Raw genomic sequence first — 84,839 nt, forward strand, 5'->3', positions numbered from 1 at the left:
CCATCTTGATGAGTTATTGGGAGGTGGAACCGACGCCCTGCCCTATGTCGCGCCCTTCCTTCAAGGGTTGGCACGTCTTGCCAATGATGCGGATCTGGCAAAGGTATCGCGCAAATTAAGCCGCGCGCATACAAGTGGCGAAGGGCGCAAAATCGCCATACAAGCCACTCGGGACCTCATTCAAAAACGCCTGGATGTGCGAGAATTGGTTTAGAGCCCGGGATCACTGGTAACCCGCACAAGGCTGGTCAATGCGCCCAACCGTTCTACTTGGTGCCCCTCGGCGGTAAAGTTCGAGGGTGCCAACCAAGCCGAAAAAGCTTCTTTCAGGGCAGGCCATTCCGCATCAATGCACGCGAACCAAGCCGTGTCGCGATTGCGGCCCTTCACAATCGCCGCCTGCCGAAAAATGCCCTCATAGCTGAAACCAAACCTCTGAGCCGCACGGCGCGACCCAAGATTGGAGGCGTCACACTTCCATTCAAACCGCCGGTAGCCGGCCTCAAAAGCCCATTGCATCATCAGAAAAACGGCCTCCGTTGCGGCTGGGCTGCGCTGCAACTCTTTTGAGAAATTTATGTGCCCAATTTCAATTGACCCCATCTCGGGGGAAATCCGCAGGTAACTTGCCACACCGCAATAATGCCCCGTGGTTTTCTGCCGAATTGCATAAAAGACCGGATCATCGCTTTGCGTAATTTCACGAGCCCACCGATGATAAGCGGCGGCAGAAGCAAAGGGACCATAGGGTAAATAATCCCAAATAGCATCATCCGCACTATTGGCTCGATGCAGATCGGCGGCATGTCGGTCTGGCGAAAGCAGCTCTAACTGAACAAATTGCCCGTCTAGAACTTTGGCTTCCGGGCGGCATGGTGGATGCCAATCGGCCAGTGGCATACCTTGATAGCTCGTTGTCATAACTCAACCTCATCGTCACTTTTTCATGCAGGCTATGCTAAGTTGCTGGCGCATGCAAAGGGACAGCTTCACCTAAAATCGTCCCGAATTGACCCACTAGAAACCTATTTTGGGGCGTAATGATGCCATGATTGGTGCTCATAAATTAATCAACTTAAATCGGCACTTGGTCCATAAGATGCAAATCGGGCCACGAATATCGGAGACTAAAATGACAAATGTAATCAAAAACTTCCTGCACACTGAAGATGGTGCAGCAGTCGTGGACATGACAATGCTGATGGCAGCTCTTGTCGGTTTGGCTCTGGCCGTCACCGCGTCCGTATCCAACGGCATGGAAGATCTTTCCGGCGAGTTGGAAACCACCATGGTAGACCACGACGTTAGCGCCGCTTTCTAAACTTGCAATCAGGCTAAGAGGCCCGGGTCAGACCCAAGCTGCAGGCCGGGAAACACATGCGTTTCCAATATGCCTGTCTCTAGGCCGTACATCCCATGCATGAGCCATGCGATGTAGCTGCGAACATCCGACGTTGGCATCAGATCGCGTCGCGCGTAGAGGACCGCCTCGTCCAATCCCGGCCACGCGCCAAAGACGCGACCTCCACGAATGGCGCCACCTGCCATCAGCATTGCCCCACCAGTGCCATGGTCCGTTCCCCGAGTGCCATTTTCACGGGCAGTACGTCCAAACTCAGTTACCGCGACGACTGCTGTTTTGTCCCATCTGGGACCAAGCTCCTGCTTCAAAGTCAGAATTGCTGTCTGCAAGCCATCCAGAGCACGACCTATGCCCCTTGTCTGGCCACGGTGTGTATCCCATCCGCCCAGCGAAAATGCGGCAATCCGGGCTTCTTCATTCAATCGGCGCGCGGCAAAATCTGCCAAAACACTCGCGTCACCAGCCTTCCCCGCCGCCTTTACCGCCGCGCGCATGTCCTTGCTCGACATCCCAAAACTGTCGTCACTGGACAGCCCCAAGCTTTCCGCAATGCTAATGGCTTCTAGGCTACTGTCATGGAACAGCGGATCATCATGATAAATTTCTTCCAGCAACAAGCGTGCCTGCGGTGACATATCCAACCGCCCATCCGGTGACCAACTGGACACAGGCGCGCGTCCAGTCACCAATTTCATCTCGGAGCGCCCAATCGCAAAGGCTGTCTCCGACCCCGCCCCCGGCATCACTTGCAGCATCCGGTTCAACCACCCATCGCGCACCTGCTGCTCAAGGACATCCATCCCCGTGCCGGCCTCCAACAAGTCCTGCCCGTCAAAATGGCTCCGCTTATCTCTGTAAGGTGTGGAAACCGCGTGAGCGACTGCAAGCTGTTCATCTCGCCACAGAGGCATCAGATCGCTTAACGCCGGGTGCAGCGCAAAAAAACCATCCAAATCAGTGGCCGAGCTATCAGCGCGCATCCCCAAACCGGGGCGATATTTCCGCAAAAGCGGATCCCCCATGGGACGCACGGCATCTAGCCCATCCATAGCGCCACGCAAGATAATCACCACCAAACGGTTGTCCCCTGGGGCCTGTGCAAATGTCATTGGCGTCATCAACGGGCTGGCTGCCGCAGAACATCCCAGCACCGAAGCGCGTAACAAAAAATTACGTCTAGACAATGAGTTGGGCATTTTTATCTCCTCTGGAACGAGGGCGAAGCCAAGATCAGGCCAACCCCCTCGCGCCGTGTTTCAGCAGCCCGCGCCGCAAACTTAACCGTCTCATCCGCAGTATCACCCAAGGCCGATCTAACGAACATACGCGGGTCAGGTAGGCTGCGGAAAAACGCGGATGGGGCCGCCATCGACCACTGGATGCGCGCGGCCAAACCCTGCGGTGTGATCCATGCCTCCGCCTCTTCCGGCCAGCCATCCGGTCCGCCGGGGCGCGTCCATTTTTGCCCCATTCCGGTCATCGGCGTGATCAGATAAGCGCGCCGCTTTGATCTATTCAGGCGCTCCAGAGTGGCCGGCGGAACCTCTAGCACGCGCAAAGCCGAGCAGATGAAATCAACCGGCTGTTTAACCTTCTGGCCAAAGCTGTTCCATGCAAACGGGTGCCGCACCATCGCGTCATACACCACCATCAAATCACCATCCGATTGGGTGTAGGCATCAACCATATCCGCGACCATCCCGTCATCGGGCGTGTCAGACGTGAAATGGACTGCCAATTTGCGCGCGATATGGCGCGCCGTATCAGGGTGGCGGGCCACGTCATCTAAAAACGCCATCACATCCGCCAGCGATGCGGCCCCACCGCCATATGTTTTTCCCAACACGGTTTCAGTGCCCGGCTCCGCAATCTTGGCGCGGAATGCGAACCCCTCAAAATTCGAGGTCATCCCGGTTAAAAGCTCGGCCAACTGGCGCACATCATCTTGCGAGTACACCCCGTCCACCCCAAGCGTGTGCAGTTCCAGCAACTCGCGCGCGAGGTTTTCATTCAACCCACGCCGCCCTTTGGCCCCCAAAGAGTTAGGACCGACCGAGGCATTTTGGTCCAAGTAGTCTAGCATCATCGGGCTGGTCACAACGGCCTTCAACATGTCGGAAAACCGGCCCGCGATATGGGGGCGAATAACCTCCTCCAGATATGCAGGCACCGCGCGGCGGGTTAGGTTTGTTTTTCCCACCACCGTAAAGTGATCCCCCCAAAAGCGGGTCAGCCGCTCCCGAAAGGGTTGCTCAGAGGTGATCGAGCGCGCGAAAACCGGCGCGATCATCGCTTCCATCTCGCGGTTATAGGCGCGTTGCGCTTGTTTATACACGTCGCTTAAGGCGTCCGCCTCAGGGGTCTTGCGTCCGCGCCGCGCCGCTTTGTTAAGTTTGCGCAGCCGGGCCATATCAGGCAGTAAATCCGTCAATAACGGCACTGGAAAATCCCGCGCAGACAAGTCTGGCCCGCTCAACTGTTTTAGCACCGCATCCTTGGATGCAGGAGGCGCGATATCAGGCGCTAACCCTTCGCCAAAACGAATTGCGGCAATCTCCGGCGAAAACCCCATCACGCGAACCTTTCTTCAAATTCACCCCAGTTTAACGCATTACTGGAGTGAACCTGTTGAAAAATCGTTGATCTCGCCCTGAAACAGCGATTTTTTGCTGTATTTAATCTTGTGGAATAACGCGCAGACCCAATTCCATCAGCTGATCTGCCATTGGCTCGCTTGGGGCATCCATCATCAAATCTTCGGCGCGTTGGTTCATTGGGAACAAGATCACTTCGCGAATGTTAGCCTCGTCGGCCAAAAGCATCACAATACGGTCGATACCTGCTGCACACCCGCCGTGGGGCGGTGCGCCAAACTTGAACGCGTTAACCATGCCACCGAAGCGCTTGCGCACCTCATCTTCGCCGTAACCTGCCAACTCAAACGCTTTGAACATGATCTCGGGGCGGTGGTTCCGGATCGCGCCCGAAATCAGCTCATAGCCGTTGCACGCCAAGTCATATTGGTAGCCCAGCACGTCCAACGGGTCGCCTTGCAGCGCGTCCATGCCGCCTTGTGGCATCGAGAACGGGTTGTGCGAGAAGTCGATCTTGCCGCTTTCCTCGTCGGCCTCGTACATCGGGAAATCTACAATCCACGCAAAGGCGAAACGGTTCAGATCAGTTAGTTTCAACTGATTGCCGATTTCCACACGTGCACGCCCGGCCACAGCCTCGAATGACGACGGCTTACCGCCCAAGAAGAATGCCGCGTCGCCCACTTCAAGGCCCAATTGCTGACGAATAGCCTCGGTGCGCTCTGGGCCAATGTTTTTAGCCAAGGGGCCAGCGGCCTCCATGCCTTCACCTTGGTCACGCCAGAAAATATAGCCCATGCCCGGCAGGCCTTCTTTTTGCGCGAACGCATTCATCCGGTCGCAGAATTTACGCGAGCCACCTTTAGGCGCAGGAATGGCGCGGATTTCCGTGCCGTCTTGTTCCAAGATTTTCGCGAAAATGCCAAAGCCACCACCGGCAAAATGCTCGGATACAACCTGCATTTTGATCGGGTTGCGCAGATCGGGCTTGTCCGAGCCATACCAAAGGGCCGCGTCTTTATAGGAAATTTGTTCCCAATCGCTGTCCACTTTGCGGCCGCCACCAAATTCTTCAAAGATGCCTTGGACGACAGGCTGAATGGTGTTGAAGACGTCTTCTTGCTCGACAAAGCTCATCTCAATATCAAGCTGATAGAAATCCGTCGGAGAGCGGTCAGCGCGCGGGTCTTCATCACGGAAGCACGGCGCAATTTGGAAATATTTGTCAAAGCCAGAGACCATCAACAGCTGTTTGAACTGTTGTGGGGCTTGCGGCAGTGCGTAGAACTTGCCCGGATGCTGGCGTGATGGCACCAAAAAATCGCGCGCGCCTTCAGGGCTGGATGCGGTAATAATTGGCGTTTGGAATTCTTTGAAATTCATATCCCACATGCGTTTGCGCATCGAGGATACCACGTCGGAACGCAAGATCATGTTGCGCTGTAATTTCTCGCGGCGCAGGTCCAAAAAGCGGTATTTCAGGCGCGTCTCTTCGGGGTATTCTTGGTCGCCAAACACCATCAAAGGCAGCTCTTCCGAGGCGCCCAAAACTTCGATATCGCGGATAAATACCTCGACTTCGCCAGTGGGCAGTTTCGGGTTCACCAACTCGGCCGAGCGCGCCATGACGTTGCCATCAATACGAATGCACCACTCGGAGCGCACTTTTTCTACATCCTTGAAAACCGGGCTATCAGGGTCGGCCAAAATCTGCGTAATGCCGTAATGGTCACGCAGGTCGATGAACAAAATGCCACCGTGATCGCGCACCCGATGCACCCAACCAGAAAGGCGAACAGTATCGCCCACATTGGCGGCAGTCAGGTCGGCGCAGGAATGGCTACGATAAGCGTGCATAATATAGGCCCTTTTCGGCGGAAATCGGTGTCGGCCCGGTACACATGCCCCGGACGCCAAAGTCAAGCAACGCGGGTAGAAATAAGTCCTCCATGTAAGTCGTGTAGGTGAATTAATTGACATTGGCGCGAAAATCCGGCCCTGTGCGGTCCGAAATTCATTGGGCAATGCAGCACTTACGTCGGTCGGGAAGAAACAATATGTGGGATAAATTCCTAAAGTTGCTAGTATCGCAGCTAATCAAGCAGGGGACTCTTATCCTGCATCTTAACAATGGAGAGGTCCTTTCCGCAGGTGATGGGGCCTCACCTACCGTCACGTTGACGTTCCACGACGACGCCCTCCCCGGGAAGCTCATCCGGAACCCAGAACTTGCCTTAGGCGAGGCCTACATGGATGGCACCATGACGATTGAGGGCGACGACGTGCGTGGCCTCCTGACCCTCGTTGTACAGAATTTCCAGCAAGGTAACCTGCCGTTTGGTCAATCCTTGGCGCGTAAATTGCGTATAGCTAAACGCAAGTGGGACCAGTGGATTCCGCATTCAACAGCCAAAGATAACGCAGAGCATCATTACGACATCTCGACACCCTTCTATTACCTGTTTTTAGACGAGGACAAGCAATACACCTGCGCCTATTTTAAAGATGACGCCATGACGCTGGAACAGGCGCAAATCGCCAAGAAAGCGCATATCGCAGGGAAGCTGCTGATCAAGCCGGGGATGAAAATCCTCGACATTGGTTCTGGATGGGGCGGTTTGGCGATCACGCTGGCCAAAGACTACGGCGCGCAGGTTGTCGGTGTCACCTTATCAGAAGAGCAACGCAAAGCCGCAACGCTGCGGGCTGAAGAGGCTGGCGTGTCGCATCTGGTGGAATTCCGCCTGCAAGATTACCGTGACGTGACCGAGCAGTTCGACCGCATCGTGTCGGTGGGCATGCTGGAACATGTAGGCCAGCCACAATACACGACCTACTTTCGCCAGATACAGAAAAACCTGAAAGAAGATGGTGTAGCGCTGATCCATTTCATCGGGCGCACAGGCCCTCCGGGCAACCTGTCGCCGTGGTTCCAGAAATACATCTTCCCCGGCGGCTACACCCCTGCACTATCCGAGGTGATCAGCGTGGTCGAGAAAACCTCACTGGAGGCCGCCGACATAGAAGTTTGGCGCACTCACTATGACCGCACATTGTACGAATGGCTGATCAGGTTTGAGGATCGCTTGGACGAGGTCCGCGCCATGGGGTACGACGAGCGCTTCATACGGATGTGGCGCTACTACCTGATCGCGTCAGAGCTAAGCCTGTCCGACATGCCCCATGTTTTGTACCATGTGCAATTGCACAAACACCAAACCACAGTGCCGATTACACGGGACTATCTTTATGTAGAAAACGCATCTGAGCCGCACTCCGCGTTTCCAAAAGCATTCACTCCAAAGACGTGATCCCGCCCCTGAATGTCAGGCAAAGTACAAGGCATGAGTTTTGCGAACACCCAGACTTTCCCCGAAAGTCTGGGGCCAATTTCTCTTAGAGAAATTGCCGCGCCCTAAAGATTCTCAAATCCCTTCCCCACATGCCCTTGCGCCCACTTAGCGGACTGCTTAAACCCACGATAATTTGCGCAAACTGGGGGCCAGACCATGCCAAAAAGAACCGATATCAAATCCATCATGATCATCGGCGCAGGCCCCATCGTTATCGGGCAGGCCTGCGAGTTTGACTATTCCGGCGCGCAAGCCTGCAAGGCGCTTCGCGAAGAGGGCTACCGCGTCATCTTGGTCAACTCGAACCCTGCCACCATCATGACCGACCCTGACATGGCCGATGCCACCTACATTGAGCCGATCACGCCAGAGGTTGTAGCCAAGATCATCGAGAAAGAACGCCCCGATGCATTGCTGCCAACCATGGGCGGGCAAACCGGGCTTAACACCTCGCTAGCATTGGAAGAAATGGGCGTTCTGGCCAAATATAATGTCGAGATGATCGGCGCCAAACGCGAGGCCATCGAGATGGCCGAGGACCGCAAATTGTTCCGCGAAGCCATGGACCGCCTTGGCCTAGAGAACCCCAAAGCCGTCGTTGCCAACACCATGGACGAATGCATGGAGGCCATCGAATATGTCGGCCTACCCGCCATTATTCGTCCCGCCTTCACCCTTGGCGGCACTGGCGGCGGCGTGGCGTATAACCGCGAAGATTATAAACACTTCTGCAAAACTGGCCTTGATGCATCACCCGTCAATCAAATCCTAATCGACGAATCCCTGCTGGGCTGGAAAGAATTTGAGATGGAAGTCGTGCGCGACCACGCCGACAACGCCATCATTGTGTGCGCGATTGAAAACATCGACCCGATGGGCGTGCATACTGGCGACAGCATCACTGTGGCCCCGGCCCTAACGCTGACGGACAAAGAATACCAAGCCATGCGCAACGCCTCTATCGCTGTACTGCGCGAGATTGGCGTCGAAACCGGCGGCTCCAACGTGCAATGGGCCGTGAACCCCGTTGACGGGCGCATGATCGTGATCGAGATGAACCCGCGCGTGTCGCGCTCCTCCGCGCTGGCCTCCAAGGCCACTGGTTTTCCAATCGCCAAAATCGCCGCCAAACTGGCCGTGGGCTTTACGCTGGATGAATTAGACAACGACATCACGGGCATCACACCCGCATCGTTTGAGCCAACGATCGACTATGTCGTCACCAAGATCCCACGCTTTGCTTTTGAGAAATTCCCCGGCGCAGAGCCATACCTGACCACCGCGATGAAATCCGTGGGCGAAGTCATGGCCATCGGGCGCACCTTCCACGAGAGCATGCAAAAAGCACTGGCCTCGATGGAAACTGGCCTCACGGGTTTTGACGAGCCCGATATCGACGGCATGCCAGCGCAAGACGCACTGCAATACCGTGAAAAAGACGGCACACGCATCCTTGTTGGCACCGATACCGCCGCGCAAGAAGCCATCGACAAGGCCCTAACGCGTGAGCTGGCCAAGCAAACTCCGGACCGCATCCGCGTCATCGCCCATGCCATGCGCTATGGTTTCTCAGATAGCGAGATCAACCAGATCACCGCATATGATCCGTGGTTTCTGGCCCGTATCCGCGAGATCATCGAGGCCGAAGCCATCGTGCACAAAGACGGCTTGCCCGAGACTGAATCCGGCCTGCGCGAGTTGAAAATGCTAGGCTTCTCGGACGCCCGCCTTGGCATATTAACCAACCGCACCGAGGCCGATATCCGCCGCACCCGCCAAAACCTTGGCGTCACGGCTGTGTTCAAGCGCATCGACACTTGCGCCGCCGAGTTCGAGGCCCAAACCCCCTATATGTATTCCACCTACGAGGCCCCAATGATGGGCGAGGTCGAATGCGAAGCCCGGCCATCTGACGCCAAAAAGGTTGTCATTTTGGGTGGTGGTCCGAACCGTATCGGCCAAGGCATCGAGTTTGATTACTGCTGTGTCCACGCCTGCTATGCGCTGACCAAGCAGGGCTACGAGACGATCATGATCAACTGCAACCCCGAGACTGTATCGACGGATTACGACACCTCAGATCGGTTGTACTTTGAGCCGCTGACGTTCGAGCATGTCATGGAAATCCTGCGCGTAGAGCTGGAAAACGGCACGCTTCACGGCGTTATCGTCCAGTTTGGCGGCCAGACACCGCTGAAAATCGCGCAAGCGCTGGCCGATGAGGGCATCCCGATCCTTGGCACCTCGCCCGACGCGATTGATCTGGCCGAGGACCGTGAACGCTTCCAGCAATTGGTCGAAAAACTTGGCCTGTTGCAGCCCCATAACGGCCTAGCCCATTCCGACGAAGAAGCCTTTGAGAAAGCCGTCGAGATTGGCTTCCCACTGGTGATCCGCCCCTCTTATGTGCTGGGTGGCCGTGCGATGGAAATCGTGCGCGATCAGGCGCAGCTCGAGCGCTACATCTCCGAGGCCGTGGTGGTTTCCGGCGACAGCCCCGTGCTGCTCGACAGCTACCTGTCTGGCGCGATCGAGGTCGATGTTGACGCGCTTTGCGACGGCACATCTGTGCATGTCGCAGGCATCATGCAACATATCGAGGAGGCCGGCGTGCACTCGGGCGACAGCGCCTGCTCCCTGCCCCCTTACTCACTTTCCAAGGACATCATTGCACGCCTGCGCGACCAGACCAAAGCCCTTGCGCTTGGGCTAAATGTTGTCGGCTTGATGAACGTACAATTCGCCATCAAAAACAACGACATCTACCTTATCGAAGTCAACCCGCGCGCCTCGCGCACCGTGCCATTTGTGGCCAAGGCTATCGGCTCTCCTATCGCGTCTATCGCCGCGCGGATCATGGCGGGTGCCAAGCTGGAAGAGTTCGACCTGATCGACCCGATCATCGACACCTATGCCGTCAAAGAGGCCGTGCTGCCCTTCGCCCGCTTCCCCGGCGTCGATACCTTGCTTGGGCCAGAAATGCGCTCAACGGGCGAGGTCATGGGGTCCGATAAAAACTTCCACCGCGCCTTCCTCAAGGCACAAATGGGCGCGGGCACAGAGCTACCAGAAGGCGGCACTGGCAAAGTGTTCTTCTCGATCCGCAACGAGGACAAAACCCCCGACATGCTGGAAGCCGCAAGCGTGCTGCTGGACCTAGGCCACGCCCTGATTGCCACCCGCGGCACCGCTGCTTGGCTCGTTGAAAATGACATTGCCTGCGAAACTGTCAACAAAGTCTACGAGGGCCGCCCCAATGTGGTGGACCAGTTGAAAGACAAACACATCAGCCTTGTTTTGAATACAACCGAGGGCACGCAAGCCATTGAAGACAGCCGAGAAATCCGCTCCATCGCGCTCTACGACAAAATCCCCTACTTCACCACCGCCGCCGCCGCCCACGCCTGCGCATTGGCGATGAAGTCACGGGTTGAGGGTGAGATCGAGGTTAAAGCGTTGCAGGAGGGGTAATATGCCAACTGGCGTTCAACGATTTCGAGTTTTATTATCTTCGCCAGGAAATCTCGCAGAAGAACGCGAGATAGCACGCCAAGTTGCTGATAATATTAATCTCGATAGTGGAGCACGCGACGGGTTTTTTGTCGAGATCATTGGATGGGAAACACATACTTGGCCTGCCGCTGGAGAATACCCTCAAGCAACAATAAATGACCAATTGCCCGATGACATAGACATCTACATTGGAATAATGGGTTCTTATTTTGGAACACCAACAAAGTACTGGGGATCTGGTACCGAGGAGGAGTTCCGGATAGCGTTTGACGCTTGGAAGGCCCATAAAAAACCCGAAATTATGTTCTATTTTTCCGAAGTCCCACTAAAATCAAGGGACATCAATATAGATCAATTGGCAAAGAAAAATAATTTCAGAACTGAAATTGGGGAATTGGGCGTTCGATACGAAGAATATGATGACCCGACTCAATTTAATGTTTTGTTGTCTCGACAGCTTTCCATGGCGATCTACGACCTTATCAAAACCGCCGCGCCACACACAGACGAAACGCCCCCGTCAGATCAAAAATTTTCAATGCTGAAAAACTTTGAAGACCTTCTTGAGCAAAATCCTTTATATGCAGCAAATGACCTAATCAGCACGGCAGCTAAACATCTCAACGACCACACAACTGAGATGGACGAACTGGCAACAGACCTCACACAATTCTCAACAAAACTAGCTAAATTTACTAAACGACTAACCCACGCAAACAACTCCAACTCGGTACAAAGCCAGATGGACGCCCTCTCTGGGATCATGAACTTATTGGCCCGCTACACTTCACGACTCAAAATACATATTCCTAAAATGAACAACTCATTTCGCGATTCAATGGTCTGCATGCAACGAGCTATCAATATCATAGACACTGCTGATCTAACAGAAACTCTGCCCATCGGTGATAATATCAAACCAATGCAGGGCATGCTTGAGGCGCTGAAACCACTAGAGGGACAGATCACCTTCAGTTCTGAGGCATTTGCAAAATGGCCTGATATTTCTCCAGATATGAGTTTCCATCGAGATGTGCTTTTGGCGTTACATAGTGATTTGACTGAATATGTCAGACGCTCCGTCAAGCTAGGAGAAGACGTTCTCCAAACAGCACAGGTTGTAACCAGAAGAGTAGACTAACCGCCTCGGCCCCTCAAACAGTCTCATCTTCTAGATGCAGCTTCATCTCGACCAGAACTTTTTGCAGCTCTAACGTCTCGATCAACATACGCTTGGCCTCGGTGGCCGTGATAACGCCGTCTTGGATGGACTGATTATATTCCCCCATCAGCATCGCAAAGCGCTGCGCCAAGGCGACTACGTTGGTGTTTACCGATGCGGAATTTCCCTTGCGGCCAGTGTCGACCTCCAGAGTGTTGCCATTGATCTCGGCCAAAGCCTGCGTCACATGCGGAAAGCTTGAGGCGGCTTCCAGTGCCGCGACGGCATCTAGTGGCATATAGCGGTCAGAGTGCTCGTCCGACTCGGAATAGTAGCGTCCCAAAGTGGCCTTGGAGCGGCCAGTTAGCTTGCACGCGGCCTCTACGCCCACGTCTTTCACCAACGCCTCAGTGTGTTTCTTAAGGTACTTATTCATCACAGCCATTGTGTCGCCTTCCCCGGGCCTAATAGGTCTTGTGGGGAATACCCCAAAGCCTTTCCCCTGCGCAATTGTTTTCCCCCGCGTTACTCAGAGTAAGCTCCTAGGGTATGGGGGCTACGGGGTTCGTGTTGTGCTGAATACGAACTCATGGTGAGGGGCGTCGAAGTGTGTGTTGCCGGGTAATCAGCATGCGCTAAGAACGCTTTCCCTAGCGCGTCCCTCACCGACCTTGCCCCTCTCAACAGGCTTTGATACGGGGGTATATGGCCAAATTATATTTCCACTACTCCACCATGAATGCGGGTAAATCTACGCTACTTTTGCAGGCCGCGCATAACTACCAAGAGATGGGAATGCAGACCTATTTGTTGACCGCTGACTTTGATCACAGGGCAGGCACAGGGCAGATTGGCTCACGCATTGGACTGGCTAAAGAGGCTGATATTTATAGCGAAGAATCTGACCTTTTCTCCATGATTTCCAACCGCTTAAGCGAATCTTCCGTTGCTTGCGTCATGGTCGATGAGGCCCAGTGGCTATCCAAAGAACAGGTCTGGCAACTGGCCCGCGCGGTGGATGATTTAAAAGTTCCCGTCATGTGCTACGGGCTACGCGTCGACTTCCGCGGGGAGCTGTTTCCCGGCTCTGCCGCCTTGCTGGCGCTTGCCGATGAGATGCGCGAAGTGCGCACCATTTGCCATTGCGGGAAGAAAGCCACCATGGTCATCCGCAAGGGTGCTGACGGCAAGGCTGTTGTCGATGGGGACCAAGTGCAAGTCGGCGGTAACGAGACCTATGTGTCGCTGTGCCGGAAGCATTTTCGCGAGGCGACAGGTGACATTTAACGGGGAAAAATGTCACATTTTTCCCTGCTCAGACCGTGTTTGGTGGCACGTTCCCTGCCGAGAACGCCAGTAGATTATCCAATGCCATCATCCCCATGCCCGTGCGCACCTCCAGCGTGTTGGTCCCAAGATGCGGCAACAAGGTGACATTCTCCAAGGCTTTTAGGGCATCCGGAACAACAGGTTCATGCTCATAAACATCCAATCCGGCCCCACCGATCTGACCTGTTTGCAGCGCGTTGATCAACGCCGCCTCATCAACCACGTCACCACGAGAAATGTTGACGAAAATCGCGTGGGGCTGCATCGCATCAAATACTGACACCCCAAATAGATGGCGCGTCGCAGGCCCCCCGGGTGTTGCGGCGACCAAAATATCCGCCACCCGCGCGACATCCTCCACGCTGTCCAATTGCGTCGCCTCCGCAAGGTCTTTGCGCGATCTATTGGCGTATACAATCTTGCAGCCGAACCCATGATGGCAGCGCTTCGCAATCGCTTGCCCGATCCGCCCCATACCAATGATACCGACCGTTTTTCCCGTCAGATGCAGACCCAGCATTTGCGTCGGCTGCCAGCCCATCCAGTTGCCAGCACGCACCAGCCGCTCGCCCTCGCCCGCGCGCCGCGCAGTCATCAACATCAGCGTCATTGCGATATCCGCCGTTGCATCTGTCACAGCGCCCGGAGTGTTGGTTACCGCGATGCCCTGCGCCTTGGCGGCCTCCGCATCAATATGGTTAAAACCAACGCCAAAGTTCGCCAGCAACTTGGCACGAGGCTGTGCCCCCAAAATAGCCGCCTCCGAAAACTGGTCTCCGAGTGTTGGCAAAATTAAGTCATAATTTTCAATTGCATGGGTTGCTTCAGCCACACTCATCGGGGCTATGTCGTCGCGTAAAACCACATCAAATGATGCGCGCGCTTTTTCCATCACCGTTTCTGGCAATAGCCGTGAAATTAGCAGCTTTTTCATCAGTACATCCTCCCGCCGATAGGCACGTTTTTGTCAGGGACCATCAGCACAACTTCACCGTCAGCATCTGGCATCCCTAGGACCAATATCTCCGACATAAATTTGCCGATCTGGCGGGGTGGAAAATTCACCACGGCCATAACTTTTTTGCCCGGTAGATCTTCCGGTGTGTAGTGCTGGGTGATCTGTGCAGAGCTTTTCCGCTCACCAATCTCAGGTCCAAAATCCACCCACAGCTTAATCGCGGGCTTGCGCGCTTCTGGGTAGCTTTCTGCCCGCACGATAACGCCCACACGAATATCGACCTTCATAAAGTCATCGAACGAGATCTCATCCATATTTAGCCCCCCAATTCGCGGCCACGATCTGTCGCGGCTTTCACTGCGTCGCCCAGCAATTTAGGGAACCCAGCGCCTTCATCCATCAGCACCTCTAGGGCCGCAGCCGTGGTTCCGCCCGGGCTGGTGACGTTGATGCGCAACTGCTCTGGACTATCGTCTGACGCTTCTGCCAACGCGCCCGCCCCGGCCACCGTGGCCTTGGCCAATTGCATCGCCAATTCCGGTGCCAAACCTTGCGCCACACCTGCGGCGGCCATCGTCTCAATCAGGTGAAAAACGTATGCAGGGCCAGAGCCGGACACGCCCGTCACCGCATCAATCTGCGCCTCATCCTTAAGGCGCACCACCTGCCCCACGGCCTGCAACAACCCTTCCGCCATGTCTAAATGCGCCGCACTGGCGTAGTCATTTCCAACGATGGCAGAAATCCCTTTCGCGATGGCCGCAGGGGTATTCGGCATAGAGCGCACAATAGGTGTCTGCACCCCCAAAGCCTGCTCGAAAAGCGCAATTGATGTCCCCGCCGCAATCGACAAAAATAACGTCGTCGCATTGCCCAACGCCACCATGCGCGGCAACGCATCACCCATCATCTGCGGCTTCACCGCCAGCAAACAAATAGCGGGATCATTGGGCAAATCTTCATTGATATGAACGCCTTGCGCCTTCAACCAATCTGACAGGTAAGGGTCCAAAACGTAAACTGACTCGGCATGAATCCCACCATTCAGCCAGCCTTCCAGCAAGGCCGAGCCCATCTTCCCACAGCCCAGCAAAACCAGACCGCGCGTGTTAATTTCGGTAAAATCCATGGCGTCCTCTTCCCCTGTCAGATGCAGCAGGTTAGGCGCGCCCGTAGGCTTCCGCAATGGCAACATTCATCGCGTCTTTCGGCGTCCGGTCGCCCCAACACACCAGCTGGAATGCAGGGTAGAACCGCTCTGATGCTTTGATCGCCGCCGACAACATTTTGTCGACCTGATCAGCCCCGGCACCAACACCACCCGCCAAGATCAGCCCGTAGCGATAAACCATCAGCCGTTGCGCTTCCCAGTAAGTGAATGCGCCGGTCCAGCATGTGTCATTTGCGCGATTAATCACGTCATAAAGCGCCGGTAATTTGTCTTCTGGCGGCTCCATCTCAAAGGTAGAGACCAGCCGCAATGTCTCATCATGATCGGACCATGCAAGGGTGATTGAGTAGGTCCGCCATTGGCCCTCAATCGCCATCGCGATTTGGTCCTCCGCGATGCGGTCGAACTCCCAATCGTGATGGGTTGCCAAGGTTTCCACCAGATCAATCGGATGCAAATCCTCGGTCTCATAGTAGTGCTGTAGGCTAGACATGCTCGGCCCCACCGTCAAAATCGCGTATCGAGGGATGTCTTCCCCCCAACTTGCTGGGTTCTACTCTATAGATTGCGGTTCAGCCGCAATCCTTTCCCAGATGTTGTGATTTATTAGAGTCTCTGTAAAGGTAAAGTTTAGCTTTACCCACAACAGATTGTGTCCCTGTGGGTTATTCCTACTATTTAAGGTAGTTTTCCACAGGCAAGACACTCTGGATCGCGCTTCAAGGAAATCAGTCGAGTCTCGGCGTATAATGCGTCGTAAATCAACATTTTCCCGCGCAACCCTTCTCCTGCCCCCGTGACGTGCTTTATCGCTTCCACCGCCATCATCGAGCCGACCACCCCCGGCAACGCCCCCATCACCCCTGCTTCTGCACAAGATGGGGCCAGCCCCGCAGCAGCCGGATTGGGGAAAACGCAGGCATAACATGGGCTGCTCGTTGCGGGGTCAAACAAGCTCAACTGCCCCTCCCATTGAGAAATCGCCCCTGAAATCAAAGGCTTGCCCAATTGCACGGCAACGCGATTTACCAAGTATCGCGTCTCGGCATTATCGGACCCATCTAGAATTAAATCATACTCAGCAAATAACTCCGCAGCCATATCCGCCTCAAGTCGGCGGTGATACGGCAAAATTTTCACAAAGGGGTTTTGCGCCGACAGCGCCTTCTGGGCCGAGAAAACCTTGGGCATCCCGATCCGCGCATCGGTGTGGATCACTTGGCGTTGCAAATTAGAGCTATCGACCTCATCGTCATCAATCACCCCGATCGTGCCGATCCCTGCGGCGGCCAAATATTGCAACGCAGGCGCGCCCAGACCGCCAGCCCCCACGACAAGAACGCGCGACGCTTTCATCTTTTTCTGCCCCGGACCGCCTATCTCGCGCAGGACAATATGACGGGCATAGCGATCCAATTCTGCCGCAGAAAACTTGTCGGATGGCGTCTCTGGTGCCTGCATGTCCGCTGCCTGTTTGCGCAACTGGCCCAGTACCGCGCGATACCCCGCCACGACCACAGCCACGCCCGCAAAAATGGCCCACCCGCGTAAAGTGCCTGTCGCTTCCTTGATCGGGTTGCCTGCGGGCAATGCCATCTGGAAGAAAATGACCCATGCGAACAGCGCAACCAACATGGCAACGATCACCCGCCGAGGCGCATCAAAATAGCGCGCGCCCAGAATAAACCCCACAGCAATAAGGAGAACCAGCGCCATAACTCAGCCGCGCCCGGTCGAGCCGAAACCGCCCGCGCCGCGCGTGGTCTGCGACAGGTTTTCCACCATCTTGAGCCGCGCCTGCACCACCGGAGCCACAACCATCTGCGCAATCCGGTCCCCATGGTTAACCGTGAACGGCTCGCCGCCAAGATTGATCAAAATCACCCCAAGCGGCCCACGATAGTCACTATCAATCGTCCCCGGACTGTTGGGCAGGCTGATCCCGTGTTTCAACGCCAAACCGGATCGTGGCCGGATTTGCACCTCAAAGCCTTCGGGAATTTCCACCCGCAAACCTGTGGGCACCAAGGCGCGCTGCATTGGCTCCAAAACCAGCCCCCGCGCCCGATCTGCTTCGCCCAAGTTGGCACGCAAATCTGCCCCCGCCGCGCCGCTTGTCTCATACGATGGCAGGCCCAGCACGCGGTCCGCGCCTTCAACCCATGAAAATCGCAAAACAGGGGTCACGCCAATGCCTCGGCAATCTTGGCCGCAAGCCTTAACGCCACCTGATCTTTGGTCATCCGCGGCCAGCTGTCCGCGCCATCCTGCGAGATAATCGTTACCGCATTTTCGCTGCCACCCATGATGCCCGTCTCGGGGCTCACATCATTGGCAACAATCCAGTCACAGCCCTTACGTTTGCGCTTGGCTGTCGCGTTGGCTTTGACGTCATCAGTCTCGGCGGCAAAGCCAACAACCAATTGCGGGCGGCCTTTTTCCATCTGCGACACGCCTGCTAAAATATCGGGGTTCTCGACGAATTCCAACGCGGGCGCATTGCCCGAGCCGTCCTTTTTCATCTTGGAGCCAGACGCATTCGCCACCCGCCAGTCCGCCACTGCCGCTGCAAAAACGGCCCCATCCGCGGGCAAAGCCGTCGCCACGGCCTTTTGCATCTCATCTGCCGTTTGCACTCGCACCACCGTCACGCCCGAAGGCGGCGCTACATCTGCGGGGCCAGTTATGAACGTCACCTGCGCGCCTAACGCCGACAACGCGCGGGCAATTGCCGTCCCCTGCGCGCCTGAAGATCGGTTCGCGATATAGCGCACAGGATCAATCGGCTCATGCGTCGGGCCTGATGTCACCACGATATGGCGCCCCTTCAGTGGCCCATCCGCCAGCACGTTCGCCACCGCATCCACAATCGCCAGCGGCTCCGACATACGGCCCGGCCCATGTTCTCCACACGCCATATCGCCCACATCAGGACCAACAATCACAATGCCATCGCCTTGAAGTGCCGCTAGGTTTCGTTGGGTCGCGGGGTGCTCCCACATGCGCACATTCATCGCGGGTGCAATCAGCACGGGCTTGTCCGTGGCCATCAGCAAAGTGGACGCCAGATCATTGGCCAAGCCCGCCGCCATCTTCGCCATCAAGTCCGCAGTGGCCGGGGCGACCACGACCAAATCGGCGGCGCGCGACAACTCGATATGGCCCATCTCGGCCTCATCTGTCAGGTCAAACAGGTCACGAAAAACCTTGTTGCCCGCCAAAGCCGAGGTGCTCAGCGGCGTGACAAATTCCTCCGCCGCTTTGGTCAGAACCGGCGTCACCACGGCGCCGCGCTCGCGCAAGCGCCGGATCAGGTCCAACGACTTGAAGGCCGCGATGCCGCCGCCAATGATCAAAAGTACGCGTTTTCCAGCCAGCATGGTGCACCTCATTCTCTCTGCCCCAAGTGTTAAGACAGCGCGGCGCAAGGGGCAATGTCAGTATTCGCTTGGCTCAAGCCCCGCCTTTTGGGATGAAGGCACAGGCGATCACGCCGCGACCATGACCAAAGAGGACCAAAACATGCCAAACCTGCCCTCCCTGACCATGGTTCTTGGCGGTGCGGCCTCCGGTAAATCCGCCTTCGCGGAGCAGGCCATCTTGCACGCCACCCCTGATGCGCCCCGCACCTACATCGCCACCGCGCAAGCCTTTGACGATGAGATGCGCGCGAAGATCACCCGCCACCAAGCGGCCCGCGCCGCAGGTGGCTGGACCACGCATGAAGAGCCGCTAGAGGTCGCGGCCTACCTCGCAAATCTGCCCCCTGAACAAGTGGTACTACTGGACTGCGCCACGCTCTGGCTCAGCAATCAATTGATGGCTGAGATCGACCTGCATGCGGCATCCAATACCCTTGTATCGGCCCTTACCACCTGCGCCGCCCAAGTCGTCGTCGTCACCAACGAGGTCGGTCAGGGCATCGTGCCCGAGCACGCCATGTCGCGCCAATTCCGCGAAGCTCAGGGCAAGCTGAACCAGCAGATTGCCAGCAAAGCCCAACTGGTTATCCAAGTCACCGCTGGCCTGCCCCAAGTTCTGAAAGGGCAGATGCCCAAGGCGTTGGTATGACCGTCACCCGCCTGTGGTGGGTGCGCCACGGCCCGACACACCAAAAGGCCTTTACCGGCTGGCGTGATGTCCCGGCCGATCTGTCCGACACGCAAAAACTCGCCCGTCTCAACGCATATCTGCCCGCGGATGCTGCTATCGTTTCCTCTGATCTAAGCCGTGCGCGCACCACTGCCGACGCGCTAAATACGGGCCGCACGCGGCTGCCACATGACCCGCAACTGCGCGAGTTAGACTTTGGCGTTTGGGACGGTTTGCATTTCTCTGAGGTTGATAAATTGCACCCCGAATTATCCCACGCCTATTGGGAAACGCCCGGCGATGTGAAGCCCCCCGAGGGCGAAAGCTGGAACGACCTCCATGCCCGCCTGACCCCTTCCGTACACGCGCTTTTGGACGCACCCCACGCAGATATCGTAATCGTAGCCCATATGGGCGTGATCATGTCGCAGTTGCAGCGTGCCCTAAACGTGAGCCCCTACAAAGCCATGTCCCACACGATAGAGCCGCTCTCGGTCACCCGTATCGACGTCTTAGCCAATGGCTGGAAAGCGCGCTCGATAAATCACCAACCATGATGGGAACCGTCACAATTCATCACTTTTCGTTCGCTCCCTTGCTGCGCTACGCTGCACCTTATGACTTATGATCTCCTTATTGGCGACCGCTCCTATTCCAGTTGGTCCCTCCGTGGTTGGCTTTTGTTCGCAAAGTTCGACCTCGACATCACCGTGCAAGACGCACGCCTTTACACCCCTCAATTTACCGAAAGCTTGAAGCCATTTGCGCCTGCGCGAACGGTCCCTGTTGTGCGCCTGCCCGAGGGCTGCGTCGTCATGGATAGCCTCAGCATTGCCGAAACATTGGCCGAGCGGCACCCCGACAAAGGGTATTGGCCAAAGGACCCAGCCGCCCGCGCCCTTGCGCGTGGCATGGTTGCAGAAATGCACAGCGGCTATGTTGCGCTTCGCTCAGCTTGCCCGATGAACCTGCGCCAAAGCTTTGTAGATTTCCCCATCTCAGACGACATCGCCGCAGACCTGACCCGAATTGAGGCTCTGTGGGCGCTGGCCGAAGACATGAAAACAGACGGGCCATGGTTATTCGGCGACTATTCAGTTGCCGATGCGTTCTTTGCGCCGGTCGCCGCGCGCATGGCCGGTTATGGCTTGCCACTTGGCGAAAATTCCAAAGCCTATGTGGTTCAGACCATCTCTGATCCGACGTTTTTGGAGTGGCGCAGACGCGGGCTGCAAGATGCGCCTCAGTCCAACTATGACTTGCCATATGAGGCCGGCGCATGGCCCGGGCCTGACTAAATAAACCTCGCGTTAACTAATAATCCGTCACTTAGAGACATAGTTAACGCGAAAAGGGCACTCATGGTTTCCCGCACATATACGGTTGCCTTTGAAGGGATTGAGGCCCGGCTGGTCGAGGTGCAATGCGCCGTGACCGCCGGGCTGCCGTCATTTTCTATCGTCGGGTTGGCCGATAAAGCGGTTAGCGAAGCACGCGACCGTGTGCGCGCCGCACTCACCGCGATGTCTATTGCGATGCCGTCCAAAAGGGTCACGGTAAACCTGTCCCCCGCCGACATGCCCAAGGAAGGCTCGCATTTCGACCTCCCCATCGCGCTGGCCCTGCTGGCGGCGCTCGATATTTTACCCGACGAGGACGTCCAGAACACCGTCGCTTTGGGGGAATTATCCCTCGATGGCTCGCTGGTTCCGGTGATCGGCACCCTGCCCGCCGCCCTGGCCGCCGCCGAGCAAGAGTGTACTCTCTTGTGTCCCGAATCCTGCGGCCCCGAGGCCGCGTGGGTTGATAGCGCCCGGGTTTTCGGGGCGCGATCTTTGCTCGAAGTTGTGCAGCATTACACGGGCCAGCGCCCCCTTCCCGTTGCGACGCCGGGCGAAGTCAGCCGACCCGATCACCTAAAAGACTTGCGCGATGTCAAAGGACAAGAACGTGCCAAACGTGCGCTGGAAATCGCCGCCGCCGGGCGGCATCACCTGCTAATGGTCGGCACCCCCGGGTCGGGAAAGTCCATGCTTGCCGCCCGCCTCCCCGGAATTTTACCGGCGCTTTCGCCAGAAGAGGCGCTGGAAACCTCAATGATCCACTCGCTTGCCGGGCTTTTGGATAACGGCGGCATCTCACGCGAACGCCCGTTTCGCACCCCCCATCACACCGCCTCTATGGCAGCAATTGTTGGCGGTGGACGTGGGGCCAAACCGGGGGAAATCTCGCTGGCTCACAACGGGGTATTGTTCATGGATGAGTTTCCCGAATACCCGCGGGCCGTCTTGGAAACCCTGCGCCAACCCATCGAGACCGGCGATGTGGTCGTCGCGCGCGCCAATGCCCATGTGCGCTACCCGTGCAAATTCATGTTGGTCGCCGCGGCCAACCCCTGCAAATGTGGCTATATGACCGACCCCGCGCAGGCTTGCTCGCGCGCACCACTATGCGGCGAAGATTACATGGGTCGCATTTCCGGGCCGTTAATGGACCGGTTCGATTTACGCATAGACGTGCCGCCCGTGGCCTTCACCGATCTGGATTTACCCGCATCCGGTGACACATCTGCCCAAGTGGCGGCCCGCGTCGAGGCCGCGCACGCCGTGCAGTCGCAGCGCTTTACCAGCCATGTTGACGTTCGAATGAATGCGGACGCTGAAGGCGAATTACTAAAGGAAGTCGCCACCCCCGACACTGAGGGCGCCGCCCTTCTGACCCGCGCCGCCGAGCACTACCGCCTATCAGCGCGCAGCTATCACCGTGTGCTGCGCGTCGCGCGAACAATCGCGGATATGGACGGCAGCTCGGGTGTTCGGGCCACCCATATTGCTGAAGCCGTCAGTTACCGAGTCGCGGAATAATCTGCCCCGTTATAATCAGGCCCGTCGTGCCTCAATCGCTTCCCAAATCTTGGCGGTCACGTTCACGCCGTCAAAGCGTTCCAATTCCAGCAAACCTGTGGGTGAGGTCACATTTATCTCTGTCAGCCACCCACCAATAACGTCAATTCCTACGAACACTTGACCATGATTTTTCAAATCCGTCCCAATCCGCGCGCAAATCTCTAGATCACGTTCTGTCAGACCAACTTTTTCAGGGCGCCCTCCCACATGCATATTCGAGCGCGTTTCCCCCTTCGCGGGAACGCGGTTAATCGCCCCGACGGGTTCGCCATCAATCAAAATGATGCGTTTGTCCCCCTTGGCCACGTCAGGCAGGAATTTTTGCATGATCAGCGGCTCGTTATTGATGCCAACAAACAACTCATGCAGCGAGTTCAGGTTGCGATCATCGGGCGTCAGACGAAACACACCCGCACCGCCATTGCCATAGAGCGGCTTTAATATGACGTCGCCATGACGCTCTTTGAACGCCTTAAGTGTCTCAAGGTTTCGCGCAATAGCCGTCGGAGGCGTCAAGTCAGGATAGTCCAATACCTTAAGTTTTTCGGGCCAGTTGCGCACCCACGTCGGGTCATTCACCACTAAAGTGGCCGGGTGGATTCGATCCAAAATATGCGTGGTGGTGATATACCCCATGTCAAATGGCGGGTCTTGACGCAGCCAAACCACATCCCAGTCAGCTAAATTGATGCGCTGCCGCTCACCCTGCTCGAAATGATCGCCCTCTACGCGACGAACTTTTAAAGGCCAACCTTCAGCATAAACCTCGCCTTCCACGTAGGACAGCATGTCGGGAGTATAGTAAAATAATTCATGCCCACGCGCTTGAGCTTCCTCTGCAATGCGAAAACTCGAATCCCCATCAATGTTGATGTCGTCGATCGGGTCCATTTGAATGGCAACTTTTAGGCCCATGTGCTGTCCTCCGTGCATAAAGGCCAAACACTGACCTCACACGTCTTAAATGCGACAGCGAGGGCGGGCTTTCAATCCATTATGTGCAAACAATCCCCACGGCACTAGCGCACGGATCAAGCCGCCATTGCATTCTCGATGATTTCAATGCGCCCAGCGCCATCCACCAACGCCACATCAAAGCGCATATTAGTGTTCTGACCATCCGGCTCATTCGCCACGAATTCTTCAGCCGTCTGAAACAGCCGTGCCATTTGACACGACTGCAAACGCCCTGCCGCACGCGCATGAGTACGACTTTGTTTTACCTCAATAAAAATCACTTCGTCATGATGGCGCAAAACCAAATCAATCTCTCCTGATTTGCCCCGAAACCTATGCGCCTCGAATGAATACCCGCGCCGCAGGTAGTTCCTTGCAACACCGCGCTCTGCCTCAAGGCCTGCGTGGTATCCCATTTGCCCGCGCGCGGTCCGAGACATTGCTATTCCCTTTCTTTCTCCAGCCGCAGCGCGGCTTGATAAATCTGTCGCCGTGGCTGCCCGGTGGTTGCCATTACCTGTGCGACTGCATCCTTAAGGCTACCATTTTTCATCGCGTCCCGCAGAAGAATTTCCGTATCATTTTCATCAAACCCGCTCTGCTCGCCACGGGCGACAAGCACAACCACTTCGCCTTTCAGCATGTCACCACGCAAGTCTTCAACCAACTCGGCCAAAGTCCCGCGCCGGACTTCTTCAAACTTCTTCGTCAACTCCCGCGCAACGACTCCTTCACGCTCTGCGCCGTATACTTCCACCAAATCATCTAACATTTTGTGAACGCGTTTCGGGCTCTCATAAAACACCAAAGTTCCCGGCACCTCGGCCAGCCCTCGCAAAAAGCTCTGTCTTTGTCCTTTAGATACCGGCGAAAATCCCGCGAAAAAGAACGCATCTGTTGCCAGACCGCTAACCGTCAAAGCCGTCAATACCGCCGAAGGTCCGGGGGCTGCCGTGACCATGTAACCAGCCTCCACCACCGCACGCCCCAACTGATAGCCCGGATCCGCGATCAGTGGCGTTCCCGCTTCCGATGCATAGGCCACGGATTTCCCCGCCTCTAGCGCCGCCAGCAATTTAGGACGCGCCGCTTGGCCATTGTGATCATGGTAGGCCACCAGAGGGCGGCCATTCAAAGCGATTCCATGAATATCCATCAGACGGCGTAAAGTCCGCGTGTCTTCTGCGGCTAAAACATCCGCAGATGCCAAAATATCAAGCGCACGCAGCGTAATATCGCGGGCGGTTCCTATTGGGGTGGCCAAAAAATAGAGCCCTGGCGCCAAAAGTACGCAATTTGCAGCCGTCATACACCTAACCTTCGTCTTCGCGTTTACTTGCCCCCTCAGACCACGTATTCACAGTTTCACAAGCGTGGCTGTGCCGGCGGCCATTGGTGGGGACTTATGGAGTGATCAACATGTTCAACCTTTTGGGAAGCGCCCGCAAGGGCATGCGCGCTATTGTGGCGCTAACGGCAGCAGTTGGGCTATCAGCCTGTAACGTAGATTTAAACTCACTGGGGGATGCTGGCGCAAAATCCAACGGCGATGCTGTCGAAGTTGCGTTGCTGGTGCCTTATGGCTCGGCCACCCCTGGCGACACCGGATTGGCACGCGGCCTTGAAAATGCCGCACGTATGGCTATCGCCGATTTGGGGGCAGGCAAGGTGAACCTGACCGTCTACAATACCGCCGGTCAGGCTGGCACTGCGGCATCTATGGCCACGAAAGCCGTCGCGGCTGGCGCCGACATCATCCTTGGACCGCTACGCTCGGATGCCGCTAATGCGGTTGCGGTCGCGGTCTCTGGCTCAAAAGTGAACGTCATTTCGTTCTCCAACAATACCTCAATCGCTGGTGGCAACCTGTTCATCCTTGGCAACACCTTTGACAATATCGCGTCACGGCTCATGGGCTATGCCGGGTCGCAAGGGCGCAGCCGCGTCGTTGTGGTCTACCCACGCACCCCCGTTGGCCAAATTGCGCGCTCTGCAATTGTGAAAGCCACCTCTGGCACCAATGTGCAAATCGTCGGTGACGGCTCATTTGAATTCAGCCACGAGGGAATCGTCGCGGCAATGCCCGCGATTGCCAATACCGTAAAAACATCAGGGGCCACGGCCATCATCATGACCTCTGATAGCACCGGCGCATTGCCGCTACTGGCGCAAATGCTGCCCGAGCGCGGTGTAAGCCCCGCCGTCACCAAGTACATTGGCCTGACCCGCTGGGATGTTCCGGCACAGACACTGTCCCTTCCAGGCGTTCAAGGCGGCTGGTTTGCATTGCCCGACCCTGGCCCAACCAGCCAGTTCAACTCCCGCTACCTAAAATCCTATGGTGATAATGCACATCCCCTGTCAGGCCTTGCCTATGACGGTGTGGCTGCTATCCGCGCTCTGGCGGCGAAAAAGCGTGCAATAACCAAAGGAAACCTGACGCAAAACGCTGGCTTCAAAGGCGTGAACGGGGTATTTAGGTTTAAATCCGACGGCACGGTTCAACGCGCTTTGGCCGTTGCACAAGTGACGAACAATCAGGTCCAGATTATTGATCCCGCACCAAAATCCTTCGGCTTCGGCGGCTTCTAAGCCCAAAGCCGCCGCTAAAGCACCCTCAGCGCCGGGCGATTTAATTTGCCCGGCGAATACTATCTTGAACGCCGTCACGCTCCGAGAGCAGCTAGACGCGCAAAACCTTGACCTCTCCAGTGCCAAGGAAATACGCGCAACAACAGTAGCTATCTTGCTGAAAGTGCAAAGCGCAGGTCGTGACGCCATCGCAGAGGCCTTCACTCAAGAGCCTCTTGCCGCGCGCAAACTTACACGCTCCTATACCTACCTGACTGACGGGTTGGTGCGCGCCGCCTTCCATGTCGCACGCACCTATCTGCATCCTTTGTCTAACCCCACTGAATCTGAACGCCTTGCGGTCATCGCGGTTGGTGGCTATGGCCGCGGCGAAATGGCCCCGTTCTCGGATGTCGACCTGCTGTTTTTGACCCCATATAAAGTCACCCCATGGGCCGAAAGCGTCATCGAATCGATGCTCTACATTTTGTGGGACCTGAAACTAAAGGTCGGCCACGCCTCGCGCACGGTCAAAGATTGCCTGCGTCTGGGGCGCGAAGATTTCACCATTCGCACAGCCTTGCTGGAGCATCGCCTTGTCGATGGTCACGCGCCTTTGGCCAAAGAGCTGGACAGCCAGCTTTGGGAGAAACTGTTCAAGAAAACCGGGGCCGAATTTGTCGAGGCCAAGCTAAACGAGCGCACTGAGCGTCTTAGAAAGCACGGCGGCGGTCAGCGCTACATGGTTGAGCCGAACGTGAAAGAGGGCAAAGGCGGGCTGCGCGACCTGCAATCGCTCTACTGGATCGCAAAATACGTTAACCGCGTGAAAACCACGAATGCGCTGGTTAAACTCAAAGTCTTCACCCGTGACGAGTTGGAAGACTTTCAACAGGCCGAGCGCTTTTTGTGGGGCACGCGGTCTCACATGCACCTGATTGCCAAACGTGCCGCCGAGCAGTTGACCTTCGATCTGCAAGTCGAGGTGGCCCAGCGCATGGGCTATGCGGATAAGGGCGGGCGCCGTGCGGTCGAGCACTTCATGCAAGACTACTTTCGCCACGCCACCCGCGTGGGCGAATTGACCCGTATCCTTCTTACCGGCCTGGAAGCGCGCCACGTCAAAGCAGAACCCGCCATTCTGGGCTTCATCCGCAATGCACGTCGCAAGAAACTGAAGCCGGGCTATAAGCTGCGCCAAAACCGGCTCGTCATGGTCAAGAACAAAGAGTTCCTCAAAGACCCGCTCAATTTGCTGCGCGTGTTCGAGGAGGCTCTGCGCACCGGCTACCTGATCCATCCCGACCTCATGCGCCTGATTGCCACTAACCTTGAGGCGATCCATATGCTTGAGGGCAACAAAAACGCCTCGCGCATTTTCCTCGACACCCTGCTTAAGCACGGCAACCCTGAACGCGCCCTGCGCCGCATGAATGAGTTGGGCGTGTTGGGGGCTTTTATCCCCGACTTCCAGACCATCGTGGCGATGATGCAGTTCAACATGTACCACTCCTACACGGTGGATGAGCACACGATCCAAACCATCTCCCACCTTGCGCAAATTGAGCGCGGCGAACTGGTCGAGGAGCTTCCCGTCGCCTCGTCAATTCTCAAAGATGGGTTGAACCGTAAGGTGCTTTATGTCGCGTTACTGCTACACGACATTGGCAAAGGTCGCGACGAAGACCATGCCATTTTGGGCGCTAAAATGGCCCGCTATATCGCACCGCGCCTTGGGTTGAATAAAGAGGAATGCGCCACCGTCGAATGGCTGGTGCGCTACCATCTTTTGATGTCCGACATGGCGCAAAAACGCGATATCGCCGACCCGCGCACCGTGCGCGACTTTGCCAAAGTGGTAAAAACGGTCAAGCGGTTAGACCTGCTTTGCGTGCTGACCGTGTGCGATATTCGCGGCGTTGGGCCAAACGTGTGGAACAACTGGAAGGCCTCGCTGATCCGCGCGCTCTACCGCCAAACGCGGCGCGGTCTAGAGGACGGCATGGAGGCGCTTAACCGCAAAGAACGCGGCTCTGAGGCCAAAAAGAACCTGCGTGCGGCCATGCCTGACTGGAGCGAAAAAGCCCTCAAGCGCGAGATTGCACGCCATTACCCATCTTATTGGCAGGGCCTGCATGTCACCGCACATGTTGAAATCGCACATCTGCTAAGCGATATTCCCACCGATGAAATCCGTGTTGAGCTAACCCCTGACGAGGATCGCGATGCCACCCGCGCAACCTTCGTTATGGCCGACCACCCGGGCATTTTCTCGCGGGTTTGCGGGGCCTTGGCCTTGGTCGGCGCGAATGTCGTTGATGCGCGGACCTACACGACCAAAGACGGGTTTGTGACGGCCACCTTCTGGGTGCAAGACGGCGATGAGCACCCTTATGACGCCGCACGCTTGCCGCGCCTCAAGACAATGATTCACAAAACTTTGATGGGTGAAGTCGTCGCTGGCGAAGCCTTGGCCCCGCGCGATAAAATGAAAAAGCGCGAGCGTGACTTCATCGTGCCAACGTCGATCACTTTTGATAATGACGGCTCGGAAATCTACACCATCATCGAGGTCGACACTCGTGATCGTACCGGCTTGCTGTTCGATCTGACCCGCGCGCTAGCAGCCTCTAACATCCAAATTGCCTCCGCCGTGATCGCCACCTATGGCGAGCAGGTGGTCGATACATTCTACGTCAGAGACATGTTCGGGCAGAAATTCGACTCCGCGTATAAAGAAAGCCAGATCGAGCAGAAATTGCGCGCGGCCATCACCCGTGGCTCGAAGCGGGCACGCGCGTGAGTCAGCCAAATAAACTGATGCGTGGCTTTGCCACTGTTGGCTCGTGGACGCTCATGTCGCGCATCCTTGGCTTCGTGCGCGATGTGCTGATCGCGGGCTTCCTTGGCGCAGGCCCCGTGGCCGAGGCGTTCTTGATCGCCTTCTCCCTGCCCAATATGTTTCGCCGCTTCTTTGCCGAGGGCGCGTTCAATATGGCCTTCGTGCCGATGTTCTCCAAAAAGGTCGAAGCCGATGATGATCCGCTAACTTTCGCGCGTGACGCCTTCACCGGGTTGGCCACGATCCTGATCGTCTTCACATTAATTGCACAAGTGTTCATGCCTGCTTTGGTGCTGCTCATGGCCTCAGGATTTGCCGCCGATGAGCGCTTGGAACTCGCCACCATATTTGGCCGCATCGCCTTCCCCTATATCCTATTCATCTCGCTGGCTGCATTATTATCCGGCGTGCTCAACTCAACGGGGCGCTTTGTCGCCGCCGCTGCCGCACCCGTATTGCTCAACATCATTTTCATCGCCGCACTGGTCGCCACTTGGGCGATGGGCGGCGATATCGGGCTAGCCTTAGCATGGGCTGTGCCTGTTGCTGGCATCGCGCAATTGGCGCTGGTGTGGTGGGCCGCATCACGCGCGGGCTACCGCCTGATCCCGCGCCTGCCGCGCTTAACACCCGACCTCAAACGCCTTGCCATCATCGCAGGCCCCGCGGCCTTGGCGGGGGGCGTGGTGCAGATAAACCTGCTGGTCGGGCGCAATGTCGCCAGCTGGACCGAGGGCGCAATCGCGTGGGTTAACTATGCTGACAGGTTGTACCAATTGCCGCTGGGCGTTGTCGCCATCGCCATCGGCGTGGTGCTACTGCCCGAATTGTCGCGCCGCTTGCAAGCCGGCGACGAGGCAGGCGGCCAAGACGCCATCAGCCGCGCCTGCGAGATCGCTTTGGCGCTGACCGTGCCTTGCGCCGTGGCTTTGATGGTGATCCCCGCCCCGATGATTTCCGTGTTGTTCGAGCGTGGCCGTTTCACCCCCGAGGACACCGCCGCCACCGCATTGGCCGTGGCCATCTACGGTATGGGCCTGCCTGCATTTGTGCTGCAAAAGATCTTCCAACCGCTGTATTTTGCGCGTGAAGACACCAAGCGCCCGTTCTACTTCGCGCTGGTTTCCATGGTCATCAACCTCGTTGTTGCCGTCGGTCTGTGGGCGTGGATGGGCTATCTGGCCGCCGCACTGGCCACCTCCCTTGCTGCTTGGGGTATGGCATGGCTGCTGTGGCGCTATTCGCGCGATTTCGGCCAAGCCGCCACGTTTGACGCACGCTTTCGCACCCGCACGCCACGCATCATCGCGGCCTCCGCAGTGATGGGCGCGTTCCTTTATGGCGCGCATATGTTGCTAGCGCCGCTATTCGAAATGGGCGCATGGCGCTACCTTGCACTGGCAATTTTGCTAATCTCGGGCGGGATGTTCTACGCCGTCGCAGGCCGCCTATTCGGCGCATTCACACCAGCTGATTTGAGAAGCAACCTACGCCGTTAACGCTGGCGCATCTTGTCCAGCACGCGGCCCCAGCCACCGGGGCTGACCAGGAACGACAAACCAAACCCCGCGAAGAACCCCGACAGGTCCGCGATCCAGTCCAACCCGCCGCCAAAAATCAGCCCGAAGACCAGTTGAAACAGCATCAAGAACCCGATCAACGTAAACGCCCGCAACGATTCCGCGCCAACGGCGGCCAGATTCACCCAGCGCAAAAACGTAAACGCCCCGATCAACCCGTAGGCGCCGGGATAGGCCCCAAACAACGGTGCTTGAGCGTCAGTCACCAGCGCATATATCAGCGCCCCAACAATCGACGCCATCATAAAGATCGCAATGAACGACAGCGCCGAGAACACCTCTCCCACCACCTTGCCAATCGCCAAAATGATCACCACGGCAAAAGCCGCATGGGTGAAACTGCCGTGCAAAAACGGGTAGGTCACAAAACGGATCATATGCTCGCTTGGGAAATAGCTTTTGGCCAGCATCTGGTCCCAGATCGGCCCGAAAAACGCATAATCCTGCAACGCCACCAGCCGCCAGCCTATCGCCTGCGGTCCGCCCACAAACCCGCTGCTGCCAGCTTGGAAAATTATCTCGACCCCGGCCAATATCAAGGCCAAGGCCACCACCACGGGCGGCAAAGGGTTAAACGGCGGCTCGTCGGCATTCTCATGAAACATAGTTTTGCTCTGGTTGACCTCTTGTTGGCCCATGGGTAATCCACTGGGACGCAATAATCCAGATGGAGATACCACCATGACCAACACCGCCTTCCAACCGCGCGTGTTTTCAGGCATCCAGCCCTCCGGCGGCCTGACCCTTGGCAACTACCTCGGGGCGATCAAACGCTTCGTGGACATGCAAGCCGATACATCGTTCGAGACGATCTATTGCATGGTGGACCTACACGCGATCACCGTCTGGCAAGACCCCGCCACGCTGGCGCGCAACACCCGCGAGCTATGCGCAGGCTTCATCGCCTCAGGCATCGACCCGGAACAATCAATCTTGTTCAACCAATCGCAAGTCCCCGAGCACGCGCAACTGGCATGGATTTTCAACACCGTGGCGCGCATGGGCTGGTTGGGCCGCATGACCCAGTTCAAAGACAAGGCCGGCAAAAACCGCGAAAATTCCTCCGTGGGCCTGTTCGCCTACCCTGCTTTGATGGCGGCGGATATCTTGATCTACCACGCCACACATGTGCCCGTGGGCGAGGACCAAAAGCAACATGTAGAGCTGACCCGCGACATCGCGACCAAGTTCAACCATGACTATAAGACCGACTTCTTCCCCATCACCGAACCGGTGATCGAGGGCGCAGCCACCCGCGTTATGTCCCTGCGCGATGGCTCCAAGAAGATGTCAAAGTCCGACCCTTCCGATATGTCGCGCATCAACATGACCGATGATGCCGACGCCATCGCCGCCAAAATCCGCAAGGCGCGCACCGATCCTGATGCACTGCCGTCAGAGCTGGATGGCCTCGATGGCCGCCCAGAGGCGCGCAATCTGGTCAACATCTACGCCGCGCTGTCCGATCAAAGCTCGGCGCAGGTTCTGGCGGATGTCGGTGGCAAACAGTTCTCGGAGTTCAAACCGATGCTGGCAGAGCTGGCCGTCTCCAAGCTGTCGCCCATCTCGACCGAGATGGCGCGCCTGATGCAAGACACCGCCGAGATCGACAAAATCCTGCGTCGCGGGGCGGAACGTGCTCGCGAAATCACCGCGCCCATCTTGGCCAAAACCTACGATATCGTTGGGCTGGTGCGCTAATGCCTGTCACGTAGCTGACACAGAAACCGCATACCCCAGACTATAAAGGTCGTGACGCTCTTCGTACTAGTCCCATTTGCGAGGCGCGTAATACCCCTTTTGTCTCCGGCCCTCCCCGTGGTCGGGGACATTCTATTTTTGCGCACACAAACCGCACCAACTCTGGGCCACGTCCACCTTCAGGTCTCGGACCTTGACCGCTCCATCGCCTTCTACCGCGATACCGTCGGTATGCTGGTCACGCAACGCTATCGCGCAAACGCGGCCTTCATCTTGTAGGGGGCTACCTTTGAGGCAAAACGTATGCGGGAACTTAACGGGGTCAGCACATTGAAGATCAACAGAAAAATACGTTGAACTAGGTGGGAACTCAGAGATGGTTCTTGACGAAAAGGCAACAAGAATGCCCGAAACCATGGGAAAGGCCTGGCAAAGCCAGTGCAGGGTTGGTGCATTAGTCGCGCAGGGAAGATCATCATGCGTCAAAGTGCGGAAAGAGGTGTCGGTCGCCCGATTGTGGCGGTCAGGCGGGTTTAAAAGGGTCGTTGAGAGCTAAAAATAGAAGTGGGAACTTTCGGGAGAACATGGAACTCAGGACCATGTTTGCGCTTCTGGTTACCACTTCGGATTTTGGCCCTGTAAATAAGGCCAGAATGGCTATCATCGTGAAAAACCAGACTGGGAACAACATGGTCCTATGAATTCGTTAGATCGGCGTCTTCGCGCGGGGTTTCTAACGGTCGATTGGGCTGTCCGGGTGAGCGCGCGCCACTGAACTGCGTATGCGCATGGCATAAAGCATACATATATTCCGGTAGATTTTGCCGCCCCGCGTGAGCAAGATTTCATGCAGTTTAAGGATGCGATGGAGGCTGCAAGACCCGCGCAACCCATGTGCATTGCACTTACAATGCGCGTGTCACTGCATTTTCTATCGTTACGCTTTATCCGTCGGCACCATATCTACGCGTCAAGCCTTTGATATTATGGATAATATTTTGAGACCCGGCCAGGTTTGGGCCGAATTTATTGGCCGCATGGATGATATAGGCCTACCCAACCGATATGCTGGCCACGATTATGTTAGTGGCTCTCTTTAGCGCTGCTCGGTGCGCCAGTTTGGGTGCAGCCATGGCTCTGAATTATCCGCTGGCAGCGGGTCCACCCCAAGGATATGATCGGCGGCTTTCTCGCCAACCATGATGGACGGTGCGTTCAAATTGCCGTTGGTGATGCGCGGGAAGATGGAACTGTCAGCGAGGCGCAGCCCCTCGACGCCGATGACGCGACATTCGGGATCAACCACGGCCATTGCATCATTCGCGCGCCCCATTCGGGCGGTGCCGCAGGGGTGAAAGGCGCTTTCGGCGTGCTCGCGGATGAAGGCATCGAGCTGGTCGTCGGATTGCACATCAGCGCCGGGCTGGATTTCATGTTTGGAAAATTCTTTGAACGCGTCTTGGCCGAAAATTTCGCGGGTCAGGCGAATGCAGGTGCGAAAATCCGTCCAATCATCGGGGTGAGACATGTAATTAAATTCGATCTTTGGGTCGTCTGCGGGATCGCTGGATATTAGCGTAACTTGGCCGCGAGATTTGGAACGCATGGGGCCTACATGGGCTTGGTAGCCGTGGCCTTCGGCGGCGGCTTGGCCGTCATAGCGCACCGCGATGGGCAGGAAGTGGAATTGGATATCGGGGTAGCGCACGCCCGCCTTGGAGCGGATGAAGCCGCCCGATTCGAACTGGTTTGAGGCGCCTAGGCCCAGCTTGGCTGCGAGCCATTGCATGCCGATCCAGCCTTTGCCGGGGATGTTCCAATAGCGGTACAGGCTGACCGGTTTGGAGGCGGCCATTTGCAGGTATAATTCGAGGTGATCTTGCAGGTTTTGGCCGACGCCGGGGCGGTCTGCGATGACCTCGATGCCGTGCTCTTTGAGGTGGGCTGCGGGGCCAATTCCCGACAACATAAGCAGTTTGGGAGAGTTAATGGACGAAGCTGCGAGGATGGTCTCGCAGGTGGCGGTGATGATTTCAGTTTTGCCGTTGCGGATAACTTCTACACCAGTGGCGCGGCCATCTTTGAGGATGATTTTTTGTGCCAAAGCCTGCACCAATGTGCAATTGTCGCGCTTGAGTGCGGGGCGCAGATAGGCGTTGGCGGCGGACCAGCGGCGGCCATTTTTGATGGTGGCATCGAAGGGGCCGAGGCCCTCTTGTTGTTGGCCGTTATAGTCGGGTGTGGCTTGGTAGCCGGCCTGCACGCCGGCCTTGACGAAGGCTTTGGTCAGGGGGTTTTTGCCGGGGCCGCGGGTGACGCTGAGCGGGCCGGATTTACCGCGCCAAGATGCATCGCCGCCGCGCCCGCCCGAGGACCAGTTTTCCATGCGTTTATAGTAGGGTAGCACGTCGGCATAGGACCAGCCATCGGCCCCCTGCTCTGCCCAATGGTCGAAATCGCACGCGTGACCGCGCACATAGACCATGCCGTTGATCGAGGACGATCCGCCCACGACTTTGCCGCGCGGTGTGACCAGTTCGCGGTTGTCTAAATGCGGCTCCGGGGCGGAGTGATAGCCCCAATCATAGCGCGACATATTCATCGGGTAGCTAAGCGCGCCGGGCATCTGGATGAACGGGCCCCAATCGGTGCCGCCATGCTCGATTATGATCACGGATTTACCGGCCTCGGCAAGGCGGTAGGCCATGGCGCAGCCCGCAGATCCTGCGCCGATGATGACATATTCTGCTTGCATTAGAACTGCGCCTCGACCGGGGTCATAGCGACGTAGACGGTTTTCATTTGGGAGTAGTAATTAATTGCTTCTTTCGAGTTTTCGCGCCCAACGCCGGATGCTTTGGAGCCCCCAAACGGGGCCTCAACCGGGGCGAGGTTGTAGGTGTTGATGTAGCAGGTTCCCGCCTCAAAGCCCGCCACAACGCGGTGTGCGCGGGTGATGTCTTGGGTGAAAACGCCAGCCGCGAGGCCAAACTCGGTGTCATTGGCGCGCGCTAGAACTTCTTGCTCGGTATCGAAATCGAGCACCGACATGACGGGGCCAAAAATCTCTTCGCGCGCGATGGTCATATCGTCGGTGACGTTGGAAAACACTGTGGGTTCAAGGAAGTAGCCATCTAGTTTGGCACGCTTTCCGCCTGCTGTGAGCGTTGCGCCCTCGGCTATGCCTTTGGCGATATAGCCCTGCACAATCTCCAGTTGGTTGGCGGTGACCATGGGGCCAAAGTTTGTGGCCTCATCCATTGGATCACCCATAACCACGCCTTGCAAGCGTTCTTGCAAGCGGGTCAGGAAGGCTTGTTTGATGCCTTTTTGAACGAAAACCCGCGTGCCGTTCGAGCAGACTTGGCCAGAGGAATAGAAGTTACCAAGGATCGCGCCAGAGACGGCGTCCTCGATATTGGCATCATCGAAAACGATCATCGGGGATTTGCCGCCGAGCTCCATCGTGACGTGTTTCATGCCTGCGGCAGCGGCGGCATAGACCTTTTTGCCGGTTGGCACCGAGCCAGTGAGCGAGACCTTATCGACGCGCGCATCTGTGACCAAAGATGCACCCACTGCGCCGCGCCCTTGCACCACGTTATAGACGCCCGCAGGCAGGCCTGCCTCGTGCAAGATTTCTGCGACTTTGAGGGCGCAAAGCGGGGTGGTTTCCGAGGGTTTGAACACCATGGAGTTGCCGCAAGCCAGCGCAGGGGCAGCCTTCCAGCAGGCAATTTGTGTGGGGTAGTTCCATGCGCCGATGCCGACGCAAACGCCCAGAGCTTCGCGGATTGTGTAGACCCAATCTTGGCCAAGTTGGATATGTTCGCCTGTGAGTGTGGCCGCGAGACCGCCGAAATATTCTAGTGCATCGGCGCCTGATGTGGCGTCTGCGACAAGGGTTTCTTGCAGGGGTTTTCCGGTGTCTAAGGTTTCGAGTTCCGACAATTCACGGTTGCGGTCGCGGATGATATCAGCGGCACGGCGCAGCACGCGGCCCCGCTCGGTCCCGGTCATGGCGGCCCAGATTTTCTGGCCTGATTTGGCGGCATCGAGGGCTTGGTTGATGATGTCTGGCGTGGCCTCGTGCAGGGTTGCGATGACCTTTCCTGTGGCAGGATAGATGCATTCGATCGGTGCGCCGGATGTGTCTTCGACGTATTTACCATTGATGAAATGGCTAGCTGTTGGTTGTGCGTTTTGCATGATTTTATGCCTCCGGCGGGGATATTTGTGGAACATTGATAGGCTTATTCGCCTCTGGGGAAGCGTTGGCTTTCCTCGAGTGTGTTGAGGTCCATGTGATTGCGCATGTAGCGCTCGGACGCTTTTTGCAACGGTTGGTAATCCCAAGGGTAGTAGCCGCCTTGGCGCAGGGCCTCGTAGACGACCCAGCGACCGGCTTGGGAGTGGCGGATATCGGCGTCAAAGCGGTCCAGATCCCAACGCGCATCGGCCTTGGCTTGTAGGGAGGTGAGCGTGGCTGTGTGGGTGGGGTTTGTGGCGAGGTTTGTTAGCTCGTGCGGGTCCGCGTCGAGGTCGAAGAGTTGGTCGGGGTCTAATGCGCAGCGGTTGAATTTCCACTTGCCATAGCGCAGCGATACCAGTGGGGCGTAGCTGGCCTCGGCCGCGTATTCCATGGCGACGGGGGCGTCGCGCGATTGGCCTTTGCCGAGGGGGGCGAGTGATTGGCCATCGGTCCAGGGCATGACTTCAGACATGTCCACACCCGCCAGATCGCACAGGGTTGGGCAGACGTCGATATTGGAGACTGGATCGGTGACGAGGCCCGGTGCCATATCTGGCGAGGCGACCATAAGAGGCACACGCGAGGAGCCTTCAAGGAAGCTCATTTTGAACCACAGGCCGCGCTCTCCCAGCATGTCGCCATGGTCCGAGACGAACAAGATTGTGGCGTCTTGGCGGGTGGCCTCTAGCGCCGCCATCACCTCGCCCAGCTTATCGTCTAGGTAGCTGATATTGGCAAAGTAAGCACGACGCGCGGTGCGGATATGATCATCGGTGATGTTGAAATTATCGCGATCATTGGCGTCGAGGATGCGTTTGGAATGGGCGTCTTGATCCTCGTAGGGGATAGGGCCAATTTCGGGCATCAAGTGTTCGCAATCCTCATAGAGGTCCCAGTATTTTTTGCGTGCAACATAGGGGTCATGCGGGTGGGTAAAGCTGGCCACGAGGCACCAAGGGCGCGCATCTTTGCCGCGCGACAGGTCATAGATTTTGCGGATCGCGTGGTAGGCGACCTCGTCGTCATATTCCATCTGGTTGGAGATTTCTGCGATGCCTGCGCCGGTGACCGAGCCCATGTTGTGATACCACCATTCAATGCGCTCGCCGGGTTTGCGGTAGTCTGGCGTCCAGCCGAAATCGGCGGGGTAGATATCGGTGGTCAGGCGCTCCTCGAACCCGTGCAACTGATCCGGGCCAACGAAGTGCATTTTGCCCGACAAACAGGTTTGGTAGCCCGCGCGGCGCAAGTGATGCGCGAAGGTTGGAATGGCGCTGCTGAACTCGGCCGCGTTGTCATAGACGCGTGTGCGCGAGGGCAATTGGCCTGACATAAACGAGGCGCGCGCGGGGGCGCAAAGTGGCGATGCGGTATAGGCGTTTTTGAACCGGGTGGAGCGCGCGGCCAACTTTTTGAGGTTCGGGGCATGCAGCCAATCGGCGGGGCCGTCAGGGAACAGAGTACCGTTCAACTGGTCGACCATAAAAATCACAAAATTGGGTTGAGTCATGGTTTTTTCTCCAGATGGGGTGCGGTGAAATGCAGGATTGTTGCGGCCGGATCATGATCGCCGGGTGCGCCTAGGGCCGCACGGATATAGAGCCCGTCGATGAGGGCCGCGATGGCATCTGCTAGGGCTTCTGGCTCAGTGGAGATCGGGCGCAATGCGTGGATCAAATTCAAGCGCAGGCGGCGTTGGTACAGGCGCAAAAGGCGCATCGCCTCGGGGCTGCTATGGGCTTGGACATAGAAATTTAACCATGCGCTGATAACGTCTGGATCAAAGCAAGATTGGGCAAAGCTGGCCTCAATCAGTGCAGAAAGGCGGTCATGCGCGGTAGTGGCGCGGCTCAGGCGGCTGCGGACTTCTTGGGCAAAACCGGACAGGATATAACGCATGGCGGCAAGAAAAATCTGGTCTTTATTGCCAAAGTAATGATGCGCCAGCCCCGATGACATGCCCGCGCGTTTTGAGATGGCGCTGACGGTGACATCAAGCGAGCCCGCGGCCCCGATTTCAGCAATCGTGGCATTCACAAGCGCCTCGCGGCGGATCGGTTCCATTCCTAGCTTTGGCATGAGATTAGCCGTGACGGTTTTTTATTGACTCGTCAATCAATAAAAAACCACCCCGATGCTGAACTGCCCCCAAGGCACCCTCATTGTTGCGTGACAGGTTCACAATGGATCAGTGACGATGGCAACGACTTCTTCGCCTGTCATCTTTTCGGGTGTGATATGCTAATCCCCCCAAGAATTAGTGGTGTTCACGCGTAGAATTTTCTCGGCATGATATTTGAGGGGATTCTGATGAAGAACAAGCGATACAGCGACGCGCAGGCTATCCAAGGCATCAGCGTTGCGCTGGCCTGCGGGGCCTTTCAGATCGGTGAGACCTGCTATCGCTATGAGCGCAAGTTGAGCGATGAGAATGCGGAAATCGCTGAATGGCTTGTGAGGCTGACCAGTAACCGCCGCACACGGGGCTTTGGTCTGTGCTTTTTGTATTTGCGGAATGTGAACGGTTTTGTCTGGAACCATAAGCGGGTCTACCGAATTTACTGCGCACTGGAGTTGAACCTGCGGATCAAGCGGCTGAAACCAGCCGCGTAATTCTACGAGCGGATCCCGTTGAAAATGGGAGGATTACCGAAAGGATCATTTGGGCACAGTAAACGCTCAGCGGTTCAGGCCCTCGTCAATTATGGTGCCTTCCAATTTTAACAATTCTTTCTGCTTCATAACAACCGCCTCGCGCCAGGTAATAAAGCTGACCGAGGCTAGGATGATGCAGCCACCCAAAACGACCCAGCCGTCGATTGCCTCGTCAAAGACCAAAGCCCCCAAAGCCATCGCCCAAACCAATTGCAAAAATGTGACCGGCTGCGTCACGGTCACCGGGGCGGCTTGGAAGGCCAGCGTCATCGAGTAGTGGCCCGCCGTGGCGAAACACGCCAGCAGGAACATCCATGCCAGTTGGGGCAGCGTCGGCGTGACCCAAACCATTGCCGCCAAAGGGGCCAGCCCGATGGTCACCGTGATCGACAACATACCAACCACCACGGCCGGGCTGACTTTATCGGCCATGACTTTGGCAGACAGGTAAGAGCCTGCAAACATCACAGCCGTAATCAACATTGCAAAATGTCCCGGCGATAATTCGCGAAAGCCCGGACGCAGGATCACCATGGCACCCAGCAGGGCCATTGCAACCGCGATGATGCGACGGAATGCCAGCTTCTCACCAAGGAAAAATGCCGCCCCGATTGTGACGTAAACAGGGGAGAGGTAGTTCATGGCAGTGACTTCCGCGATGGAGATTTGGGTCATGGCATAAAACCACAACACCACGCCCAAGGTGTGCACCACCCCTCGGAGACCAAACAGCTTCAAGTCACGCAATGTTAGGTTGGCGCGCCGTATTGGGCCAAGCATCGGGATCAAGAAAACCAGTCCCAAAACATAGCGCAAGAAAGCCGCCTGCGCCGCTGGCAACTCGGAGCCTACATATTTAACGATCGCGGTGACGGCCACGAACATTAACCCCGTCACCAGCATCCAACCGACGCCCGCGACGGGCCTGTTTTGTGATTGCGCCATGCGCCACATGACCCTGCCCCGCACATGGGTGCAAGCTCTAACCGTTGAGGATCAAGCTCAGGGCAATGAGCCACATCGTTGCCCCCACAAGCCCGTCCAACCAACGCCATGCTTTGGGGCGTGCAAACAGCGGGGCCAGCAGGCGCGCGCCAAACCCCAGCAGGATGAAAAACACAAACGAGCCAAGGATAGCCCCCGCCCCGAACAGGCTTCGTTGCGCACCGTATTGCGCCGCGATGGAGCCAAGCAAGATGACCGTATCAAGGTAAACATGCGGATTCAGCCAAGTGATCGCCAGCAAGGTCGCGGCCACTTTGCGCCAGTCAGAGCGCGCCTGCCCCTCGACATCCAGCGCCTGCGTACTGGTCAGGGCAGACCGGAAGGAAATCATGCCATAGATCAACAAAAATAACGCGCCACCATAGCGCATCACGGGCCCCAGCCATGGCATCTGGGCGTTCAAAACGCCAAAACTGGTGACACCAAAGGCAATCAGGATGGCGTCCGAGCAGGCGCAAATCACCACACAAAGCACCACATGCTCGCGCCGCAAACCCTGCCTTAGAACAAAGGCGTTTTGCGCGCCGATGGCTAGAATTAGGGAAAAACTCAGGGCAAATCCCGCGAGGAAAATCTGCATGGTGGGTCTCCATGGAAAAAACAGTGCTTGGAGAGATCTATCGAGACTGTCATGGTCAAGATAGCTAATTAAACTTAAGTAACATTAGGAATGCTAATGTATGATTACAGCCAACTCGACGCCTTGAGTTACGTGCTCAGGACCGGCAGCTTTGATATCGCCAGCGCCCAGCTAGGGGTAACCCAATCCGCAATCTCCCAGCGGATAAAACTGCTGGAGGAGCGCGTCGGGGCCGTGCTGGTCAAACGCGGCCAACCCTGCACAGCCACCCCCATGGGTGCGCGATTGGCAGCCCATACCGATCAAGTGCGCCTGATGGAAAAGTCTATTCGAGAGACTGTCGGCACGGCTCCAAATGCCACGCCCCTGCGCATCGCCGCCAATGCCGACAGCCTTGCAGTCTGGCTGCTACCGGCCTTGGCGGCACAAGACGGGTTCTTATATGATTTGATCATCGACGACCAAGATCACAGCGCCGACTGGCTGCGCGCGGGCGAGGTTGCGGCGGCGGTCACAGGCCACCCCGGCCCGGTGCAAGGCTGTGACAGCTACGCGCTCGGATCGCTGCGCTACTACGCCACCGCCTCGCCCGATTACATCGCCCGCCACATGCCAAACGGGCCAACAGCCGAGGCCTTATCCAAAGCCTCTGCCCTGACGTTCAACCCCAAGGATCGCCTGCAAAACGACTGGGCAAAGGCCATAACAGGTCGCGCCATCAACTTGCCGACGCATCACCTTGCCACGTCTCAGGGTTTCGTAGCCGCGGCCTGCCTTGGGATGGGGTGGGGCATGAACCCCGAAATTCTGTGCCGCGAAGAATTCGCTTCGGGCAAGCTCCAAACCCTTGGTCAAAACGCGCCGTTAGACGTGCCACTATATTGGCAAATCTCCCGACTGACTGCCGCCCCACTGCGCGCGTTAACTCGGTCAGTTATTGATGCCGCACGGTCGGTTTTGATCCAAGGCTAACGCGCAAAGCAATGCCCCAATAACAAAAGGGCGCGGCCAGTAGCCACGCCCTCCAAATAAAAAATCATGTCGCGCGGAACGCGCGCCTGTTAGGTCAAATCACGCAGAACGCGCGCCCGTTAGGTCAGAGCTGCTCCATAACCTCGTCGCTGGCCTCGAAATTAGCGGTGACGTTTTGCACGTCGTCGTCGTCCTCCAAGGCATCAATCAGCTTCATCAGCTTGGTCATGCCTTCAAGGTCCAACTCGGTAGAAATAGTCGGCTGCCAGATCAGTTTAGTTGAGGAACTTTCGCCCAACTCGGCCTCTAAAGCGCTGGATACAGTGTTTAAATCCGTATCCGCGCAGAGGATAACGTGGTCTTCCTCGCTGCTGTCAACATCGTCGGCACCCGCTTCAAGTGCGGCCATCATTACTGTATCGGCGTCGCCCACAGAAGCCGGATAGACAACCTGCCCCTTGCGGTCGAACATGAAGCCCACGGAGCCGGTTTCGCCCAGATTACCGCCGTTCTTGGTAAACGTGGAGCGCACGGTCGAGGCGGTCCGGTTTTTGTTGTCGGTCATTGTCTCGACAATCACGGCAACGCCACCCGGCCCATAGCCTTCGTAGCGAATTTCATCGTAGTTCTCGCCGTCGCCCGCTTGGGATTTCTTGATCGCGCGCTCGATCACATCCTTGGGTACCGAGACCGATTTGGCCTCTTTCACCGCCATACGCAGGCGCGGGTTTTTGTCGGGGTCCGGATCGCCCATCTTAGCCGCCACGGTGATCTCCTTGGCAAGCTTGGAGAACAGTTTGGAGCGCAATTTATCTTGGCGCCCTTTGCGATGCTGGATGTTTGCCCATTTTGAGTGGCCGGCCATGGGTTTCTCCCCTTAAATACGATGTTAAGACTGCTTTTAGGCAAGCGTTTGGCCCTGTGCAAGATGCAGACGATTTTTCCCCGCTTCCTGCCCCCCTAAAAGCGCGTTAAACAGGGGCATGACACAAGAACAAATCATCCTATTTTCGCTTTTCGGTTGCGTCTTTGCCATGTTTTTATGGGGCCGTTTCCGCTATGATGTCGTCGCCTTCTCGGCCCTATTGGCAGGCGTGGTGCTGGGGGTCGTGGACCCCAAACACGCCTTTGAGGGGTTCGGACACCCCGCCACGCTGGTGGTGGCGCTGGTCTTAGTCGTCTCAGCCGGATTGGTGCGATCGGGGGCGGTTTTCTTGATTACGCGCACCTTGGTCGACAGCACCCGCTCGCTTGGCGCACATATCGCGCTGATGGGCGCAATTGGCGGCATTTTATCCGCTTTTATGAACAATGTCGCGGCTTTAGCCCTGCTGATGCCAGTTGACATTCAGACCGCGCGCAAGGCTGGCCGCGCGCCAGGGTTGTCCCTGATGCCGCTGTCATTCGCCACCATCCTTGGCGGCATGGCAACGCTGATTGGCACGCCGCCCAACATCATTATCGCGTCAATCCGCGAGGATATGCTGGGCGAGCCGTTCAAGATGTTCGACTTTGCTCCGGTGGGCGGCGTCACCGCGATTGCGGGACTTTTATTCGTGGCCTTAATCGGCTGGCGGTTTATCCCGCAAGGCGACGACGACGGGCGCTCGGGCAACCCGATGGATGATTACGCCGACTATATCGCAGAACTGACCGTGCCGGAAAAATCCAAGCATATCGGCAAGCGCCTGCGCGAGTTGCTGGAAGAAGCGGAGAAAGCCGACGTTGCAATCCTTGGTCTGGTGCGCGACGGCAAACGCCGCTACGGCACCGCACAAAACACCAAACTGCAAGCGGGTGACGCGCTGGTACTGGAGGCCACGCCGGATGCGCTAGACGAGCTGCGCGCAGCCCTGTCACTGGATTTTGCCGACGCCAAGCGCGAAGAGCATCTGCACGCTGAAAGTGAAGGGCTGAAAGTGATCGAGGTCGTTGTGACCGAGCAAAGCCGCATCAATGGTAAAACCGCGCAATCGGTCGGGCTGGCATGGCGGCAGCGCTCGGTGCTGATGGGGATTTCGCGCCAAGGCAAAGCGATCAAAAAGCAGGTGCGTAAAACGGTTGTTCAAGCCGGTGACATTTTGCTGGTTCTGGTGCCGCAAGACAGTGCCAATGACATCACCGAATGGTTGGGCTGCCTGCCCTTGGCCGCGCGTGGCTTGGCTGTGACCGAAGACAAGAAAGTGTGGTTGGCCATTGGGTTATTCGCCGCTGCGGTTATCGCCGCCTCTATCGGGTTGATCTATCTTCCGGTCGCCTTGGGTATTGTCGTGGTGACATTTGTGCTGACACGCATCATCCCACTCTCGGAGCTATACACCCACATTGAGTGGCCGGTGATTGTGCTGCTGGGGTCGATGATCCCGCTGGGTGCAGCGCTGGAGGCATCGGGCGGCACCGAGCTAATCGCGGGTGCCTTGGTGAACTTGACCCAAGGTATGCCAGCGTGGGCGGTTTTGACCGTGCTGATGGTGGTGACGATGACCCTCTCGGATGTGCTCAACAACACCGCCACCGCCATTGTTGCAGCCCCTGTGGGCATCACCATGGCGCAAACCATGGGGGTGGACCCTGACCCGTTCCTGATGGCTGTTGCAGTGGCTGCATCTTGTGCATTCCTGACGCCGATTGGGCATAAGAACAACACGCTGATCCTTGGGCCGGGTGGCTACAGTTTCGGCGATTACTGGCGTATGGGATTGCCACTGGAAATACTGGTGGTTGCCGTGTCAATTCCGGCTATTTTGGTGTTCTGGCCGCTGTAAGGCGCCTAGAACCCTGCGCTGCTCTCGAAGCGGTAAGCCTGCCCCAGTTGGTCGGTAATTGTCACGACAGCCAACGGGCGGAACGGCACCTCTTGCTCGTCGGGCAACAAGCTGTTGCCCAGCACTTCTTGCAAGACAACGCGCCCGGGCAATGTTCCGGCTGCCAGCTCCACCTCGTAGGTGTAGGTATAGGGGCACTCGGACAGCGTACCAGTCCAGCCATTGGCGGCCCCTGCGGCCCCTGCGCTGCCCAAACATTGCACCGTGTCATCCATCGCCACCAACACCGCGCCAGCCTCTAGGGCCACCAACACGGGGCGGGTTTGGCGTTCTGGTAGGGCAACGGGCACTTCAAAAGCGCGACTGCGATCAAAGAAGACATCTTGCAGGAATTCACAGCCCGAAACTGAGAACGTCATAACAGCAATAAGACTACAAGTTGTGGTGCGCATGGATGCCTCCGCGAGATATACTATCCACACCCTACACTGCGTTGTGCGGGCAGGGAATCCCCCAAAGCACCGTGGTGGCGAAAAACAGCCCAGCTATAGCGGCCAAATCAACGGGATCATCACCGAGGCCAGCAGGCCAATGGATAAGTTCAGCGGAATGCCTGCGCGCAGGAAATCGGTGAAACGATAACCGCCGGGGCCGTAGACCAGCATGTTGGTCTGATACCCTATCGGCGTGGCAAAGCTGGCCGAGGCCGCCACCATAACCGCCACCACCAAGGGCCGTGCGTCGATCCCCATGGCCGTGGCCAGCCCGATGGCAATCGGCGTCACAACCACTGCCACAGCGTTGTTTGACACCAGTTCCGTCAGTACCGAGGTCAGCAGATAAATGCCCCAAACGACAAAGAACGGCGGCAGGCCCATCATCCACGGAGCCAGCGCCTCGACGATCAAAGTTACTGCGCCAGAGGCCTCCAGTGCAGCCCCAATCGCCAGCATGGAAAAGATCAGCGCCAGCAGGCGGCCATCCACATGGGAAAACGCCTCGTCCGCGTCAATGCAGCGGGTCAACAGCACCACAGCCACCGCCAAGATGGACAGCAAGAATATGGGTGCGACGCCTAGGCCCGCCAAGCCAACCAGCGCCAGCAGCGCCACAATGGCAATGGGGGCATGGGCGCGGCGAAAAGCCCGCGAGGACGGGTGCGAGACGTCGAGTAAATTCATGTCTGACGCCAGTCGGGAGATATCCTCCTGCGCGCCTTCGAGTAGCAAAGTATCCCCGACCCGGACGACCAAATCGTCCAACTGCCGTCCGATATTTTGGTTCCGGCGATGCACCGCCAGCGGGTACACCCCGTAGCGCCGACGCAGGCGCATTGCGCCAAGCGAGCGCCCCGACATTTTGCAGCCCGGGGTAATCAGAACCTCAACGGTAGAGGTCTCAACGGCGGACAACTGATCCACGCGCTTCAGCTCTTTGTTGCGCTGCAAGGACAGCAGTTCGGTCATCTCCGTGCGCAGAACCACACGGTCGCCGGTTTGCAAAACCACGGCTTTGAGGTTGCGCCGCAGGGACTGGTCACCACGGACAACATCAACCAGTCGCACGCCTTCGCGTTTGAACAATTGCACGTCCAGAACCTCGCGCCCGATCAGGTTGCTGTCAGGCGGAATGGCGGCCTCGGTGAAGAATTTCATCTTGGAGCGGTCAGACAACAGCGTCGCCATACTGTCGCGCTCGGGCAGCAGGCGCGGCGCGATAAAGCGCAAATAGATCATGCCCCAAACCACAAGCACGATGCCCAATGGGGTGACCTCAAAAATCGAAAACGCCTCCATCCCATTGGCGCGTGCCACCCCGTCCACCAGCAAGTTGGTAGAGGTCCCGATCAACGTCAAAGTGCCGCCTAATATGGCCGCATAAGATAGCGGTATCAATAGCTTAGAGGCCGATATACCCAAAGTGCGCGCCAGCTGTACGAAGACCGGGATCATCACCACAACCACCGGCGTATTCGACACGATAGCCGAAGAGATCACCACGAATGCAAACATGCCCGCCAAGGCCAGCGTGGGATGCGTCGCCGCCTTACGGTCAGCGATCCGTGTGAACCAATCCAGCGCGCCGGTCCGCACCAGTGCGCCCATGATGATGAACATCGCCGCAATCGTCCAAGGGGCCGGATTGGACAGCACCGACAGCGCCGCCTCATAGGGCAAAACGCCCGTGGCCAGCAGCACGGACGCGCCGGTTATAGCCACGACCTCTGTGGGGTAGGTCTCGCGCACAAACATGACGAACATCCCCGCCACGACCAGCAAAGCCAGAATGGCACGCGTATTTTGGGACAGGTCAAGAAGCTCCATCAGGTCTCCATTATTTCCGGCTCGGCGGGCGCGCGGGGTTGCACCAGCACCAGCCCGACTAGAAGTATAGCAAAAGCGGCCCAAACCCAAAGCGAATAGCGCTCCCCCAGCAGCCACATGGCCCAAACCACGCCAAATGCGGTCACAAGATAGCTAACTTGCACCGCAAAAACCGGCCCCGCGCGCACCACCAGCCACACATAGGCCGAATAGACACCAGCATGGATAATAGCCGAAGCAATCAGGGCTATTTCAGGGATGCCATAGGGGCCGCGCGGATCAATGAACTGTCCTTGCCACAAGGCCATTGGCCCCGAGATCAGCGCAGCTATCACGCTGGCCACAAACAGCAATTGCAACGGGTCTAACCCGGCGGTTCCCCAGCGGGCGACGTAATTGCCCTCAAGCGCGTAGAAAAGCGGCGAGATCAGCGCCAGTGGAATATAGACGACCATAGCGCGGTCCGGCAGGCTGGCCTCGGGCAACACGATCAACAACACGCCTGATAGGCCAATTGCCAGCCCTGCCAAACGTGACCATGCGAACTTCTCATTGCCAAGGATAACCGCCACAGGGAAGGCCAACATCGGCACCAAAGACAGCAAAATAGAGGTCAGCCCCGAGGGCAAATAGACCAGCGCCGCAAAAGACCCCGCCCCCGGCAACACCGTGCCAAGCAACGCCACCACGAGGCTGGCCCAAAGCTGCGCGCGCTCTAAGCGCATCGGCTTGCCACGCAGCAGACAAAGCACGCCCAAAACCGCGGCTGAAATCACAACTTGCCAAAATATCAGCCCGAACTGGCGATGCCCACCTTCAACGGCCAGCTTAGCCAGAGGCTGGGTCATCCCCCAGCCCGCGCCCATGACGATCAGCGCGCCAAACAACCCGGCCTTTTCGTTCATGCAGGTCCCGCTTGAGAAAGTCGCCCACCTTGGCGCACCATCTCGATACGGGTGGCGGCACCGGTGCGGTCATCGGTCTCGACATAGAGGCCCGACAGGGTCGCCTCCTCCATTGCGGGGGTAAAGCGCCCCTTGACCATACCCGTCACAAAGCGGCGCATCGGCTCGGCTTTTTCCATACCAATGACGGAATTATAATCGCCGCACATCCCCGCATCCGACAGGTAAGCGCAGCCCTGCGGCATGATCACCGCGTCCGCCGTCGGCACATGGGTATGGGTGCCGACACAAACGCTGGCGCGCCCGTCGCACCAGTGGCCCATGGCCATTTTCTCAGACGTGGCCTCGCAGTGGATATCCACCACAGACGCCTGCACCGCACCGCCGCGTATGTGCTTTTTCAACACCTGCTCCAGCAGGCCAAACGGGTCATCATAAGCCCGCTTCATAAACACTTGGCCCAGCACTTGTGTGACCAGGATCTTGCGCCCACGCCCTGCATCAAACACCCCAAACCCGCGACCCGGCGCGCCTTTGGCAAAGTTGATCGGGCGGATCACGCGTGGCTCGGCCTCAATGAATTGCAGCATGTCGCGCTGATCAAACGCATGATCGCCCAGCGTCACACAATCCGCGCCCGCCTCTAGCAACCCTTTGGCATGTGCGCCGGTCAGCCCCATGCCGGAACTGGCATTCTCGCCGTTGACCACGACAAAATCCAACGCCCAGTCCTTGCGCAACTGAGGAAGGCGCTCGGTCACGGCGGCGCGCCCGGCGCGACCCATGACATCTCCGAGAAACAAAATTTTCATGGCCGAGACCTAGGCCGATTGGCCCCCATGCGCAACACGCCCTCGTCAGTAATAATGGCATCTAGCGGCTGGTCTGTGGCCTCCAGCGGCAAGTCTTCGGCCTCTTGCGCCGCAAATGCATAGCCCAGCGCCACGACTTCGCCGCGCGCGCGCAGCCCTTCCAGCGTGCGGTCATAGAAGCCACCGCCATAGCCCAAGCGCCCGCCATCGCGGTCAAACGCCACCAGCGGCACGATCAAAACCTGCGGTACAATGACCTCGGGTTTGGCCGGCACATAAGCCCCGAACGCACCCTCGACCATATCGCAGCCCGGCTCCCACCGGTGAAACTCCAGCGGCTGGCCAGCGGCCTTTATGACGGGCACACAGACCGGCCCCCACGCGGCCATCGCAGCCATCACCGGCAGCGGGTCCACCTCGGTGCGGATCGCCATATAGCCCGCCAACGCGCGCCCTTTATGGGGCAACACGGCCTGCAACAAATGCGTCACGGCCAAGGCATCTCGGTCCGGTGATTTGGCAGCTTTGCGACGCATGAACGCGACTTTGCGCGCCGCGACTTTCAATTGGGTTAAGTCATCCATACAGGCTTTGTCACCTGCCCAGCCCCCCTTGGCAAGCCTTGGCTCGCACGCCTATCATCGCGCCATGACACATCTCAGATTAGACCACCTAGCCCTTGCCGCCGAGACCCTCGATGCGGGACGTGCCCATGTAGAGGACGTGCTTGGCGTGAAGCTGCCGACGCGCGGCGAGCATCCGCAAATGGCCACCCATAACCACCTGCTATCACTTGGGCCGCAGGTCTATTTTGAGGTCATTGCGACAAACCCGAACGCCACGCCACCAAATCGCCCGCGTTGGTTTGACCTCGATAATTTCAAAGGGCCTGCGCGCCTGACCAATTGGATACTCGCCACCGACGACCTTGAGGCAACGCTTGCACTATTGCCCGACAGGTTCGGCGGGTTCGGCAAGCCCATAGCATTGCAGCGCGGCGATTTTCGCTGGTCTATGGCCGTGCCTGATGATGGTGTTTTGCCGTGGGGCGGTTGGGGGCCTGCGCTGATCCAGTGGCATGGCGGGCTGCACCCTGCCCCGTTGCTGCCCGACCAAAATACCCGGTTGCGGTCCGTGATCTTGCGCCACCCCGAGGCCGAAGACATCGCCCAAACATTTGCGCCGCTATTGCCCCGTGACACCATTATGTTCGAAGTTAACGCAACCGCCAGCCTAACCGCCAGTTTCGACACCACACAGGGCCCACGAGAACTGACATGAGCGGCAATCGGCCCAGACCTCGCGACCTTGTGATCACAGCGAAATTCCTCTGGCACGCTGAACTGAATAGTTTAATCTACCTTGCATGTCAGTATGGACACGCATAACCGACGCGCTTACTGCGCTGGCCGCAGGCGAAAGCCTGTCGGCGGTGTTTTCGCATCTGCGCACCCCGCCAGAGCGGCGCGTGGGCTTCACCATTGCCGTTATCGCACTTGGGGCAAAGATGGCCAAAGCCGATGGCCGCGTCACCCGAGACGAGGTTGCTGCCTTCCGCGAAATTTTCACCATCCCCCCCGAGGAAGAAGCCAGCGCGGCCAAGCTGTTCAACCTTGCGCGCCAAGATGTGGCCGGATTTGATGATTATGCCCGCAAAATTGCCGATATGTTTGAGGGCAATCACGACACCTTGCGCGACTTGATCGAGGGGCTGTTTCATATCGCCATGGCCGATGGCAGCTACCATCCGCAAGAAGACGAGTTCTTGCATGATGTGGCCCGCATCTTCCGCATTACCGAGCAGGAATTCCGCTGCCTGCGCTCGCGTTTTGTCCCTGATGCAACGCCTGACCCCTATGCGGTGCTTGATGCGTCGCCTGATATGGCGCTGAGCGATATTCGCAAACGCTGGCACCAGTTGGTCCGCGAAACTCATCCCGATGTGATGGCAGCGCGCGGCGTGCCACATGAGGCGGTCAAGATGGCGCAAAGGCGCCTTGTTGCGATCAATGCTGCATGGGAAGAAATCACCGCCAAGCATAGCAAGCCCGCGTGAGGTCTGCATGAGAATTGCGACCTACAATGTGGAGTGGTTCACCTACCTGTTTGGCAATGACAACCAACTGCGCCGGGACGATACGTGGTCGTCACGCTACAATGTCACCAAGATGATGCAAGCCGACGCCGTGGGGCAGGTGTTTCAGGCAATGGACGCCGATGTGGTGATGATAATCGAGGCACCGGATACCTCGCCCAACCGCTCGGGCGAGGCCGCATTGGAAAACTTCGCCAAGCATTTCAAACTGCGCACGTCACGCGCCCTGATCGGCTTTGACAACACCACCCAGCAAGAGATCGCGCTGCTGTATGACCCCAATGTCGTCACGGCGTCTCATGCCCCGCGCGACACCAAGGCAGCACCACGTTTCGATGGGGTTTTTCGCTTGGATCTGGACATTGACGCGACCGAGGACGAGGTGGTGTTCTCCAAGCCACCCCTAGAAGTGGCGCTGACAACCAAGTCAGGGGCCACGGTACAGCTGATCGGCGCGCATCTGAAGTCCAAAGCCCCGCATGGCGCGCGAAATGACGCCGACGCCATGCGTATTTCCATCGCCAACCGGCGCAAGCAACTGGCGCAATGCATCTGGCTGCATGCCCGCGTGGGCGCGCATCTGGCGGCCCAAGAGCCGGTTATTGTGATGGGGGATTTCAACGATGGCCCCGGTCTGGACACCTACGAGAAACTGTTCGGGCGCTCTGGCGTCGAGATCGTGTTGGGCCAGTCCGACGACCCGACCCGAAACCTGACCGACCCACATGCGCTGGCAGTGATCAGCCAGCCATTTGGCGCACGCCCGAGCACCTCGCGCTTTTATGTGCGCCACGAGAAGCGGTATTTAAACGCGCTTCTGGATTATATCATGGTGTCGCATGATCTGGCCGCCAAGTCGCCGCGCTGGCACATTTGGCACCCCTTTGATGACCCCGAGTGCTGGAACGTGCCTGAATTGCGCGAAGCCTTGCTGATGGCGTCCGACCACTTTCCGGTCACTTTGGATATTGACCTGTAAAATTTGAATTGTTGCGGCTTTAGCCCCATATTCAAGTTATGAAACAGCTGCTCATAGTTTGCGCCTTTGCGTTTGCCCCGCTCCCCGCCTTGGCGGATGACCCTAAACCACCCTTTAACTTTGGTGACATGGCACCGCTGGCCGATAGCCTGCGTGACCTGATGGAGGGGCTAACACAGGACATATTGCCCTTGATGGAGCAGCTTGGCGATATGATGCCGGACCTGAATGCCTACGAGGCCCCTGAAATCCTGCCAAATGGCGATATTCTTATCCGGCGCAAACCCAAACAGCCCCCTGCCCCGGACGCCCCGCCAGAGGCAAATTCAGACGGTAGCATCGACTTGTAACAACTTTTTTCGGCTCAGGTCGAATTTCTCTCTTGCGGCTCCCGCGCGGCCTCGCTAAATCACGGCTCACCAACGGATGCGGGCGTAGCTCAGGGGTAGAGCATAACCTTGCCAAGGTTAGGGTCGAGAGTTCGAATCTCTTCGCCCGCTCCAATTGGTAAAACGAAAAGGGCCACCTTCACGGGTGGCCTTTTTGTTTGCGCAGGCCAGTTTTTCCGCCACCAAGCCGGAGGACACCAAAAACACCACTGCGATGGCGTAACATGTCGATGCGCATTACCCATTGGCTCAGCCCTTTGCTCAGGTTTAGTTGGAGATGCCAACAGCGCGGTGCGTGTAGCGCAGATCTGCCAGTTGGCGCGCCAAGAAGTCCGCAACATCCGCCCGCGATATTTTAAGCGTCAGATTACGGTCGGTTTCCTTGATGTCTTCCTTGAAACCCGATGTGGCAGGGCCATCCGTGAAGGCACCGGGGCGCACAATGGTCCACTTCAGCCCACTGGCGCGTACCAAGTTTTCCTGCAACTCGTGATCTTGGAAGATCGTGCGTAAGAGCAAGCCAAACATGATCCGCTTCCAGAAGAAATTCAAATTCCCCCAGCTTTCATGTGCCCCCAGCGTTGACTGACAAATCAGCCGCTCCACCCCGTTGGCCTGCATCCCTTGAATGACAGTCATCGTGCCCGTTGAGCGGATAAGGCTGCTGCGTGACATGCCCGAACCAAGCGTAATCATCACCGCGTCATGGCCTTTGATGGCGTCTGTGACCGCCGCGCCATTTGTTGCGTCACCGGGCAGCAATGTCAGCATATCGTGTTGCAAGTTCAGCTTGCTTGGGGTGCGGGCAAACGCCGTGACCTTGTGGCCATCCTCTAGCATTTTCTTAACGGCCAGCGCCCCGATGGTTCCCGTGGCCCCAAATATGATCACCTTCATCTCAGGTCTCCTTTCGACTGCTTTACAAAACTTGACACCGCGTCAAGTTGACAGCGCTGCAATAAGCTTTAACTTTACATCATGTCAAGCAAACAAATTTCCACCCGCACCCGAATTTTAAAATCCACATGGGCCCTCTTGGAGGATGGCTCTGGCAGTGCCGTGCGCATGTCAGACATCGCCAAGGCTGCAAAAATCAGCCGGCAAGCCCTGTATCTACACTTTCCAAACAGGGCAGAATTGCTTGTTGCAACAACGCACTACCTTGATGAAATCTATGATGTCGAAGCCAAGCTGGTGGCAAGCCGCACGGCCAAAGCAGGCGCAGATCGCTTGAACGCATGGATTGAGGTTTGGGGGAATTACATCCCCAAGATATATGGAATCGCCACCGCTCTGATGGCGATGCAAGACAATGACGCCGAGGCGCATGCCGCATGGGAAGACCGAACACAGGCGGTTCGCCATGGCTGTGCTGCCGCGATATCGGCCCTGCAAATGGACAATTTACTCTCCCCCAGCCTCTCGGAAAAAGAGGCTACCGACATTTTATGGACCCTGCTATCTGTGCGCAATTGGGAGCAGTTGCGCATGGGGTGTGAGTGGTCACAGGACCGCTACATTGAAGTCACACAGGCGATAGCCGCACGGATGTTGATTGCAGATTAGGCCGCCAAGACATGCGCCATTGAACCCGGCACGCTGGTACGCGCAGACATGCCGTAGCTGCCAAGGTCGGTGCGCAATTGCGGGAACATCTCAAACAACTCTTCACGCGCCGCATCGTGCAGTCCGGGCAAGCTGTAGTCGCCCGGTTGAAAGCTTTCACTGGGCGCGCCATCTGCGGTGATGATTTGGTGACGGTCAAACATCAGGTGGAAATATTGCACCGGACCTTTGGCCAATTGGCGCACTGTGGTGCCATTCACCAGATGACACGCGGCACTCAGCACCTCTTCATCGCCAAAATATAGCTGTGCCAGATGACCCGTCAGCAACATTCGATGCTGCGGCGACACGCGCAAAATGCGGTCATTGCCAATCGCACCAATATCAAACTCTACCGGCGCATGTTGCGCAGTTGCTATCATCTGGCGACTGCCTGCCCAGCGAATTGGCTGCGGCCCGTCATCGCGGGTCAGCACCATATCACCGGGGCGCAGAGCCTCCACCCTACGTGGCCCGCTTGGGGTGGCAATCACCGCCCCCTTGCAAAAGCAAATCGGCGCGGCGTTAAACGTCACGAATGCGCTGTCAGTGTTCCCGTCGGTGTCGGAGATTGTATAGCTGAACGAGGTGGACCCCGTAGCGCCCCCGACATTCACCAATGTGATCGTGCCGTTGGCATTCAACGTCACCGTCTGCCCGGTATTCAATGTCACCGTCTGGCCCGAGGTAACGGCAACACCGTTAATTTCAGTGATGGTCAGCGCCTGCCCGTTAGGATCGGTGTCATTGGCCAGCACATCAACTGTTTTCGGGTTAACGCCCCATGTATCAATGCCGACGTCATCCAAGGCCACGGGATCGGTGTCCGTGGCGTCTGGCACGTTGTTGGAGGCGATAACAATCGCACTATCCCAAGCAGAATCCCCAACATCCGCGATACCAAGCAACAAGGTTTGGGCAACACCCGGCGTCACCGGAATATCCAGCGACAAGGTCACGGTGAACCCGTCCATCTCGGTCGCGAAGGTTCCGGCGGTATTGTCTATATACAGGTTCGGGTTGGCACTATCGAACACACCGTTGCCGGGGTTGGGGTCATTTGCCTGCGAGCCGTTGGTCGGGTTTACGACACCCGCATTGTTAATTCCGTTCACCGATATCTCACCCGAGCCAACCGATATCGGCTGCGTCACCCCGTCGATTTGCACCAAGGCAATATCGTTGAAATTGGAATAGACGTACTCGTTATATTCCTCGGAGTAGAACCGGAATTCTATGTTGAGCGTGGTTTGCCCGGGGTCGGCCGTAAAGTTGATCTCGATATAGGACGCATCGAAGGTATTGCTGCCTGAGGCCGTATCAAATGCTGCTACGCCATCTGTACCGCTGGTGTTCGTGCTGGTTCCACCTCCCTGATTATTTGCGCCGGTTGCATTGGCGAAGCCCGAAACATTACCGGTCGAGAATATGACACCTGTATCTGAGGGTAGCACGCCCGGATTTGTGGTGTCCCCGGCAGAATATGTTGCCGAAGCCGACGCATCACCAGAATAGGTTGCGGAGTTAATCGTAAACCCCCCACCCAATATTTCTGAGGCCATCGCGACGGCGCTGGCATTGGTATCTGTCGTTAGCGCAGGCATTTTCCACATTCCTAATTAAAGTCACATGGAAATAACTATTCAGGGGTGTTCTAAATGTGTCCGAGATTGGAAAATTCTAAGAAACAATACACGAAATTAGAGCTCATCTAATTGTAATCTGGACACACTGTATTTGGTCGGAGGCTTTCAATTTCTGTCAAAATATCCGAAACACTTGCCTTGGTTTTCAACCTCAAAGCGCGCTTATAGGGCGGCAGATTTGTGCATTCGAGTAATATATGCTTGGGGTTTTGACGTTTGTGGATCAACGCCGAGACCTCTTCGTTTGCACGCCCCGCATCAAGGTGCGGGTGGTCCCCGGAAATGACGCGACGTAGGTGACTGGCTTCAGGCAAGCCAATCACAGACGCCCGAAAATTGTCGTATTTGCCAAAGTGGCGCGCAGACAGGCAGTCACTATCATAGGTTAGTATCACGACCTCTTCAGGGGAAAACCGCCGCGATATTCGGTCCAATGCCACTAGTGATGAGCTGATAAACACCTGCCCTCGTCGCTGCGCAATTGCCGCCAGATGGTCCTGCCAATAGATCAAAAACCCGCAAGAGGTCACGACAATATCGCCGCGCGCCTGCTCTAGTGCCTGCTCGAACGGGGCTATATCAATCAGGTCCGGGCGTGCGGTGACAATCTTGCCGACACTGGCATTTGGCACGCGCAAAACCTCGATCTGAGCAGTGTACGTTTGTGGGCATGCCACATCCCCCGGCACACGCGGGAAATGCGTATCAAGTTGCAGCACGCTCAGCGCAGGGCGCATGGGCTAGCCGCGCACATTATTGGGCAACCACGTGGCCAATTGCGGCCATGCGACCAAAATCACCACCATCAACAGCATCAACAATACCATCGGGATTGCGGTCTTGGAGATGTAGCCGATCTCGTGCTTGGTCATGCCTTGCAGCACGAACAAGTTGAACCCGATGGGCGGCGTCACTTGCGCCATTTCCACCACCACAACGATGAAGATACCGAACCAAATCACGTCGATGCCCGCTTGGCGGATCATCGGCTCCACGATGGCCATGGTCAGCACTACGGATGAAATCCCATCCAAGAACATGCCCAGCACGATGTAGAATACCGTTAACGCGATGATCAGGGTGACCGGGGATAAATCCATGCCGTCGATCCATGCCGCCATTGCGCGTGGCAGGCCGGTAAAGCCCATGGACAGCGACAAGAACGCCGCCCCCATCAAGATAAGCGCAATCATCGCGGAGGTTCGCGTCGCGCCCATCAGGCTCTCGAAAAAGGCATCAAAGGTTAACGAGCGCTGGAATGCCGCCAAGGTTAGCGAGCCAATCACGCCCACGGCAGCGGCCTCGGTGGCGGTCGCCCAGCCGAAATACATCGATCCAATAACGGCGAAAACGAGCATCAAGACCGGCACCAAAAAGCGGCTCTCGGAGATCATTTCGCGCAAGCTCATGGAGGGCTCTGGCTCGGGGCGCTCATGCGGGCGCAGGTAGTGCCACGCCACGATATAGGACATAAACAGCGTCGCCAAAACAAGGCCCGGCAAGATGCCCGCCATGAATAATTTGATGATGCTCTCGTTGATCGAGACGCCGTAGACAATCAATGTCAGCGAGGGCGGGATCATCAGGCCGAGCGTTGCAGCGCCCGCCAATGTGCCCACGATCATATATTCCGGATAGCCGCGTTTACGCAGCTCTGGGATCGACATTTTACCAACCGTGGTTAGTGTCGCGGCAGATGATCCCGATACAGCGGCAAAGATTGTGCAGCCCGCAATATTGGTGTGCAGCAAACCGCCCGGAAGCCAGCGCATCCAAGGGGCAAGGCCGCGAAACATATCTTGGCTAAGGCGCGTTCGATACAAGATTTCGCCCATCCAGATAAACAGCGGCAAGGCGGTTAGCGTCCAGCTGCTGGCCCCTGTCCAGATGATGGTGATCATCGCATCGCCTGCCGGGCGGGTGGTGAACAGCTCTAGCCCGACCCACGCCACGCCCATCAACGCAAGGCCGATCCAGATCGAGCTGCCAAGCAGTGCAAAAAGGACGAATAGGAAAACCAGTGTTGCGGATGCTTCAATCATTCGACTGCCTCCGACACGATCGGATTTACGCCCGTCACCAACATGCGACACAGCGTATCCCAAAGTGCGATCGCCAACAGGACCGTGCCAATCGACATGGAAAGCTGCGGGATCCAAACGGGGGTGTAGACCAGCTTATCCGTGCTCTCGGCCATGGTGGACGCCCATTCCGTTGGCAGTTTTGAGGGCAAGGTGAACAGCTTCACCAGCCAGTCGGGGATTTGATCTTGGCCTTGTGTGCGGTCATTCAACATTTCCGAGAAGATGTTGGTTTTAATCGCATATCTGGCAAAATAAGTAGCGATCACCGCCGAGGCGAACACTGCAAAAACGTCCAGCCAGCGATTAAGAAACTTATTCATATTCAAGATGATCGACACGCGGATATGCGCGCCACGCGTCAAGGCATGCGCTAGTGCGAAAAATGAGGTCGCGGCCATGGCGTAGCCTGCGAACTCGGTCATTCCGGGCAGCGCCACACCGATCCAGCGCGCCACCATTTGCGCCACAATCAGCGCCAAAATAGTAACCATGAAGCACGCCGAGATTGCCCCGCTGGCAAAATACAACCGATCCAACCATCGCCATAGAGGGCGCAAAACATGCTCCAGACGCGGACCTGCGAAAAGGCAAATCAAGGCTAGAAATGTCGGAAATACAAAGAGCCACACCCAAAGGGGTAGCCCTAGAACCGGGGACCAGTCGCGCATATCAGTATCCTTAAGAGCCACGACCAAAGGTCGCAAAAGGCTGGCCGCGCGTGTATCGCGGCCAGCCTAAATCATGTCAGGAAACGCCTAGTTGGCGTTATAAGCGTCCAAGATTGCTTGACCTGCATCACCCGAAGTTGCCAGCCAGTCAGCCGTCATCTTTTTGCCAATCGCTTCCAACTCGGCCAAGAATTCTGGGCCTGCATCGGTGACGGTCATGCCGTTTTTGGCCAACTCGTCAAAGTAGAAGCCGGACAGTTCTTCAGATTTGGCAGCGCAAGACGCAGACGTCTCGTCAGCGGCTTTTTGGATGCTTGCTTGCAGCTCGCCATCCAGCCCTTCCCAGACCTGCGAGTTCACCATCACATAGTTGCGTGGCAGCCATGCGTTAACTTTGTAGTAGTGTGACAGATGCTCCCAAACTTTGCGGTCGTAGCCAGTTGAGCCCGACGAGATGAACGCCGACGCCACGCCCGTTGCCAAGGCTTGGCTAAGTTCAGCGGCCTCGATCTGTACGGGGATCATGCCCAATTCTTCGGCAAATGTTGCGGTGGCGGAGTTGTACGAGCGGAACTTGACGCCTTGCGTATCAGCAGAGGAATTTACCTCTTTGTTGAAGTAGAACCCTTGGCCCGGCCATGGGCACGAATAGAGCGCCACAAGGTTCAGATCGGCCAATTGCGTGTTTACACTTTCGCGCGCGGCTTCCCACAATTTTGCGTTATCAGCGTAGCTGGTGGCGACAAATGGCAGGTTGTCCCAGCCCAAAAGCGGGGCCTCGTTGGCGTGAGCGGACATAAAACGCTCGCCAATCGGGACTTGGCCGGTTTGGATGGCGCGTTTGATATCGCCACCGCCAAACAGCGAGCCGCCCGGATGCACGGTGATATCAATCGCGCCTTTGGTGTAGTCGCGTACTTTATCGGCAAAGATCACGCCTTGCTCGGAGTGAAAGTTGGTCGCGGAATAGGCCATCGGCATATCCCAAGCCTGCGCGTGGCCATCGGCCATAGCAGCGGTGGCGGCAACGGTGCCGCTAAGGGCCGCGACTGCGAATTTTGTAAATGTTGTCATCAAGATAGTCTCCCAGGTTTTATCCCCGCTTATACGAGGTGTATTTTTTAGGGTCGAACGCGGCGAGGTCCAGATTAGTGGCCTTGCCTGCGATCAGGTCCGCGATTATCCGACCCGTTTTCGGGCCGCCTGTCAATCCAACGTGTTGATGTCCAAAGGCGCTATAACTTTTTCCCGCCGCATCATTTGCCCCAATAAGGGGCAAGCTATCGGCGGGCGCGGGTCGATGTCCCATCCACTCGACCACCTCGCCCTCATAGCGTAAATCGGGCAATATTGCTGCAACTTGACGCTTCAATAACGCAAAAGGCGCAGTGCTGGGACCAGCCTTAAGCCCACCAAATTCGACCACCCCCGCGGCCCTGATGCGGCCATCCATCGGAGTGATAACAAATTTCCCCGAGGCCACCATCATCGGGGATTTGGGCATGAATGAGGGGTTATTAAATTCAAGATGATAACCACGCTCGCTCTCGAACGGGACTTTAACGCCTAATTTATGAGCAATTTCTTTCGACCAAGGTCCCATTGCAAAGACAATATGATCGGCGCGCATCATCCCCTCGCTGGTGTGAAGGGCACGCAAATTGCCGTCCTCCACGTCAATATCCGTGATTTGTGCAATTTGGATTGTACCGCCTTGGGCTGTGAAATGATCTGCCAGCGCCCTTACATAAGCGCCGGGATCGGAAATTCGGCCATGATTTTTGCAGCGTACAACCGTCTCGAATGCGGCGCCGTAAACTGGATCATATTGGGCGTAATCTGCGCCACGCACGACCTCGTATTTAACACCTGCCGCTTTGCGTTTGCCCCAGCCATACCCATCGGCCTCAAATGCCGCATGCGTTGAATAGCCAAAGCAATAATCCTCGTCGGTGATGTATTTTTCCGCCCCAGTGCCTGCGGCCAATGCACGGTGCTGCTCGACGCTGTCATGCAGCAACATCGACATGGAGCGTGCGTAATGATCAACATGCGCATCCGTGGCATAGCCCAGATATTTAGTAAGAAACGGCAATAGTTTGGGTAAATATCCCCAACGCAAAAACAAGGGCGCATCGCCATCCAGCAACATGCCCGGTGCTTTGCGCATGAGGCCCGGCACGCTGACCGGCACAACCGCGCCCGCCGCCAAAACGCCTGCATTGCCGTGGCTGGTGCCACTTGCAGGGCCTTCGCGGTCCACAACTGTGACCGAATACCCCGCGCGTTGCAGCCAGATAGCGCATGATATGCCGACGATTCCCGCGCCCGCCACTAAGATTTGCATTATCATTTCCCATATTCAAAATTGCTCGGATCTATGGAACAAGAATTTTAACGCACCCGCAAGCGTACAACGCTAGGCGTCATTTTCGCGACATTCCCCATGCCGCAGACCGCGCCCCCTTGGCGCGCGCCACTGGCCTGCGTATAAGGCAGCCAACGCGTCAAAGGAGCATGCCATGCGGACCGCAAAAATCACACGCAGCACGGCTGAAACTGAAATTTCGGTTGAGATCAATCTCGACGGATCAGGCAGCTATGACAACCAAACTGGCGTTGGGTTCTTTGACCACATGCTGGATCAGTTGGCCCGCCATGCGCTGATTGATATGACAGTTCGTGCCAAGGGTGATCTGCACATCGACGACCACCACACGGTCGAGGATACAGGCATCGCTTTGGGCCAAGCATTGGCTAAGGCTTTGGGCGACAAACGCGGCATTCGACGCTATGGCGAATGCCATTTAGCGATGGATGATGCACAGGTGCGTTGTGCGTTGGACCTGTCAGCACGCCCGTTCCTGATCTGTAACTTGGATATTCCGACCCAAAAAATCGGCATGTTTGACACCGAATTGGTGCGCGAATTCTTCCAAGCGTTCTCGACGCATGGCGGCATCACCTTGCATATTGACCAAATTCACGGCTTCAACAGCCACCACATTGTCGAGGCGGCATTCAAATCCGTCGCGCGCGCATTGCGCAATGCGGTAGAAACTGACCCGCGCAAAGCGGACGCGATCCCCTCCACCAAGGGAACGCTTTAGACGTTTTCTTGGGCCCTACCTGATCCAATCGGAGACCTTTCATGCTGACCGTCCTCGTCGATTACGACAGCGGCAATCTTCACTCTGCCGAGAAAGCATTTCAGCGCATGTCCACTGAGGTGGGCGGCGGCGAGGTTATCGTGTCCTCGCGCCCCGAAGATGTGGCGCGTGCTGATCGCATTGTGTTGCCCGGTGATGGCGCGTTCCCCGCCTGCCGTGATGCGTTAACCCGCGACCGTGCAGCCTTGTTTGAAGCCATCGTAGAGGGCGCTATTACCAAGGCGCGCCCCTTCATGGGGATTTGTGTCGGCATGCAAATGATGGCCAGCTGGGGACGTGAGTATGAGGACACCAAAGGCTTTGACTGGATCGGCGGCGAGATTGCAAAAATCACGCCATCTGACCCAAGCCTGAAAGTACCTCACATGGGGTGGAATGACCTGATTTTGGACGATACAAAACGAGGGCACCCCGTTCTCGAGGGTATTTCAAGCGGCGATCACGCCTATTTCGTGCACTCCTACAGCTTTCGCGTCGCGGATCCTGCACATCGCTTGGCGCATGTGGAATATGGCGGGGACATCACCGCCATTATTGGGCGCGACAACATGGTCGGTATGCAATTTCACCCTGAAAAGAGCCAAAGCACCGGCCTGCGGATGATCGCCAACTTCTTGCGGTGGACCCCTTAGCTTTTACCAGTTCATGGCCAAAACTGGCACGCCGCGCGCTTCGCTGTTTGACAGGATTTGCATCCACCCATCTGCGCCCGCGAGCGGGATAGCCATCTCGATGGGCGAACAGCCCATGGCCAAAAGCCCAACACCGATTATAACCAAAACCAATTTCATTATTACCTCCTGATGCCCGGCTATTGTTTAGCCTCAGGAAACAATCTGGCCCAATGCCCCATAAAAATTGGTAAATGCGCATCAAAAAAGGCCGGAGAATGCCCCGGCCTTTTCCTAAAATTCTAGCTAATCTGTTCTTACTTGAGGCGTGTCCAAGTCTGTTTCGAGCACAACAACCCGCCAGCGATACACCCTGCCAACTTCAGGCTATTGCCCCCCAAGTCGATTTTCCCAACGTATATTTTATCATTCGAGGGCCGCCAGACCTTGCCTTCATAATGCCCCCCACCTGTTGGCTTCATCGAGCGCACAATTTGCTTGCCAAGGTTTGGTGATTTGTACTCTCCAGACGCATTGAACGTCCGCGATATTGTGCCACAAATGGCTGCACCGCAGGTCTTGATGGTGACATGTGCGTAAGCCCCGTCATCCACCTGCGTTTTCCAGATACCCTCTGCCGGATCGGCCATAGCCTGCCCCGCGAAAGCCAGCGCAAAAGCGGCTGCTAATTTAAGCGTTTTCATAGTTTCCTCCCTGATTTAACCCTATCGTGCTACATATTGGCAATAAATCAAGCGTGACGTTGGGGCGAGGATATGGAATAGAGCGCCCGAATACTGCACTATCAAAGGTCCGCTCCCATGATTTTATACCCTGCAATCGACCTCAAAGACGGCAACTGCGTCCGCCTCTACAAAGGTGAAATGGAGCAAGCCACCGTCTTTAACGACAACCCAGCGGCCCAAGCATTGGCGTTTCAAGATGCGGGGTGCGAATGGTTGCATTTGGTTGATCTCAACGGGGCATTTGCGGGCGAGCCAGTCAATGGGGCGGCAGTAGATGCAATCCTAGAGCAGACAAATGTACCTGCACAGCTTGGCGGTGGTATCCGCGACATGGCAACAATTGAACGCTGGCTAGATAAAGGCCTCGCACGCGTAATTTTGGGCACCGTTGCGGTTGAAAACCCCGATCTGGTGCGCGAAGCCGCGCGTGCGTTTCCCGGCCATGTTGCTATCGGGTTGGACGCACGCAATGGCATGGTCGCAACGCGCGGTTGGGCCGAGGAAACCGACATCGAAGTCACCGAACTGGCCCGCCAGTTCGAAGATGCAGGCGTGGCCGCGCTAATTTATACCGACATCAACCGAGATGGCGCAATGCAGGGCCCCAACGTCGAGGCCACAGCCGCCTTGTCGCGCGCCGTATCCATCCCGGTGATTGCCTCTGGCGGTGTGTCATCGCTGGATGACTTGCGCGCCCTCAAAGCCACGGGCGCACCGCTGGATGGCGCAATTTCAGGCCGCGCACTTTATGATGGCGCTATCGACCTGAAAGAGGCGTTGGAGCTGTTAAAGGCTTAATTCGCAGCCGCGTTGGTCAGTTTGGCCAGCGCGCCCTGCATTTTCTTGACCACCTCGGCCTCTGGCGCAATGTCCAAGCCGCCAAACATGTCGGCGGGATCTTGATAGGTCAAAACCGCCCCCTCACCCGATGCGTAAGCCGCAACTTTCAACGGCAAAAACAGCGCCGCACGGATATCAGCAGTCATTGCCGCATTGCCCAGTTTTGGGTTGCCAAAAATCAACACCTGAGACGGCGGCAATTCCATACCCACACTCTGCGCGCCTTTCTCGTGGTCGACGCGCGCGAAAACCGTGGCACCAGCTTTGCCTACGGCAGCTTCTAGGGCATCCATAACCTCTGGCACGGATTTATCTGTATTAACGACGATCAGCTCAGCAGCAGCGGGCATGGCAAGGCTCATTGTTAGGGCAAGTAAAAGGGTTAATTGGCGCATGGATAACCTCCTCCGGAGCAAATGAGTAGATGGAATGACGTCACACCACCGCATCAGCGTGCAAGATGCCAATCACGTCTCTGGCATCGGCGCGCAATTGCCGCTAAAGCTGCGCCAGTCATTCGGAGCCACCTCAATGCTTAAAACCCGCATCATTCCCTGCCTCGACGTCAAAGACGGCCGTGTTGTCAAAGGCATCAACTTTGTTGACCTGATCGACGCGGGCGACCCTGTTGAAGCCGCCAAAGCCTATGACGCGGCGGGCGCGGACGAGTTGTGCTTCCTCGATATCAACGCCACGCATGAAAATCGCGGCACCATGTTCGATGTCGTCACCCGCACGGCCGAGGCCTGCTACATCCCCCTGACAGTGGGCGGCGGTGTGCGCACCCATGAGGATGTGCGCAAATTGCTTTTAGCTGGCGCAGACAAAGTAAGCTTCAACTCCGCCGCCGTAGCAAACCCCGATGTGGTGCGCGAGGCTGCCAACCGGTTCGGGTCGCAATGCATCGTGGTGGCGATTGACGCAAAAACCGTCTCGCCCGGAAAGTGGGAAATATTCACCCATGGCGGGCGCAAATCCACAGGCATCGACGCAGTGGAATTTGCCAAAACCGTGGTTGCCAAAGGTGCTGGCGAAATCTTGCTAACCTCTATGGACCGCGACGGCACACGCGCGGGCTTCAACCTGCCCCTAACGCGCGCCATCGCGGATGCGGTCGCGGTTCCGGTGATTGCATCGGGCGGCGTCGGCACGCTAGATCACTTGGTCGAGGGCGTCACCAAAGGGCGCGCTGACGCAGTTCTAGCGGCGTCCATTTTTCACTTCGGAGATTTCACAATTGCCGAGGCCAAAGCCCATATGGCCAAGGCCGGACTGCACATGAGGATAGGCGCATGACCCTAGACGATCTAGAAGCCATCATCACAGCGCGCAAAACCGCCGACCCTGACAGCAGCTGGACCGCAAAACTGCTCTCCAAAGGCCCGGAAAAATGCGCCGAGAAATTTGGCGAAGAAGCCATCGAGGCCATCATCGCCGCCGTCAAAGATGATCGCGAAAACCTCACCAACGAGGCCGCCGATGTGCTCTACCACCTACTGGTCATGCTCGCCGCACGCGACGTGGCCCTCAGCGATGTAATGGAAATTTTGCAAGCCCGCACCGCCCAATCCGGCCTGTCTGAGAAAGCCGCCCGAGACTAGACACCACCAAAACAGTTTCTTTTTGCCAAAAATACTCCCCCCGGAGGGGCGGCCAGCCAAGCCCTCAAACCAACGACACTACCGCATCCATAACTTCGCGCGCTTGATCTGGTTGCGCAAAGCTTGCTCGCGGCGCGGCAGGTTATCGCGGTCAAACATTTCGCGCACTTTATGGCCCTTCTTTTGAAAAACCATCCGCCGGATCGGCTCATATTGCTTGAGCACCTTCTTCAGTTTGTTAGGCGCGCAAACCTCTTCCAAAACCCGCACCACCTCGTCACGCTCGCGCGCATATAGCAGCGGTAGCACCCGATAATGGCAGGTCACATCGTGATCCAACGCCTCAGATACTTCCGGCACGCGTCCACCGCCCAGCGCGTGTATCGTCAGGGGCAAGGCCACCTGATCCAACCATGGGCGCATTTCCTGACACACCAACTCTTCCGGAGGCTCGTCGCGGATCAAGCGCGCGTAGTCCAAGAATTTATCTCCAAATTCTTTAGGGCAGCGAAAATAGAAAAATCCGGCATTAAAATAGAGGTATCGCTGCCAGTACTCATCCGGCTGGCTCATATCCAGCGAGCTTTCAAAATCCAACCCGAACTTAGTATAGAGCGAGCCCCAAATCTGGCTATACGTCGGCCCGTATAATTCTTGCTGCGGCCATGTGTTCTCGCGCTTCATCGAGGCCGTTGGGCGATTGAAATCAAACGGTACTTTACTCAAATCACCGGTTATTAACGTATCCGTATCGAGGAATAAAAACGGCTCGTCCTCAGGCAAAACCTGCAACGCCTCGATCTTATTGCCATAGGGGTAGCCGCACCCAAACACCTTATTTTCAAACGGCAAAATCTCCGCGCCCAAAGCCTCAAGCGCCGCACGGACGTCTTGGTTATTCATGCGCGGGTCCGTATCCCAACGGTGGTTGGGCTGTGGCTCGGCGACAATCACCCGCCCCTTAAAATTCGGGTTCGTCTGCCGCAAAGAGGCCACCTGTATCAGCGCCTCATATTGCAGCCGCCCCGCTTGGCCAACCATCATCAGGTTAAATTTCTCTGACTTCAGCACCGGTTTGCCCCCGGCTGCCGCTTTCGACTTCACGGGTTTGGCCTTTGCTTTTTTGGTCTTGGGTTTGCTGCTCTTGGCCATATCAATTTATCTTTCAAGTTTGGACCTATCTTAAATGTATTTCCCAAGCGCCGGAACCCATCTGTGAAACGAGTTGGGAATTGTTTGCATCAAAACACATATCCGCGCGATACTGGCGAAAACCCGCCAATCAGGAGCCAAACCATGCGTGCCTTATCCATCGTTTTCGCCCTCGGCCTTGCCCTGCCTCTTCCCCTAGCATCGCCAGCCACCGCTCAGGGGTTCACGACCTCGGCACAAGTGAAGCCCATCTTGGAATTGATCCGCCCGCAATGGGTCGCCATCCGCCCCTATGAGGGCCAAGATCTGCTCTACATGACGACCTTGCTGACCTATCGTTGCGGGATTGAGCAAATCAGATTTTCATTCAACAACGGAGACCTACAGGTTTGGGAGGGCGAGCCTTGCTACCGCGATGAGGCCTCGCCTATGGCGTTGAAAATGGAGACCCACCTGCCCTATGCCGTCGCGCCGCTTGATAGCTTACAAACGGTGACGATCAACCTGTTGTTCGACGATGGGACAACCATGGAGCACAGCTATACGCGCAAGGATGTGCAAATCGACTAAGGCCCCATATTTGCCAACAAATATAGCTACCTCGGGGCTATAATATAGCGACCTACCTGAAGGCGATATTGGGAAGGAATTAGGCGAAGCGAGCCATGGCTTATTCGCCTCGCACATTAGCACGCCCTAACGCGCAACCATTTCGCGCATGAGCCAGCTAGCGCTTTCGGACCCTCGCACTGAGAGTCGTAGCCTCCGCGTTCTTCTAACAAATAACGGATTTTTCTAACTGTCACTTCTGTATCTCACAGGGCAAAAGCACCAAAAAGACGGTGCGCGGGGATGCCCTCGGATGAGAAAGTGAGCGTTATCAGTGTGATAAAAGTGGTGGGCGACCCTGGAATCGAACCAGGCGTGCGTCTCCGCGAGAGAGTTACAGTCTCCTGCCACACCTTGCGGCCTGTCGCCCACTGGAGCGCTGGATATTAGTCAATCCGCCCCTCGTCAACACGAAAACACCCATCCGCTTGCGCTTTTCTTCGCCAGATGATCTAGACCCCATATGAAGCAGCAAAAACCCGCATGGATCATCCAAAAAGAGCGCGACCGCCGCGCCGCCGCCGCCGAGACCGTTTGGCTCTTTGGCATCCATGCCGTGCGTGATGCGCTGTCCAACCCTTTGCGCGAGCGCTTGCGCCTTGTCGTGACCAAGAATGCCGCTGACCGGCTGGCCGAAGACATCGCCAAGTCCGGGATGGAACCTGAAATTTCCGATCCGCGCAAATTTGCCGCCCCGATTGACCCGCAATCCGTGCATCAGGGCGCCGCCTTGGAGGTCAAGCCGCTGGATTGGGGCAACCTAACCGAGATCTGCGCGCCGCGCGGCAAGAACTCTCGCGTGATCTTGCTCGACCGCGTGACTGATCCGCATAATGTGGGGGCCATCCTGCGCTCGGCAGAAGTCTTTGGCGCGCGCGCCGTGATCGCGCCACAACGCCATTCCGCGCCCGAAACCGGCGCGCTGGCCAAAACAGCCTCCGGCGCATTGGAGCGCCAGCCCTATCTGCGCATTCGCAACCTTGCCGCCACGATGGAGGCCTTGCAAGAGATGGGCTACCTGCTGGTGGGCCTTGATGAAACCGGCGACACCACGCTGGAGGCCATCGCGCAAGATCAACCCATCGCATTGGTGCTGGGCGCAGAAGGCCCTGGCCTGCGTGACAAAACCAAAGAGACCTGCGACACGCTGGCTCGCATTGATCCGGTTGGTGAGTTTGGCTCCCTCAATGTCTCGAACGCCGCCGCCGTGTCGCTGTTCGCGGTGGGACGCTCCAACTAAACCTGTTCACATCTTTGTAAGAATTGTAGCAATCACCGCTGAGCGCCCCCACATCTTATGCATGGGCAACGCTTTGGAACAGCGCGCCCGGTTTTACTGTCCCTCGTTCCATAACTGCGCCCATGGCTCCCCTTCCATGGGCGCATTTTTATGTGCAACGCACCAGCCCTTGCCCCCCTTCAAAGATCACCGCATAAAACACCTATGGATTACTCTGACGAACACCTGAGACAGATTTTACAAAGCACCAAGATCGTGGCCTGCGTTGGCGTCTCGACCAATCCGGTGCGCCCCAGCTATTTCGTTGCGCGCTATCTGACCCTCAAGGGGTTTACGGTGATTGGGGTCAACCCCGGACAAGCGGGCAAGGTGCTGTTCGGGCAAACCATCGTCGCCAGCCTATCCGACATCCCCAAAGATGCGCCCGTCGATATGGTTGATATTTTTCGCCGCCCCGATGCTGTGCCTGCCATTGTGGACGAAGCGCTTGAGGTCCTGCCCAACCTGCGCACGATTTGGATGCAAATCGGCGTCACCCATGAGGACGCCACGACCAAAGCGCAGGCCGCAGGTAAAACCGTTATCCAAGACCGCTGCCCAAAGATCGAGTATCAACGCCTGTTTGAAGAATTGCGCAAAGGCGGCTTTAACACCGGCATTATCTCGTCCAAGCTTTGAGCTCTGGCATGCCCATGCAGCCCGACCAAGCTAGCTTGCAAACACGCCCGACAAATCGCGAAAACCTTTGATTTCAATTGGGTTTCCCGATGGGTCGCGGAAGAACATCGTCCATTGCTCGCCCGGCTCGCCCTCAAAGCGCACGGATGGCGCCAGAACCCATTGCGTCCCCGCGCCCTCTAGCCGATCTGCCAAGGCACGCCAGTCCTCATAGCCCAACACCAGCCCCAAATGCGGCATTGGCACCATGTGACCGCCAACTTTACCTGTCAGCGCATTGGCAAAAGGCGTCCCCAGATGCAGCGACAATTGGTGGCCAAAGAAGCTGAAATCCACCCAAGTCTCGGTCGAGCGCCCCTCAGAGCAGCCCAAAACCCCGCCATAAAAGGCGCGCGCGGCTTCAAGGTCGGTAACATGGTAGGCGAGGTGAAATGGGGTCAACATAGCGCCGACTACACACCATTGTGACCCGACTGCCAACCCTCTAGGCTCCAAACAAACGACACACCAAGGGAGAGCAAAATGTCCGACACACCAAATTACGGCTTCGACACGTTACAAATCCACGCGGGCGCACGCCCTGACCCTGCCACGGGCGCACGGCAAACGCCGATTTACCAAACCACCGCCTATGTGTTTCGCGATGCCGAGCACGCCGCCGCGCTGTTTAACCTACAAGAGGTCGGCTACATCTATTCGCGCCTGACCAACCCGACCATTGCCGTGCTGCAAGAACGCATCGCCACACTTGAAGGCGGCGTCGGGGCTGTGTGTTGCTCGTCAGGGCACGCCGCGCAATTGATGGCGCTGTTTCCGCTGATGCTACCGGGCTGCAACGTCGTGGTCTCAAACCGCCTTTACGGCGGCTCGGTCACGCAGTTCTCTCAAACAATCAAACGCTTTGGCTGGGACGCCAAGTTCGTCGATATAGATGACCTCGATGCGGTGAAAGCAGCCATCGACGACAACACCCGTGCAATTTTTGGCGAAGCGATTGCCAATCCCGGCGGCCATATCATGGATGTGCGTGCTGTAGCCGATGTGGCCGATGGCGCGGGCATTCCGCTGATCATCGACAACACCACCGCCACGCCGTACCTGTGCCGCCCGATTGAGCATGGCGCGACATTGGTCGTCCACTCCACCACCAAATACCTCACAGGCAATGGCACTGTAATGGGCGGCTGCGTTGTCGATAGCGGCAAGTTTGACTGGGCTGCATCGGGCAAATTTCCGTCCCTCAGCGCGCCAGAGCCTGCGTACCATGGCCTTGTATTCGCTGAGACATTTGGCCCGCTGGCCTTCACGTTCCACGGCATCGCCATCGGGCTGCGCGACTTGGGCATGACCATGAACCCGCAGGCCGCGCATTACACCTTGATGGGGATCGAGACCCTTAGCCTGCGCATGGATCGCCATGTCGAGAACGCCGAAAAGATCGCCGCGTGGCTGGAGGCGGATCCGCGCATTGCCTCCGTGACCTATGCGGGCCTGCCCTCGTCGCCCTACTTTGAGCGCGCCAAAACTGTCTGCCCTAAAGGCGCCAGTGGCTTGTTCACCTTCGCGATCAAAGGCGGCTACGAGGCCTGCGTTAAGCTGGTCGATAGCCTAGAGATTTTCTCCCATGTGGCCAATCTGGGCGACACCCGCTCACTGATCATCCACTCGGCCTCGACCACACACCGCCAGCTCACCGCAGAGCAGCAAAAAGCTGCCGGTGCCGGCCCGGACATGGTGCGCGTCTCAATCGGCACCGAGGACGTTGCGGATTTGATCGCAGATCTGGATCAAGCGCTCGCAAAAGCCACATCTTAAAACCTTTCCGCCCCCTGTATCTGCTTAGGGGGCGGTTTAACTTTCTTCCAATCTCAATGTGATATATCCTTGGCTTGTTAAGGCTTTGCCCTTGCAATCACATGAGACTAGACAAGATGGCACACCCCGCATGAGACCAAATTTCGCCCTCAACATGTCGGAGGACGGCATTGTCCTTTTGCACCGCCACGCCTCGGGCGCTGGCTGGGTGGAAATCGGGACGGCGGCACTCGACAGCCCTGACCTAGGTGCGGCCTTGGCCCAGCTACGCGATCAGGCCGAGGCGATTGAAGGCCCAAATTTCACCACCAAGCTGATCTTGCCCGCGTCACAATTGCTTTATGCCACCATTATAGTCGACGGCGACTTGGCGGGTGATGTTGAGCACGCCCTAGAAGAGCGCACGCCTTATACCGCTGCCCAGCTTAGCTATGCCATTTCCGGCACGCCCCCCGAGGTGCAGGTTGTCGCCGTCGCGCGCGACACTCTGGCAGAAGCCGAAGGTTTCATCGGTCCCTATGGCTTCAACCCAGTGGGATTCACTACAGTTCCAGACCCCGACCACTTCGAGGGCGAGCCGAATTTAGGCCCGATGCCCTCTGTTGGCGGCGCAGGTCTGGGCACCGACGATGTGCCTGTGCGTATCCTGTCGCAAGATGCGGCTAAGGCCTTACTTACCGAGCAATCAAAGCCCGCGCCTGCTTCGCCTGAGATCACGGAAGACACAGCAGACGACACCCCGCCTGCCCCAAAAGTTAATACGGTTGAGGTCAATGCCGGGCCGCCCCAAGAACCGGACCTGCCAGTTACGCCGCCTGCGGCTTTCTCGTCACGGCGGCGTCCAACCCTTGGGCCAGCCTCGCAAACTGGCGAGCTGATCGCATCACGCGCGCCACGTATCGCGGTCCCGACCGAAGAGCTGCGCAAGACCCCAGCAAGCAAGAAACCGCCAAAGGTGAAATCCCGTGCTAAGGCGAAAGAAACGGCGAAAGCCAAACCAGAAGCACCAGTTTCAGCACCAATTGCGCCGCCCAGAACCACGCCACCACCTGCGGTCGCGAAGGCGATTGCCAAGACCCGCGAGCCTAAGCCTGAAAAGACTTCAGGACTGGCCACCGCCTTTAAAAAGGGGTTTTCCGCCCTACGCCCCACGGCCAAAGAAGCGCCCGTGGACGATTTTGTGGCACCGGTATCTGAAACGCTAATCGCAGAAAAACCCGATCCCATTGCCGAATTGGCCGCACGCCAAGCCGCAGGAAAACCGCGCCATCTTGGCTTGATCCTGACCGCGATCTTGATTGCAGCCTTGCTTCTTTTTGCCGCCCTGTCGTCCTATCTGCTGCCCGACAACACATTGGCTCGCCTGCTTAGTGGGGCCGCCCCGGAGGCCGAGCAGGCGAGCACGGCTGACACAACAAGCTTCACACCTGAGCTTGAGACCGGCGACCGTCTTGCCTCTCGGCCTGAACAGTCTGGTGATCAGATCTTCACCTTCCCCACAACCGAAGAAATTGCAGAGTCCGAGACGCCGGAGCCAGAAATTCTGCCGCCATCAAGCCTCTCCACAACTGAGGCAGAAATCGCCTATGCGGTCTCCGGAATTTGGCAAATGGCCCCCGATTTGCGCCCGGAAATGACCCGACAAGACCTCGATGACCTGTATGATAGCACCTTGGATCCCGGCATAGCCTTTGAAGACGCGCCCGCTTTGGCCAGCTTTGACGCCACCGCGCGGGCCTTAGATTTTACCGTCCCCGCCGCCCCTCCTGCCGCGTCGATCCTGTTTAGCCTAGACACGCGCGGCCTTGTGCGCCCGACCAAGGAAGGCACACTCAACCCTGATGGGATTATGGTTTTCCTCGGCAAACCGCCGTTTGTGCCGGGACCGCGCCCTGAGGGCCTTGTGCCGGACGCCCCGACAGACGCGCAGACCGCTACGGACACGCCGATTACCCCCGAGGAGGATGCCGCCCCAGTTGCAGATAGCCGCCTCGCGGGGTTTACACCGCGCCAACGCCCTACCGACCTGCAAGAACGCTTTGAGCGCGCCACCTTGGGCGGGCGCACCAATAACGAGCTTGGCAAAATTCGCCCGCAAATACGCCCTGCATCTGCCCAAGCCAAAGCACGCAAAGCCGCCATTGCCCGCGCCTTGGCTGAAGCAGACGCCACGGCAAAAGAGGACGAAGCCCGCGCCGCGGCACAAGCCGCCGCCGAAGCCGAGTTAGACAAGCCAACAAAACAAGCAGTGGCCCGCTCCGTGCGCCCGAACACCCGCCCGCGCAATTTTGCCCGCGTCGTGGCCCGCGCGCGCAAGACAACGCCCAAGAAATCCACCCCCGCGGCGGCGGCCTCTACGGCGGCAATTTCACGCGCTACTGGCCCCGCAGTGGCCCGCTCCAGCCGTGCATCGCCTTCTGGAACTACCCGCGCATCGGTGGCGCGTGCAGCAACGGATAACAACGCCATCGCCCTTGGGAAAGTGTCACTGGTCGGGGTGTTCGGCACGTCTTCCAACCGCCGCGCCTTGGTCCGCATGCCCAACGGCCGCATTAAGAAAGTGGGTGTAGGCGACCGGGTGGATGGCGGCCGGATTGCAGCTATTGGCGAAAGCCTGTTGAAATACACCAAAGGCGGGCGCACGGTGACGCTAACAATGCCCAAAGGCTAAGTGTAAATCCTAGACCAGCAACATCGCCGCCAATCCAAGGAAGGCGAAAAAGCCAACAACGTCAGTCACCGTCGTCACGAACGCCCCCGAGGCCAACGCCGGATCAACGCCGGCTTTTTCCAACCCGACAGGGATCAATATCCCCGCCAAAGCGGCGACCACCATGTTGACCACCATGGCGATTGCAATCACCACCCCCAGCATCGGCGTGCCAAACCAGATAACGCCCACGATCCCCATCACAGCCGCAAATATCAGCCCGTTCACCAGCCCCGCCAACGCCTCACGGCGCACCACGCGCCACACGTTTGACCCGGTAAGGTCTTTCGTGGCCATGGAACGCACGGCCACAGTCAGCGATTGCGTCCCCGCGTTGCCCCCCATGGAGGCCACGATTGGCATGAGCACGGCCAAGGCCACGATCTGCTCCAAAATGAGTGAAAACTGCGAAATAACCAAACTTGCCAAAATAGCCGTGAGCAAGTTCACTCCCAACCAAGGCAAACGCTGGCGCACGGTCTCCAAGGTGCGGTCGGACAGGCTTTCTTCGCCGCTGACCCCGGCAAGACGCAAGATGTCTTCTTCGGCCTCATCATCGAGCACAACCATCGCGTCGTCGATGGTAATGACGCCCACCAAACGGTCATCTTCGTCCACCACGGGGGCCGAAATCAGGTGGTATTGGTTGAACGCGTAGGCCACGTCTTCTTCGGGTTGCGACACAGGAATGGTGCGAAAACTATCCTCAGTAATTGAGGTCAGCTTGACGTCCCGCGGACTTCCCAGAAGTTTTCCCAAGGTCACATGGGCTGTCGGATGATAGCCCGGATCAACCAAAATTACGTGGTAGAATTGCTCTGGCAGATCATCTTCCCGACGCAAGAAATCAATCGCATCGCCCACATTCCAATGCTCTGGCGCAACAACCAGTTCGCGCTGCATCAACCGGCCAGCAGAGTGCTCAGGGTAGCTAAGCGCCAACTCGATCGCAACGCGGTCAACGTCCTTTAGCGCGTCGAGGATCATCTCTTGCTGCGCGTCCTCCAGATCTTCGACAAGATCCACCACATCGTCGGAATCCATCTCGCGAACGGCTTCAGACAGCACACCGCTTGGCAGAAACTCGATTACCTCCTCGCGCAGATTTTCATCCAGTTCCGAGAGGATGTCGCCATCAATCCCCATGGACCACAGACCCAAAAGCGCACGGCGCTCTGCGGGGCTAATTTGTTCCAGAACATCGGCAACGTCGGCGGGGTGCAGCGGGTTTAACACCGTGTCGATCGCGATGGCATCCATCGCTTCAATGGCCGAAAGCACGCCGCCAATCAGCCCACGCTCCAGTTTGTAATCGCCCTCAGAGGTGTCCGGCAGATCGGTCAGGTCATCGGCCATGATCTACAAGCTCCTGCGCTCAGAAAGGGACATTGTTCAAATCATACCGAAGCATGACGCAAAGCAACAGGCGCAATCTGCAATTCCCTTCGCGCATCAGCCACGCTACTCATTGTGCCATGAACACAAACACACAAATCCTGCTGGGCCAAACTCTGGGCTTCGACGCCGACCCGTTTCGCGCCCCCATTAACGACGCCTCTCGTTTCGAGCAACACGGTGCCGTTGTTGTTGAAAATGGCTTGGTCAAATACGCAGGCCCCGCCAATAGCGCCCCGCGCCCACAAGGCGCGAAGGTCACAGATTACGGCGACGGGCTAATCATGGCGGGCTTTGTTGACGCGCATTTGCACTACCCGCAGACCGCGATGATTGCCAGTTGGGGCAAGCGGCTGATTGACTGGCTCAACAGCTACACCTTCCCCGAAGAGGCCCGCTTTGCCGATCCAGACTATGCCACCCAGATCGCAGATCGCTACTTCGATATAGCCCTATCCAATGGCACCACCACCTCCGTCAGCTATGCCACGATCCATCCCGCCAGCGTGGACGCATATTTTAGCGCCGCCCAAGCCCGTGGCCTGCGCGCGCTCACTGGCAAAACCTGCATGGACCGCAACGCGCCAGATGATCTGCGCGACACCGCGCAATCAGCCTATGATGACAGCAAAGCCCTGCTGGAAAAATGGCACGGTGTGGACCGGCTTGGCTATGTCATCACCCCGCGATTTTCCCCCACCTCAACACCAGATCAACTGGCCGCCTTGGGCGCGCTTTGGGCCGAGCACCCAGACTGTTTGATGCAAACCCACATCTCCGAGCAACACGAAGAAATCGCGTGGGTCAAAGAGCTATTCCCGCAATCGCGCGACTATCTTGATACCTACGAGGCCCATGGCCTGTTGGGCGATCGCGCCCTTTTTGGCCACGCAATCTATCTTACCCAGCGCGAGCAAGACCGCCTGCGCGAGGTCGGCGCAGGCCTGGTGCATTGCCCAACATCAAACACCTTCATTGGCTCTGGCATTTTCCAAATGGCCCAGATGAAAGCCGCTGGGCAGCGCGTTGGCCTCGCCACTGACATTGGCGGCGGATCCTCGTTTTCAATGTTGCGCACGATGGCCGCCGCCTACGAGTTAAGCCAACTTAACGGCCACGCCCTGCACCCGGCTCAGCTTTTATGGCTGGCAACCTGTGGCTCGTCACAAGTGCTGCATTTGTCGGATAAAATCGGCAATCTTGCTGTGGGGATGGAGGCCGATTTGGTTGTCCTTGACCTTGCCTCAACCCCCGCCATTGCCCAGCGGTCCGCACGCGCTGATAATATTTGGGAAGCTGTTTTCCCCACCATTATGATGGGCGATGACCGCGCCACCAAGGCCGTGTGGGTCAACGGCAAACTTCACCAATAGTCGGCACTCAACCGCAGCCATCACGCCCAAATACCAGCACCCAGTAATCCCCATCAGCGCGCGCTGCGCCGTATTCGCGTGGCTCTTTCGATAAGTTGTTAACCCGGTGCCCGGGGCTGTCCATCCAGCCCTGCATCACGGTTGACGCATCGTGCCACCCTTGCGCAATATTCTCGGCCACATAGCAAAATTGATAGCCCTGCGCGCGAACCCGAGTTGAGGGTTTCGAGCCGTTCGATCCGCCATGGCTAAAGAAGCCAACCCGCGCCATATCCAACGCATGTGCGCGCGCCGCAGCGCTCAGTTTTGGGTTTTCACTTAGCGCAGGCAACCCATGCTCTGCGCGCTTAGCATTCAACAGCGCCCCGATATCCGCGCGCGAGGCCGCAGATGCATGCGCCACAACTGGCGTCGCCACGGGGGGTAAATCGGACTGCACAGAAGGTATCGCAACCGCTGAGGGCGCGTCAGGCACGCAGCCCGAAACCAGCCCACATATCATTGTTATGGCAAAGATCGAGCGGATCATCATGGCCCATCTCCTCCTTAAAGCTGCTCAGCCAATTTCAAAGCAAGTCGGTTTTGTTTGGCAATCGTAGCACCAAGATCAAACGTCGCAAACTGGCCGTCGCGGATCACTTCGCGCCCCTCAACTATCAAATCGCGCACCCGCGTTGGCCCTGCCAAAAGCAGCGCGGCCGGGTCCCATGACCCCGCACTCTCGATGCCACTGACATCCCAAATGGCGATATCCGCGCGATAGCCTTCGCGGATTTGGCCGCACTCATTGCCGCGCCCTAACACTTGCGCGCCGCCGCGCGTAGCTATTTCCAATGCCTCGCGTGCTGACATCGCATCGGCACCGCGCGCAACACGTTGCAACAACATCAATTGGCGCGCCTCGCCGATCAAATTTCCCGCATCATTAGAGGCAGATCCATCCACCCCCAAGCCCACAGGCACGCCCGCATCACGCATCGCACGCACCGGTGCTATCCCTGATCCAAGGCGGCAATTTGAGCAGGGGCAATGCGCCACGCCCGTTTTGGTGCGGGCAAATAAATCAATTTCTTCGCCATCCAGCTTGACGCAATGCGCGTGCCAAACGTCTTCGCCAACCCAGCCCAATTCTTGTGCGTATTGTCCCGGACGGCAGCCAAATTTCTCTAGGCTATAGGCGATATCTTCGTCATTTTCTGCCAGATGCGTGTGCAACATCACGCCCTTATCGCGCGCCAGCAGCGCCGCATCGCGCATCAACTCGCGACTTACGGAAAAGGGCGAGCACGGCGCCAAACCCACCCGCACCATCGCGCCCGGGCTGGCATCATGGAACCGATCCACCACGCGAATGCTATCTTGCAAAATGGCATTTTCTCGCTCGACCAATGCGTCAGGCGGCAGGCCACCATCGCTCTCGCCAATGCTCATCGCGCCGCGCGTTGGGTGGAACCGCAGACCCACCTCCGCAGCGGCATGAATAGTGTCATCCAACGTGGAGCCATTGGGGAACAGGTACAAATGATCCGAGGTCATCGTGCAGCCCGACAAAGCCAATTCAGCCAGCCCCACCTGCGCCGAGGTGAACATCTCTTCAGGACCAAAGCGCGCCCAAATCGGATAAAGCGTCTTGAGCCAGCCAAATAACAGCGCATCTTGGCCGCCCGGCACCGCGCGGGTCAGGCTTTGATACAGGTGGTGATGCGTGTTTACCAAGCCCGGCGTCACCACACAGCCCTTTGCATCAATGCTTTCGCCAACACAGCTTAGCCCATGCCCGATCTGCGCAATCACCCCGTCGCGTATCACCACATCAGCGCCCGCAAGCTCGCGGCGTGTATCATCCATAGTCAAAATCGTATGGGCGTTTTTGATCAGTAGCTCAGACATATCTGGACAGAACTTTCAGCGCCGCGGCATGCAATTCGGGCGTCGCCGCCGCCAATGCTGTGCCGCCCTGATCGGCTGGCCCGCCTTGCCAATTGGTGACGATCCCACCTGCGGCCTCGATCACGCCGATGGGGCCTTGAATATCATAGGCGGCTAGACTTGCCTCAACCACCAAATCTACCTGTCCCAGCGCCAGCAACGCATAAGCGTAGCAATCCATGCCGTAGCGCGTCAGTTGGCATTGCTGGGCTAAATCGTGAAACGCGCGCCCTTCCACTTCACTGCCCACTTCGGGAAATGTCGTGAAAATTGTAGCTTTCGCCAATTCGGTCACGCCCGAAGTTTTAAGCGTCCCTGACCCATGCGGCCCGGTGAAATCTGCACGCCCGAAACCGCCCAGAAACCGCTCGCCGATATAGGGCTGATCAATCATGCCCATAATCACGCGCGTACCGTCATGCAGCGCAATCAGCGTCCCCCATGTTGGCGTGCCAGAGATATAGCCGCGCGTGCCATCAATCGGATCCAGCACCCAAGTCAGGCCGGATTTGCTGGCTTTATTGCCCAGTTCCTCGCCCAAAATGCCGTCCTCAGGGCGCTCGGCCTCGATCAGATCACGCATTGCTTTCTCAGCGGCGCGGTCCGCCACAGTGACCGGATCAAAGCCGCCATCCAGCTTATTGGCCGTCTCGAGGTTTGCACCCCGGAAGTATGGCAGGGTTTCGCCGCGCGCGGCCTCTGCCAAGCGGTGAGCCAGCCGCACCAAGTCTTTTTTCAGAGTGTCGTCCATTCCCGCGCCCCATGTTTTGCCTTACCATCTTTGTCGCGTGGGTGGGCAATGGGATCAAGCACCGATTACGATGTCACGGCAACGCTTTCTTGATAGCTTTCGGCCAACTGACGCAAGCGGCGACGCTCCACCTCTGGCATCGTGCGATAAAACTGGATCAGGGTTTCGGTTTCCAACAACTCATCAAATTTCTTTTCAGCGGCACTCTCTAGGCCATGGAAAAAGTACGCGACCGGAACTTCCAAAGCTTGCGCCATATCCCACAACCGCGAGGCAGACACCCGGTTTGATCCGGCCTCGTACTTCTGAACCTGTTGAAACCGCACGCCAAGTGCCTCTGCCAATTCACCTTGGGTCATCCCGACCATCCACCGCCTGTGCCGCAGGCGTTTTCCTACGTGAATATCAACGGCATGTGCCACGACAGAGTTCTCCTTATTTGATCTCATTACTGTGAAGGTGAGAAAGCAAATAATTCATTAATACTCCAAATTTTCTACATCTTTCAGTTTGCAATGGCCTCTGGCATACCTCTTGGATAGAATTTGCAGCATCGCTTAAGGAGCCACAAATGCGCGCATTTCAGGTCGTCGACTATAACAGCCCACCCGTTTTGCAAGAGGCCCCGCAGCCCGAGCCCCTTGCGGGCAACGTGCTGATAAAGATTGAAGCCTGCGGATTAAATTTTGCCGACCTGTTGATGGTCAAAGGCACCTATCAGGAGCGCCCAAGCGTGCCCTTCACCCTTGGTATGGAGGTCGCAGGGACGGTTGTGGCACAAGGAGATGGCGTGACCCAGCCCGAAATCGGGTCGCGGGTCGCAGTGTTTGGCGGGCACGGCGGCTTGGCTGAATACGGCACCTTCCCGGCGTCGCTATGTGTGGCCCTGCCTGACGACATGGATTTCCCGACGGCAGCGGCCTTTCAGGTGGCTTATTCGACCTCTCATGTCGCGCTGGACTACCGCGCGCAACTAAAACCAGGCGACACCTTGCTGGTCCTTGGGGCGGCAGGCGGTGTAGGGCTGACGGCAGTGGAATTGGGCAAGTTGATGGGGGCGACGGTCATCGCCGCGGCCCGCGGGCAGGCCAAGCTCGACGTTTGCCAAAGGGCCGGCGCGGATTATTTGATCGACACAGACACGGATGATTTGCGCGAGGTGGTGAAATCTTTGGGCGGTGCAGATGTGGTTTATGATCCGGTGGGGGGCGACTTGTTCACTGCCGCCCTGCGTGCCTGCAAGCCAGAGGCGCGCCTGCTGACCATTGGCTTTGCCTCTGGCACGGTGCCGAAAATCGCCGCCAATCACCTACTGGTCAAAAATATCAACGTGATCGGCTTTTATTGGGGCGGCTACCTGAAGTTTAAACCGCAGGTGTTAACTGACAGCCTAACGCAGCTCTCGAAGTGGTATTCCGAGGGTAAACTCCACCCCCACATTAGCCATGAATTGCCGCTGGCACAGGCGAGCGAGGGGCTGGAATTGCTCCGCACACGCCGCTCCACCGGCAAAGTGGTGATCACGCTGTAAGCGCGACAGGCTCCTTCGGGGCCCATTCAGACAAATAGGCATCGTGGATCATGTCACGCAGAGCCCTCATGATCGGACCTTCAGACGCCTGTAGATACAACACAATGCGCGACTGGCCGGGGCTAGGTAAAACCCCGTCATGCTCTATCGGGCCGGTTTGGCGCGGGTAGACGCCTTTGATCGCCGCGTGGATTGCCAGATCGGCGCTAACCACGGCCTCCACCGCATTGTCAAAATCAGAATTAACGACCATGTCCCAATCAAGCTCCGCCTCATCAAGCTTCTTCAACACGCCGGAGCGAAAGATGCAGTTTTTACAAAAGGCCACAGGCAGGGGGCGGTTTTTCCAAGCCGTGCCACCAATTGCCCCGATCCAAATCAAAGGAAGCGTGACCAAAGTTTCACCCCCGGGACCGGGGTGTTCTTCGGTGGTCAAGATCGCATCGCATTCACCGCGCCCGAACATCTCGCGCAACTGCCGTGTCGGGGCAGAGACCAGCCGCATTTGCACACGCGGGAAGTCAGCGGCAAAGCGGCGCAGGATCGGCGGGATATAAGGGTAGATAATGTCATGCGGCACGCCGAGGACGACCTCTCCCTCATATTCTTTCGCCGTCAGGCGTGTGTATATCTCATCATTCAGTGTCAACATCCGGCGCGCATAGCTGAGCAATTGCTCGCCCTCGGCGGTCAGGGAAACTGAGCGGTTAGAGCGGTCCAGTAAAGACACATCTAACGACTCCTCCAAGCGCTTGAGCTGCATCGACACCGCAGATTGTGTCAGATGCAAAAAACCTGCGGCCTTCGTGACGCCGCCACTGTCCGCAACCGCCACAAAAGAGCGAAGCGATGTGATGTCCAAATTTCGGGCCATATCAATTCCTGTGATGTGTTTCGTCAAAAGCATTCATTTTTCATATGAAGCACACCATGACATACATATCAACATAAATGATCAAAAAGTGAATTATCATCACAAACCATGAAGGATAAACCAATGACCGATTGCACATCTTCCGTCGCACACTCCCGCCCCGCTCACCGTAGCATCGGCTTTATGAATTATGTTGCGCTGTACCGCCAACGCCGGGCCTTGGCGTCGCTTGACGACACCCGCCTTGCGGATCTGGGTTTGAGCCGTCACGAGGCCAACACCGAGGCGAAGCGCCCCGTCTGGGACGCACCGTTGCACTGGAAATAAGCCGTGACGCCGAAACCTTTAGGCGCAGGCGCGCAGGCCTTCACTCTGTGCGCCGCGTTTTCTAACAATAGTCAAGGTATTGAGGTCAAACGGTTTCCACCCATACCCCGACGCATCAAGCGGCTCTGACGCAACAATTGTGCCGCGACTGTCTGTGCGATGATACAGCGTCGGCGCATGGGCATCACTGGCATAACGCAGCGCAAACATTTTTATCCCATCAGAGAAAACGCAGGTGATCCGGTCGGGCTTGTCACTTGGCAACCGCTCGGCGCTAAGGCGCTCCAACACACGCGACATCGCACCCTGCGGGTCCGTATCCAGCCCCTCATCCAGCAACATCAAGAACAGCAGCTCTGAATCTGTGCTGCCACGACGCAGATCATACATCGCATCTGACAAGCTGGCCTCCAAGCGGCGACGTATCCGCGTGTACCCCCCGATTTGACCATTGTGCATAAAGGACCAGCGCCCGTGAGCAAACGGGTGACAATTGAGCCGCGAGGTCTCGGCCCCGGTCGAGGCGCGCACATGGGCCAAGAACACCGGCGCGTGGATCATTCGGCACAGGCTTGGCAGGTTGCCATCCGACCAAGCAGGCAAAACGTCACGGTACAGGCCCGGCTGTGGCTCGCCCTTTTGATACCAAGAAATCCCGAACCCGTCGCCATTCACCGCCAGCTTCGCCTCGGTGGCGTCTTGGCTTTGGGTCAGTAAAGAATGCGCAGGCGAAATGATGATTTGCTCCAGCGGAACAGGGTCACCGATCCAGGCAGCGAGACGACACATATCAGTGGCGCGTCTCAACCATGGCAGACATGCGCGCAATGAGGCGGCTGGCCGTGGTCTCGAACAAGGCGGGCAGCACGGCATGAACCAAGGCGGCCCCACCCGCGGCAAACAACAACCCCGAGAAGCGCAGCGCAAAGCGCATGTGGCCGAAGTAAGTTTCCCCGACCGAGGCCGGGTGCGCACGCATCGCGGCAAAGAAGCCCAGCTTTTCAGATGTATCGGGACTATCGGACATGGTTTACTCTCCTTGCTGCAATTCAGAGAGATTCCCACAGAGCGCTGGTAAAATCATCTCATAAATACCTTATATATTGCCACTGAATGGGATAATGTCCCACATATGAGTACTGGAATAGATGAAACAGACCGTGCGCTTTTGCGCCTTTTGCAACAAGACGCCACCCTTAGCGTCGATGCGTTGGCTGAGGCCGTGCACCTGTCACGCAACGCCTGTTGGCGACGCATAAAGCGGCTGGAAGAAAGCGGCGTGCTGCGCGCCCGCGTGGCGCTGGTGGACCCTGCCAAGCTTGGCCTTGGCCAGCTGGTCTTTGTGCTGATGCGCGCCGCCGATCACAGCCCCAATTGGCTCAAAGCCTTTGATCACGCGGTCAAAACCCTGCCCGAGATCACCGGCGCGCACAGGATGAGCGGCGATCTGGACTATGTTTTGCGTGTTCAAGTCGCCGATGTGGCGGATTATGACCGGTTTTATAAACGGCTGATATCCATGGTTGCAGTGCGCGATATCTCGGCCAGCTTCGTGATGGAGAACATCAAGGACTCCACTGCCGTGCCAGTTTAGTCAAAACACCTCGAAAATCTGCGCTATACACGACGGAATAGCTTGAAAACCAAGCCAATGTACCCCATTTTTAAACCTGAACGACCCCAAGATGTCCTTGGGGTTATATTATTTCACCTGAAAGGGAGTGTTTTCATGGCTGATTATGAGACTATGGGGTCTGTCGGTGTTGGTAGCCGCTCGGCTGCCGTTGACGCGGGCCTCAAAGCCCATATGAGCAAAATCTACGGCCTGATGTCGATCGCAATGGCGATCACCGGGGTCGTGGCCTATGTTGTAGGCACCAATGAGGCCATGCTGGCCGCCATTTTCGGCACGCCGTTGCGCTATGTTGTGATGTTTGCGCCGCTGGTGATGGTCTTCGCCTTTGGCGCTATGATTAACCGTCTGTCCGCAGGCGCCGCACAGCTTATCTTTTGGGCCTTCGCGGCTCTGATTGGCCTGTCGATCAGCTATATCTTTGCGATCTACACTGGCATCTCTATCGCGCAAACCTTCTTGGTTACGGCCATTTCCTTCGCAAGCCTTAGCTTGTGGGGCTACACCACCAAGAAAGACATCTCTGCATGGGGCTCTTTCCTGATCATGGGCGTGTTTGGACTGATCTTGGCCTCTATCGTCAACATTTTCCTCGGCTCGGGCGCGTTGCAATTTGCGATCTCCACTATCGGCGTGCTGATCTTTGCGGGCCTCACAGCCTACGACACGCAGCGCCTAAAGAATGAATACATCCAGATGTCGCACCACGGCGAAAGCGAATGGTTGGCAAAATCCGCCATCATGGGCGCGCTGAGCTTGTATCTGAATTTCCTGAACATGTTCATGTTCTTGCTGCAATTCATGGGTGGACGCGATTAAGCCGCCCCACCTTAGACAAATAAAAAGGGCCAGCATCACGCTGGCCCTTTTTTTATGACTGTAACCTCTAATCAGCTACAGGTTAACGCATAAACCAATTGAGTTCTCGACCCACCGGACCCAATAGCAAACGGCCCTGCCGCTTTCGAGCATCCGGTGATCTGCGGCAGTGCCGCCTCCATAGCGGCGTTGAGCCCGCCGCCTCCAAGCGCACCCGTCCGGCCTTTAAACACAGCATAAGACGCCGCCCCGACGTCAACGTGAGACACCCTAAGGGCCTGCCCCGCAATGTTCACCGCAGTGCCACCGCCAGCTTCCTTGACAGCAAGCAGAGCATTCGCCCGATGCGCGCTAGAGCCCCCGGACTGCCCTGTGAAGCTCACCGTGCTGAACTCACCCGTCCGCGAAGACGCCGTCCCTTGACGGATCACCCCGTCGCTGGCGGATGCCCCCGCTGCGGCGCGCTGTTTATCGCTGAAAACCGAATAGCCACTTGGTGCAGGAAACACTCCCGGCTCGCCGCGCGCACTGCGCGCCATAAACTCAACTCGTGAACTCGGGCCAAAATGGGCCCCTTCTGACCAATCTCCGTGTACGCCACGCGACCCGGAACAAGCCCCCAGCGCCAGAACAGACAGTATCAATAGCTTATTCACATCAAACACCCCCAATATGTAGTGGGTAGGGTAAAGATGCTGCCTGAGTCCAGCAAGCAAAAAGCCATTAAAACTAGAACCTCATTTAGCCGCCCCGCCACCAGAGCACCACTTAGACAACAAAAAACCGCGCTCAAAGGCGCGGCTTTCTGTATCATAAATAAAGAGCGCGATCTTACTTGATCTTGCCTTCTTTGTATTCAACGTGTTTGCGCGCAACTGGGTCATATTTGCGCACGACCATCTTCTCAGTCATGGTGCGGGCATTCTTTTTGGTCACATAAAAGTGGCCCGTGCCAGCGGACGAGTTCAGGCGGATTTTAATTGTGGTTGGCTTCGCCATCTCACTTCTCCTCTGGATGGACGCGCAAGGATAGAGCGTCCAGAAATTCGGTTGAACCGCCTTGTACGCGCTTGGTGGCCTGAGTCAACCGAGAAAGAGGCACGCAATATCCTAACAAACCAATCAACGCCTTAAGCATACCAACATTAACACAAAACGCAGCAGTCTGACCCCACCGACCCCTCTCTGAGGTGGCCCTAGATTTGTA

87 protein-coding genes, 2 tRNA genes and 1 pseudogene (1 of these 90 running past the window's edge) are annotated in these 84,839 nt (G+C 57.1%); 39 read left to right on the top strand and 51 right to left on the bottom strand.

What is annotated here, in order from left to right:
• Positions 1-214: the end of a response regulator gene (locus AC3Y7R_RS07090; protein WP_490041326.1), read on the top strand. 509 nt of this gene lie to the left of the window's left edge; the window shows 214 of its 723 coding nt (coding positions 510-723); the start codon falls outside the window, past its left edge; its stop codon occupies positions 212-214.
• Here AC3Y7R_RS07090 and AC3Y7R_RS07095 read toward each other — a convergent pair.
• On the bottom strand, positions 211-921 hold the full coding sequence (locus AC3Y7R_RS07095) for a GNAT family N-acetyltransferase (protein WP_490041327.1): 711 nt from the start codon (positions 919-921) through the stop codon (positions 211-213). The two genes, AC3Y7R_RS07090 and AC3Y7R_RS07095, sit on opposite strands and share 4 nt — an antisense overlap.
• Before the next feature lie 211 nt (positions 922-1,132).
• Here AC3Y7R_RS07095 and AC3Y7R_RS07100 point away from each other — a divergent pair, with 211 nt between their 5' ends.
• Positions 1,133-1,321 (top strand): hypothetical protein, encoded by a 189-nt coding sequence (locus tag AC3Y7R_RS07100; protein WP_490041328.1) that lies wholly within the window; start codon positions 1,133-1,135, stop codon positions 1,319-1,321.
• Positions 1,322-1,329: 8 nt separating this feature from the next.
• Here the strand turns inward: AC3Y7R_RS07100 and AC3Y7R_RS07105 are convergent, their stop codons facing one another.
• The 3 genes from AC3Y7R_RS07105 to aspS all read right to left on the bottom strand — a co-directional run bounded on the left by AC3Y7R_RS07105 (position 1,330) and on the right by aspS (position 5,814).
• Positions 1,330-2,559: a DUF1501 domain-containing protein gene (locus AC3Y7R_RS07105; protein WP_490041329.1), complete on the bottom strand. Its 1,230-nt coding sequence runs from the start codon at positions 2,557-2,559 to the stop codon at positions 1,330-1,332.
• A gap of 2 nt (positions 2,560-2,561) precedes the next feature.
• Entirely contained in the window at positions 2,562-3,935 is a 1,374-nt protein-coding gene (locus AC3Y7R_RS07110; RefSeq protein WP_490041330.1) for a DUF1800 domain-containing protein, read from the bottom strand.
• A 103-nt stretch (positions 3,936-4,038) separates the two neighbouring features.
• Positions 4,039-5,814, bottom strand: a complete 1,776-nt coding sequence (aspS, locus tag AC3Y7R_RS07115) for an aspartate--tRNA ligase (protein ID WP_490041331.1) — start codon at positions 5,812-5,814, stop codon at positions 4,039-4,041.
• 200 nt (positions 5,815-6,014) lie between these two features.
• Here aspS and AC3Y7R_RS07120 point away from each other — a divergent pair, with 200 nt between their 5' ends.
• The 3 genes from AC3Y7R_RS07120 to AC3Y7R_RS07130 all read left to right on the top strand — a co-directional run bounded on the left by AC3Y7R_RS07120 (position 6,015) and on the right by AC3Y7R_RS07130 (position 11,964).
• On the top strand, positions 6,015-7,268 hold the full coding sequence (locus AC3Y7R_RS07120; protein ID WP_490041332.1) for a class I SAM-dependent methyltransferase: 1,254 nt from the start codon (positions 6,015-6,017) through the stop codon (positions 7,266-7,268).
• A gap of 198 nt (positions 7,269-7,466) precedes the next feature.
• The gene (gene carB / locus AC3Y7R_RS07125; protein WP_490041333.1) at positions 7,467-10,781 is read left to right on the top strand and encodes a carbamoyl-phosphate synthase large subunit; all 3,315 of its coding nucleotides are present in this window, start codon (positions 7,467-7,469) and stop codon (positions 10,779-10,781) included.
• A 1-nt stretch (position 10,782) separates the two neighbouring features.
• Positions 10,783-11,964 carry a DUF4062 domain-containing protein gene (locus tag AC3Y7R_RS07130; RefSeq protein WP_490041334.1) on the top strand — a complete coding sequence of 394 codons (1,182 nt, stop codon included), beginning with the start codon at positions 10,783-10,785 and terminating at the stop codon, positions 11,962-11,964.
• Between the two features lie 13 nt (positions 11,965-11,977).
• Here AC3Y7R_RS07130 and AC3Y7R_RS07135 read toward each other — a convergent pair whose 3' ends face one another.
• Positions 11,978-12,430, bottom strand: coding sequence for a hypothetical protein (locus AC3Y7R_RS07135; RefSeq protein WP_490041335.1), 453 nt, complete (start codon positions 12,428-12,430; stop codon positions 11,978-11,980).
• Positions 12,431-12,690: 260 nt separating this feature from the next.
• Between AC3Y7R_RS07135 and AC3Y7R_RS07140 the strand changes: the two genes are divergently transcribed.
• Positions 12,691-13,272, top strand: a complete 582-nt coding sequence (locus AC3Y7R_RS07140; protein ID WP_490041336.1) for a thymidine kinase — start codon at positions 12,691-12,693, stop codon at positions 13,270-13,272.
• A gap of 28 nt (positions 13,273-13,300) precedes the next feature.
• Here the strand turns inward: AC3Y7R_RS07140 and AC3Y7R_RS07145 are convergent, their stop codons facing one another.
• From AC3Y7R_RS07145 to coaBC, 7 genes are all read right to left on the bottom strand, one after another.
• Positions 13,301-14,248, bottom strand: coding sequence for a 2-hydroxyacid dehydrogenase (locus AC3Y7R_RS07145; protein WP_490041337.1), 948 nt, complete (start codon positions 14,246-14,248; stop codon positions 13,301-13,303).
• Positions 14,248-14,586 (bottom strand): tRNA-binding protein, encoded by a 339-nt coding sequence (locus AC3Y7R_RS07150; RefSeq protein ID WP_490041338.1) that lies wholly within the window; start codon positions 14,584-14,586, stop codon positions 14,248-14,250. Before AC3Y7R_RS07150 ends, AC3Y7R_RS07145 begins: the two co-directional genes overlap by 1 nt.
• A 2-nt stretch (positions 14,587-14,588) precedes the next feature.
• Positions 14,589-15,401, bottom strand: a complete 813-nt coding sequence (gene proC / locus AC3Y7R_RS07155; protein WP_490041339.1) for a pyrroline-5-carboxylate reductase — start codon at positions 15,399-15,401, stop codon at positions 14,589-14,591.
• A gap of 31 nt (positions 15,402-15,432) precedes the next feature.
• Entirely contained in the window at positions 15,433-15,936 is a 504-nt protein-coding gene (locus tag AC3Y7R_RS07160) for a type III secretion system chaperone family protein (protein WP_490041340.1), read from the bottom strand.
• Positions 15,937-16,121: 185 nt separating this feature from the next.
• The gene (locus AC3Y7R_RS07165) at positions 16,122-17,159 is read right to left on the bottom strand and encodes a HesA/MoeB/ThiF family protein (protein ID WP_490041341.1); all 1,038 of its coding nucleotides are present in this window, start codon (positions 17,157-17,159) and stop codon (positions 16,122-16,124) included.
• Between the two features lie 3 nt (positions 17,160-17,162).
• Positions 17,163-17,630, bottom strand: a complete 468-nt coding sequence (gene dut, locus AC3Y7R_RS07170; RefSeq protein ID WP_490041342.1) for a dUTP diphosphatase — start codon at positions 17,628-17,630, stop codon at positions 17,163-17,165.
• Positions 17,627-18,823 (bottom strand): bifunctional phosphopantothenoylcysteine decarboxylase/phosphopantothenate--cysteine ligase CoaBC, encoded by a 1,197-nt coding sequence (gene coaBC / locus AC3Y7R_RS07175; RefSeq protein WP_490041343.1) that lies wholly within the window; start codon positions 18,821-18,823, stop codon positions 17,627-17,629. The genes dut and coaBC overlap by 4 nt, the downstream gene beginning before the upstream one ends.
• Here coaBC and cobU point away from each other — a divergent pair.
• The 4 genes from cobU to AC3Y7R_RS07195 all read left to right on the top strand — a co-directional run bounded on the left by cobU (position 18,822) and on the right by AC3Y7R_RS07195 (position 22,399).
• Entirely contained in the window at positions 18,822-19,514 is a 693-nt protein-coding gene (gene cobU, locus AC3Y7R_RS07180) for a bifunctional adenosylcobinamide kinase/adenosylcobinamide-phosphate guanylyltransferase (protein ID WP_490041344.1), read from the top strand. The two genes, coaBC and cobU, sit on opposite strands and share 2 nt — an antisense overlap.
• Positions 19,511-20,092: a histidine phosphatase family protein gene (locus AC3Y7R_RS07185; RefSeq protein WP_490041345.1), complete on the top strand. Its 582-nt coding sequence runs from the start codon at positions 19,511-19,513 to the stop codon at positions 20,090-20,092. Before cobU ends, AC3Y7R_RS07185 begins: the two co-directional genes overlap by 4 nt.
• Before the next feature lie 60 nt (positions 20,093-20,152).
• Positions 20,153-20,833: a glutathione S-transferase gene (locus AC3Y7R_RS07190; RefSeq protein ID WP_490041346.1), complete on the top strand. Its 681-nt coding sequence runs from the start codon at positions 20,153-20,155 to the stop codon at positions 20,831-20,833.
• Positions 20,834-20,896: 63 nt separating this feature from the next.
• Complete coding sequence (locus tag AC3Y7R_RS07195) at positions 20,897-22,399, top strand: YifB family Mg chelatase-like AAA ATPase (protein WP_490041347.1); 1,503 nt, start codon at positions 20,897-20,899, stop codon at positions 22,397-22,399.
• Positions 22,400-22,414: 15 nt separating this feature from the next.
• Here the strand turns inward: AC3Y7R_RS07195 and gshB are convergent, their stop codons facing one another.
• From gshB to rsmI, 3 genes are all read right to left on the bottom strand, one after another.
• Positions 22,415-23,356 carry a glutathione synthase gene (gene gshB / locus AC3Y7R_RS07200; RefSeq protein WP_490041348.1) on the bottom strand — a complete coding sequence of 314 codons (942 nt, stop codon included), beginning with the start codon at positions 23,354-23,356 and terminating at the stop codon, positions 22,415-22,417.
• Between the two features lie 116 nt (positions 23,357-23,472).
• The gene (locus tag AC3Y7R_RS07205; RefSeq protein ID WP_490041349.1) at positions 23,473-23,838 is read right to left on the bottom strand and encodes a YraN family protein; all 366 of its coding nucleotides are present in this window, start codon (positions 23,836-23,838) and stop codon (positions 23,473-23,475) included.
• A gap of 2 nt (positions 23,839-23,840) precedes the next feature.
• Entirely contained in the window at positions 23,841-24,707 is an 867-nt protein-coding gene (rsmI, locus tag AC3Y7R_RS07210) for a 16S rRNA (cytidine(1402)-2'-O)-methyltransferase (RefSeq protein ID WP_490041350.1), read from the bottom strand.
• 110 nt (positions 24,708-24,817) lie between these two features.
• Here rsmI and AC3Y7R_RS07215 point away from each other — a divergent pair, with 110 nt between their 5' ends.
• The 3 genes from AC3Y7R_RS07215 to murJ are packed head-to-tail and all read left to right on the top strand — an operon-like array spanning position 24,818 to position 30,310.
• Positions 24,818-25,990 (top strand): penicillin-binding protein activator, encoded by a 1,173-nt coding sequence (locus tag AC3Y7R_RS07215; protein ID WP_490041351.1) that lies wholly within the window; start codon positions 24,818-24,820, stop codon positions 25,988-25,990.
• Positions 25,950-28,772, top strand: a complete 2,823-nt coding sequence (locus AC3Y7R_RS07220) for a [protein-PII] uridylyltransferase (RefSeq protein WP_490041352.1) — start codon at positions 25,950-25,952, stop codon at positions 28,770-28,772. Before AC3Y7R_RS07215 ends, AC3Y7R_RS07220 begins: the two co-directional genes overlap by 41 nt.
• A 17-nt stretch (positions 28,773-28,789) precedes the next feature.
• A complete protein-coding gene (gene murJ / locus AC3Y7R_RS07225) occupies positions 28,790-30,310 on the top strand; it encodes a murein biosynthesis integral membrane protein MurJ (protein WP_490041414.1) in 1,521 nt (506 codons plus the stop codon).
• Here murJ and AC3Y7R_RS07230 read toward each other — a convergent pair.
• Positions 30,307-30,996, bottom strand: coding sequence for a rhomboid family intramembrane serine protease (locus AC3Y7R_RS07230; RefSeq protein WP_490041353.1), 690 nt, complete (start codon positions 30,994-30,996; stop codon positions 30,307-30,309). The two genes, murJ and AC3Y7R_RS07230, sit on opposite strands and share 4 nt — an antisense overlap.
• Before the next feature lie 76 nt (positions 30,997-31,072).
• On the opposite strand from AC3Y7R_RS07230, the gene trpS reads away from it, so the two are divergent.
• Together trpS and AC3Y7R_RS07240 are read left to right on the top strand one after the other, a co-directional pair.
• Positions 31,073-32,092 (top strand): tryptophan--tRNA ligase, encoded by a 1,020-nt coding sequence (trpS, locus tag AC3Y7R_RS07235; RefSeq protein WP_490041354.1) that lies wholly within the window; start codon positions 31,073-31,075, stop codon positions 32,090-32,092.
• A 99-nt stretch (positions 32,093-32,191) separates the two neighbouring features.
• Positions 32,192-32,371: a VOC family protein gene (locus AC3Y7R_RS07240; RefSeq protein ID WP_490041355.1), complete on the top strand. Its 180-nt coding sequence runs from the start codon at positions 32,192-32,194 to the stop codon at positions 32,369-32,371.
• 817 nt (positions 32,372-33,188) lie between these two features.
• Here AC3Y7R_RS07240 and betA read toward each other — a convergent pair.
• The 4 genes from betA to betI are packed head-to-tail and all read right to left on the bottom strand — an operon-like array spanning position 33,189 to position 38,423.
• Complete coding sequence (gene betA / locus AC3Y7R_RS07245) at positions 33,189-34,847, bottom strand: choline dehydrogenase (RefSeq protein ID WP_490041356.1); 1,659 nt, start codon at positions 34,845-34,847, stop codon at positions 33,189-33,191.
• Entirely contained in the window at positions 34,847-36,304 is a 1,458-nt protein-coding gene (gene betB, locus AC3Y7R_RS07250; protein ID WP_490041415.1) for a betaine-aldehyde dehydrogenase, read from the bottom strand. The genes betA and betB overlap by 1 nt, the downstream gene beginning before the upstream one ends.
• A 41-nt stretch (positions 36,305-36,345) precedes the next feature.
• Positions 36,346-37,854, bottom strand: a complete 1,509-nt coding sequence (gene betC / locus AC3Y7R_RS07255) for a choline-sulfatase (protein ID WP_490041357.1) — start codon at positions 37,852-37,854, stop codon at positions 36,346-36,348.
• Entirely contained in the window at positions 37,851-38,423 is a 573-nt protein-coding gene (gene betI / locus AC3Y7R_RS07260; protein ID WP_490041358.1) for a choline-binding transcriptional repressor BetI, read from the bottom strand. The genes betC and betI overlap by 4 nt, the downstream gene beginning before the upstream one ends.
• Positions 38,424-38,684: 261 nt before the next feature.
• Between betI and AC3Y7R_RS07265 the strand changes: the two are divergent.
• Positions 38,685-38,945 (top strand): annotated as a pseudogene (locus tag AC3Y7R_RS07265) (IS3 family transposase); the annotation flags it as partial.
• Positions 38,946-39,023: 78 nt separating this feature from the next.
• On the opposite strand, the gene AC3Y7R_RS07270 reads toward AC3Y7R_RS07265, so the two are convergent.
• Together AC3Y7R_RS07270 and AC3Y7R_RS07275 are read right to left on the bottom strand one after the other, a co-directional pair.
• Entirely contained in the window at positions 39,024-39,944 is a 921-nt protein-coding gene (locus AC3Y7R_RS07270; RefSeq protein ID WP_490041359.1) for a DMT family transporter, read from the bottom strand.
• A gap of 37 nt (positions 39,945-39,981) precedes the next feature.
• Entirely contained in the window at positions 39,982-40,584 is a 603-nt protein-coding gene (locus tag AC3Y7R_RS07275) for a LysE/ArgO family amino acid transporter (RefSeq protein WP_490041360.1), read from the bottom strand.
• Positions 40,585-40,680: 96 nt separating this feature from the next.
• On the opposite strand from AC3Y7R_RS07275, the gene AC3Y7R_RS07280 reads away from it, so the two are divergent.
• Positions 40,681-41,556 carry a LysR family transcriptional regulator ArgP gene (locus tag AC3Y7R_RS07280; RefSeq protein WP_490041361.1) on the top strand — a complete coding sequence of 292 codons (876 nt, stop codon included), beginning with the start codon at positions 40,681-40,683 and terminating at the stop codon, positions 41,554-41,556.
• A gap of 124 nt (positions 41,557-41,680) precedes the next feature.
• On the opposite strand, the gene AC3Y7R_RS07285 is transcribed toward AC3Y7R_RS07280, so the two are convergent.
• A complete protein-coding gene (locus AC3Y7R_RS07285; protein ID WP_490041362.1) occupies positions 41,681-42,421 on the bottom strand; it encodes a YebC/PmpR family DNA-binding transcriptional regulator in 741 nt (246 codons plus the stop codon).
• A gap of 118 nt (positions 42,422-42,539) precedes the next feature.
• On the opposite strand from AC3Y7R_RS07285, the gene AC3Y7R_RS07290 reads away from it, so the two are divergent.
• Positions 42,540-44,321 (top strand): SLC13 family permease, encoded by a 1,782-nt coding sequence (locus tag AC3Y7R_RS07290; RefSeq protein ID WP_490041363.1) that lies wholly within the window; start codon positions 42,540-42,542, stop codon positions 44,319-44,321.
• 5 nt (positions 44,322-44,326) lie between these two features.
• On the opposite strand, the gene AC3Y7R_RS07295 is transcribed toward AC3Y7R_RS07290, so the two are convergent.
• The 5 genes from AC3Y7R_RS07295 to AC3Y7R_RS07315 all read right to left on the bottom strand — a co-directional run bounded on the left by AC3Y7R_RS07295 (position 44,327) and on the right by AC3Y7R_RS07315 (position 48,946).
• Positions 44,327-44,773 (bottom strand): hypothetical protein, encoded by a 447-nt coding sequence (locus tag AC3Y7R_RS07295; protein WP_490041364.1) that lies wholly within the window; start codon positions 44,771-44,773, stop codon positions 44,327-44,329.
• Between the two features lie 93 nt (positions 44,774-44,866).
• Positions 44,867-46,645, bottom strand: coding sequence for an SLC13 family permease (locus AC3Y7R_RS07300; RefSeq protein ID WP_490041365.1), 1,779 nt, complete (start codon positions 46,643-46,645; stop codon positions 44,867-44,869).
• Positions 46,645-47,550, bottom strand: coding sequence for a DMT family transporter (locus tag AC3Y7R_RS07305; RefSeq protein ID WP_490041366.1), 906 nt, complete (start codon positions 47,548-47,550; stop codon positions 46,645-46,647). Before AC3Y7R_RS07305 ends, AC3Y7R_RS07300 begins: the two co-directional genes overlap by 1 nt.
• Entirely contained in the window at positions 47,547-48,362 is an 816-nt protein-coding gene (locus AC3Y7R_RS07310; protein WP_490041367.1) for a TIGR00282 family metallophosphoesterase, read from the bottom strand. Before AC3Y7R_RS07310 ends, AC3Y7R_RS07305 begins: the two co-directional genes overlap by 4 nt.
• Entirely contained in the window at positions 48,359-48,946 is a 588-nt protein-coding gene (locus AC3Y7R_RS07315) for a 5-formyltetrahydrofolate cyclo-ligase (RefSeq protein ID WP_490041368.1), read from the bottom strand. Before AC3Y7R_RS07315 ends, AC3Y7R_RS07310 begins: the two co-directional genes overlap by 4 nt.
• A 64-nt stretch (positions 48,947-49,010) precedes the next feature.
• Here AC3Y7R_RS07315 and AC3Y7R_RS07320 point away from each other — a divergent pair, with 64 nt between their 5' ends.
• The 5 genes from AC3Y7R_RS07320 (at position 49,011) to AC3Y7R_RS07340 (ending at position 51,939) form a co-directional block, all read left to right on the top strand.
• The gene (locus AC3Y7R_RS07320; protein WP_490041369.1) at positions 49,011-49,643 is read left to right on the top strand and encodes a VOC family protein; all 633 of its coding nucleotides are present in this window, start codon (positions 49,011-49,013) and stop codon (positions 49,641-49,643) included.
• An 85-nt stretch (positions 49,644-49,728) separates the two neighbouring features.
• The gene (locus AC3Y7R_RS07325) at positions 49,729-50,418 is read left to right on the top strand and encodes a TerB family tellurite resistance protein (RefSeq protein WP_490041370.1); all 690 of its coding nucleotides are present in this window, start codon (positions 49,729-49,731) and stop codon (positions 50,416-50,418) included.
• Positions 50,419-50,425: 7 nt separating this feature from the next.
• On the top strand, positions 50,426-51,436 hold the full coding sequence (locus AC3Y7R_RS07330; protein ID WP_490041371.1) for an endonuclease/exonuclease/phosphatase family protein: 1,011 nt from the start codon (positions 50,426-50,428) through the stop codon (positions 51,434-51,436).
• 38 nt (positions 51,437-51,474) lie between these two features.
• Complete coding sequence (locus AC3Y7R_RS07335) at positions 51,475-51,786, top strand: hypothetical protein (protein WP_490041372.1); 312 nt, start codon at positions 51,475-51,477, stop codon at positions 51,784-51,786.
• Between the two features lie 78 nt (positions 51,787-51,864).
• Positions 51,865-51,939 (top strand) — tRNA-Gly (locus tag AC3Y7R_RS07340).
• Positions 51,940-52,092: 153 nt separating this feature from the next.
• Here AC3Y7R_RS07340 and AC3Y7R_RS07345 read toward each other — a convergent pair.
• Positions 52,093-52,722: an NAD(P)-dependent oxidoreductase gene (locus AC3Y7R_RS07345; protein WP_490041373.1), complete on the bottom strand. Its 630-nt coding sequence runs from the start codon at positions 52,720-52,722 to the stop codon at positions 52,093-52,095.
• A gap of 81 nt (positions 52,723-52,803) precedes the next feature.
• On the opposite strand from AC3Y7R_RS07345, the gene AC3Y7R_RS07350 reads away from it, so the two are divergent.
• A complete protein-coding gene (locus AC3Y7R_RS07350) occupies positions 52,804-53,391 on the top strand; it encodes a TetR/AcrR family transcriptional regulator (RefSeq protein WP_490041374.1) in 588 nt (195 codons plus the stop codon).
• Here AC3Y7R_RS07350 and AC3Y7R_RS07355 read toward each other — a convergent pair.
• The 6 genes from AC3Y7R_RS07355 to AC3Y7R_RS07380 all read right to left on the bottom strand — a co-directional run bounded on the left by AC3Y7R_RS07355 (position 53,388) and on the right by AC3Y7R_RS07380 (position 60,181).
• On the bottom strand, positions 53,388-55,034 hold the full coding sequence (locus AC3Y7R_RS07355; protein WP_490041375.1) for a Hint domain-containing protein: 1,647 nt from the start codon (positions 55,032-55,034) through the stop codon (positions 53,388-53,390). The genes AC3Y7R_RS07350 and AC3Y7R_RS07355 overlap by 4 nt on opposite strands.
• A 107-nt stretch (positions 55,035-55,141) precedes the next feature.
• A complete protein-coding gene (locus AC3Y7R_RS07360) occupies positions 55,142-55,813 on the bottom strand; it encodes an aspartate/glutamate racemase family protein (protein ID WP_490041376.1) in 672 nt (223 codons plus the stop codon).
• Positions 55,814-55,816: 3 nt separating this feature from the next.
• Entirely contained in the window at positions 55,817-57,118 is a 1,302-nt protein-coding gene (locus AC3Y7R_RS07365) for a TRAP transporter large permease (protein WP_490041377.1), read from the bottom strand.
• Positions 57,115-57,828 (bottom strand): TRAP transporter small permease, encoded by a 714-nt coding sequence (locus AC3Y7R_RS07370; protein ID WP_490041378.1) that lies wholly within the window; start codon positions 57,826-57,828, stop codon positions 57,115-57,117. The genes AC3Y7R_RS07365 and AC3Y7R_RS07370 overlap by 4 nt, the downstream gene beginning before the upstream one ends.
• An 87-nt stretch (positions 57,829-57,915) precedes the next feature.
• Positions 57,916-58,902, bottom strand: coding sequence for a TRAP transporter substrate-binding protein (locus AC3Y7R_RS07375; RefSeq protein WP_490041379.1), 987 nt, complete (start codon positions 58,900-58,902; stop codon positions 57,916-57,918).
• A 19-nt stretch (positions 58,903-58,921) separates the two neighbouring features.
• The gene (locus AC3Y7R_RS07380; RefSeq protein ID WP_490041380.1) at positions 58,922-60,181 is read right to left on the bottom strand and encodes an NAD(P)/FAD-dependent oxidoreductase; all 1,260 of its coding nucleotides are present in this window, start codon (positions 60,179-60,181) and stop codon (positions 58,922-58,924) included.
• A gap of 169 nt (positions 60,182-60,350) precedes the next feature.
• On the opposite strand from AC3Y7R_RS07380, the gene hisB reads away from it, so the two are divergent.
• Positions 60,351-60,938: an imidazoleglycerol-phosphate dehydratase HisB gene (gene hisB, locus AC3Y7R_RS07385; protein WP_490041381.1), complete on the top strand. Its 588-nt coding sequence runs from the start codon at positions 60,351-60,353 to the stop codon at positions 60,936-60,938.
• A gap of 41 nt (positions 60,939-60,979) precedes the next feature.
• On the top strand, positions 60,980-61,630 hold the full coding sequence (gene hisH, locus AC3Y7R_RS07390; protein WP_490041382.1) for an imidazole glycerol phosphate synthase subunit HisH: 651 nt from the start codon (positions 60,980-60,982) through the stop codon (positions 61,628-61,630).
• Between the two features lie 3 nt (positions 61,631-61,633).
• On the opposite strand, the gene AC3Y7R_RS07395 is transcribed toward hisH, so the two are convergent.
• Together AC3Y7R_RS07395 and AC3Y7R_RS07400 are read right to left on the bottom strand one after the other, a co-directional pair.
• Complete coding sequence (locus AC3Y7R_RS07395; protein ID WP_490041383.1) at positions 61,634-61,789, bottom strand: hypothetical protein; 156 nt, start codon at positions 61,787-61,789, stop codon at positions 61,634-61,636.
• Positions 61,790-61,926: 137 nt separating this feature from the next.
• A complete protein-coding gene (locus AC3Y7R_RS07400; protein WP_490041384.1) occupies positions 61,927-62,313 on the bottom strand; it encodes a DUF2147 domain-containing protein in 387 nt (128 codons plus the stop codon).
• A gap of 117 nt (positions 62,314-62,430) precedes the next feature.
• Between AC3Y7R_RS07400 and hisA the strand changes: the two genes are divergently transcribed.
• A complete protein-coding gene (gene hisA, locus AC3Y7R_RS07405) occupies positions 62,431-63,153 on the top strand; it encodes a 1-(5-phosphoribosyl)-5-[(5-phosphoribosylamino)methylideneamino]imidazole-4-carboxamide isomerase (protein WP_490041385.1) in 723 nt (240 codons plus the stop codon).
• On the opposite strand, the gene AC3Y7R_RS07410 is transcribed toward hisA, so the two are convergent.
• A complete protein-coding gene (locus tag AC3Y7R_RS07410) occupies positions 63,150-63,590 on the bottom strand; it encodes a DUF302 domain-containing protein (RefSeq protein WP_490041386.1) in 441 nt (146 codons plus the stop codon). The genes hisA and AC3Y7R_RS07410 overlap by 4 nt on opposite strands.
• 136 nt (positions 63,591-63,726) lie before the next feature.
• Between AC3Y7R_RS07410 and hisF the strand changes: the two genes are divergently transcribed.
• Together hisF and AC3Y7R_RS07420 are read left to right on the top strand one after the other, a co-directional pair.
• Positions 63,727-64,491, top strand: a complete 765-nt coding sequence (gene hisF, locus AC3Y7R_RS07415; RefSeq protein ID WP_490041416.1) for an imidazole glycerol phosphate synthase subunit HisF — start codon at positions 63,727-63,729, stop codon at positions 64,489-64,491.
• Positions 64,488-64,796: a phosphoribosyl-ATP diphosphatase gene (locus AC3Y7R_RS07420; protein WP_490041387.1), complete on the top strand. Its 309-nt coding sequence runs from the start codon at positions 64,488-64,490 to the stop codon at positions 64,794-64,796. The genes hisF and AC3Y7R_RS07420 overlap by 4 nt, the downstream gene beginning before the upstream one ends.
• A gap of 78 nt (positions 64,797-64,874) precedes the next feature.
• On the opposite strand, the gene AC3Y7R_RS07425 is transcribed toward AC3Y7R_RS07420, so the two are convergent.
• Positions 64,875-65,840, bottom strand: coding sequence for a hypothetical protein (locus tag AC3Y7R_RS07425; protein WP_490041417.1), 966 nt, complete (start codon positions 65,838-65,840; stop codon positions 64,875-64,877).
• Positions 65,841-66,092: 252 nt separating this feature from the next.
• Between AC3Y7R_RS07425 and AC3Y7R_RS07430 the strand changes: the two genes are divergently transcribed.
• The gene (locus AC3Y7R_RS07430; RefSeq protein ID WP_490041388.1) at positions 66,093-66,518 is read left to right on the top strand and encodes a hypothetical protein; all 426 of its coding nucleotides are present in this window, start codon (positions 66,093-66,095) and stop codon (positions 66,516-66,518) included.
• Between the two features lie 325 nt (positions 66,519-66,843).
• Here the strand turns inward: AC3Y7R_RS07430 and AC3Y7R_RS07435 are convergent.
• Positions 66,844-66,927: transfer RNA gene (locus AC3Y7R_RS07435), tRNA-Tyr, on the bottom strand.
• A gap of 93 nt (positions 66,928-67,020) precedes the next feature.
• Here AC3Y7R_RS07435 and rlmB point away from each other — a divergent pair.
• Together rlmB and AC3Y7R_RS07445 are read left to right on the top strand one after the other, a co-directional pair.
• Positions 67,021-67,797 carry a 23S rRNA (guanosine(2251)-2'-O)-methyltransferase RlmB gene (gene rlmB, locus AC3Y7R_RS07440; RefSeq protein WP_490041389.1) on the top strand — a complete coding sequence of 259 codons (777 nt, stop codon included), beginning with the start codon at positions 67,021-67,023 and terminating at the stop codon, positions 67,795-67,797.
• Between the two features lie 204 nt (positions 67,798-68,001).
• A complete protein-coding gene (locus tag AC3Y7R_RS07445) occupies positions 68,002-68,475 on the top strand; it encodes a CoA-binding protein (protein WP_490041390.1) in 474 nt (157 codons plus the stop codon).
• Between the two features lie 30 nt (positions 68,476-68,505).
• Here AC3Y7R_RS07445 and AC3Y7R_RS07450 read toward each other — a convergent pair whose 3' ends face one another.
• Positions 68,506-68,919, bottom strand: a complete 414-nt coding sequence (locus tag AC3Y7R_RS07450) for a VOC family protein (RefSeq protein ID WP_490041391.1) — start codon at positions 68,917-68,919, stop codon at positions 68,506-68,508.
• Between the two features lie 78 nt (positions 68,920-68,997).
• Here AC3Y7R_RS07450 and AC3Y7R_RS07455 point away from each other — a divergent pair, with 78 nt between their 5' ends.
• Positions 68,998-70,290, top strand: coding sequence for an O-acetylhomoserine aminocarboxypropyltransferase/cysteine synthase family protein (locus AC3Y7R_RS07455; protein WP_490041392.1), 1,293 nt, complete (start codon positions 68,998-69,000; stop codon positions 70,288-70,290).
• Positions 70,291-70,420: 130 nt separating this feature from the next.
• Positions 70,421-72,961, top strand: coding sequence for a hypothetical protein (locus AC3Y7R_RS07460; protein ID WP_490041393.1), 2,541 nt, complete (start codon positions 70,421-70,423; stop codon positions 72,959-72,961).
• A 9-nt stretch (positions 72,962-72,970) separates the two neighbouring features.
• Here AC3Y7R_RS07460 and mgtE read toward each other — a convergent pair whose 3' ends face one another.
• A complete protein-coding gene (gene mgtE / locus AC3Y7R_RS07465) occupies positions 72,971-74,356 on the bottom strand; it encodes a magnesium transporter (protein ID WP_490041394.1) in 1,386 nt (461 codons plus the stop codon).
• 119 nt (positions 74,357-74,475) lie between these two features.
• Between mgtE and guaD the strand changes: the two genes are divergently transcribed.
• The gene (guaD, locus tag AC3Y7R_RS07470) at positions 74,476-75,768 is read left to right on the top strand and encodes a guanine deaminase (protein ID WP_490041395.1); all 1,293 of its coding nucleotides are present in this window, start codon (positions 74,476-74,478) and stop codon (positions 75,766-75,768) included.
• Positions 75,769-75,775: 7 nt separating this feature from the next.
• Here guaD and AC3Y7R_RS07475 read toward each other — a convergent pair whose 3' ends face one another.
• The 4 genes from AC3Y7R_RS07475 to AC3Y7R_RS07490 form a co-directional block, all read right to left on the bottom strand.
• Positions 75,776-76,300, bottom strand: coding sequence for a CAP domain-containing protein (locus AC3Y7R_RS07475; protein ID WP_490041396.1), 525 nt, complete (start codon positions 76,298-76,300; stop codon positions 75,776-75,778).
• A gap of 14 nt (positions 76,301-76,314) precedes the next feature.
• Entirely contained in the window at positions 76,315-77,658 is a 1,344-nt protein-coding gene (locus AC3Y7R_RS07480) for an 8-oxoguanine deaminase (RefSeq protein ID WP_490041397.1), read from the bottom strand.
• Positions 77,651-78,448, bottom strand: a complete 798-nt coding sequence (hisN, locus tag AC3Y7R_RS07485; protein WP_490041398.1) for a histidinol-phosphatase — start codon at positions 78,446-78,448, stop codon at positions 77,651-77,653. Before hisN ends, AC3Y7R_RS07480 begins: the two co-directional genes overlap by 8 nt.
• 65 nt (positions 78,449-78,513) lie before the next feature.
• Positions 78,514-78,870, bottom strand: coding sequence for a helix-turn-helix domain-containing protein (locus tag AC3Y7R_RS07490; RefSeq protein ID WP_490041399.1), 357 nt, complete (start codon positions 78,868-78,870; stop codon positions 78,514-78,516).
• Positions 78,871-79,019: 149 nt separating this feature from the next.
• Here AC3Y7R_RS07490 and AC3Y7R_RS07495 point away from each other — a divergent pair, with 149 nt between their 5' ends.
• Entirely contained in the window at positions 79,020-79,979 is a 960-nt protein-coding gene (locus AC3Y7R_RS07495) for an NADPH:quinone oxidoreductase family protein (protein WP_490041400.1), read from the top strand.
• Here AC3Y7R_RS07495 and AC3Y7R_RS07500 read toward each other — a convergent pair.
• Positions 79,969-80,853, bottom strand: coding sequence for a LysR family transcriptional regulator (locus AC3Y7R_RS07500; protein ID WP_490041418.1), 885 nt, complete (start codon positions 80,851-80,853; stop codon positions 79,969-79,971). The genes AC3Y7R_RS07495 and AC3Y7R_RS07500 overlap by 11 nt on opposite strands.
• Positions 80,854-80,976: 123 nt before the next feature.
• On the opposite strand from AC3Y7R_RS07500, the gene AC3Y7R_RS07505 reads away from it, so the two are divergent.
• Complete coding sequence (locus tag AC3Y7R_RS07505) at positions 80,977-81,180, top strand: DUF1127 domain-containing protein (RefSeq protein WP_490041401.1); 204 nt, start codon at positions 80,977-80,979, stop codon at positions 81,178-81,180.
• Between the two features lie 18 nt (positions 81,181-81,198).
• Here the strand turns inward: AC3Y7R_RS07505 and AC3Y7R_RS07510 are convergent, their stop codons facing one another.
• Positions 81,199-81,987 (bottom strand): class II glutamine amidotransferase, encoded by a 789-nt coding sequence (locus AC3Y7R_RS07510; RefSeq protein WP_490041402.1) that lies wholly within the window; start codon positions 81,985-81,987, stop codon positions 81,199-81,201.
• A complete protein-coding gene (locus AC3Y7R_RS07515) occupies positions 81,971-82,207 on the bottom strand; it encodes a DUF6356 family protein (RefSeq protein ID WP_490041403.1) in 237 nt (78 codons plus the stop codon). Before AC3Y7R_RS07515 ends, AC3Y7R_RS07510 begins: the two co-directional genes overlap by 17 nt.
• 105 nt (positions 82,208-82,312) lie before the next feature.
• Here AC3Y7R_RS07515 and AC3Y7R_RS07520 point away from each other — a divergent pair, with 105 nt between their 5' ends.
• Both AC3Y7R_RS07520 and AC3Y7R_RS07525 read left to right on the top strand, forming a co-directional pair.
• Positions 82,313-82,774 carry an Lrp/AsnC family transcriptional regulator gene (locus tag AC3Y7R_RS07520; RefSeq protein ID WP_490041404.1) on the top strand — a complete coding sequence of 154 codons (462 nt, stop codon included), beginning with the start codon at positions 82,313-82,315 and terminating at the stop codon, positions 82,772-82,774.
• Positions 82,775-82,909: 135 nt separating this feature from the next.
• A complete protein-coding gene (locus AC3Y7R_RS07525) occupies positions 82,910-83,632 on the top strand; it encodes a Bax inhibitor-1/YccA family protein (protein ID WP_490041405.1) in 723 nt (240 codons plus the stop codon).
• Positions 83,633-83,703: 71 nt separating this feature from the next.
• Here AC3Y7R_RS07525 and AC3Y7R_RS07530 read toward each other — a convergent pair whose 3' ends face one another.
• Entirely contained in the window at positions 83,704-84,288 is a 585-nt protein-coding gene (locus AC3Y7R_RS07530; protein WP_490041406.1) for a hypothetical protein, read from the bottom strand.
• A 175-nt stretch (positions 84,289-84,463) separates the two neighbouring features.
• Positions 84,464-84,631 (bottom strand): 50S ribosomal protein L33, encoded by a 168-nt coding sequence (gene rpmG / locus AC3Y7R_RS07535; protein WP_011454349.1) that lies wholly within the window; start codon positions 84,629-84,631, stop codon positions 84,464-84,466.
• Between the last annotated feature and the right edge of the window lie 208 nt (positions 84,632-84,839).

Source organism: Litoreibacter sp. (assembly GCF_058136045.1).

Bases quoted from the DNA above. Each gene is read 5' to 3' on its own strand.
- AC3Y7R_RS07095 (WP_490041327.1), bottom strand. From the start codon at position 921: ATGACAACGAGCTATCAAGGTATGCCACTGGCCGATTGGCATCCACCA.
- AC3Y7R_RS07100 (WP_490041328.1), top strand. From the start codon at position 1,133: ATGACAAATGTAATCAAAAACTTCCTGCACACTGAAGATGGTGCAGCA.
- AC3Y7R_RS07105 (WP_490041329.1), bottom strand. From the start codon at position 2,559: ATGCCCAACTCATTGTCTAGACGTAATTTTTTGTTACGCGCTTCGGTG.
- AC3Y7R_RS07110 (WP_490041330.1), bottom strand. From the start codon at position 3,935: ATGGGGTTTTCGCCGGAGATTGCCGCAATTCGTTTTGGCGAAGGGTTA.
- aspS (WP_490041331.1), bottom strand. From the start codon at position 5,814: ATGCACGCTTATCGTAGCCATTCCTGCGCCGACCTGACTGCCGCCAAT.
- AC3Y7R_RS07120 (WP_490041332.1), top strand. From the start codon at position 6,015: ATGTGGGATAAATTCCTAAAGTTGCTAGTATCGCAGCTAATCAAGCAG.
- carB (WP_490041333.1), top strand. From the start codon at position 7,467: ATGCCAAAAAGAACCGATATCAAATCCATCATGATCATCGGCGCAGGC.
- AC3Y7R_RS07130 (WP_490041334.1), top strand. From the start codon at position 10,783: ATGCCAACTGGCGTTCAACGATTTCGAGTTTTATTATCTTCGCCAGGA.
- AC3Y7R_RS07135 (WP_490041335.1), bottom strand. From the start codon at position 12,430: ATGGCTGTGATGAATAAGTACCTTAAGAAACACACTGAGGCGTTGGTG.
- AC3Y7R_RS07140 (WP_490041336.1), top strand. From the start codon at position 12,691: ATGGCCAAATTATATTTCCACTACTCCACCATGAATGCGGGTAAATCT.
- AC3Y7R_RS07145 (WP_490041337.1), bottom strand. From the start codon at position 14,248: ATGAAAAAGCTGCTAATTTCACGGCTATTGCCAGAAACGGTGATGGAA.
- AC3Y7R_RS07150 (WP_490041338.1), bottom strand. From the start codon at position 14,586: ATGGATGAGATCTCGTTCGATGACTTTATGAAGGTCGATATTCGTGTG.
- proC (WP_490041339.1), bottom strand. From the start codon at position 15,401: ATGGATTTTACCGAAATTAACACGCGCGGTCTGGTTTTGCTGGGCTGT.
- AC3Y7R_RS07160 (WP_490041340.1), bottom strand. From the start codon at position 15,936: ATGTCTAGCCTACAGCACTACTATGAGACCGAGGATTTGCATCCGATT.
- AC3Y7R_RS07165 (WP_490041341.1), bottom strand. From the start codon at position 17,159: ATGGCGCTGGTTCTCCTTATTGCTGTGGGGTTTATTCTGGGCGCGCGC.
- cobU (WP_490041344.1), top strand. From the start codon at position 18,822: ATGGTGCACCTCATTCTCTCTGCCCCAAGTGTTAAGACAGCGCGGCGC.
- coaBC (WP_490041343.1), bottom strand. From the start codon at position 18,823: ATGCTGGCTGGAAAACGCGTACTTTTGATCATTGGCGGCGGCATCGCG.
- AC3Y7R_RS07185 (WP_490041345.1), top strand. From the start codon at position 19,511: ATGACCGTCACCCGCCTGTGGTGGGTGCGCCACGGCCCGACACACCAA.
- AC3Y7R_RS07190 (WP_490041346.1), top strand. From the start codon at position 20,153: ATGACTTATGATCTCCTTATTGGCGACCGCTCCTATTCCAGTTGGTCC.
- AC3Y7R_RS07195 (WP_490041347.1), top strand. From the start codon at position 20,897: ATGGTTTCCCGCACATATACGGTTGCCTTTGAAGGGATTGAGGCCCGG.
- gshB (WP_490041348.1), bottom strand. From the start codon at position 23,356: ATGGGCCTAAAAGTTGCCATTCAAATGGACCCGATCGACGACATCAAC.
- AC3Y7R_RS07205 (WP_490041349.1), bottom strand. From the start codon at position 23,838: ATGTCTCGGACCGCGCGCGGGCAAATGGGATACCACGCAGGCCTTGAG.
- rsmI (WP_490041350.1), bottom strand. From the start codon at position 24,707: ATGACGGCTGCAAATTGCGTACTTTTGGCGCCAGGGCTCTATTTTTTG.
- AC3Y7R_RS07215 (WP_490041351.1), top strand. From the start codon at position 24,818: ATGTTCAACCTTTTGGGAAGCGCCCGCAAGGGCATGCGCGCTATTGTG.
- murJ (WP_490041414.1), top strand. From the start codon at position 28,790: ATGCGTGGCTTTGCCACTGTTGGCTCGTGGACGCTCATGTCGCGCATC.
- AC3Y7R_RS07230 (WP_490041353.1), bottom strand. From the start codon at position 30,996: ATGTTTCATGAGAATGCCGACGAGCCGCCGTTTAACCCTTTGCCGCCC.
- trpS (WP_490041354.1), top strand. From the start codon at position 31,073: ATGACCAACACCGCCTTCCAACCGCGCGTGTTTTCAGGCATCCAGCCC.
- betA (WP_490041356.1), bottom strand. From the start codon at position 34,847: ATGCAAGCAGAATATGTCATCATCGGCGCAGGATCTGCGGGCTGCGCC.
- betC (WP_490041357.1), bottom strand. From the start codon at position 37,854: ATGACTCAACCCAATTTTGTGATTTTTATGGTCGACCAGTTGAACGGT.
- betI (WP_490041358.1), bottom strand. From the start codon at position 38,423: ATGCCAAAGCTAGGAATGGAACCGATCCGCCGCGAGGCGCTTGTGAAT.
- AC3Y7R_RS07270 (WP_490041359.1), bottom strand. From the start codon at position 39,944: ATGGCGCAATCACAAAACAGGCCCGTCGCGGGCGTCGGTTGGATGCTG.
- AC3Y7R_RS07275 (WP_490041360.1), bottom strand. From the start codon at position 40,584: ATGCAGATTTTCCTCGCGGGATTTGCCCTGAGTTTTTCCCTAATTCTA.
- AC3Y7R_RS07280 (WP_490041361.1), top strand. From the start codon at position 40,681: ATGTATGATTACAGCCAACTCGACGCCTTGAGTTACGTGCTCAGGACC.
- AC3Y7R_RS07285 (WP_490041362.1), bottom strand. From the start codon at position 42,421: ATGGCCGGCCACTCAAAATGGGCAAACATCCAGCATCGCAAAGGGCGC.
- AC3Y7R_RS07290 (WP_490041363.1), top strand. From the start codon at position 42,540: ATGACACAAGAACAAATCATCCTATTTTCGCTTTTCGGTTGCGTCTTT.
- AC3Y7R_RS07295 (WP_490041364.1), bottom strand. From the start codon at position 44,773: ATGCGCACCACAACTTGTAGTCTTATTGCTGTTATGACGTTCTCAGTT.
- AC3Y7R_RS07300 (WP_490041365.1), bottom strand. From the start codon at position 46,645: ATGGAGCTTCTTGACCTGTCCCAAAATACGCGTGCCATTCTGGCTTTG.
- AC3Y7R_RS07305 (WP_490041366.1), bottom strand. From the start codon at position 47,550: ATGAACGAAAAGGCCGGGTTGTTTGGCGCGCTGATCGTCATGGGCGCG.
- AC3Y7R_RS07310 (WP_490041367.1), bottom strand. From the start codon at position 48,362: ATGAAAATTTTGTTTCTCGGAGATGTCATGGGTCGCGCCGGGCGCGCC.
- AC3Y7R_RS07315 (WP_490041368.1), bottom strand. From the start codon at position 48,946: ATGGATGACTTAACCCAATTGAAAGTCGCGGCGCGCAAAGTCGCGTTC.
- AC3Y7R_RS07320 (WP_490041369.1), top strand. From the start codon at position 49,011: ATGACACATCTCAGATTAGACCACCTAGCCCTTGCCGCCGAGACCCTC.
- AC3Y7R_RS07325 (WP_490041370.1), top strand. From the start codon at position 49,729: ATGTCAGTATGGACACGCATAACCGACGCGCTTACTGCGCTGGCCGCA.
- AC3Y7R_RS07330 (WP_490041371.1), top strand. From the start codon at position 50,426: ATGAGAATTGCGACCTACAATGTGGAGTGGTTCACCTACCTGTTTGGC.
- AC3Y7R_RS07335 (WP_490041372.1), top strand. From the start codon at position 51,475: ATGAAACAGCTGCTCATAGTTTGCGCCTTTGCGTTTGCCCCGCTCCCC.
- AC3Y7R_RS07345 (WP_490041373.1), bottom strand. From the start codon at position 52,722: ATGAAGGTGATCATATTTGGGGCCACGGGAACCATCGGGGCGCTGGCC.
- AC3Y7R_RS07350 (WP_490041374.1), top strand. From the start codon at position 52,804: ATGTCAAGCAAACAAATTTCCACCCGCACCCGAATTTTAAAATCCACA.
- AC3Y7R_RS07355 (WP_490041375.1), bottom strand. From the start codon at position 55,034: ATGCCTGCGCTAACGACAGATACCAATGCCAGCGCCGTCGCGATGGCC.
- AC3Y7R_RS07360 (WP_490041376.1), bottom strand. From the start codon at position 55,813: ATGCGCCCTGCGCTGAGCGTGCTGCAACTTGATACGCATTTCCCGCGT.
- AC3Y7R_RS07365 (WP_490041377.1), bottom strand. From the start codon at position 57,118: ATGATTGAAGCATCCGCAACACTGGTTTTCCTATTCGTCCTTTTTGCA.
- AC3Y7R_RS07370 (WP_490041378.1), bottom strand. From the start codon at position 57,828: ATGCGCGACTGGTCCCCGGTTCTAGGGCTACCCCTTTGGGTGTGGCTC.
- AC3Y7R_RS07375 (WP_490041379.1), bottom strand. From the start codon at position 58,902: ATGACAACATTTACAAAATTCGCAGTCGCGGCCCTTAGCGGCACCGTT.
- AC3Y7R_RS07380 (WP_490041380.1), bottom strand. From the start codon at position 60,181: ATGATAATGCAAATCTTAGTGGCGGGCGCGGGAATCGTCGGCATATCA.
- hisB (WP_490041381.1), top strand. From the start codon at position 60,351: ATGCGGACCGCAAAAATCACACGCAGCACGGCTGAAACTGAAATTTCG.
- hisH (WP_490041382.1), top strand. From the start codon at position 60,980: ATGCTGACCGTCCTCGTCGATTACGACAGCGGCAATCTTCACTCTGCC.
- AC3Y7R_RS07395 (WP_490041383.1), bottom strand. From the start codon at position 61,789: ATGAAATTGGTTTTGGTTATAATCGGTGTTGGGCTTTTGGCCATGGGC.
- AC3Y7R_RS07400 (WP_490041384.1), bottom strand. From the start codon at position 62,313: ATGAAAACGCTTAAATTAGCAGCCGCTTTTGCGCTGGCTTTCGCGGGG.
- hisA (WP_490041385.1), top strand. From the start codon at position 62,431: ATGATTTTATACCCTGCAATCGACCTCAAAGACGGCAACTGCGTCCGC.
- AC3Y7R_RS07410 (WP_490041386.1), bottom strand. From the start codon at position 63,590: ATGCGCCAATTAACCCTTTTACTTGCCCTAACAATGAGCCTTGCCATG.
- hisF (WP_490041416.1), top strand. From the start codon at position 63,727: ATGCTTAAAACCCGCATCATTCCCTGCCTCGACGTCAAAGACGGCCGT.
- AC3Y7R_RS07420 (WP_490041387.1), top strand. From the start codon at position 64,488: ATGACCCTAGACGATCTAGAAGCCATCATCACAGCGCGCAAAACCGCC.
- AC3Y7R_RS07425 (WP_490041417.1), bottom strand. From the start codon at position 65,840: ATGATGGTTGGCCAAGCGGGGCGGCTGCAATATGAGGCGCTGATACAG.
- AC3Y7R_RS07430 (WP_490041388.1), top strand. From the start codon at position 66,093: ATGCGTGCCTTATCCATCGTTTTCGCCCTCGGCCTTGCCCTGCCTCTT.
- rlmB (WP_490041389.1), top strand. From the start codon at position 67,021: ATGAAGCAGCAAAAACCCGCATGGATCATCCAAAAAGAGCGCGACCGC.
- AC3Y7R_RS07445 (WP_490041390.1), top strand. From the start codon at position 68,002: ATGGATTACTCTGACGAACACCTGAGACAGATTTTACAAAGCACCAAG.
- AC3Y7R_RS07450 (WP_490041391.1), bottom strand. From the start codon at position 68,919: ATGTTGACCCCATTTCACCTCGCCTACCATGTTACCGACCTTGAAGCC.
- AC3Y7R_RS07455 (WP_490041392.1), top strand. From the start codon at position 68,998: ATGTCCGACACACCAAATTACGGCTTCGACACGTTACAAATCCACGCG.
- AC3Y7R_RS07460 (WP_490041393.1), top strand. From the start codon at position 70,421: ATGAGACCAAATTTCGCCCTCAACATGTCGGAGGACGGCATTGTCCTT.
- mgtE (WP_490041394.1), bottom strand. From the start codon at position 74,356: ATGGCCGATGACCTGACCGATCTGCCGGACACCTCTGAGGGCGATTAC.
- guaD (WP_490041395.1), top strand. From the start codon at position 74,476: ATGAACACAAACACACAAATCCTGCTGGGCCAAACTCTGGGCTTCGAC.
- AC3Y7R_RS07475 (WP_490041396.1), bottom strand. From the start codon at position 76,300: ATGATGATCCGCTCGATCTTTGCCATAACAATGATATGTGGGCTGGTT.
- AC3Y7R_RS07480 (WP_490041397.1), bottom strand. From the start codon at position 77,658: ATGTCTGAGCTACTGATCAAAAACGCCCATACGATTTTGACTATGGAT.
- hisN (WP_490041398.1), bottom strand. From the start codon at position 78,448: ATGGACGACACTCTGAAAAAAGACTTGGTGCGGCTGGCTCACCGCTTG.
- AC3Y7R_RS07495 (WP_490041400.1), top strand. From the start codon at position 79,020: ATGCGCGCATTTCAGGTCGTCGACTATAACAGCCCACCCGTTTTGCAA.
- AC3Y7R_RS07500 (WP_490041418.1), bottom strand. From the start codon at position 80,853: ATGGCCCGAAATTTGGACATCACATCGCTTCGCTCTTTTGTGGCGGTT.
- AC3Y7R_RS07505 (WP_490041401.1), top strand. From the start codon at position 80,977: ATGACCGATTGCACATCTTCCGTCGCACACTCCCGCCCCGCTCACCGT.
- AC3Y7R_RS07515 (WP_490041403.1), bottom strand. From the start codon at position 82,207: ATGTCCGATAGTCCCGATACATCTGAAAAGCTGGGCTTCTTTGCCGCG.
- AC3Y7R_RS07520 (WP_490041404.1), top strand. From the start codon at position 82,313: ATGAGTACTGGAATAGATGAAACAGACCGTGCGCTTTTGCGCCTTTTG.
- AC3Y7R_RS07525 (WP_490041405.1), top strand. From the start codon at position 82,910: ATGGCTGATTATGAGACTATGGGGTCTGTCGGTGTTGGTAGCCGCTCG.
- rpmG (WP_011454349.1), bottom strand. From the start codon at position 84,631: ATGGCGAAGCCAACCACAATTAAAATCCGCCTGAACTCGTCCGCTGGC.